General features: G+C 73.0%; 106 protein-coding genes and 2 pseudogenes (1 of these 108 running past the window's edge). 47 read left to right on the top strand and 61 right to left on the bottom strand.

Features of this window, described 5'->3' with window-relative positions; translation table 11 throughout:
- The 6 genes from M1R94_RS11665 to hisC form a co-directional block, all read right to left on the bottom strand.
- Positions 1-910 carry the 5' portion of a dihydrolipoamide acetyltransferase family protein gene (locus tag M1R94_RS11665; RefSeq protein ID WP_249381872.1) on the bottom strand. It extends 566 nt beyond the left edge of the window, so only the first 910 of its 1,476 coding nucleotides appear in the window; its start codon is at positions 908-910; its stop codon lies off the left edge, out of view.
- 129 nt (positions 911-1,039) lie between these two features.
- Positions 1,040-2,065, bottom strand: a complete 1,026-nt coding sequence (locus tag M1R94_RS11660; RefSeq protein WP_249381871.1) for an alpha-ketoacid dehydrogenase subunit beta — start codon at positions 2,063-2,065, stop codon at positions 1,040-1,042.
- Positions 2,062-3,180 (bottom strand): pyruvate dehydrogenase (acetyl-transferring) E1 component subunit alpha, encoded by a 1,119-nt coding sequence (gene pdhA / locus M1R94_RS11655; protein WP_249381870.1) that lies wholly within the window; start codon positions 3,178-3,180, stop codon positions 2,062-2,064. Before pdhA ends, M1R94_RS11660 begins: the two co-directional genes overlap by 4 nt.
- A 302-nt stretch (positions 3,181-3,482) precedes the next feature.
- A complete protein-coding gene (locus M1R94_RS11650; protein ID WP_249381869.1) occupies positions 3,483-4,244 on the bottom strand; it encodes an AmiS/UreI family transporter in 762 nt (253 codons plus the stop codon).
- Complete coding sequence (locus M1R94_RS11645) at positions 4,244-4,999, bottom strand: cysteine hydrolase family protein (protein ID WP_249381868.1); 756 nt, start codon at positions 4,997-4,999, stop codon at positions 4,244-4,246. Before M1R94_RS11645 ends, M1R94_RS11650 begins: the two co-directional genes overlap by 1 nt.
- Before the next feature lie 398 nt (positions 5,000-5,397).
- The gene (gene hisC / locus M1R94_RS11640) at positions 5,398-6,465 is read right to left on the bottom strand and encodes a histidinol-phosphate transaminase (RefSeq protein ID WP_249381867.1); all 1,068 of its coding nucleotides are present in this window, start codon (positions 6,463-6,465) and stop codon (positions 5,398-5,400) included.
- 74 nt (positions 6,466-6,539) lie between these two features.
- Here hisC and M1R94_RS11635 point away from each other — a divergent pair, with 74 nt between their 5' ends.
- Entirely contained in the window at positions 6,540-6,926 is a 387-nt protein-coding gene (locus M1R94_RS11635; protein WP_249381866.1) for a phage holin family protein, read from the top strand.
- Here the strand turns inward: M1R94_RS11635 and M1R94_RS20770 are convergent.
- A complete protein-coding gene (locus tag M1R94_RS20770; RefSeq protein WP_249381865.1) occupies positions 6,898-8,583 on the bottom strand; it encodes a GPI inositol-deacylase in 1,686 nt (561 codons plus the stop codon). The genes M1R94_RS11635 and M1R94_RS20770 overlap by 29 nt on opposite strands.
- Positions 8,580-8,885 (bottom strand): hypothetical protein, encoded by a 306-nt coding sequence (locus M1R94_RS11625; protein WP_249381864.1) that lies wholly within the window; start codon positions 8,883-8,885, stop codon positions 8,580-8,582. The genes M1R94_RS20770 and M1R94_RS11625 overlap by 4 nt, the downstream gene beginning before the upstream one ends.
- A gap of 160 nt (positions 8,886-9,045) precedes the next feature.
- Between M1R94_RS11625 and M1R94_RS11620 the strand changes: the two genes are divergently transcribed.
- A complete protein-coding gene (locus M1R94_RS11620; RefSeq protein WP_249381863.1) occupies positions 9,046-10,077 on the top strand; it encodes an EamA family transporter in 1,032 nt (343 codons plus the stop codon).
- A gap of 6 nt (positions 10,078-10,083) precedes the next feature.
- Here the strand turns inward: M1R94_RS11620 and M1R94_RS11615 are convergent, their stop codons facing one another.
- From M1R94_RS11615 to M1R94_RS11590, 6 genes are all read right to left on the bottom strand, one after another.
- The gene (locus M1R94_RS11615; RefSeq protein ID WP_249381862.1) at positions 10,084-10,665 is read right to left on the bottom strand and encodes a hypothetical protein; all 582 of its coding nucleotides are present in this window, start codon (positions 10,663-10,665) and stop codon (positions 10,084-10,086) included.
- Positions 10,662-12,005 carry a DUF58 domain-containing protein gene (locus tag M1R94_RS11610; protein WP_249381861.1) on the bottom strand — a complete coding sequence of 448 codons (1,344 nt, stop codon included), beginning with the start codon at positions 12,003-12,005 and terminating at the stop codon, positions 10,662-10,664. The genes M1R94_RS11615 and M1R94_RS11610 overlap by 4 nt, the downstream gene beginning before the upstream one ends.
- 4 nt (positions 12,006-12,009) lie before the next feature.
- A complete protein-coding gene (locus M1R94_RS11605) occupies positions 12,010-13,053 on the bottom strand; it encodes an AAA family ATPase (protein WP_249381860.1) in 1,044 nt (347 codons plus the stop codon).
- The gene (locus tag M1R94_RS11600; protein ID WP_249381859.1) at positions 13,050-13,622 is read right to left on the bottom strand and encodes a hypothetical protein; all 573 of its coding nucleotides are present in this window, start codon (positions 13,620-13,622) and stop codon (positions 13,050-13,052) included. Before M1R94_RS11600 ends, M1R94_RS11605 begins: the two co-directional genes overlap by 4 nt.
- Positions 13,619-14,545, bottom strand: a complete 927-nt coding sequence (locus tag M1R94_RS11595) for a DUF4129 domain-containing protein (RefSeq protein WP_249381858.1) — start codon at positions 14,543-14,545, stop codon at positions 13,619-13,621. Before M1R94_RS11595 ends, M1R94_RS11600 begins: the two co-directional genes overlap by 4 nt.
- 115 nt (positions 14,546-14,660) lie before the next feature.
- Positions 14,661-15,062 carry a VOC family protein gene (locus tag M1R94_RS11590; protein ID WP_249381857.1) on the bottom strand — a complete coding sequence of 134 codons (402 nt, stop codon included), beginning with the start codon at positions 15,060-15,062 and terminating at the stop codon, positions 14,661-14,663.
- A gap of 62 nt (positions 15,063-15,124) precedes the next feature.
- Between M1R94_RS11590 and purB the strand changes: the two genes are divergently transcribed.
- The 4 genes from purB to M1R94_RS20765 all read left to right on the top strand — a co-directional run bounded on the left by purB (position 15,125) and on the right by M1R94_RS20765 (position 21,288).
- Positions 15,125-16,597 carry an adenylosuccinate lyase gene (gene purB / locus M1R94_RS11585; protein ID WP_249381856.1) on the top strand — a complete coding sequence of 491 codons (1,473 nt, stop codon included), beginning with the start codon at positions 15,125-15,127 and terminating at the stop codon, positions 16,595-16,597.
- A gap of 113 nt (positions 16,598-16,710) precedes the next feature.
- Positions 16,711-18,159 carry a methyl-accepting chemotaxis protein gene (locus M1R94_RS11580; RefSeq protein WP_249381855.1) on the top strand — a complete coding sequence of 483 codons (1,449 nt, stop codon included), beginning with the start codon at positions 16,711-16,713 and terminating at the stop codon, positions 18,157-18,159.
- A gap of 64 nt (positions 18,160-18,223) precedes the next feature.
- Positions 18,224-19,720 (top strand): CoA-acylating methylmalonate-semialdehyde dehydrogenase, encoded by a 1,497-nt coding sequence (locus M1R94_RS11575; RefSeq protein WP_249381854.1) that lies wholly within the window; start codon positions 18,224-18,226, stop codon positions 19,718-19,720.
- A 38-nt stretch (positions 19,721-19,758) separates the two neighbouring features.
- Positions 19,759-21,288 carry a GGDEF domain-containing protein gene (locus M1R94_RS20765; protein WP_249381853.1) on the top strand — a complete coding sequence of 510 codons (1,530 nt, stop codon included), beginning with the start codon at positions 19,759-19,761 and terminating at the stop codon, positions 21,286-21,288.
- Positions 21,289-21,334: 46 nt separating this feature from the next.
- On the opposite strand, the gene M1R94_RS11565 is transcribed toward M1R94_RS20765, so the two are convergent.
- On the bottom strand, positions 21,335-22,693 hold the full coding sequence (locus M1R94_RS11565; protein ID WP_249381852.1) for a glutamyl-tRNA reductase: 1,359 nt from the start codon (positions 22,691-22,693) through the stop codon (positions 21,335-21,337).
- A 56-nt stretch (positions 22,694-22,749) separates the two neighbouring features.
- Between M1R94_RS11565 and hemE the strand changes: the two genes are divergently transcribed.
- The 8 genes from hemE (at position 22,750) to hemL (ending at position 32,176) form a co-directional block, all read left to right on the top strand.
- The gene (hemE, locus tag M1R94_RS11560) at positions 22,750-23,832 is read left to right on the top strand and encodes a uroporphyrinogen decarboxylase (RefSeq protein ID WP_249381851.1); all 1,083 of its coding nucleotides are present in this window, start codon (positions 22,750-22,752) and stop codon (positions 23,830-23,832) included.
- A complete protein-coding gene (locus tag M1R94_RS11555) occupies positions 23,833-25,662 on the top strand; it encodes a protoporphyrinogen/coproporphyrinogen oxidase (protein WP_249381850.1) in 1,830 nt (609 codons plus the stop codon).
- A 162-nt stretch (positions 25,663-25,824) separates the two neighbouring features.
- Positions 25,825-26,541: a hydrogen peroxide-dependent heme synthase gene (hemQ, locus tag M1R94_RS11550; RefSeq protein WP_249381849.1), complete on the top strand. Its 717-nt coding sequence runs from the start codon at positions 25,825-25,827 to the stop codon at positions 26,539-26,541.
- A complete protein-coding gene (locus M1R94_RS11545; protein WP_249381848.1) occupies positions 26,538-27,782 on the top strand; it encodes a ferrochelatase in 1,245 nt (414 codons plus the stop codon). Before hemQ ends, M1R94_RS11545 begins: the two co-directional genes overlap by 4 nt.
- Entirely contained in the window at positions 27,779-28,852 is a 1,074-nt protein-coding gene (gene hemC, locus M1R94_RS11540; RefSeq protein ID WP_249381847.1) for a hydroxymethylbilane synthase, read from the top strand. Before M1R94_RS11545 ends, hemC begins: the two co-directional genes overlap by 4 nt.
- Entirely contained in the window at positions 28,849-29,871 is a 1,023-nt protein-coding gene (locus M1R94_RS11535; protein ID WP_249381846.1) for a uroporphyrinogen-III synthase, read from the top strand. Before hemC ends, M1R94_RS11535 begins: the two co-directional genes overlap by 4 nt.
- Complete coding sequence (gene hemB, locus M1R94_RS11530; protein WP_249381845.1) at positions 29,868-30,851, top strand: porphobilinogen synthase; 984 nt, start codon at positions 29,868-29,870, stop codon at positions 30,849-30,851. The genes M1R94_RS11535 and hemB overlap by 4 nt, the downstream gene beginning before the upstream one ends.
- Positions 30,851-32,176: a glutamate-1-semialdehyde 2,1-aminomutase gene (gene hemL, locus M1R94_RS11525; protein ID WP_249381844.1), complete on the top strand. Its 1,326-nt coding sequence runs from the start codon at positions 30,851-30,853 to the stop codon at positions 32,174-32,176. The genes hemB and hemL overlap by 1 nt, the downstream gene beginning before the upstream one ends.
- Here hemL and M1R94_RS11520 read toward each other — a convergent pair.
- Positions 32,173-33,675: an HNH endonuclease signature motif containing protein gene (locus tag M1R94_RS11520; RefSeq protein WP_249381843.1), complete on the bottom strand. Its 1,503-nt coding sequence runs from the start codon at positions 33,673-33,675 to the stop codon at positions 32,173-32,175. The two genes, hemL and M1R94_RS11520, sit on opposite strands and share 4 nt — an antisense overlap.
- An 83-nt stretch (positions 33,676-33,758) precedes the next feature.
- A complete protein-coding gene (locus M1R94_RS11515; protein WP_249381842.1) occupies positions 33,759-35,105 on the bottom strand; it encodes an alpha-amylase family protein in 1,347 nt (448 codons plus the stop codon).
- A gap of 111 nt (positions 35,106-35,216) precedes the next feature.
- Here M1R94_RS11515 and M1R94_RS11510 point away from each other — a divergent pair, with 111 nt between their 5' ends.
- From M1R94_RS11510 to M1R94_RS11495, 4 genes are all read left to right on the top strand, one after another.
- On the top strand, positions 35,217-35,510 hold the full coding sequence (locus tag M1R94_RS11510) for a hypothetical protein (RefSeq protein WP_249381841.1): 294 nt from the start codon (positions 35,217-35,219) through the stop codon (positions 35,508-35,510).
- A 146-nt stretch (positions 35,511-35,656) separates the two neighbouring features.
- Positions 35,657-35,938: a metal-sensitive transcriptional regulator gene (locus M1R94_RS11505; RefSeq protein ID WP_249381840.1), complete on the top strand. Its 282-nt coding sequence runs from the start codon at positions 35,657-35,659 to the stop codon at positions 35,936-35,938.
- Between the two features lie 94 nt (positions 35,939-36,032).
- Positions 36,033-36,269, top strand: coding sequence for a heavy-metal-associated domain-containing protein (locus M1R94_RS11500; protein WP_249381839.1), 237 nt, complete (start codon positions 36,033-36,035; stop codon positions 36,267-36,269).
- A 62-nt stretch (positions 36,270-36,331) separates the two neighbouring features.
- The gene (locus M1R94_RS11495) at positions 36,332-38,824 is read left to right on the top strand and encodes a heavy metal translocating P-type ATPase (RefSeq protein ID WP_283253292.1); all 2,493 of its coding nucleotides are present in this window, start codon (positions 36,332-36,334) and stop codon (positions 38,822-38,824) included.
- A gap of 44 nt (positions 38,825-38,868) precedes the next feature.
- Here the strand turns inward: M1R94_RS11495 and M1R94_RS11490 are convergent, their stop codons facing one another.
- From M1R94_RS11490 to M1R94_RS11470, 5 genes are all read right to left on the bottom strand, one after another.
- Positions 38,869-39,651, bottom strand: a complete 783-nt coding sequence (locus M1R94_RS11490; protein ID WP_249381838.1) for an ABC transporter permease — start codon at positions 39,649-39,651, stop codon at positions 38,869-38,871.
- Complete coding sequence (locus tag M1R94_RS11485; protein ID WP_249381837.1) at positions 39,648-40,622, bottom strand: ABC transporter ATP-binding protein; 975 nt, start codon at positions 40,620-40,622, stop codon at positions 39,648-39,650. Before M1R94_RS11485 ends, M1R94_RS11490 begins: the two co-directional genes overlap by 4 nt.
- Positions 40,619-40,891, bottom strand: a complete 273-nt coding sequence (locus M1R94_RS11480) for a transcriptional regulator (RefSeq protein WP_249382002.1) — start codon at positions 40,889-40,891, stop codon at positions 40,619-40,621. Before M1R94_RS11480 ends, M1R94_RS11485 begins: the two co-directional genes overlap by 4 nt.
- Before the next feature lie 59 nt (positions 40,892-40,950).
- Positions 40,951-41,682 carry a hypothetical protein gene (locus tag M1R94_RS11475; RefSeq protein WP_249381836.1) on the bottom strand — a complete coding sequence of 244 codons (732 nt, stop codon included), beginning with the start codon at positions 41,680-41,682 and terminating at the stop codon, positions 40,951-40,953.
- A 139-nt stretch (positions 41,683-41,821) separates the two neighbouring features.
- On the bottom strand, positions 41,822-42,688 hold the full coding sequence (locus M1R94_RS11470; protein ID WP_249381835.1) for an SDR family oxidoreductase: 867 nt from the start codon (positions 42,686-42,688) through the stop codon (positions 41,822-41,824).
- A gap of 112 nt (positions 42,689-42,800) precedes the next feature.
- Here M1R94_RS11470 and M1R94_RS11465 point away from each other — a divergent pair, with 112 nt between their 5' ends.
- The 3 genes from M1R94_RS11465 (at position 42,801) to M1R94_RS11455 (ending at position 45,736) form a co-directional block, all read left to right on the top strand.
- Complete coding sequence (locus tag M1R94_RS11465; RefSeq protein WP_249381834.1) at positions 42,801-43,184, top strand: winged helix-turn-helix transcriptional regulator; 384 nt, start codon at positions 42,801-42,803, stop codon at positions 43,182-43,184.
- 43 nt (positions 43,185-43,227) lie between these two features.
- A complete protein-coding gene (locus M1R94_RS11460; protein ID WP_249381833.1) occupies positions 43,228-44,031 on the top strand; it encodes a CPBP family intramembrane glutamic endopeptidase in 804 nt (267 codons plus the stop codon).
- A gap of 88 nt (positions 44,032-44,119) precedes the next feature.
- On the top strand, positions 44,120-45,736 hold the full coding sequence (locus tag M1R94_RS11455) for a sensor domain-containing diguanylate cyclase (protein WP_249381832.1): 1,617 nt from the start codon (positions 44,120-44,122) through the stop codon (positions 45,734-45,736).
- A gap of 30 nt (positions 45,737-45,766) precedes the next feature.
- Here M1R94_RS11455 and M1R94_RS11450 read toward each other — a convergent pair whose 3' ends face one another.
- The 6 genes from M1R94_RS11450 to M1R94_RS11425 all read right to left on the bottom strand — a co-directional run bounded on the left by M1R94_RS11450 (position 45,767) and on the right by M1R94_RS11425 (position 52,472).
- Positions 45,767-46,504 carry a sirohydrochlorin chelatase gene (locus tag M1R94_RS11450; RefSeq protein WP_249381831.1) on the bottom strand — a complete coding sequence of 246 codons (738 nt, stop codon included), beginning with the start codon at positions 46,502-46,504 and terminating at the stop codon, positions 45,767-45,769.
- Positions 46,501-47,622 carry a uroporphyrinogen-III synthase gene (locus M1R94_RS11445; RefSeq protein WP_249381830.1) on the bottom strand — a complete coding sequence of 374 codons (1,122 nt, stop codon included), beginning with the start codon at positions 47,620-47,622 and terminating at the stop codon, positions 46,501-46,503. The genes M1R94_RS11450 and M1R94_RS11445 overlap by 4 nt, the downstream gene beginning before the upstream one ends.
- Entirely contained in the window at positions 47,612-48,811 is a 1,200-nt protein-coding gene (gene cobA, locus M1R94_RS11440; protein ID WP_249381829.1) for a uroporphyrinogen-III C-methyltransferase, read from the bottom strand. The genes M1R94_RS11445 and cobA overlap by 11 nt, the downstream gene beginning before the upstream one ends.
- On the bottom strand, positions 48,808-49,287 hold the full coding sequence (gene nirD, locus M1R94_RS11435; protein WP_249381828.1) for a nitrite reductase small subunit NirD: 480 nt from the start codon (positions 49,285-49,287) through the stop codon (positions 48,808-48,810). The genes cobA and nirD overlap by 4 nt, the downstream gene beginning before the upstream one ends.
- Complete coding sequence (gene nirB / locus M1R94_RS11430; protein WP_249382001.1) at positions 49,284-51,914, bottom strand: nitrite reductase large subunit NirB; 2,631 nt, start codon at positions 51,912-51,914, stop codon at positions 49,284-49,286. Before nirB ends, nirD begins: the two co-directional genes overlap by 4 nt.
- A gap of 291 nt (positions 51,915-52,205) precedes the next feature.
- Positions 52,206-52,472, bottom strand: a complete 267-nt coding sequence (locus M1R94_RS11425) for a response regulator transcription factor (RefSeq protein ID WP_249381827.1) — start codon at positions 52,470-52,472, stop codon at positions 52,206-52,208.
- Between the two features lie 164 nt (positions 52,473-52,636).
- Between M1R94_RS11425 and M1R94_RS11420 the strand changes: the two genes are divergently transcribed.
- Entirely contained in the window at positions 52,637-55,213 is a 2,577-nt protein-coding gene (locus M1R94_RS11420; RefSeq protein ID WP_249381826.1) for a flippase-like domain-containing protein, read from the top strand.
- Between the two features lie 9 nt (positions 55,214-55,222).
- On the top strand, positions 55,223-55,456 hold the full coding sequence (locus M1R94_RS11415; protein WP_249381825.1) for a hypothetical protein: 234 nt from the start codon (positions 55,223-55,225) through the stop codon (positions 55,454-55,456).
- Positions 55,457-55,512: 56 nt separating this feature from the next.
- Here M1R94_RS11415 and M1R94_RS11410 read toward each other — a convergent pair whose 3' ends face one another.
- The 10 genes from M1R94_RS11410 to M1R94_RS11365 form a co-directional block, all read right to left on the bottom strand.
- A complete protein-coding gene (locus tag M1R94_RS11410) occupies positions 55,513-56,340 on the bottom strand; it encodes a carbohydrate ABC transporter permease (protein ID WP_249381824.1) in 828 nt (275 codons plus the stop codon).
- On the bottom strand, positions 56,340-57,293 hold the full coding sequence (locus tag M1R94_RS11405) for a carbohydrate ABC transporter permease (RefSeq protein WP_249381823.1): 954 nt from the start codon (positions 57,291-57,293) through the stop codon (positions 56,340-56,342). The genes M1R94_RS11410 and M1R94_RS11405 overlap by 1 nt, the downstream gene beginning before the upstream one ends.
- Before the next feature lie 114 nt (positions 57,294-57,407).
- Positions 57,408-58,604, bottom strand: a complete 1,197-nt coding sequence (locus tag M1R94_RS11400; RefSeq protein WP_249381822.1) for an ABC transporter substrate-binding protein — start codon at positions 58,602-58,604, stop codon at positions 57,408-57,410.
- A 102-nt stretch (positions 58,605-58,706) separates the two neighbouring features.
- Positions 58,707-59,750, bottom strand: coding sequence for an alcohol dehydrogenase catalytic domain-containing protein (locus tag M1R94_RS11395; protein ID WP_249381821.1), 1,044 nt, complete (start codon positions 59,748-59,750; stop codon positions 58,707-58,709).
- Positions 59,747-61,300 carry a mannitol dehydrogenase family protein gene (locus M1R94_RS11390; protein WP_249381820.1) on the bottom strand — a complete coding sequence of 518 codons (1,554 nt, stop codon included), beginning with the start codon at positions 61,298-61,300 and terminating at the stop codon, positions 59,747-59,749. Before M1R94_RS11390 ends, M1R94_RS11395 begins: the two co-directional genes overlap by 4 nt.
- A 3-nt stretch (positions 61,301-61,303) precedes the next feature.
- A complete protein-coding gene (gene manD / locus M1R94_RS11385; RefSeq protein ID WP_249381819.1) occupies positions 61,304-62,521 on the bottom strand; it encodes a D-mannonate dehydratase ManD in 1,218 nt (405 codons plus the stop codon).
- Complete coding sequence (locus tag M1R94_RS11380) at positions 62,518-63,498, bottom strand: 2-hydroxyacid dehydrogenase (protein ID WP_249381818.1); 981 nt, start codon at positions 63,496-63,498, stop codon at positions 62,518-62,520. The genes manD and M1R94_RS11380 overlap by 4 nt, the downstream gene beginning before the upstream one ends.
- A complete protein-coding gene (locus tag M1R94_RS11375) occupies positions 63,495-64,487 on the bottom strand; it encodes a LacI family DNA-binding transcriptional regulator (protein ID WP_249381817.1) in 993 nt (330 codons plus the stop codon). Before M1R94_RS11375 ends, M1R94_RS11380 begins: the two co-directional genes overlap by 4 nt.
- A gap of 110 nt (positions 64,488-64,597) precedes the next feature.
- Complete coding sequence (locus M1R94_RS11370) at positions 64,598-65,392, bottom strand: ABC transporter permease (protein WP_249381816.1); 795 nt, start codon at positions 65,390-65,392, stop codon at positions 64,598-64,600.
- The gene (locus tag M1R94_RS11365; RefSeq protein WP_249381815.1) at positions 65,385-66,362 is read right to left on the bottom strand and encodes an ABC transporter ATP-binding protein; all 978 of its coding nucleotides are present in this window, start codon (positions 66,360-66,362) and stop codon (positions 65,385-65,387) included. Before M1R94_RS11365 ends, M1R94_RS11370 begins: the two co-directional genes overlap by 8 nt.
- 92 nt (positions 66,363-66,454) lie before the next feature.
- Here M1R94_RS11365 and M1R94_RS11360 point away from each other — a divergent pair, with 92 nt between their 5' ends.
- Complete coding sequence (locus M1R94_RS11360) at positions 66,455-67,225, top strand: helix-turn-helix domain-containing protein (RefSeq protein WP_249381814.1); 771 nt, start codon at positions 66,455-66,457, stop codon at positions 67,223-67,225.
- Here M1R94_RS11360 and M1R94_RS11355 read toward each other — a convergent pair.
- Entirely contained in the window at positions 67,179-67,880 is a 702-nt protein-coding gene (locus tag M1R94_RS11355; protein ID WP_249381813.1) for a hypothetical protein, read from the bottom strand. The two genes, M1R94_RS11360 and M1R94_RS11355, sit on opposite strands and share 47 nt — an antisense overlap.
- A gap of 173 nt (positions 67,881-68,053) precedes the next feature.
- Here M1R94_RS11355 and M1R94_RS11350 point away from each other — a divergent pair, with 173 nt between their 5' ends.
- Positions 68,054-69,577 (top strand): AAA family ATPase, encoded by a 1,524-nt coding sequence (locus M1R94_RS11350; protein ID WP_249381812.1) that lies wholly within the window; start codon positions 68,054-68,056, stop codon positions 69,575-69,577.
- A 44-nt stretch (positions 69,578-69,621) separates the two neighbouring features.
- Here the strand turns inward: M1R94_RS11350 and rbsD are convergent, their stop codons facing one another.
- From rbsD to M1R94_RS11320, 6 genes are all read right to left on the bottom strand, one after another.
- Positions 69,622-70,011 carry a D-ribose pyranase gene (gene rbsD / locus M1R94_RS11345; RefSeq protein WP_249381811.1) on the bottom strand — a complete coding sequence of 130 codons (390 nt, stop codon included), beginning with the start codon at positions 70,009-70,011 and terminating at the stop codon, positions 69,622-69,624.
- Complete coding sequence (locus M1R94_RS11340) at positions 70,008-70,928, bottom strand: ribokinase (protein WP_249381810.1); 921 nt, start codon at positions 70,926-70,928, stop codon at positions 70,008-70,010. The genes rbsD and M1R94_RS11340 overlap by 4 nt, the downstream gene beginning before the upstream one ends.
- 95 nt (positions 70,929-71,023) lie before the next feature.
- Positions 71,024-71,974, bottom strand: coding sequence for a substrate-binding domain-containing protein (locus M1R94_RS11335; protein WP_249381809.1), 951 nt, complete (start codon positions 71,972-71,974; stop codon positions 71,024-71,026).
- Positions 71,975-72,073: 99 nt separating this feature from the next.
- Entirely contained in the window at positions 72,074-73,087 is a 1,014-nt protein-coding gene (locus M1R94_RS11330) for an ABC transporter permease (protein ID WP_308199904.1), read from the bottom strand.
- Positions 73,077-74,624: a sugar ABC transporter ATP-binding protein gene (locus M1R94_RS11325; RefSeq protein WP_249381808.1), complete on the bottom strand. Its 1,548-nt coding sequence runs from the start codon at positions 74,622-74,624 to the stop codon at positions 73,077-73,079. Before M1R94_RS11325 ends, M1R94_RS11330 begins: the two co-directional genes overlap by 11 nt.
- A complete protein-coding gene (locus M1R94_RS11320; protein WP_249381807.1) occupies positions 74,621-75,631 on the bottom strand; it encodes a LacI family DNA-binding transcriptional regulator in 1,011 nt (336 codons plus the stop codon). Before M1R94_RS11320 ends, M1R94_RS11325 begins: the two co-directional genes overlap by 4 nt.
- 237 nt (positions 75,632-75,868) lie before the next feature.
- Between M1R94_RS11320 and M1R94_RS11315 the strand changes: the two genes are divergently transcribed.
- The 4 genes from M1R94_RS11315 to M1R94_RS11300 all read left to right on the top strand — a co-directional run bounded on the left by M1R94_RS11315 (position 75,869) and on the right by M1R94_RS11300 (position 78,625).
- A complete protein-coding gene (locus tag M1R94_RS11315; protein WP_249381806.1) occupies positions 75,869-76,330 on the top strand; it encodes a hypothetical protein in 462 nt (153 codons plus the stop codon).
- An 83-nt stretch (positions 76,331-76,413) separates the two neighbouring features.
- Complete coding sequence (locus M1R94_RS11310; protein ID WP_249381805.1) at positions 76,414-76,683, top strand: hypothetical protein; 270 nt, start codon at positions 76,414-76,416, stop codon at positions 76,681-76,683.
- A gap of 52 nt (positions 76,684-76,735) precedes the next feature.
- A complete protein-coding gene (locus M1R94_RS11305) occupies positions 76,736-78,400 on the top strand; it encodes a bifunctional 3'-5' exonuclease/DNA polymerase (RefSeq protein WP_308199903.1) in 1,665 nt (554 codons plus the stop codon).
- Between the two features lie 21 nt (positions 78,401-78,421).
- A complete protein-coding gene (locus tag M1R94_RS11300) occupies positions 78,422-78,625 on the top strand; it encodes a hypothetical protein (protein WP_249381804.1) in 204 nt (67 codons plus the stop codon).
- Positions 78,626-78,695: 70 nt separating this feature from the next.
- Here the strand turns inward: M1R94_RS11300 and M1R94_RS11295 are convergent, their stop codons facing one another.
- Positions 78,696-79,520 carry a CAP domain-containing protein gene (locus M1R94_RS11295; protein ID WP_249381803.1) on the bottom strand — a complete coding sequence of 275 codons (825 nt, stop codon included), beginning with the start codon at positions 79,518-79,520 and terminating at the stop codon, positions 78,696-78,698.
- Between the two features lie 103 nt (positions 79,521-79,623).
- Positions 79,624-80,166: a GNAT family N-acetyltransferase gene (locus M1R94_RS11290; RefSeq protein ID WP_249381802.1), complete on the bottom strand. Its 543-nt coding sequence runs from the start codon at positions 80,164-80,166 to the stop codon at positions 79,624-79,626.
- A gap of 165 nt (positions 80,167-80,331) precedes the next feature.
- On the opposite strand from M1R94_RS11290, the gene M1R94_RS11285 reads away from it, so the two are divergent.
- Positions 80,332-81,303, top strand: coding sequence for a sensor domain-containing diguanylate cyclase (locus tag M1R94_RS11285; protein WP_249381801.1), 972 nt, complete (start codon positions 80,332-80,334; stop codon positions 81,301-81,303).
- Positions 81,304-81,508: 205 nt separating this feature from the next.
- Here the strand turns inward: M1R94_RS11285 and M1R94_RS11280 are convergent, their stop codons facing one another.
- The 4 genes from M1R94_RS11280 to M1R94_RS11265 form a co-directional block, all read right to left on the bottom strand.
- A complete protein-coding gene (locus tag M1R94_RS11280) occupies positions 81,509-82,387 on the bottom strand; it encodes a peptidoglycan-binding domain-containing protein (protein ID WP_249381800.1) in 879 nt (292 codons plus the stop codon).
- Between the two features lie 191 nt (positions 82,388-82,578).
- Positions 82,579-83,562 (bottom strand): arsenic resistance protein, encoded by a 984-nt coding sequence (locus M1R94_RS11275; RefSeq protein ID WP_249381799.1) that lies wholly within the window; start codon positions 83,560-83,562, stop codon positions 82,579-82,581.
- A gap of 95 nt (positions 83,563-83,657) precedes the next feature.
- Complete coding sequence (locus M1R94_RS11270; protein ID WP_249381798.1) at positions 83,658-85,223, bottom strand: histidine kinase N-terminal 7TM domain-containing diguanylate cyclase; 1,566 nt, start codon at positions 85,221-85,223, stop codon at positions 83,658-83,660.
- A gap of 202 nt (positions 85,224-85,425) precedes the next feature.
- The gene (locus tag M1R94_RS11265; protein ID WP_249381797.1) at positions 85,426-87,828 is read right to left on the bottom strand and encodes a right-handed parallel beta-helix repeat-containing protein; all 2,403 of its coding nucleotides are present in this window, start codon (positions 87,826-87,828) and stop codon (positions 85,426-85,428) included.
- Between the two features lie 314 nt (positions 87,829-88,142).
- Here M1R94_RS11265 and M1R94_RS11260 point away from each other — a divergent pair, with 314 nt between their 5' ends.
- The 7 genes from M1R94_RS11260 to M1R94_RS11235 all read left to right on the top strand — a co-directional run bounded on the left by M1R94_RS11260 (position 88,143) and on the right by M1R94_RS11235 (position 94,313).
- Positions 88,143-88,970, top strand: a complete 828-nt coding sequence (locus M1R94_RS11260; protein WP_249381796.1) for a hypothetical protein — start codon at positions 88,143-88,145, stop codon at positions 88,968-88,970.
- Positions 88,967-89,506 (top strand): flavodoxin domain-containing protein, encoded by a 540-nt coding sequence (locus tag M1R94_RS11255; RefSeq protein ID WP_249381795.1) that lies wholly within the window; start codon positions 88,967-88,969, stop codon positions 89,504-89,506. Before M1R94_RS11260 ends, M1R94_RS11255 begins: the two co-directional genes overlap by 4 nt.
- Positions 89,507-89,656: 150 nt before the next feature.
- Positions 89,657-89,788 carry a hypothetical protein gene (locus M1R94_RS20380; RefSeq protein WP_283253289.1) on the top strand — a complete coding sequence of 44 codons (132 nt, stop codon included), beginning with the start codon at positions 89,657-89,659 and terminating at the stop codon, positions 89,786-89,788.
- A 90-nt stretch (positions 89,789-89,878) separates the two neighbouring features.
- Positions 89,879-90,394, top strand: coding sequence for a hypothetical protein (locus tag M1R94_RS11250; RefSeq protein ID WP_249381794.1), 516 nt, complete (start codon positions 89,879-89,881; stop codon positions 90,392-90,394).
- A gap of 97 nt (positions 90,395-90,491) precedes the next feature.
- Positions 90,492-91,934 carry an MFS transporter gene (locus M1R94_RS11245; protein ID WP_249381793.1) on the top strand — a complete coding sequence of 481 codons (1,443 nt, stop codon included), beginning with the start codon at positions 90,492-90,494 and terminating at the stop codon, positions 91,932-91,934.
- A gap of 46 nt (positions 91,935-91,980) precedes the next feature.
- Positions 91,981-92,679 carry an ABC transporter ATP-binding protein gene (locus M1R94_RS11240; RefSeq protein ID WP_249381792.1) on the top strand — a complete coding sequence of 233 codons (699 nt, stop codon included), beginning with the start codon at positions 91,981-91,983 and terminating at the stop codon, positions 92,677-92,679.
- Positions 92,676-94,313: a DUF6297 family protein gene (locus M1R94_RS11235; RefSeq protein ID WP_249381791.1), complete on the top strand. Its 1,638-nt coding sequence runs from the start codon at positions 92,676-92,678 to the stop codon at positions 94,311-94,313. The genes M1R94_RS11240 and M1R94_RS11235 overlap by 4 nt, the downstream gene beginning before the upstream one ends.
- 75 nt (positions 94,314-94,388) lie before the next feature.
- Here M1R94_RS11235 and M1R94_RS11230 read toward each other — a convergent pair whose 3' ends face one another.
- From M1R94_RS11230 to M1R94_RS11215, 4 genes are all read right to left on the bottom strand, one after another.
- Positions 94,389-95,525, bottom strand: coding sequence for an LLM class flavin-dependent oxidoreductase (locus M1R94_RS11230; RefSeq protein ID WP_249381790.1), 1,137 nt, complete (start codon positions 95,523-95,525; stop codon positions 94,389-94,391).
- Positions 95,526-95,562: 37 nt separating this feature from the next.
- A complete protein-coding gene (locus M1R94_RS11225) occupies positions 95,563-96,105 on the bottom strand; it encodes an NUDIX domain-containing protein (protein ID WP_249381789.1) in 543 nt (180 codons plus the stop codon).
- 17 nt (positions 96,106-96,122) lie between these two features.
- Positions 96,123-98,084 carry a methyl-accepting chemotaxis protein gene (locus M1R94_RS11220; protein ID WP_249381788.1) on the bottom strand — a complete coding sequence of 654 codons (1,962 nt, stop codon included), beginning with the start codon at positions 98,082-98,084 and terminating at the stop codon, positions 96,123-96,125.
- A gap of 136 nt (positions 98,085-98,220) precedes the next feature.
- Positions 98,221-98,529, bottom strand: coding sequence for a hypothetical protein (locus tag M1R94_RS11215; RefSeq protein ID WP_249381787.1), 309 nt, complete (start codon positions 98,527-98,529; stop codon positions 98,221-98,223).
- Positions 98,530-98,751: 222 nt separating this feature from the next.
- Between M1R94_RS11215 and M1R94_RS11210 the strand changes: the two genes are divergently transcribed.
- Positions 98,752-99,135 carry a helix-turn-helix domain-containing protein gene (locus tag M1R94_RS11210; protein ID WP_249381786.1) on the top strand — a complete coding sequence of 128 codons (384 nt, stop codon included), beginning with the start codon at positions 98,752-98,754 and terminating at the stop codon, positions 99,133-99,135.
- Between the two features lie 248 nt (positions 99,136-99,383).
- On the top strand, positions 99,384-100,883 hold the full coding sequence (locus M1R94_RS11205; protein WP_249381785.1) for an HNH endonuclease signature motif containing protein: 1,500 nt from the start codon (positions 99,384-99,386) through the stop codon (positions 100,881-100,883).
- A gap of 155 nt (positions 100,884-101,038) precedes the next feature.
- Here the strand turns inward: M1R94_RS11205 and M1R94_RS11200 are convergent.
- Positions 101,039-101,293, bottom strand: a pseudogene (locus tag M1R94_RS11200) (helix-turn-helix domain-containing protein); the annotation flags it as partial.
- Between the two features lie 66 nt (positions 101,294-101,359).
- On the opposite strand from M1R94_RS11200, the gene map reads away from it, so the two are divergent.
- A complete protein-coding gene (gene map, locus M1R94_RS11195; RefSeq protein WP_249381784.1) occupies positions 101,360-102,151 on the top strand; it encodes a type I methionyl aminopeptidase in 792 nt (263 codons plus the stop codon).
- Here the strand turns inward: map and M1R94_RS11190 are convergent.
- Together M1R94_RS11190 and M1R94_RS11185 are read right to left on the bottom strand one after the other, a co-directional pair.
- Positions 102,114-102,809 (bottom strand): ClpP family protease, encoded by a 696-nt coding sequence (locus tag M1R94_RS11190; protein WP_283253286.1) that lies wholly within the window; start codon positions 102,807-102,809, stop codon positions 102,114-102,116. The two genes, map and M1R94_RS11190, sit on opposite strands and share 38 nt — an antisense overlap.
- Positions 102,809-103,564 carry a ClpP family protease gene (locus M1R94_RS11185; RefSeq protein ID WP_249381783.1) on the bottom strand — a complete coding sequence of 252 codons (756 nt, stop codon included), beginning with the start codon at positions 103,562-103,564 and terminating at the stop codon, positions 102,809-102,811. Before M1R94_RS11185 ends, M1R94_RS11190 begins: the two co-directional genes overlap by 1 nt.
- Before the next feature lie 325 nt (positions 103,565-103,889).
- Between M1R94_RS11185 and M1R94_RS11180 the strand changes: the two genes are divergently transcribed.
- From M1R94_RS11180 to M1R94_RS20925, 7 genes and pseudogenes are all read left to right on the top strand, one after another.
- Positions 103,890-104,123: a hypothetical protein gene (locus M1R94_RS11180; RefSeq protein ID WP_249381782.1), complete on the top strand. Its 234-nt coding sequence runs from the start codon at positions 103,890-103,892 to the stop codon at positions 104,121-104,123.
- Positions 104,124-104,380: 257 nt separating this feature from the next.
- Positions 104,381-105,439, top strand: coding sequence for a LacI family DNA-binding transcriptional regulator (locus tag M1R94_RS11175; RefSeq protein WP_249381781.1), 1,059 nt, complete (start codon positions 104,381-104,383; stop codon positions 105,437-105,439).
- 78 nt (positions 105,440-105,517) lie between these two features.
- Positions 105,518-106,816, top strand: a complete 1,299-nt coding sequence (locus M1R94_RS11170; RefSeq protein WP_249381780.1) for a sugar ABC transporter substrate-binding protein — start codon at positions 105,518-105,520, stop codon at positions 106,814-106,816.
- Positions 106,817-106,942: 126 nt separating this feature from the next.
- Entirely contained in the window at positions 106,943-107,902 is a 960-nt protein-coding gene (locus tag M1R94_RS11165) for a carbohydrate ABC transporter permease (RefSeq protein WP_249381779.1), read from the top strand.
- Between the two features lie 132 nt (positions 107,903-108,034).
- Positions 108,035-108,868 carry a carbohydrate ABC transporter permease gene (locus tag M1R94_RS11160; protein WP_249381998.1) on the top strand — a complete coding sequence of 278 codons (834 nt, stop codon included), beginning with the start codon at positions 108,035-108,037 and terminating at the stop codon, positions 108,866-108,868.
- Positions 108,869-108,873: 5 nt separating this feature from the next.
- Positions 108,874-109,812, top strand: coding sequence for a glycoside hydrolase family 68 protein (locus M1R94_RS11155; protein WP_249381778.1), 939 nt, complete (start codon positions 108,874-108,876; stop codon positions 109,810-109,812).
- A 195-nt stretch (positions 109,813-110,007) separates the two neighbouring features.
- Positions 110,008-110,447, top strand: a pseudogene (locus M1R94_RS20925) (DUF5946 family protein).
- A gap of 216 nt (positions 110,448-110,663) precedes the next feature.
- On the opposite strand, the gene M1R94_RS20920 reads toward M1R94_RS20925, so the two are convergent.
- From M1R94_RS20920 to M1R94_RS11145, 3 genes are all read right to left on the bottom strand, one after another.
- Positions 110,664-110,810, bottom strand: coding sequence for a transposase (locus tag M1R94_RS20920; protein WP_374109462.1), 147 nt, complete (start codon positions 110,808-110,810; stop codon positions 110,664-110,666).
- A gap of 75 nt (positions 110,811-110,885) precedes the next feature.
- Positions 110,886-112,112, bottom strand: coding sequence for an RNA polymerase sigma factor (locus tag M1R94_RS11150; protein ID WP_249381777.1), 1,227 nt, complete (start codon positions 112,110-112,112; stop codon positions 110,886-110,888).
- Positions 112,113-112,116: 4 nt separating this feature from the next.
- Positions 112,117-112,530, bottom strand: a complete 414-nt coding sequence (locus M1R94_RS11145; RefSeq protein WP_249381776.1) for a YciI family protein — start codon at positions 112,528-112,530, stop codon at positions 112,117-112,119.
- Between the last annotated feature and the right edge of the window lie 329 nt (positions 112,531-112,859).

Genomic DNA, 112,859 nt, shown 5'->3' with positions numbered 1-112,859 from the left:
GCGCGACCAGACGCATCGTCTTGGTCACGTCGACGGTGTGGAACACCGAGACGTGCGGGGCGGTGAAGGCGCTCGCGACCATCGCCTCGGCGGTCCGCTTGCGCACCGACTTGACCGGGACGCGGGTGGTGCGTCCGTCGTCGGCGACGGTGCCCGAGGCGAGCCAGGGCTGGTCGTCCCCGACGTAGGTGGCCAGGGCCTGCGGCTGGTTGTCCCGCGAGCGGGCCACGACGTCCTCGCGGGTCACGATGCCGCCGGGTCCGCTCGGCGAGACGGTGTCCAGGTCGACCCCGAGGTCCTTGGCGAGCTTGCGGACCGGCGGCTTGGCCAGCACCGGTGTGGTGGCGCGCGCGGGCTGCCCCGCGGGGGACGTGGCGGCGGGGGCCGGCGCGGAGGCGGCTCTCGGGGCGGGTGCCGGTGTCGCGGGCGCCGGTGCGGGCGTGTCGCGCGGGGGAGCCTCCTGCGCGGGAGCCTCCTGGACGGCGACCGGGACGTCGGCGGCCCGGCGGGGACGGCGGCTCGCGCTGTGGCCCGCGACCCCGTAGCCGACGAGCACCGCACCGCTGGGCTCGTCGTCGGCCGAGGGAGCGCCGTCGGACGAGGTGCCGGTGCCGGCGGACGACGCCGCCCCGGACGTGCCACCCGGCTCGGCGGGGTCCCCGCCGGGGTCGGTGTCGATGGTGATGATCGCCGTGCCGACCTCGACCGTGGTGCCGGGCTCGGCGAGCAGCTCGGTGACCACCCCGGCGAAGGGGCAGGGCAGCTCGACCAGTGACTTGGCGGTCTCGATCTCCAGGATCGGCTGGTTGATCTCCACGGTGTCGCCCACCGCCACGTGCCACGCGACGATCTCGGCCTCGGTCAGGCCTTCACCGGCGTCGGGGAGGCGGAACTGCTCGAACCTGGGCACGGGATGCTCCTGCGTGGTCGGGGGCGGGGGGCCTGCGGTCGGGACGGGCGATCACGGACGGCGGGAGATCACGGACGGGTGGTGCGCTGCGCACCCGTCACGTGCGCACCAGCCCCTGAGGACGACCGCTCACGTTGCCAGGGCGCGGTCGACCGCGTCCAGCACGCGGTCCATGCTCGGCAGGTACTCGTGCTCGAGCCGCGCGACCGGGTACGGCGCGTGGAACCCGCCGACCCGCAGCACCGGGGCCTCGAGGTGGAAGAAGCACTCCTCGGTGATGCGGGCCGCGACCTCGGCGCCGGTGCCGTAGAGCACCGGCGCCTCGTGCACGACGACGCAACGCCCCGTCTTGCGCACCGAGGTCGCGACCGTCGCGGTGTCCAGCGGGGAGATGCTGCGCAGGTCGATGACCTCGAGGCTGATGCCGTCGGCCGCCGCGGCCTGCGCGGCGCGCAGCGCGGTCGCGACCGTGGGGCCGTGGGCGACCAGGGTCAGGTCGGTGCCGACCCGCGCGACCCGGGCGGTGTCCAGCCCGCCGCCCGCCGCACCCGCGGTGTCCACGTCGCCCTTGTCCCAGTACCGACCCTTGGGCTCGAAGAAGAGCACCGGGTCGGGGGAGGCGATGGCCTCCTGGATCATCGTGAAGGCGTCCCCCGGGGTGGCGGGGGTGACCACCCGCAGGCCCGCGGTGTGGGCGAACAGGACCTCGGGGGACTCGCTGTGGTGCTCGACCGCCCCGATGCCACCGCCGTAGGGCACCCGGATGACCACGGGGAGGGTGAGCCGCCCACGCGACCGGTAGTGCATCTTGGCGAGCTGGGTCGTGATCTGGTCGAAGGCCGGGAAGATGAAGCCGTCGAACTGGATCTCGCACACCGGCCGGTAGCCGCGCAGCGCGAGGCCGATCGCCGTCCCGACGATCCCGGACTCGGCGAGCGGGGTGTCGACCACGCGGTCCGGTCCGAAGTCCTTCTGCAGGCCGTCGGTCACCCGGAAGACCCCGCCCAGGAGGCCGATGTCCTCGCCCATGAGCATGACCTTGGGGTCGCGCTCGAGGGATCGGCGCAGCCCGGTGTTGATCGCCTTGGCGAGGGTCAGCCGCTCGGTCGTCGCTGTCCCGTCCGTGCCGTCGCGGCCGATGTCGGTGCCGGTCATCGGGTCGCCTCCTGCGCGCCGTCGGTGAACGAGGCCTCGTAGGCCGTGAACCACTCCCGCTCGGCGTCGACCACCGAGTGCGGCGTGGCGTAGACGTCGGCGAACAGGGTCGAGGTGTCGGGGGCCTGCATGGCCCGCACCGTCTCGCGCAGGCGGGCGCCCAGCGCGTCGCCCTCGGCCGCGAGCTCGTCCAGGAAGTCCTGGCCGAGCTCGCCGTCGGCGACCAGCAGAGCACGCAGGCGGTCGATCGGGTCGCGCTGGCGCCAGTGCTCCTCCTCGGCGGCCGAGCGGTAGCGGGTCGGGTCGTCGGAGGTGGTGTGCGCGCCCATCCGGTAGGTGTAGGCCTCGATGAAGGTCGGGCCGCCCCCGGTGCGGGCACGCTCGAGGGCCTCCTGGGTCACCGCGTAGCAGGCCAGGACGTCGTTGCCGTCGACCCGGACGCTGGGCACCCCGAAGCCGCGACCCCGCTCGACGATCGGCACGCGGGACTGGCGGTCGGTGGGCTCGGAGATCGCCCACTGGTTGTTCTGGCAGAACAGCACCAGGGGGGCGTTGTTGACCGCGGCGAAGATGAACGCCTCGTTGGTGTCTCCCTGCGAGGTCGCACCGTCACCGAAGTAGGTGATGACGGCCGTGTCCCTGGCCGGGTCGCCCGACCCGACCAGCCCGTCACGCTGGACGCCCATCGCGTACCCCGTGGCGTGCAGCGTGTGCGAGCCGATGACCAGGGTGTAGAGGTGGAAGTTGTGGGCCTCGGTGTCCCACCCGCCGTGGTCGATGCCGCGGAACTGACGCAGCACGTCGGCCAGGTCCACGCCGCGGGTGTGCGCGACACCGTGCTCGCGGTACGAGGGGAACGCGTAGTCCTGGGGCGCGAGGGCCCGGCCGGAGCCGACCTGGGCGGCCTCCTGCCCGAGTGCCGGCGGGAACAGGCCGAGCTCGCCCTGCCGCTGGAGCGCGGTGGCCTCGGTGTCGAAGCGCCGCACCAGCACCATGTCGCGGTAGAGACCCCGCAGGGCGTCGGCGTCGAGATGGGCGATGCGTGGGGAGTAGTCAGGGTGGTCCACCCGCTGCCCGGTGGGGCTCAGGAGCTGGACGAGGTCGGGCTCGGTCACGCAGGGGGTCCTTCCAGGGCGATGGCCGGCTAACTTACGTCAGCGTAGGCTACGCGACCGTAGGTTAGGTCTGCAGGACTTTCACAAACCTGTGCGCACGGCCCTGTGCCGACCCGCCAACCATGCCTCATCCCCCGCGCCCCCGGCCACCCTCGCCCACCACCGCCTGCACCGGCGCTACTTCGCCGAAGTCGCACATCCGCACCGAGGACGCACGGGCGATCGTGCGTCCTCGGTGCGGACGTGCGACCTCGCGGGGGAGGGCGGGGTGTGGTGGGCGGCGGCGGCGCGTGCGGCCCGGGTTACCTGCGTGTCGTCGCCAGGGCGGGTTCCTCCGCGTCGGCTCCGGCGGACGCGGGGGACTCGGTGCGGCCGGCCTGGTCGCCGTGCGCGCTGGCACCGTGCGCGCTGACGCCGTCGTGCCTACTGTCACCGTCGTGCACGCCGTCAGTCACCACCGAGCGGGCGACGTCCGAGCGGGCGAGGGCGACCGAGAGCACCGTGAGCGCCGCGAGTCCGGCCAGCGCGGCCCAACCGGCGGTCGCGCTCGTGCTCCACCGGCCCTCGAGCAGGAACAGGGCCGAGACGGTGCACGTCGGGATGCCCAGCCACACCAGGAACCAGCCGGTGAACCGACCGAGCTCGAGCGTCCCCACGTGGGTGAGCCCCAGACCCATGAGCAGGAAGAACAGTGTCCACATGATCGCCCAGGTGGCCCAGATGACAGCGAACACCGGGTCGCTGCCGACCGAGGTCACCGCATGGAACGCCGCGACGGCCGCCACGAAGGAGCTGTACCAGCCGAACCCCTGCGGCTCGATGCCGTGGATGATCTGGAACCCGTACCAGAGGTACGTGATGCCGAAGAGGTAGCTCGGCCAGGTCGCGGCCAGGACTGCCGGGTCCGAGCCGCTCTGGACCAGGACGAGGGTCGGCAGGACGACCTGCGCGGTACCGACGAAGAAGTTCAGCGGTGCCGCACTGCGGGCCGGCACGACCCCGAGCGCCGCCAGACCGTTGACGAAGAGGACGACGCCCACCAGGAGCAGACCGACGTCGCCCATCAGTGGCTCAGCAGGTCGACGAAGGTCTGCGAGGAGATCACCGGTGCGAAGAAGCTGTTGATCCGCTCGAAGGCCGCGGGCTCCTGGTCGGGGCGCTGGGCACCCGTCGCGTCACCGATGACGATGGGCAGCAGGCCGTGGTCACGGGCTGCCCGTGCGTTGCCCTCGATGCACCAGTCCAGGTGGATCCCGGTGATCACCACGACCTCGACACGCTTGCGGGCCAGCTCGAGGGGCAGGTCCGTGCCCACGAACGCCGTCTGCAGCGCCTTCTCGTACAGCTCGTTGTCCCCCGGGCGCACCAGCTCACGCAGCTCGGGAGCGAGCTCGTCGTCCCAGGCGATCTGCTCGGGGGTCGCGTCGAGGTGACCCGTCCACGACGCGTACTGCGCACGGTCGAAGTCGGACTGCGGGTACCGGTCACGGAACACCGAGTAGCCGATCCAGTTGAAGGACACGAAGCTGGGTGCCCGCCGAGCCGCCTGCACCGCGGTCACGGTCGCCGGCAGGCTCCCCCGGAACGCGTGCCCCTCGGCGTACTGCACCCCACCGGGCCGGTACAGCGAGTTGGACTGGCTGACCGAGAGGAAGGCCGCGGGGCGGGAGAGGATCTCGCGCAGGTCCAGGGACCTCCAGTGGTCGGCGAGCGGAGGGATGGACGCGACGTTGGTCGCCGGGTACCCCAGGGTCGCCGGGTCGAGCGGGACGGGGTCGAGGGGGGTGGTGCGGTCGGTGCGCAGGTCGAGGGTGGTCATGGTCGCTCCTGGTGGTGCTCGCGATGGTCGGGTGGGGCCCGCCGGTCCCGCGTGGGGACGGCTCACGACCCGGCGGTCGGCCGGGCAGCAGCAGGTCGGGCGAGGTGAGACGGGTCGGACGGGTGGGGACGAGGACTGCACACGCCGTCGTCCCGGCACGCTGCGGCGTGCACGACGGCGGTGGCCCGCACGAGGGCGGGACTCAGCTGGGCATTCGGCCCGCGGGGCAGGGCAGGTGCCTCGTGCGGGGACAGGTTCCCGCGCCCAGGGCGCCGGGCACGACAGCGACGCGGAAGGCGTCGAGGGTCGCTCCTGTGGTCGTCACACCGGTGAAGGTACCCCCGCGCGGGGACCGTCGACACCCGGCTTCTCGCTCACTGAGACCAGCGGCCGCAGGATCAGCGCCAGGTGCCGGTCAGCGCGAGGACCCGCTCCACGGACTCCTCCTCCCCGACGCTGATCCGCAGACCCTCGCCGGCGAACGGCCGGACGAGCAGTCCTGCCCGGGCCGCCTCCGCAGCGCGCTCGGCCGTGCGATCACCCGTCGCGAGCCACACGAAGTTCGCCTGGCTCTCGGGGACGGACCAGCCCTGGCCGCGCAGGCCGGCGAGCAGCGCGGCCCGACGCTCGACGATCACCTCCACGCGCTCGAGCAGCTCGTCCGTGGCCCGCAACGAGGCCAGGGCGGCGACCTGCGCGAGGTGCGAGACCCCGAACGGTGTCGCGGCGGTGCGGACCCCCCGGGCGAGGTCGGGATGGGTCACGGCGTAGCCGACCCTCAGCCCGGCGAGCCCGTAGGCCTTGGAGAACGTCCGCAGCAGCACGACGTTCGGGTGGTCGGCGAGGATCCGGTCGCCTGCTGGCGCGAGCGGGTCGCGGACGAACTCGACGTAGGCCTCGTCCAGCACCACCAGCACCTCGGGCGGGACGGCCGCCAGGAAGGTCCGCAGCTCGTCGTCGCGTACCGCCGGCCCGGTCGGGTTGTTGGGCGAGCACACCAGGACCACCCGGGTGCGTGGCGTGATCGCGGCAGCCATGGCTGCCAGGTCGTGCCGCCCGTCGGCCCTGAGCGGCACGGTCACCGCGACGGCGCCGGTCAGCCGGACGGCGATCGGGTAGGCCTCGAAGGACCGCCACACGTGGACGACCTCGTCACCGGCGTCGCAGAAGGCCTGGAGCACGTGACCGAGCACGGCGACCGACCCGCAGCCCGGCACGACCGCCTGCGGCACGACACCGTGGCGCTCGGCGATCGCCTCGCCGAGCTCGGTGGCGAACATGTCCGGGTAGCGGTTGATCTCCACCGCGGCCCGGGCGACCGCCTCGCGGACGCTCTCGAGCGGCGGGAAGGGATTCTCGTTCGAGGACAGCTTGATGACGTCGGGCTGCGCCGCGGCACGCGCACCCGGCACGTAGGCGGGCAGCGTGCGGATCGCGTCGCGCAACGGCACCTGGGGGGAGCTCACCGGGTCAGCATGCCACCCGGCCGTGCTGCCGGATTGCGCTGTGCGGGACCACCCGACCATGGAACGATGTGACCATGAGCTTCCTGCTGCGAGTGATCATCAACGCCGTCGCGATCTGGCTCGCGACACAGCTCCTGTCCGGCCTGACGGTCGTGGGCGGGGACGACACGACCGGCCGCATCCTGGTGCTGGTCGTGGTCGCGCTCGTCTTCGGCCTGGTCAACGCCGTGGTCAAGCCGATCGTCAAGCTGATCTCCCTGCCGCTCTACATCATCACGCTGGGCCTGTTCACGCTGGTCGTCAACGCGCTGATGCTGATGCTGACCGGCTGGCTCTCCGAGCTCACCGACTACGGCCTGCGGGTCTCCGACTTCGGCACGGCCGTGCTGGGTGCGCTGATCATCTCGATCGTCAGCTTCCTGCTCAGCATCGTCATCCCGGGGGCACGGGACCGCGACTGACCTCGGCCGCACCGGACGCGCGACCGGTCGAGCCGCCGGACCCCTCGACCGGGACACGCACCCCTGTGAACTGCTGCGTCACGGCCGTCGTCCCGGCACCGCCGAGCACCTCGGCGAGCCGGGCGTGCTGGGCGGCCAGGGACGGGTGAGCCGCGTTCTCGTAGAGCTCGCCCGAGCGCTCGTACGCGGCGCAGCTGTGCGACGCACTCGCACTGAGGGCGAGCATCCGTTCGGCCGGGTCGCTCGACGACGCCAGCTTGCGCACCACCGTCGTCCGGTTCCTCTCATCCGGGCTCGGTACGCCGTCGATCGCGTGGACCGGGTCCTCCTCGTGCTGGAGGTTCATCACCTGGGTCTCCGGGGGGACCTCGACGTGACCCACGGGTGACCCCGCGGTGATCACGGTGTCGATCGTGTACCGGTCCCGCACCGACGGGTCGGACGCGAGCTGCATCGCCACCATGCCGCCCTGGCTGTGACCGGTGAGGACGACCTTCTCGTCCGGACCGACACCGGCCTGCGCCATCGCCTCGAGGACCAGCGCCGAGCCGTCGTCGGGCAGCCCTGCCATGAGCCGCAGGTTCGTGGTCAGGTCCAGCGGGTTGGGGCCCCCGCCCGGTCCCCACTCCTGGGTCCCGGGGATGGCCACCGACCAGGCCCTGGTCCCGTCGGGGTGGTCGAGCCGTTGGATCTCGACCGTCCCGGGAGGGCCACCCGCACCGGGGTAGGTCACCGTGACCCGCCCCAGCGCGTCGGACGCCGAGCGCACCGGGGCGGGGGCGCCACCTGCCCTGCCCGACGCTGGGGTCTGCACCACGGGGCTCACCACGAGCTGTGTGGGGCCGGTGGTCACGGCCGACGCGACACCCAGCGTCGAGGCGAGCGCGCGGGCGGCGACCGGTACCGGGTTCGTGCCGTTCAGCTGCGGTCCGGGCTGCAGGCTCACGACCATCGCCGCCATCCCGGGCACCATCACCTCGACGACCTGTGCGCTCGGTCGATGACGCTCGGCGAGGGTCAGCGCGCCGGCGCCCACCGCGCGCGCACCCCTGCCCATGACGGTCTGGCCGACCGTGAGGGCTGTCCGTGCACCCAGACCCATGGACCCCGGGGCCCGACCCAGCAGTGCCAGACCACCGGCCGTCACACCGACGACGACGAGCGGCGCCGCGACGTGGGCCACCAACGGCAGGGAGAGCACCGCGAGCAGCAGCGGCGAGCCGCCCGCGATCCCGCCCACCGCGATGCTCAGGCCGCGCAGCAGAGCCCCCGAGCCGCGGTCGGCCTCGGCGTACCCCTGGGCGGCGCCCAGCAGACCGAGGACCAGGCTCTGCAGCTCCTGCACCTGTGCCCCGAGCCCGTCCGTCGGGGAGGTCAGGGGCGCGGTCGCGGTGCGAGCCCAGTGACCCGTCGACGGGGAGATCCGCGAGGCCTGCTCGACGAGCTCGGTCACGACCCGGGCGTGCTCGGCCGCCACGCCGAGGTGCCCTGCGGCGCACTGCAACGTCCCGGCCGCGGCGTCCAGCGAGCCCAGCAGGGCGCGCGTCCCGCCCACACCCCCGACGACCTCGACCCCCTGGGGCAGGTCGCGACCGCCGCCACCGGCCCAGCCGTCCCAGGCACGCGCGTCCCCGTCCGGCCGCACGGCGGTGCTCACCGGAGCTCCGGCATGGCCAGGCAGAACTCCTCCTGGGCGAGCAGACCGTCCGCGGCGCGGGTGTGGACGCGCACCGCCTGGTAGGCGACGTCCAGGCAGGAGGTCAGCCGGACCAGCCTGGCGTGGAGCTCCTCGATGCGCGCGCCGTACGCGGTCGCCGCAGGCGAGAGCCAGTCGACGTCCTGCGCGGCGACCACCCGCAGGCGGGCGAGCCGCAGCTCCTCGGCCACGACCGCCAGGGTGGCCTCGGCCTGGCGTGCCGTGCGCCGCTGGTCCTTCTCGCAGTCGACCACCCAGGTCATCGCGCCCTCCGCCCGAGATGTCGGACCCCTGCGGTGCCGACCCGGCAGACGTTAGGGACCGGCGGCCACCCCGCTGCTGCCCTGCCTGCTCGAGGGGTGGGGACGCAGCGCGACCGCGGCGCTGTGGACGCGCAGCGGGTCGATGGGACACAGTCGGCGCGTGCGCGAGCCTCGACCCGGACGGCGGCCCCACCTCGGGGGTGCACCCTCGACCGGCCCGCGCCCGGTACCCACCCCCCGCACGGCTGCCCTCGGCGCGCTGGCGGTGCTCGTGGCGGCGCTGCTCTTCTCCGTCAACGGCACCGTCTCCAAGATCGCGCTGCAGTCGGGGCTGAGCACCATGCGTCTGGTCGAGCTGCGCTCGCTCGGGTCGGCGGTGATCCTCATGGCGGCGGTGCTGGTCGTGGCACCGGGCCGGCTGCGGGTGCGCGGCAAGGAGCTCGCCGCGATCGGCATCCTCGGGGTGGTCGGCATGGCGCTGGTGCAGTGGCTGTACTTCGTGGCGATCTCCCGGCTCCCCGTGGGGGTCGCGCTGCTCCTGGAGTTCACCGCCCCGCTGCTGGTCGCGCTGTGGGCCCGGTTCGTGCTCCGCGAGTCCGTGCGCGCCCGGGTGTGGTGGGCCCTGGCCGCCTGCCTGAGCGGCCTGGCCCTGGTCGCCCGGGTGGGCCAGGGCATCACCCTGGACGCGGTGGGCGTCGCCGCCGGGCTGGGTGCCGCCGTGTGCCTCGCGACGTACTTCCTGCTGGGTGACCGGCTCGTGCGGGCCCGCGACCCGCTGTCCACCCAGGCCGTCTCGATGGTTTTCGCGGCAGCGTTCTGGATCGTCCTGCAGCCGCTGTGGACCTTCGACACCCGGGTGCTGACCGCCGAGGTCGCGCTGCCCGGGATCCTCGCCGGCCAGACCCCACCCCTGTGGGCGCTGGTCACCTGGATCGTGGTTCTCGGGACGGTGGTGCCCTACGTCCTCGTGCTCGCCGGCCTCGCGCGCATCGGACCCGCCCGGGCCGGGGTGATCGGCATGGTCGAGCCCGTGGGGGCGGGAGCCGTGGCCTGGGTGGTGCTCGGGGAGTCGATGACCGCGACCCAGCTCGCCGGCGGCGCGGTGGTCCTGGCCGGTGTCCTGCTCGCCGAGACCGCGCGGACCCGGCCCGTCTCGCCGCCGGCTCCCGTGTCGGACGCCGTCCTGCCCTGAGGGCCGCTACTGCGCCGACCATCCCCGCAGCCGACGACGACGCCACCAGTCGCGCGGCACCACGAGCACCATCGCGGCCACGACCGCCGCGACCACCACCACCCGCAGCCACCCCTGGCCCACCAGGACCCCGCCCAGCCCCCCACGGACCCACACGACCGCGAGCACGAGCGTCTGCGCGAGGAGCTGTGGGCCGACCATCGACCGGGCCACCGCGCCGAGCACAGGCCCCTCGACCAGACCACCCCACGGAACGTGGGCCGCGAGCGCCGCGGCCCGCACCATCAGGTGCAGACCCAGCACCAGGGCCATCGCGGGGACCAGCCGTACCGCAGGGGCCTCGGCCCCCGGTGGGCCGAGCAGGTCGTCACCGGCCAGCACCCACAGCCCCACCAGCAGCAGCACGCCCGGGGCGACCGGCCACGACGGTCGCCAGACGGCGAGGCCCGCCGCACCGACGACCAGCACCGCACCGGTCGCGCCCCGGGCCGCCAGCGCGCCGCAGCCGACCATGAGGACGGCCACGGCGACCCGCACCGCCCAGCCGGGCACCGGGGCGACGAGCCGCACCTCGACGCGGGTGGTCATCGCCCGCCCCCCGAGCCGGGACGGCGGTGCGACCGACGCGCGAGCTGCTGCAGCCGGGCGGAGGCCCGGGAGGTGTCCGACCAGACCACCACCTCGGCCCCGGCGGAGGTGAGGTCGGCGAGCCGGTCCTCCCGCTCGATCATCACGATCCGCAGCGCGAGACGCTCGCGTGCGGTCGTCCCCCTCACCCGGACCGGTGGGAGCACGTCGACGGCGACCACCCGGTGGCCCGACCTGCGCCACACGACCGCGAGCCGCGCGGCCTCGGGGTCCAGGAAGGTCGAGAAGACGTAGACGATCGACCCCGAGGGCAGCACGGGTGGGCGCACCCGCCGGGTGGGCTCACCGAGGGGTCGCAGCACCGCGAGCTGGTGGACCACCCGGTCGAGCTGACGGCGCCCGGCGCCCGGGCGCAGCGCGCGCAGCCGCACCCCCAGGTCCTCGAGCCCCACCCGGTCACCGGTCGCCAGGCTCGCCTGGGCGATGCTCGCCGCGGCCTGGCGGGCCAGGTCCAGGGAGGTCGCGTCGTCGGGCCGCACCGGAAGCATGCCGCTCCAGGTCGCCGGGTCGGGGCCGACGTCGTCCCGCGAGTCCACCACGAGGGTCACCATCGCCTCGGCCAGCGCCACCGTGCGACGCACGTACAGCTGCTCCAGACCGGGCGAGCGGCGGGCCGTGGTGCGCCAGTCGACCCGGCGCAGGCTGTCGCCCGGCGCGAACGGGTGGATGTCGCGCAGCCCCCCTCCTTCTCCCGGGCGCCGGGACTCGTGGTGCCCGGTCAGGCCGCGCAGCCGCGCGGGCAGCGGCAGGTCGGCCAACGGGCGGGCGCGCGGGAGCACCAGCACCTGGTCGGCCGTCGAGGTGCCGGCCGGGCCGGTCACGTGCGACCCCCGCCCCAGCCCCTGGTGGTCGATGCTGAACAGCGGCTGGGGCCCGGTCCGCACCGACCGGGCCGCGACCTCGATCTGGCGGGTGACCGGCACGTGGACCAGCGCCTCGACGGGCGTGTGGCCGGGGCGTCCGACACGGACCCGCACGGCCTCGGTCCCGGGGGGTGCAGCCAGGTGCAGCCGGGCGGTGAGCGACCCGCTGTCAGGGGCACCGTCGGGGCCGGGCACGCGGGTGCGCTCGGCGTCCACCCACACCTCGCCCCGGGGGCGGCTCCCCCATGCCCACAGGGAGGCGACGACGGGCGCGACCCCCAGCAGCGCCACGTCGGGCCGACCCGCCAGGACGCCGAGCACGAGCAGCACCATCCCGGCACCCAGGGTCCACGCGAGCCGCTCGTCGACGACCCACGGCTCCCCCGGCCCGCGACCCCCGCCCTGCCCCGCGGCCATCAGCTCACCAGCTCGTGCCGTCGCCGTCGCGGGAGGGCACCGTCGAGGGGCCCGGGACCAGGTGCAGGACCTCACGCACCACGGCCTCCGGCGCGACCCCCGAGGCCCAGCTCGCCGGGGTCAGGGTCATCCGGTGGGCGAGGGCGGGCTCGGCGACCGCCTTGACGTCCTCAGGCGTCACGAACCGGCGCCCGGACAGGACCGCGAGAGCACGGGCCACGAGCACCAGGGCCTGGGAGCCCCGCGGCGAGGCGCCGACCTCGACCGCGTCGTGACGGCGGGTCGCTGCGGCGAGGTCCACGCAGTAGCCCACGACGTCGGGGTCCACCCGTACCTCCTCGACGCCCGCCTGCATCGCGAGCACCGTGGTCGCGTCGACCACCCGAGAGACCGGTGCGGCCTCCTGGCGGCGCGACAGCCGGCGACCCAGGACGTCGACCTCGGCGGCGTGGTCGGGGTAGCCCACGGCCAGCCGCACCATGAAGCGGTCGAGCTGCGCCTCGGGCAACGGGTAGGTGCCTTCGTACTCGACCGGGTTGGAGGTGGCCATCACGTGGAACGGGCTGGCCATCGGGTACGTGGTCCCGTCCACAGTGACCTGCCGCTCGGCCATCGCCTCGAGCAGCGCGGACTGGGTCTTGGGTGCGGTGCGGTTGATCTCGTCGGCGAGCAGCAGACCGGTGAACACCGGCCCCGGCCGGAAGGTGAAGGCCGAGCGCTGCGGGTCGTAGACCGCCGAGCCGGTGATGTCCGAGGGGAGCAGGTCCGGCGTGCACTGGACCCGCTGGAAGTCCAGACCCAGGGCGGTGGCCAGGCTGCGCGCCGCGAGGGTCTTGCCCAGACCGGGCACGTCCTCGAACAGCACGTGGCCCCCCGCGAGGATCGCCGCCAGGGCGATGCGCAGGGGCTCGCGCATGCCGACCACCGCTGTCCCGACCTCGGTCAGCACCGCCTGGGCGAGGGTCGCGACCTGCGCGGGCGGGAGGGGTCGGGCCGGCGACGTGCCGCCTGGGGGGGACGACGGCGTGCCGCCTGGGGGTTGGGTCACGGCCGGGGCCTCTCGGTGGTGGGGACGGGTCCGAGCATCTCGAGGATCTCGACGCAGTGGGTGATCTCACGCAGCGAGGGCAGCCCGCCGGTGGGCATGAGCGTGCGCCAGGCCCGCTCACCCAGCAGCTCACGGGCCGCCGCCACCTGCTGCGGGTCCATCTGGTCGGGGCGCAGCTGGGCCCCCGCGCGACCGGTCTCCAGGTGCACGCCGTGACGGGCCAGCCGCCGCGCGGCCACCAGGCGGAGGCGGCGCACGGCGGCCTCCGAGACCCGCCCGTCCCGACCGACGAAGGTCCAGGTGAGCGCGGCGACGTCGCGTCGCACGCCGTCGGTGGCCTCGGGGTCGTGCTCGGGCCAGTCGTGCTCGGCCCCGGCGGTCAGGATCACCGCCGCGGTGACCAGCACGAAGGTCGCCCCGCCCAGCACGAGGCCGTCGCGCAGCGGTATGCCCACGAGCACCGTGCCCAGCCCGACGACGGCGCCCGTGAGAGCCGGGCGCGGGTCGGCGTCGGGCAGCCGGTCCAGGACCCGTGCGACCAGGGTGCGCGGTCGGTCCCACCGGCTCATCGGCGGGGCCCCTCTCCGGGCACGTCGCTGTCGGGGGCGTCGCCGTCGGGAACGTCACCTCCGGGCACGTCGCCGTCGGGGGCAGGGCCGCCGGGCACACCTCCCGACGGCCTCGAAGGCCGGTCGGCGAGGGACGAGGAGAGTGCGTCGAGGGCCGTGGTCGCGTCGATCACGTCCTGGGCGGTGAGCGGCTCGTCGCCGAAGCGTGCCTGGAGGTAGAGCCCGAGCAGCACCCGGGTGGCCGTCCGGTCGGCGGGGGTGCGGTCCAGCACCTCGACGGTGAACTCGGTCGGGGTCGCTGCAGGGTGACGGGTCACCCCCGACCCGCCGGCGGCCGCCTCGAGGGCGACCCAGGCGGCGATGATCACGTCGGCGGGGTCACGTCGCGCGCGGATCTGCGTGTCGGCGTCGGCGAGGCCCCGGCGCAGGGCCGGCAGGTCCGGCAGCTCCCCGGCGGTCGCCGGGCCGACCATCTCCCCCGGTTCGACGTCGAAGGCGTCCCCCGGCCCGTCGACCGCACGTCGCGGCTCGAGCCGTCGCAGCCAGAGGACGGCCGCGGTCACCACCGCCGCCAGGACGAGCAGCAGCAGAGAGGTCCACAGCCAGCGCAGGTCCCACGGCTCGACCTCGATCTGCCGCAGGGCCTCGACCAGCGGATCGGGCTCGGGCGTCGGCGTGAGGCCCTCGGCCGGTCCGGGCGTGACCTCGACCGGCGCGGTGGACTCGCTCACCTCGATGCTCCACGGACCGATCAGCCCCGAGACCACCACCGCCAGGGACAGCAGCGAGACCACCCAGACGCTGCGCCGCACGTGGGCGACGTCGGTGTCGGGGCGCAGCACAGCGGGCCGCGGTGGGGCGTCGGCACCCCCGCGCGACCCCGGTGCGCGTTCCTCGCCCGGCCGGTCCACACCAACCATCATCCCTGCCAGGGGATCGGGCAGCAGGTCCGCGTCCCTCTCGGCGACACCCGAGACCTGTCACCGACACCCGAGACCTGTCAGCGGCACCCCGAGGTCGGGCAGCGGCACCCCGAGGTCAGGCAGCCTCCGGCAGGGGGGCGAAGAGGTCCACCGCCAGCCCGTCGGGATCCCGCACCACGGCGTACCTCTGCCCCCAGAAGGCGTCCCAGGGCTCCTGGTGACCCACGTACCCGGCCGTGACGAGCTCGGCGTACAGCGCGTCGACGTGGGCGGGGGAGTCGCAGCGGAAGGCGAGAGCCGTGCGGCTGCCACCCGCCGGCAGCTCCCACCCGGGGTCGAAGGTGCGGATCACCTCAACCGTGTCCCAGGCCAGGCGCAACCCACCGGGCAGGGTGATCTCGACGTGGGGCTCGGCGTCGGCCGAGGCGGGGACGTCCAGACCCAGACGGCGGTAGAAGGCCAGCGAGGCCGCCATGTCCGCCACCACGATCCCCAGCTGGTCCAGGTGCGGTGTCATGCCCGCCACGCTAGCCACGGGCACCGACACGGCGCGTCGGGGCGGCGTGGAAGGATTGCCGCATGCCGCGCAACGAGCCCGACACGTCCCGTCCCGCCCCGCTCGACGACCGGCGGACCCTGGCCGACGTCGTCCCGGCGATCGCCCTCGGCCCGCTCGACGGGCGGTACCGGTCGGCCGTCGCACCGCTCGTCGACCACCTCTCCGAGGCCGCGCTCAACCGCGAGCGCGTCCACGTCGAGGTCGAGTGGCTGATCCACCTGACCTCGCACCACGTGGTCCCGGGTGCGCCCACGCTGGCCAACGAGGAGCGGGACTACCTGCGCGACGTCGTCGCGACCTTCGACGCCGACACGGTCGCCGAGCTCGCCGCGACCGAGAAGATCACCGTGCACGACGTCAAGGCGGTCGAGTACCTGCTCAAGAAGCGGCTCGCCGACGCGCGCGCCGTGCTGGGCGAGGACACCGTGCTGCCCGAGGTCGGCGAGCTGGTGCACTTCGCCGCGACCAGCGAGGACATCAACAACCTGTCCTACGCCCTGATGGTGCAGGGCGCCGTCCGCCAGGTGTGGTTGCCCGCGGCCAGGGCGCTGGTGGGCGAGATCGCGGCACTGGCCCGTGAGCACGCCGCCGTCCCCATGCTGGCCCGCACCCACGGTCAGCCGGCCACCCCCACGACCATCGGCAAGGAGCTCGCGGTGCTGGCCCACCGGCTGGACCGCCAGCTGCGCCGGATCGAGGCGGCCGAGTACCTGGGCAAGATCAACGGCGCGACCGGCACCTACGGCGCGCACCTCGCGGCGGTCCCCGGTGCGGACTGGGTCGCGGTCTCGCGGTCCTTCGTCGAGCACCTGGGTCTGACGTGGAACCCGTTGACCACCCAGATCGAGTCCCACGACTGGCAGGCCGAGCTGTACGCCGACGTCGCGCGGTTCAACCGGATCCTGCACAACCTGGCGACCGACGTGTGGACGTACATCTCGCTGGGCTACTTCGCGCAGGTCCGCGGGCAGGGCACGGTCGGCTCCTCGACCATGCCGCACAAGGTCAACCCGATCCGCTTCGAGAACGCCGAGGCCAACCTCGAGCTGTCCAGCGCCCTGCTGGACACCCTGGGCTCGACCCTGGTGACCAGCCGCATGCAGCGCGACCTCACCGACTCGACCACGCAGCGCAACATCGGCCCGGCCTTCGGCCACTCGCTCCTGGCGATCGACAACGTGCGCCGCGGGCTGGCCGGGCTCGACGTCGACGCCGCCGCCATGGAACGTGACCTCGACGCCAACTGGGAGGTGCTCGGCGAGGCCGTCCAGTCCGCGATGCGCGCCGCCGGGGTGGCCGGGGTACCGGGCATGGACGAGCCCTACGAGCGGCTCAAGGAGCTGACCCGCGGGCGACGGATCACCGGCGAGGACCTCCGGGCCTTCGTCACCTCGCTCGGGCTGCCCGACGACGTCGCGGCCCGCCTCGCGGCGATGACCCCCGCCTCCTACACCGGCGCGGCGGCGGACCTGGTGCGCTTCCTCGACGTCTGAGGGCCCCGCGGCCTGCGACGCGCGGACACCTCGGCCCCTCGACCCCAGAACTCACCCGGCCCCGGTCCGGCCGGCTCTCTCACGGCGGGTCCGCCGCGGTCGATGAGACACCCATGAGCCCCTCGACGCCGAGCGCTGCCTCCGCACCCCCGCACGTCGGTCGCCGCTCGGTGATCCCGCGCGGCGTCACCCTGACCGAGGAGATGTTCCGGCCGCGGCACGACGCGCTGACCTGGATCCTGCTGCTGCACGTCCCGGTGCTGGCCGGGCTGGCCCTGTGGTGGGCACCCGGGCTGAGCAGCCCGCACACCGTGGGCCACGGCGACGGCGCCACCGAGTCCGTGGGTGGCGCGAGCGCCGACGGCGCTGCGGTCACCGAGACCGTCAGCGCGGTGGCGGACACCTCGCACCTGTGGATGGCGTGGGTGGGCCTCGCGGCGATCGTCGTCCTGGTCGTCGTCGGCCGGGTCGCCCGCGGCCAGGCCGTCCGGTCGGCTGCGGTGAGCACCGGGCTGGTGCTGTCGAGCGTCGTCCTCGTGCACGTCTCGGGTGGCATGACGGACATGCACCTGCACTTCTTCGTCACGGTGGCCCTCGTGGCGCTCTACCAGTCGTGGACCCCGTTCCTGCTGGCCATCGCCATCGTCGCGGTGCACCACGTCGGGATGAGCGTGCTCGACCCGAACCTGGTGTTCTCCGAGCCCCGTGCCCAGGCCAACCCCATCGCGTTCGCGCTGCTGCACGCCGTCCTGCTCCTCGGCGAGTGCGCGGCCCTCGCGGCCAGCTGGCGCTTCACCGAGCAGGCCGACGACGCCCGCCGGGTCGAGCAGGGACGCGCCGAGCAGAACGCCCGCGAGCAGATGGCCACGCAGTCCGCGCTGGCCGACGAGCAGCACCGGGCCGCCGAGACCGCCCAGACCGAGCTCGCCCAGCGTCAGGAGCGGGCCGCGCAGCTCGACTCCCGGCTGATCGGCCTGAACGCCGCGGGCGTGCGGCTGCGGGACGGCGCCGAGTCCGCGCAGGAGGTGATGGACGGTCTCGTGGGTGCCGCGACGGACATCGGCCAGGCCGCCTCGCAGGCCTCCCGCTCGGCCCAGCAGGCCGCCCTCAAGGTCACTGCCTCGGCCACGACCATGCGCTCCCTGGACGACGCGACGCAGCAGATCGCCGCGATCGCCCGCACCATCACCTCGATCGCCGAGCAGACGAACCTGCTGGCCCTCAACGCCACGATCGAGGCCGCCCGGGCCGGTGAGGCCGGCAAGGGCTTCAGCGTCGTGGCCCAGGAGGTCAAGGAGCTCGCCGGGCAGACGGCCCGCGCCACCGACGAGATCGAGGCGGTCGTGGCGACCGTGCAGGCCGGCACCCAGGAGGCGCTGGTCGGCACCGCGGGGATCGACGAGGCGATCGGCGACGTCGTGCACGCGCAGACGACCATCGCGGCGGCCGTCGAGGAGCAGGGCGCGGCCACCAGCCAGGCCCGTGCGTCGATCGTCGCGATGGCCGACGAGGTGCAGCGCGTCACCGACGAGGTCGCCCGGATGGCGCAGGACGTCGGCTGAGCCCGAACAGCAGATCTGCGGAAAACGTCGCCAGAACGACACCTGACCGTCAATAATCGTGCCCATGGAGCGCATCACCCACTGGATCGACGGCAAGCCCTGGGACCAGGCCACGGTGAGCACCCGCACCGCACCGGTCCACGACCCGGCGACCGGGCAGGTGACGGCCCACGTGGACCTCGCCGACGACGACGTCGTGCAGCGCGCGGTCGCGAGCGCCAGAGCGGCCTCCCTGACGTGGCGGCGCAGCTCGTTGTCCCAACGGACCCAGGTCCTCTTCGCCTTCCGGCACCTGCTCGCAGCGGCCACGCACGAGCTCGCCGACGTCATCACGGCCGAGCACGGCAAGGTGCTGTCCGACGCCGCCGGGGAGGTCACCCGGGGTCTGGAGGTCGCCGAGTTCGCCTGCGGCATCCCGCACCTGCTCAAGGGGTCGTTCTCCGAGGGGGTGTCCACCGGGGTCGACGTGCACTCGATCCGGCAGCCCCTGGGCGTCGTCGCGGTGATCTCCCCCTTCAACTTCCCCGCGATGGTCCCGCTGTGGTTCGTGCCGTTGGCGATCGCCGCAGGCAACGCGGTCGTGCTCAAGCCCAGCGAGAAGGACCCCTCCGCGTCGCTGGTCCTGGCCCGGCTGTGGGCGCAGGCCGGTCTGCCCGAAGGGGTCTTCACGGTGCTGCAGGGTGACCGGGTCGCGGTCGACGGGCTGCTCACCCACCCGGACGTCAAGGCCGTGTCCTTCGTGGGGTCGACCCCCGTGGCCCGGCACGTCTACGAGACCGGCACCGCGCACGGCAAGCGGGTGCAGGCCCTGGGCGGCGCGAAGAACCACATGCTCGTGCTGCCCGACGCCGACCTCGACCTGGCCGCCGACGCCGCGGTCAACGCGGGCTTCGGCTCGGCCGGCGAGCGGTGCATGGCGATCTCGGCCCTGGTCGTGGTCGAGCCGGTCGCCGACGCGCTGGTCGCACGGATCGCCGAACGGATCTCCCGGCTGCGCACCGGCGACGGGCGACGCGGCTGCGACATGGGCCCGCTGGTCACCGCTGAGCACCGCGACCGGGTGGTGGGGTTCGTCGAGCAGGGGGTCGCGGCCGGCGCCGAGCTCGTGGTCGACGGGCGCCTGGTCGAGCCGGACGGTGACGCAGGCGGGTACTGGCTGGGGCCGACGCTCTTCGACCGGGTCACCCCGCAGATGACGGTCTACACGCAGGAGATCTTCGGACCCGTCCTGTCGGTGCTGCGCGTCTCGACCTACGACGAGGGCCTGGCGCTGGTCAACGACCACCCGTACGGTAACGGCACGGCCATCTTCACCCATGACGGTGGCGCCGCACGACGCTTCCAGTACGACGTCGAGGTCGGGATGGTCGGGGTCAACGTGCCCATCCCCGTGCCGATGGCCTACTACTCCTTCGGAGGGTGGAAGTCCTCGCTGTTCGGGGACTCGCACGCGCACGGGGCCGAGGGGATCCAGTTCTTCACCCGCGGCAAGGTCGTCACGACCCGCTGGCCCGACCCGAGCCACGGCGGCCTCAACCTGGGCTTCCCCACCCACGAGTGACCACGACACCGCCTGCGCACGATCGAGAAGGGGCCGGCGTGACGAGCTCCCCACGCATCCCCGCGCCCGCCAAGGTGCTCTTCCTGCTGACCGCCCTGGCCGCCGTCGCCTCGGTCGTCCTCTCCGGGAGCACCCTGCCCGGCCCCGCGTCCTGGGCGTGGTGGTTCGCCGCTCTCGCCGTCCCGGTCCTCTACCGGTTCCCCGTGGTGGTGACCCGAGGCTCGCGGGGGATCGAGATCGGGTTCGAGTCGGTCGTGGCGATCTTCCTGGCCTTCGCGGTGCCCGAGCACGCCCTGATGCTGTGGACGGTCGGCTGGGCCCTGGCCCAGGTGCCCTGGCCGGTGGGCCGTCCGCTGCGCAGGACCCCTCCGTGGATCACCCTGCACAACGTGGCGATGACCGTCCTGGGCGGCGCGGCGACGGTGTGGGTCGTGACCCACCTGGTCGACGGGGCCCTGCGACCCGGCCCGTGGGCCCTCGTCGCTGTGGTGCTCGGCGCGACCGCCTACTTCCTGGTGGACTACGCGCTCTCGGCGGTGGCCCTGCCGCTGCTCAAGCGCGCGTCGTTCCGCGAGGCGTGGCTCTACGACGACCTGTCGGTCACCTTGGCCTGCTACTCGGGGGTGGCATCCCTCGGCTACCTCGGTGCCGTCGTGCTGCGGGCCGACCAGTGGGCGCTGCCGCTCCTGGCGTTCCCGCTCGCGACCTTCGTCATCGCCTCACGCAGCTACGCCCGCGCCTCGCTCGAGCGCTCCCGGGTGACCGCGCTGCTCGCGGTCGCCTCCCGGCTCCACCATGCGACGACCCCGCAGCAGGCCGAGCAGATCGTCCTGGAGGAGGGTCGGCACGCGATGCGCGCCGAGGAGCTCTTCCTGCGCCAGGACCCCGGTGACGCGCTCATCCGCTCGGCGGTGGTCAGCGACACCGGGCAGGCATGGCTCGTCCCGGCACCCCGGCACAGCAGCGACCAGTTCGGGCCAGGTGACCAGCCGACCCTGGACCTGCTGGCCTCACTCACCGCCGACACCCTGAACCGGCTGTCGTTGCACCACGACCTGGCCGCGCTCGCCTCGCAGGACACGCTCACCGGGCTGGCCAACCGGGCGACCCTGCAGGCCGCGCTCGAGACCGCCCTGGTGGCCTCCGACGGACGGCCCACCGCCATCCTCTTCTGCGACCTGGACGGGTTCAAGGCCGTCAACGACCGGCACGGGCACGCCGTCGGTGACGAGCTGCTGACGGTCGTGGCCGAGCGGATGCGGCAGTCGGTGCGCGACGGCGACCTGGTCGCCCGGGTGGGCGGTGACGAGTTCGTCGTCCTCCTGCCACGCACCACCCACGAGGCCGCCCTGCGGGTGGCCGACCGCATCCTGGAGGCCGTGCGCCTGCCCAGCGACCTCAGCACGGGCCCGGCGCGCGTGGGGATCAGCATCGGAGCGGTGCTCTCCGGGCCGGCCGCGACGGCCGACGGGTTGCTCCGACGCGCCGATGCCGCGATGTACCTGGCCAAGGCCGAGGGCAAGGACCAGGTCCGGGTCGCCGAGAGCGTGGGACCCCTCGGCGACTGACCCGACACCACCAGGGCGACGAGCACCACCCTCCGACAGGGCGAGGTCAGGTGGGAGAAGGCCCCTGGAGGCGGGTCTCGTCACGCCGAGCGTCGTCGGGGGGCACGTCGTCAGGGGCCACGTCGTCGGGCACCTCGATGCCGAAGACGACCTCGACGGCCTCGCGGTACTCGGTGTGCCGTCCGCCGCGGGCGTGCTCACGGGCCCGCACCGCCGGGGTGTGCAGCATCGTCGCGGCGAACCGGCGCAGCGCGCGCTCGACGTCGTCGGAGCCCTCCCCACCACGGCTCCTGGTCCGGTCGAGCTCGGCCTCGAGCACCGCCTGGACGTGCTCGCGCAGCGCGACGACTGCAGGGGTCACGGACAGCTCGGCCAGCGCGGCCTCGAACTCCTCGGCCCGGTCCGCGACGATGCGCAGACCCGCGTCGACGGCCGGGCTCACGGTCGAGGGCGAGTGCTGCTGCACACACGCGAGGTCGATCAGCCGCACCCCGGGCAGGTGGCCGACCGTCGGGTCGATGTCGTGCCGCAGCGCCAGGTCCACCAGGACGGTGGGGCGCGGCGTCCCGCCCTCGCCGCCGGACCGGGCACGGGCGGCCGCGACCATCGGGGCGTCGACCACCGGACCGAGCGCCCCGCTGCACGAGACGACGACGTCGGCGCGGGCGAGCTGGGCGTCCAGGTCACCCGGGGCCACGGCCTCCAGGCCACGGTCAGCCGCGAAGGCCTGCGCCCGGCCGGAGGGGGAGTGGACGGCGACGTCCCGCACCCCGCGGGCCCGCAGCGCCGTCAGGCTCGCCCCCGCGTACGAGCCGGTGCCGATCAGCAGCACCCGCGCGCTGGGCAGGTCCACCTCGTGACCCACCAGGTCGAGCGCGACCCCCACCACCGAGCGCCCGGTGGCCCCCAGGGCCGTCCCGGCGCCCACGGCACGCGAGGTGCGCGAGGCGGTCTGGAACAGCCGCTCCAGGGCCGCCGACGTGGTGCCGTCGGTCCGTGCGGTCTGCAGGGCGCGGCGCACCTGCCCCGCGACCTCGCGCTCCCCCACGACCATCGAGTCCAGACCCGAGGCGACGGTGAACAGGTGCCGGGTGACGTCCGGGCCGACCCGGGGCTGCAGGGACGCCTCGACGTCGGCGACCGACATCCCGCTGGTCCGGGCGACCGCACCGGTGACCGCGCGCCGGACCCGGTCCAGAGCGCCCTCGGTCGGGCCTGCGCCGGTCGGGCCGGTGGGCGTCGAGGTGCTGACGTACACCTCGAACCGGTTGCACGTCGCCAGGACGACACAACCGGTGATCTCGGGGCTGTCCTCCACGACCGTCGACCCCAGCGAGTGCGCGCCGCTGGCGAGCTGCTCCAGGACGTCGAGGTCGAGATCGCGGTGGCTGGCCGTCAGGGTCATCAACACCACAATGGCCCGATTGAACCAGCACGAAGAATGTTCGGCACAATCACAGGGTGAACCTTCCTGCGAACCATCCCCTGATCGACGGCCGAACCTCCGGGTCCCCGCTGGTCCGAGCATTCCGCGGCCACCGTGAACCGCCCTCAGGTGATGAAGCACACACCCGCACACCGGTGTGGTTCATGCGTCAGGCGGGACGCTCGCTGCCCGAGTACCGCGAGCTGCGTCAGGGCACCGCGATGCTCGACGCGTGCCTCGACCCCGCGATGTCCAGCGAGATCACCCTGCAGCCGGTGCGCCGGCACGGGGTGGACGCGGGCATCTTCTTCAGCGACATCGTGGTGCCGCTGCTGCTGGCCGGGGTCGCCGTCGACATCGTCCCCGGCACGGGTCCGGTCTTCGCCGACCCGGTCCGCACCGCCCAGGACGTCGCCCGCCTCGCCCCGCTGGCCGACGACGCCCTCGCCCCGATCACCGACGGCGTGGCTCGCACGGTCGCCGCGCTGGGCGAGACGCCGCTCATCGGCTTCGCCGGTGCGCCCTTCACGCTGGCCTCGTACCTGGTCGAGGGGGGACCGTCCAAGGACCAGCTGCGCGCCCGCACCCTGATGCACGCCGAGCCGCAGACCTGGCAGGCCCTGATGGACTGGGCGGCCGACGTCACCGGGGCCTTCCTGCGCGCTCAGGTGCTCGCGGGAGCCAGCGCCGCGCAGCTCTTCGACTCGTGGGCGGGCTCGCTGTCCCTGGCCGACTACGACCAGCACGTCGCGCCGGCCTCCCGCCGCGCGCTGTCGCACGTCACCGACCTCGACGTCCCGGTGATCCACTTCGGCACGGGCACCGGCGAGCTGCTGGCCGCGATGCGCGACGTGGGGGCCGACGTCGTGGGCGTGGACCACCGGATCGGCCTCGACGAGGCCAACCGCCGCCTGGGCGGCCGCACCGTGCTGCAGGGCAACATCGACCCGGCGCTGCTCGGCGCCCCCTGGCCCGTGCTCGAGGCGCACGTCCGGGACGTCATCGCGCGCGGCGCGCAGGCACCCGCCCATGTGCTCAACCTGGGCCACGGCGTGCCGCCCGGCACCGACCCGGACGTGCTGACGCGGATCGTGCGACTGGCCCACGGGGAGATCTGAGTGCCCGCCGTGGACGTCGTCGTGGTGGGGGCCGGGATCGCCGGGCTGGTGCTGGCGCGGGACCTCGCGCTGCAGGGACGGCGCGTCGTCGTGCTCGAGGCCGAGGACGTCCCCGGGGGATGCGTGGCCTCGCACGTGGTCGCCGGGCTGCGGCTGGACGCCGGGGCCGAGTCCTTCGCGACCCGCTCCCCGGCGGTGCGTGACCTGGTCGAGGAGCTCGGCCTGGGTGACGACGTCGTGCTGCCGCGTCCCCTCGGGGCGTGGACGCACCTGCCGGGCCGCACGCCGCCGTCGTACCCGCTGCCCCGTGCGGGGATGCTCGGGATCCCCGCTTCGCCGTGGGCACCGGACGTCCGCGCCGTCATCGGGCTCCTCGGAGCGTTGCGGGCCTCGGCGGACCGGCTCCTGCCGGCTCGCGTGGGGCTCGGCGACGGCGCGGGGTCTGCGGCGACCGCGGGGTCGGCGGGCTCTGCGGTGGGTGCGGGCTCTGCGGCGTTCGCCGGCTCTGCAGCGTCACCCGGCCCGTGGGCGTCGTCGGCTCGGCACGGCTCGCCAGGAAGCCTGGGGCGCCTCGTGCGGGTGCGGCTCGGCCGGCGGGTGCTCGAACGGCTGGTCGCACCGGTCGTCAGCGGCGTGCACTCGGCCCACCCGGACGAGGTGGACCTGGACACCGTGGTGCCGGGCCTGCGCGCCGAGGTGCTGCGGCGCGGGTCGTTGGGCGGGGCGGTCACCCGGATGCGCGCCGCCGCCCCCGCTGGGGCCGCGGTCGCGGGTCTGCGAGGCGGCATGAACCGCCTGGTCAGCGCCCTCGTGGACGACCTGACGGCACGAGACGTCGAGATCCGGACCGGGTGCCGGGTCGAGGGGGTCGAGCGAGCGGACCTGGCTGTCGACGTAGCGCCGGGGCATGCCGCCGACCGGTGGCGGGTGACCTTCGAGCACGGCGGGAGCCTCACCGCACCGACGGTCGTCCTGGCCGTCCCCGGTCCGGCTGCTGTCTGGCTGCTGCGCGGGACCGGGACCGCCGACGCAGTGGCGCCGGTCGAGACCGATGTCATCCTGGCCACGCTCGTGCTCGACGCCCCGGCCCTGGACGCGGCACCCCGGGGCACCGGGCTGCTGGTCGCCGAGGAGCGGTCCGTGAGCCCCGCCGTCGAGGCCGGTCCGCGCAGCACGCAGCCCCGGGTGCAGGCCAAGGCCCTCACCCACGGCACCGCGAAGTGGGACTGGCTCGACGAGGCGGCCGGGGCCGGGCGCCACGTGCTGCGACTGTCCTACGGGAGGGCCGGGGAGCAGCGCGCCGCCGAGAGCCGGGCCGCCGTCCTGCGGTCGCCCGCCGTCCGGGCCGCAGAGCGGCAGGCCGCTGCGCAACGGCAGGCCGAGCGGCTGGTGGACGAGCTCTGGACCTCCGACGGGGGCCCCACGAGAACCCCCGCACCGGCCGCGAGCACGACGGCACGTGCGGGGGTCCACGACGCGGGGCTCGGGGTCCACGAGGCGGGGCCGGAGGTCCGCGAGGCCGGGGTCACCCCCGAGCACCTGTCCGACGCCGAGCTGCAGTCGCTGGCCCTGACCGACGCGAGCCTGCTGCTGGGTGTCCCGCTGGACGGGTCCCAGGTGGTCGGCTTCGCCCGGACCCGCTGGGCCACCGGCCTGCCGCACGCCCGTCCCGGGCATCGCGAGCGGGTCGCCGCCGTGCGCTCCTCGCTGGCCGCAGCCGAGGGTCTGTGGGCCTGCGGGGCGTGGCTGGCCGGGACCGGGCTGTCCGCGGTCATCGCCGACTCCCGGCAGCTGGCCCGGCAGATCGCCGAAGCGAGCGATGCGACGTGACACCCGTCACTCCGGTCGGCCGACCGCATTCCTGGTCGGTGCTCGGCGGCGCTTTCCCGCACCCCGGCTGACGCATTGTCAGAATGTGGTGACAGTACGTCAGAACGGTCGTCGACGTCGTCCTGATTTCCGCATTCCGGCAGCGTCACGCAGACTCCTTTCATGACCACCGACGCACCCGATGCACGTCCTGCCGTCGCGTACGACGCCGCGGTGCCAGACCCCGACAGCGGCGCCTGGACCCTGTGGACCGTCCTGCGCCGTCCGACCACCGCGACCGCGCCGTTCGGCGACGGCCCCGCGCTGGCCACCGCCGCCGAGGAGCTCCCCGAGGACGTCGTCCTGCGCGGGGTGTACGACGTCTCGGGCCTGCGCGCCGACGCCGACCTCATGCTCTGGCTGCACGGCGACCACGCCGAGGGTCTGCAGCACGCGGTGCGCAGCCTGCGCCGCAGCGCCGAGCTCGCGCCGCTGCTGCCCACCTGGTCGGCGATGGGCGTCCACCGCCCGGCCGAGTTCAGCGCCAACCACGCCCCGGCCTACATGCGCGACACCGAGCCGCTCGAGTGGCTGACGGTCTACCCCTTCGTGCGCTCCTACGAGTGGTACCTGCTGCCCTCCGACGAGCGGCGTGCGATGCTCGGCGAGCACGGGCGCAAGGGCCGGGCGTACACCAAGGTGCTGTCCAACACGGTGGCGTCGTTCGCCCTGGGCGACTACGAGTGGATCCTGGGCCTCGAGGCCGACGACCTGACCGAGCTCGTCGACCTCATGCGTGACCTGCGCCAGACCGAGGCGCGGCGTCACGTGCGCGAGGAGGTCCCCTTCTTCACCGGCCGACGCATCGGCCTCGACCAGGTAGCGGAGGTCCTGCGATGAGCGCCACGGAGAGCACGGTCCACGACCCGGGCACGCTTCCCGACCCGAGCACGCTGCCCGACCGCGACCCCCAGCCTCCGGCGCCCTACGACGCCGTGCTGCTCGTCTCCTTCGGCGGGCCCGAGGGTCAGGACGACGTGCTGCCCTTCCTGCGCAACGTGACACGCGGGCGCGGCATCCCCGACGAGCGCCTCGAAGAGGTCGCCCACCACTACCGGGCCTTCGGCGGCGTCAGCCCGATCAACGCCCAGAACCGCGAGCTCCAGGCCGCCCTGCGGGCCGAGCTCGACGCCCGCGGCATGGACCTGCCCGTGCTCTGGGGCAACCGCAACTGGGACCCGTTCCTCACCGACGCGCTCCGTGAGGCGCACGCGGCCGGTCACCGGCGTCTGCTCGCCGTGGTCACCAGCGCCTACTCCTCGTACTCGGGCTGCCGGCAGTACCGCGAGGACCTCGCCGCGGCCCTCGAGGAGACGGGCCTGGCGGGCGAGGTCACCATCGACAAGGTGCGCAACTACTTCGACCACCCGGGTTTCGTCACCCCCTTCGTCGAGGGGGTCCGCGACGCGCTGCTCCGCACCCGTGCCGCCCTGCCCGGGATCGACCTGGTCCGCGAGTCGCACGTCCTGTTCGTCACGCACTCGATCCCCACGTCCACGGCCGTGACCTCAGGCCCTCCCGACGCTCGGCTCGGCCCCGAGGGCGCCTACTCGGCGCAGCACCGCGCCGTGGCCGACGTCGTCATGGCGAGCGTGGGCGGGGTGAGCGACGTCGGTACCGGCAGCGCGGCCGCGCAGCTCGCGTCCGTCCCGTGGTCGTTGGTCTACCAGTCCCGCAGCGGCGCCCCGAGCACCCCGTGGCTCGAGCCCGACATCAACGACGCCATCACCGAGCTCGCCGGCCAGGGCGTCAAGGCCGTGGTGATCGTGCCGATCGGCTTCGTCTCGGACCACATGGAGGTCATGTGGGACCTCGACGAAGAGGCCCTGACCACCGCGCGCGAGGCCGGCCTCCACGGTGAGCGGGTGCCGACCCCTGGTGTGCACCCGGCCTTCGTCACCGGTCTGGTCGACCTCGTCGGCGAGCGGGTGGCCCGTGCCGACGGCACCGCGGGCACCGCGACCGGCGCCGTGTCCCGTCCCGCCCTGAGCCCGCTCGGGCCCTGGTACGACGTGTGCCGTCCCGGCTGCTGCGCGAACCCCCGAGGCCCCCGACCCGCCGTGGCAGGTCTCGCGCCGTGACCGCGGTGCGCATCGGGACCCGGGGGAGCACGCTCGCGCTGACCCAGACGGGCATCGTCGCCGACCAGGTCCGCCGGCTGGGTGGCCTGGCCCCCGAGGAGGTCGAGCTCGTCCGGATCCGCACCGAGGGGGACCTCTACACCGGGTCGCTCGCGGCGCTGGGTGGGGCGGGGGTGTTCGTCGCAGCCCTGCGCGAGGCGGTGCTCGCAGGTCGCTGCGACCTCGCGGTGCACTCCCTCAAGGACCTCCCGGTGGTCCCGGCGCACGGCCTGGTGATCGCAGCGGTGCCCGAGCGGGTCGACCCTCGCGACGCGCTGTGCGCACGGGACGGCCTGACCCTGGCCGACCTGCCGCACGGTGCGCGGGTGGGCACCGGCTCGCCGCGTCGCGCCGCCCAGCTGCTCGCCCACCGGCCCGACCTGGAGGTCGTGGACATCCGCGGCAACGTCGAGACACGGCTCGGCCGGGTGCGGGGGTCGACCACCGGCCCCGGTGACCTGGACGCCGTCGTGCTCGCGGCCGCGGGCCTGTCCCGACTGGGACGCACGTCCGCGGTGACCGAGCTGCTCGACACCACCGTGATGTCCCCGGCCCCCGGGCAGGGCGCCCTCGCCGTCGAGTGCCGGTCGGTGCTCGACGGCCCGACCCCGCGCGGTGTCGCTCCCGGTCCGGACCTCGACGACCCCTCCGCCCCGCTGGCCCGTGCGCTGACCGCTCTCGACCACCTGCCGAGCCATGTCGCGGTGCACGCCGAGCGGGCCCTGCTCGCCACCCTGGAGGCCGGGTGCGCGGCGCCCGTCGGCGCACTGGGGCGCCTCGAGCACGGCACCCTGCGGCTCGACGCCGTGGTCAGCCGCGGCGACGGCACCGAGCAGGTGCGCTCGAGCGCCGCGGTGACGCTGCCGGCCGGCCGCGCCGAGCAGCTCGCCTCGGCGGACGCGCTCGGCCGCCAGGTCGCGCTCCAGCTGCTGGACGACGGCGCGGCACGGCTCGCCCCCCTCGGACCCGTGGCTCTGCGCTCGGGCGACGTGGGATCCAGCCACCTGCTGGGCCCCGGGGGCACCCGGTGACCCCGGGCGCCCTGGACGGGTGGCAGGTGCTGGTCCCACGAGGCGGCGAGTGGGGTGAGCGGGTCGCCGCGGCCCTCGACACCCACGGCGCACGCTGCGTCGTCGTCCCGCTGATCGACTTCGCCCCGCCCGAGGACCTCACCGGCCTGGACTCGGGCCTGGCGAACCTGTCCCGCGGGTCGTACGACTGGGTGACGATCACCAGCGGCACCACGGTGCCCTATCTCGCGGCCCGGGCGGGGACGCTGGTCGACCCCGCCTCGCCCGCCGCCGTGTCGGGCTTCACGGCCCTCGCCGCGCTCCTCTCCTCGGCCCGGGTGGCCGCCGTCGGCCCCGGGACGGCCTCGGCCCTGGACCGCATCGGGGTGACGCCCGACCTCGTGCCGCAGGGGGAGCGATCCGCGCGCGGGCTGCTCGCCGAGTTCCCCGCCCCGCCGGTCGGCACCGATCCGGCCGCGACCGGCGGGCGTGGGCGGGTGCTCGTCCCCCACTCCGACCTGGCCGAACCCACGCTCGCCGACGGCCTGCGCTCAGCCGGGTGGACGGTCGACGACGTCGTCGCGTACCGCACGCTGAGCGGTCCCGAACCCACCGAGGAGCTGCGCCAGGACGTCCGCGCCGGGGTGTTCCACGCGGTGCTGCTGAGCTCGGCGAGCACCGTGACCAACCTTGTCGAGCTGGTCGGGACGCCGCCGCCCACGACGGTGGTGTGCTGCATCGGCCCGCGCACCGAACGCGCCGCCCGCGACCATGGCCTGCCCGTGCACGTGGTGCCGGACTCCGCCTCGGCCGAGGCGCTGGTCGAGGCTCTCGTCGACCACGCGCGCCGGCACGGACATCCCACCGACGTTGCCCGCAGCCCTGTCCGGACTCCCGGGGCTACGGCTCCAGTCGCAGCGCCGGCTCCCGCGCCCGCCCAGGGGCCCGCTCCTGCCCCCGCCCCCACGCCCGCCCACGGCTCCGCCCCTGACACTGCCGCTGACACGGCCCCTCACGCTGCCCCGGAGGGCACCTCATGACCGGTTTCCCGCACGTGCGTCCCCGCCGCCTGCGCACCCCGGCGATGCGGCGGGTCGCCGCCGAGCACCACCTGGCGCCGTCGCAGCTGGTGCTGCCGCTGTTCGTGCGGGAGGGTGCGACCGAGCCGGTCCCGATCTCCTCGATGCCGGGTCAGGTCCAGCACAGCCGGTCGAGCCTGCGCGAGATCGTGGCCCGCGCGGCCGACGCCGGGCTCGGGGGCGTGATGCTCTTCGGCGTGCCGTCGACGCGTGATGCGACGGGTTCGGGGGCGTGCGACCCGGCGGGGGTGCTCAACCAGGCGATCGGGGACGTCGTGGACGTGGTCGGCGACCGGCTGGCGGTGATGGCCGACCTCTGCCTCGACGAGTTCACCGACCACGGGCACTGCGGGGTGCTGGACGACCGCGGCCGGGTGGACAACGACGCGAGCCTCGCCCAGTACCGCGCGATGGCCCTCGCGCAGGCCGACGCCGGGGCGCACCTGCTGGGCCTCAGCGGGATGATGGACGGTCAGGTCGCCGCGGTGCGTGACGCCCTGGACGGGGCGGGTCACCAGGGCGTCGCGCTGCTCGCGTACGCCGCGAAGTACGCGTCGGCCTTCTACGGCCCGTTCCGCGAGGCGGTCGAGTCCACGCTCGTGGGTGACCGCAGGACCTACCAGCTGGACCCGGCGAACCGCCGCGAGGGCGTGCGCGAGGCGCGCCTGGACGTCGCCGAGGGCGCGGACGTCGTCATGGTCAAGCCGGCGATGAGCTACCTGGACGTCCTGTCCGACGTCGCCGCCGGCAGCGAGGTCCCCGTGTGGGCGTACCAGGTGTCCGGCGAGTACGCGATGGTCGAGGCGGCCGCCGCGAACGGCTGGGTGGACCGCCGCCGCACCATCCAGGAGTCGGTCCTGGGGATCCGCCGCGCGGGGGCGGACGCCGTCCTGACCTACTGGGCACTCGAGCTGGCCGGATGGCTGCGGGAGGACTACTGATGCAGACCCACCACTCCGAGGCGCTGTTCGCTGCGGCGCAGGACGTCATGCCGGGCGGGGTGAGCTCGCCGGTGCGCGCCTTCGGGTCGGTCGGCGGCACACCACGGTTCATGGCCTCGGCCCGCGGCCCGTACCTGACCGACGTCGACGGCAGCACCTACGTCGACCTCGTCGGTTCGTGGGGGCCGGCGATCCTGGGTCACGCGCACCCCGCGGTCGTGCAGGCCGTGCAGGAAGCCGCTGCGCTCGGCCTGACCTTCGGTGCACCGACCGCCCGGGAGACCGAGCTGGCGCTCGAGGTCCGGCGGCGCGTCCCGGCGGTCGAGCGGCTGCGCTTCGTGTCCACCGGGACCGAGGCGACGATGACGGCGATCCGGCTGGCCCGCGGCGTGACCGGCAGGCCCCTGGTCGTGAAGTTCGCCGGGTGCTACCACGGGCACCTGGACGCCCTGCTCGCCCAGGCCGGGTCGGGACTGGCGACGCTGGCGATGCCCGCGTCCTCGGGGGTCACCGAGGCCACGGCCGCCGAGACCCTGGTGCTGCCCTACAACGACGTCGCCGCGGTGCAGGCGGCCTTCGCCGCCCACGGCGACCGGATCGCCGCGGTGATCACCGAGGCCGCGCCCGCGAACATGGGGGTGGTTCCCCCGCTGCCCGGGTTCAACCGGTCGCTCCGGGAGATCACGACCACCCATGGCGCCCTGCTGATCATGGACGAGGTGCTGACCGGCTTCCGTGCGGGACCCGCTGGCTGGTGGGGCCTGGAGGGTGCGGTCGAGGGGTGGGTGCCCGACCTGCTGACCTTCGGCAAGGTCGTGGGCGGCGGCCTGCCGGTCGCCGCGATCGGCGGACGCCGTGACGTGATGGAGCACCTGGCGCCGCTCGGTCCGGTCTACCAGGCGGGAACCCTGTCCGGGAACCCGGTCGCGACGGCCGCCGGACTGGCAACGTTGCGGGCCTGTGACGCGGACGTCTACGCCAGGGTCCAGGCCGCGGCGGACGCGGTGTCGGAGGGCTTGTCGCAGGCCCTCGCGGCCGAGGGCGTCGCCCACTCCGTCCAGCGCGCCGGCACCCTGTTCAGCGCCGCGTTCGTGGACCCGGCTGACGGTCCGGTCACCGACTACGCACGCGCTCAGCAGCAGGACACCTTCCGCTACCCGGCCCTGTTCCACTCGCTGCTGGCCGACGGCGTCCACGCCCCGCCGAGTGTCTACGAGGCGTGGTTCCTCTCCGCCGCGCACGACGACGTCGCGATCAACCGGATCCTGGAGGCCTTCCCGGCCGCAGCCAAGGCCGCGGCGAACGCCACCACCCCGCACCGCTAGACCGCGAGCGGCGAGGTCACGCGTCGGGGTGCACCGATGTCGGTACCCGACGGCGACGGCGACCGCGACCGCGACCGCGACACGCTGTCAGCACCCGGCAGCGACGGCGCACCGATGAGGGTCCCCTCCCGAGGACTCGTCACGTGCCCCGCTCGGCCGGTGTCGCGCAACGCGGCGCCGTCCGCCCGGCAGATCTCCCACCCTCCTCCCGGACTGGCGTGGATCTGCAGGTGTCGTCGATGGACCAGCTCATGGTGGTACCAGCACAGCAGGATCCCGTTCGCGACCGACGTCGGCCCGCCGTGGATCCAGTGCTTCACGTGGTGGACCTCGCCCCTGCTGGGCGGGGCTGAGCAGCCCGGGTACCGACAGGTCCGGTCGCGGGCGACGACCGCGCGACGCAGCTGGCCGCTGTAGGTCCGGTGGGCGCGTCCGACGTCGAGCACCTGGCTGTCCGGGCCGAACACGACGCGACTGACCTCACCGTCGCAGGCGAGCCGTTCCAGGACGGACCGCGGCAGAGGCTCACCGTCCTCGAGCTCCGCGGGGGTCAGCGCGGCGGAACCGCCGTCGGCCCCTACTCCGCCGTCGGTTCCCACTCCGCAGGCCCCTACCCCGCCGTCGGTCCCCACTCCGCCGGCCCCCGCGCCCACCGCACCCGCCCCTGCGGCACGCAGCCCCTGCAACGTCTCCCACGACACGTGGACGGTCAGGTGCGGGCGGACCTGCGCGCCGCCCCCGGCCAGTCCCTTGTCGAGCACCAGCCTTGCCAGTGCACCCAGGGCGGATCCGTCACGCTCCTGCGGGGTGCGCTCGTCGTCAGCGGAGGGCACGCCTCCGACGGCGCGCAGCGCGGTGATCAGGGCGGCGCCGTGCTCGTGGTTCAGGAACCCCTGCAGCGCGACCCCGTCGTCACGACGCGACACGGTCAGGAACTCCTTGGCCGTGGCCCGCTCGTGCTCACGCTCGGCTGCGTCGGCATCGACCCGGGCAGCCCAGCGGCGGGCCTCACGCCGGAAGTCGTCGACCCCGACGGCGCGCGCCCGGGTCAGCAGGAAGGTCTCGTTGCGGTCGGTCTGGACGCCGGCGAGGGCCGCCTGGCGGGCAGGAGACGTCGGCGCGATCCGGGCGAGGACCTCGGCGTGCTCGAGCGTGATCTCCCCCGAGGCCACAGCGGCACGCATCTGGGGCAGGTCCCGCTCGACCGCCTGCCCGAGGGTGAGCTCACGACGCGCGGCGCCGACCGACGAGCCCTGACGCTGCGCCGCCCACTCGGGGAAGGTCCGCGCGCTGCCCGACGCGGCCCACGCGCCGTCGGCCTCGACCCGGGCGAGCAGACGCGCCGCCGCCAGGCCGAGCTGGTCGGTCGAGGTCCGCAGGTCACGGTGCAACGACTGGGCACGGCGGGGGTCGACCCCGGTGAGATCGGCCACCGCGAGGGCAGCCGCCTCGGCGCGCAGCCTCGCCACCCTGGACTCGAGCTCGTCCGCCGTACCCATGTCACCCCCTGCCGAAGACCCCGCCTCTTCGAACAAGTGTACGAGTGGCCACCGACATCAGGGGGTTGTCCCCAGGGGCAGGGTCAGACCCGGCCCAGCACGGCCCACCCGTGCGCACCGACCTCGACCGCACCGCCCGAGCCCGCGCCGTCGTCGACCCACGCCCCGGCAGCCGCGAGGACCTGCATCCCCGCCTCGCCATCCCCGCCCTCGACCCGCAGAACCTCGTCGGACAGGTTGAGCGCGACGACCAACGCGTCGTCCCCCGCGGCCACCCGGTAGACCAGCTGGGTGTTGGTGCAGGTCAGCACCTCGGTGCGGGCGCGGTGCAGCCAGGGGTTGCGGCGACGCAGCCCGATGAGCTCGGTGTGCAGGTGGTAGGTGGGCCAGCCCTCGGGGGGCAGGTCGGCCGGGGTCGGCGGGAACGTCGGCCGGATCGCGTCGTCGCCGCCGACCCGCTCCTCCTTGAGGCCCCGCATGGCCACCTCGTCACCCGCGTACACCGCGGGGGTGCCTCCGAGGGTGAGGAGCAGCACGAACGCGTGGGGCAGGTGGCGCTCGTCGGTGATCCGGGTCGCGATGCGCGTGACGTCGTGGTTGCCCACGAAGGTCACGGGCGCGAAGGCCTCGAGGAAGGTGTTGTGCCGTTCGAGCCCCCAGGACAGCTCGAAGAAGTTGGCGTCGTTGATCGAGCTCCAGACGGCCTTCCACAGCTCGTACTGGGTCACGGCGTCGAAGCCGGCCTCCTGGACGGCCGCGACGTAGTCGCCGTGCAGCACCTCGCCGAAGACGTACGCCTGCGGATGACGTTCGCGCACGCGGGGCAGCACCTGCGCCCAGAACGACGTGGGCACCGCGTAGGCCGCGTCCAGGCGCCACCCGTCGAACCCCCGGTCGAGCCAGTGGTTCATCACCGTGACCACGTGGTCGACGACCTGGGGCGAGTCGTGGTTGAGCGCGACCAGCGCGTGGTGCCCCTCGAAGTCGACGTACCCGGGTTCGGTGCCCGGTGCGGCGCCGTCGGGCCAGGTGAGGTGGAACCAGTCCTCCGTGGGACCGCCGGGGCCGTGCTCGAGCACCTGCTGGAAGGCCGGGAAGCCCCGCCCGACGTGGTTGAACACGCCGTCCAGCACCACGCGCAGCCCGCGGGCGTGCGCCTGCTCGACCAGGTGCGCGAGGTCGTCGCCGTCCCCCAGGCGCGGGTCGGTGCGCAGGTGGTCGACGGTGTCGTAGCCGTGGGTCTGCGAGGCGAAGACCGGCCCGAGCATCAGGCCCGACAGTCCGAGCCCGACGGCGTGGTCGAGCCAGGCGACCAGGTGCGGCAGCCGGTGCTCGACGGCGGCCCCCGGAGCGAGGGCCTGCGGCTCGGCGCCGACGAAGCCCAACGGGTACACGTGCCACCAGATCGCGTGCTCCACCCAGTCCGGCATGCCATCCCTCCGACCAGCGCCCCGCAGCTCGGGGTCGCTCCTCACCGTAGCCCGCACCCCGGGGACCATGGACCTGCGACCTCGTCCGGTGCCGGTCGTACGGTCCAGAGCATGAACGCCCTGCACCGGCTCGTCCGTGACCACACCCTGGTGGTCGTGGTCCTGAGCGCCCTGGTGGCGACCGCCGGGTCACTGGCCCGGGACCACGTGCGCGAGGTTCGGCACGCTGCCGGGGCGGGCATGGGCCTGACGGGCTGGGAGCTCGGCTGGCTCGCGGTGACGGTCGTGGCCGGGCTGGTGGCGCTGCACGCCCTGACCCTGCTGACCCTCGACCGCCGTCGGGCCACGCCGCCGGGCGGGCTCACCACTCCGCCGCGCGGGCTCACCGCGCCACGGCACGGCTGACCGTCCCGCGCCGCGCACCAGCGACGGCTGACCGGTCGACGGGCGCGCACCGGACCGTCGCGGTCCCCCCGACCTACCGGAGGTCCCAGAGCCGAAATACCCACCGGGGGTATGGTGTTGTCTCTGGCAAGACCATAGGAGGGCACATGGCCGGGTACAGCGGCAGCAAGGACGACTACCTCAAGCGGCTGCGCCGCATCGAGGGCCAGGTGCGCGGCATCGCGCGGATGGTCGACGAGGACGTGTACTGCATCGACATCCTCACGCAGGTCTCCGCGGTCACCAAGGCCCTCCAGGCCGTCAGCCTCGGCCTGGTCGAGGACCACCTGGGCCACTGCGTGGTCGACGCGGCGCGCTCCTCCCAGGACGAGGGCGACGCCAAGGTCCGCGAGGCAGCCGACGCGATCGCCCGCCTCGTCCGCAGCTGACCGCGCACGAGCCCTGCGCACCACCTCGAGCACCACTCCCGAGCACCACTCCCGAGCACGACCCCCGAGCACCACCCAGAGGAAGGCACTTCCCATGAGCACCCAGTCCGTCACGATCGACGTCTCCGGCATGACCTGCGGCCACTGCGTCCGGTCGGTCACCGAGGAGCTCACCGCGCTGCCCGGCGTGACCGACGTCGCGGTCGACCTCCAGACCACCGGCACCTCGCGGGTCACGATCACCGCGACCGAGCCGCTCTCGGACGAGGACATCGCCGCGGCGATCGACGAGGCGGGCTACGCGATCGCACCGCCGCGCTCGCTCCTGTGACCGACCTCCTCTGACCGACCCGGTCCGCACCACCCCGTTCCACCGAGACGACGGATCCACCGATGAACCGTGAGCAGCAGCCCACCGTGACCCCTCGACCGACGCCGACCACCCCGGCCGCCCCATCCGGCGCCGGGACGCCCGCCATCCCGGACGGTCGCGCCGCCGTCGGCACCCTCGAGATCGCCGTCGGCGGCATGACCTGCGCGTCGTGCGTGGCGCGGGTCGAGAAGAAGATCAACCGGGTCGAGGGTGCGACGGCGACGGTGAACCTGGCGACCGAGTCGGCTCACGTCGAGCTCACCGGGGACGTCGACACGGCCCTGGTGGTCAAGGCGGTCGAGGCCGCGGGGTACTCCGCGACGATCCTGCGCGACAGCTCCGCGACGTCCCCCGCAGGCGGCGCCGCGTCCTCGGGCGACGGCACCCTCGACGCGACCGGCGCCGACGGCGAACCGGTCGAGGACACCAGCGCCCCCGAGCGCGACCGCGGGGCCGACCTTCGCCGACGACTGATCGTCGCGGCGATCCTCACCGTCCCGGTGACGGTGCTCTCGATGATCCCGCCGCTGCAGTTCCCGGGGTGGCAGTGGGTCGTCACCGTGCTCGCGCTGCCCGTGGTGACGTGGTCCGCATGGCCCTTCCACCGGGCCGCCTTCCGGGCCGGCCGCCACGGCTCCTCGACGATGGACACCCTGGTCTCGCTGGGTGTCACCTCGGCGACCCTGTGGTCGCTGTGGGCCGTCCTGCTGGGCGGGGCGGGCGAGATCGGCATGCGCATGCAGCCCACGCTGTTCCCGCGGGCCGGGGCGCACGGTGCCATGGAGACCCCCGAGCTGTACTTCGAGGTCGCGGCCGTTGTCGCCACCTTCCTGCTGGCCGGGCGCTACGCCGAGCACAAGTCACGACGACGGGCCGGTGACGCGCTGCGCACCCTGCTCTCGCTCGGCGCCACCGACGTCGCGCTGCTCAGCGTCGGAGATGACGGGCGGCGCACCGAGTCCCGCGTCCCGGTCTCACGGCTGACCGTCGGGTCGGTCTTCGCGGTGCGCCCCGGGGAGAAGGTCGCGACCGACGGCGTCGTCCTGGAGGGCACGAGCGCGCTGGACACCTCGCTGCTCACCGGTGAGCCGGTGCCGGTCGACGTCGGCCCGGGGGACCAGGTGACCGGGGCGACGGTCAACACCTCGGGGTACCTGGTGGTCGAGGCCACCCGGGTCGGCGAGGAGACGATGCTCGCGCAGATCGGCCGGCTGGTCGCGCGGGCGCAGACCGGCAAGGCACCCGTCCAGCGCCTCGCCGACCGGATCTCGGCGGTCTTCGTGCCGATCGCAACCCTGATCGCCCTGGGCACCCTGGTGGTCTGGCTGCTGGTCGGCGGCGGGGTCCAGGCGGCGTTCACCGCGGCGGTCGCGGTGCTGATCATCGCCTGCCCGTGCGCCCTGGGCCTGGCCACCCCCACGGCGCTGCTGGTCGGCACGGGGCGTGGTGCGCAGCTGGGCATCCTCATCAAGGGCCCGGAGATCCTGGAGTCCACGCGCCGGGTCGACACCGTGGTGCTCGACAAGACCGGGACGGTGACCGAGGGCCGGATGCAGCTCGTGGACGTGCTGGTCGCCGACGGCGGCCCGACGCAGGACGAGGTGCTGCGCTTCGCGGGGGCCGTCGAGGGTCTCAGCGAGCACCCGATCGCCCGCGCGATCGCCGCGACGGCCGACGAGCTCGACCCGACCCGACCCGGTGCACCCGTGGGTGAGGACGGCGTGGTGATCGGCTCGGAGCAGGTGACCGAGTTCGCCAACGAGCCCGGGCGTGGGGTGGTCGGCGTGGTGCGGACCGCGCACAGCGGGATCGACCTGGGCCGACGCGTCATGGTCGGGCGCCCCACCTGGCTGCGCGAGCAGGGTGTCGACACGACGCCGCTCGACGGGCCGTTCGAGGCCGCCGAGGCGGACGGCGCGACGGCGGTGATGGCCGCGTGGAACGGCGCCGCCCGTGGGGTCCTGGTGCTGCGCGACCCGGTCAAGGCGACCTCGGGCGAGGCCATCGACGAGCTCCGCCGGCTCGGGCTGCGCCCCGTGCTGCTCACCGGCGACAACGAGGGGGCGGCCCGCGCGGTCGCGGCCCAGGTGGGGATCGACGAGGTCATCGCCCAGGTGCTGCCGGCCGACAAGGTGCGCGCGGTCGAGCGGCTCCAGGCCGAGGGCCGGGTCGTGGCCATGGTCGGTGACGGCGTGAACGACGCCGCCGCGCTGGCCCAGGCGGGCACCCGCGGTCTGGGTCTGGCGATGGGCACCGGAACCGACGTCGCGATGCAGGCCGCCGACATCACCCTGGTCCGCGGTGACCTGCGGTCGGCGGGTCAGGCGATCCGGCTGTCCCGGTGGACGCTGCGGGTGATCAAGCAGAACCTGTTCTGGGCCTTCTTCTACAACGTCGCGGCGATCCCGCTCGCGGCGCTGGGCCTGCTCAACCCGATGATCGCGGGGGCCGCGATGGCGTTCAGCTCGGTGCTGGTGGTGAGCAACTCCCTGCGGCTGCGCCGCTTCACCTGAGGGCGCGCCCTCGCCGCTTCACCTGAGGGCGCGCCCTCGCCTCGTCAGTGGAACCGCCGCCCCTCGTCACGGCGGTAGGCGGTGACCGCGAGCGCAGCGAGGACCACGGTCCAGGCCACGAGCATGACGACGTCGAACACCGTGGCGCCCGACCCGGTGGTCACGTGCACCAGGACGTCTCGTGCGGCCCGGGTCGGCACGAACCCCGAGAGCGTGTCGAGCCACCCGGGGAACATCTGCGGGGGCAGGAAGAGCCCACCGAGGAAGGCCATCGGGAAGAGCACCACCTGGGCCACGGGCAGGGCGGCCTTGAAGGTCAGGGCGTAGCCGATCGCGAGCCCCCCGAAGAGGAACGGCAGCGCACCGAGCAGCACCATGACGACGCCCGCGACCAGCCGCACCGGGCTGATCGACGCACTGGTGAACAGGGCGCCGATGGCCACCAGCGGCAGCAGCGAGACCAGCGAGAACACCCCGCCGGTGAGGAGCCGTCCGCCCAGTCGTGGCACCGGCCCGCCCGGCAGGGTCCGCACGTAGGAGTCGAAGGGCTGGGCGCGGTCCTCGGCGACCCCGACCCCGTAGGTGAAGATGCAGGTCGAGATCACCGCGAAGAGCGCGAGCTGGGAGACGGCCTGGGTGGCGGCGACCGGGTCGGCGGCCACGGCCCGCTGGGGCAGCACGAAGAAGGCCAGGGCGAGGGCCGGGAAGACCAGGTTGCCGATCACCGCGATCGGCACCCGCACGGTCTCGAGCAGCTGGTAGCGGGTGTGCAGCAGGGTGAGGCGTGCCAGTCGGGCCGGCCCGGCGGTGCTCGTGAGCGTGGTCATGCGACGGTCCCCCGGGTGGTGGTGGTCAGGGCCAGGAAGGCCTCCTCGAGGGTGGCTCCCTGGATGGTCAGGTCACGGAACGGCAGGCCGGCGCCGACGAGCTCGCGGACCAGCTGGTCGGCGTCGGCGGTGAGCAGCTCGTGGGTACCGTCGGGCGTGCGGTGGTGCTGCGTCACCGAGGGCCCCCAGGCAGCGGGTGCGGCGTCGTCGGGCAGGCGGAGGGTGACGCGCCGCAGACCGACCCGTCCGAGGATGGCGTCGAGGGTGTCGTCGGCCAGGACCCGACCGTGGTCGACGACGACGACCCGTTCGGCGAGGGCCTGCACCTCCTCGAGGTAGTGGCTGGTCAGCACGATGGTGCCGCCGCGCGCGTGGTACTCGCGCAGGGCCTGCCACAGTGCGTGCCGGGCATCGACGTCCAGCCCGGTGGTCGGCTCGTCGAGCAGCACCAGGTCGGGTCGGCCGGCCAGGGACAGCGCGACCGCGAGGCGGCGCCTCTGCCCGCCCGAGAGTCCACCTGTCTGGCGTCGCACCAGGTCGGCGATGCCGAACATCTCGAGCAGCTCGCCGGTGGGGATCGGGTCGGGGAAGTGCCGGCCGACGAAGTCCACGACCTCGCCGACCCGGAGCGTCGGCGGCAGGCCCGACTCCTGCGGTGTGGTGCCGAGCCGGGTCCGTGAGGACGGGTCGCGAGGGTCGCCGCCGAACAGCCGGACGGTGCCCGAGTCGGGGCGGCGCAGGCCGTTGACCAGGCTGATCAGGGTGGTCTTGCCCGCGCCGTTGGGTCCGAGCAGACCGACGAGCTCACCGGCGCGGACCTCGAGGCTCACGTCGTCGAGGGCCACGGTCTCCCCGAAGCGACGCGTCACGCCGTCGAGGGTCACGACCCGGAGGTCGGTGCTGCGGTCACGGTCAGCGTCACGGTCAGCGTCACGGTCGCCCTGGGGGACGGCTTCGCGGGTGGTGGTCATCGGTCCTCCGACGAGGTGGTGGTGGTGGGTGGTGCGAGCAGTGCCCGCAGCTGGTCGGTGTAGTCCTCGAAGGCCCGCCGCCCGGCCCGGGTGACCTCGACGTGCGTGGACGGCACCCGGCCCTGGTGGCCCTTGGTCGTGGTCACGTAGCCGGCGTCCTCGAGCTTGCGCAGGTGGGTCGAGAGGTTCCCGGCGGTCGCGTCGAGCAGCTGCTGCAGCCGGGGGAAGCTCAGCCGGTCACCGGGGGGCAGGGCAGTCAGCGTCGTCATGATGCGCAGCCGTGCCTGGGTGTGGATCAGGGGGTCGAGCGGCTCGCTCGTGGTCGGGCTCACCGCAGGGCCCCGCGTCGGCGCCTGCGGGCGGCCTCGGCGACCGCACCGATGAGCATCCCGCCACCTCCGGCGAGGGACATCAGCAGCAGCAGGTGCGGGAAGCCGACGACGGCCGCGGCGATCGAGGACAGGGCGATCCACGCGCCGAGGGCGAACTGGTTGCGGTCCTGCCAGATGGCACCACCGGCCATGTACAGCGCACCGACCAGCAGGGTCGAGGCGACGGTCATCACGGTCGACAGCGTCGCCGGCTCGACGTCGAGGCGACCCAGGGCGTACCCGAGGGCGCCGATGCCGCCGAAGCCGAGGAACCAGGCCCAGCCGTACATCGCCCCCTGGGTGGCCGAGGCGCCGCTCACCCCCACGCTGCGCGTCGCGGTGTGGATGGTGGTGATGACGACGGCCGAGAGGAGCAGGGCCGTGAAGATCGCCAGGGCGATCCCGATGCTCAGGTCGAGCAGCGGCTCGTCGCGCGACACCGACCACAGCAGGCCGAAGCCGAGCAGCCAGGCCACGCCCCACACCCCGAAGAGCAGGCGGCCGTCGACGTCGGTCGCGGACTCGACCCGGCGCCGCTGGTCGACGATGAGCGCTGCGCTCGCGACGGGATCCAGCGGGGCGTCGTCAGCCGGGTCGTGGGGGGTGCCTGGCTCCGGTGCGTCGCCGGCAGGGTCGTGGGGGGCTCGGGCGGCGAGGTCGGACGAGGGGTTGACGGGTTCCTGCGACATGCGGGCTCCAGAGGACGAGTGGCTTTGCGCTGCAAACTACTTTGAGTTTGCAGCGCAAAGTGTCTGGCGTCAACCCTCGCCGCGACGACGTGCCCCGAGATCCGAGGACCGCGCCCCTCCACGACCGCCGTTCCACGCTTCAGACGCTGGCCCCCACAGCCGCCCGCAGCCCCTCGACCAGCGGCGTGGTGGGCCGCCCGATCAACCGGGACAGGTCCCCGCTGGTCTCGGCCAGCAGCCCGTCGCGGGTGTTGCCGTCGAGCGCGACCACGAACCCGGCGGTGCCCTCGTCGAGCCCTGCCTCGAGCAGGATCGCCAGGTGCTCGGCCGGCGTGACGTCGCGATGCACCACAGGTCGACCGACCACCTCGGCGACCGCCGCCGCAAGGTCCGCCTGGTCCCAGGCGACGTCGCCCGAGAGCTCGTAGACCGCGCCGTCGTGCCCGTCGGTGCGCAGCACGACCGAGGCCGCGGCGGCGAAGTCGGCGCGCGAGGCGCTCGCGACCCGCCCGGAGCCGACGCTGCTGACGATCTCGCCGGTGGCCCGGGCCTGCTCGAGGGCCGGCAGGTAGTTCTCGGTGTACCAGCCGTTGCGCAGGACGGCCGTGACCAGGCCGGATGTCGCGAGCAGCTCCTCGGTCGCCTTGTGGTCGGGGGCCAGGATCAGCGGGCTCGTGTCGGCGTGCGGGGCGCTCGTGTAGACGACGCGTCGCACGCCGGCGGTCCGGGCCGCCTCGATCGCGTGGCCGTGCTGCGCGACCCGTCGGCCGATCTCGCTGCCCGAGACCAGGAGCACCGTCTGCGCGCCCTCGAACGCGGCGACGAGGGTCGGCGGCTGGTCGAGGTCGATGGCGGCGGTCCGCACACCGAGATCGGCGAGGGACGCGAGACGCCCCTGGTCACGTCCAGCGGCGAGGATCTGCTGGGCCGGGTACCCCGCAGCGAGCAGGTCCTGCACGACCAGGCGGCCCAGGTGTCCGGTGGCTCCGGTGACGACGACGCTCATGATTCCTCCACGATCGCCGCGCGCCCGGGTGGCGCGTCGGCTCACGTCACAACCCGACACTCGTCCGCTACGTTCCCTTCAGCGGGTACCCACTTCTGGGTAAGGTACGCACATGACGGTAAGTAACGAGGTCAGCCCGCTGAAGCTGCTCGCACCGGACGGTGTGCTGCCGGCCCGCTGCCCCAGCCGCGTGGTGCTCGACCACGTGACCAGCAAGTGGGGGGTGCTGGTCCTCGTGGCCCTGAGCGAGGAGACCCTGCGCTGGGGCGCGCTACGGCGCACCGTGGAGGGCATCACCGAGAAGATGCTCGCCCAGACCCTGCGCACCCTCGAGCGCGACGGCCTCGTGCACCGCGAGGCCGCGGTCTCGATCCCCCCACGTGTCGACTACTCCCTCACGCCGCTGGGCCGCGAGCTCACCGCGCACCTGCTGCCGCTGGTCGTCTGGGTCGCGGCCCACGCGGACGAGATCGTCGGGGACACCCCCGCACCCTGAGGCCGGGCGAGGAGCCGCCGGCACCCTCCCGTACCGTGTCCCCGTGGCCCCCGAGACCGTCCCTCCCCCCGCGGACGACGTCGTCCCGACCGGCTCGCGACGTCGGCTCCAGGTCGAGGTGTGGATCATCCTCGGTCTGTCGCTCGGCCAGTCCGCGGTGTACGCGATGGTCCGGCTCTACGCCCGGTACACGGTGGACGTGCCGCTCGCCCAGCAGTCGGCGACGCTCAACCCGACCCGCTCCCCCCGCCCCTACCTGGACCTCACCTACCAGCTGCTCTCGATCGGCTTCGCCCTGGTGCCGGTGGCCCTGGCCCTCTACCTGCTCTCCGCGCACGGGCGCAGCGCCGTGCGTCGCATCGGGCTGGACCGCACCCGCCCGCTGCGGGACCTCGCCGTGGGGCTCGGCCTGGCCGCCCTGATCGGCCTCCCCGGCATCGCGTTCTACCTGCTGGGCCGCGCCCTGGGCCTGAACGTCCAGGTCAACCCCGCCGGGCTCGACGCCTACTGGTGGACCATCCCGGTGCTGATCCTCGCCGCGCTGCAGAACGCCCTGCTCGAGGAGGTCGTGGCCGTCGGCTACCTCATGGAGCGGCTGCTCGAGCTGCGCTGGTCGGTACCCGCCGTGGTCGTGACCAGCGCCCTGCTGCGCGGTGCGTACCACCTGTACCAGGGCCCGGGCATGGCGATCGGCAACGTCGTGATGGGGCTGGTCTTCTCCTGGTACTACCTGCGCCGACGGCGGGTCATGCCCCTGGTGGTCGCGCACACCACCCTGGACGTGGTGGCGTTCGTCGGGTACGCGACGCTCCCGGAGGAGTGGCTCGAGATGCTCGGCCTGGCCTGACGGGTATCTCCCGCGAGTCCTTTGCATCAACGCCGCACCGGTCCGGCCGATGTGTACGGTGAGCACGCGGACCAGACAAGGGCGTCACATGATCGAGAACTCTCGGGGGGGTTCGAGGCCGGACCGGGACGACCGGGACGTCGAGCCCCGTCATGTCGAACGTCGTCACGTCGAACGTCGTCATGTCGACCGCCCGAGCGAGCAGCGACGACGCCGACCGCGACGCAGCAGGCAGCCCGACCCCCTCCTCGCCGACGTCGCACCGCCCGACCGACCCCCGCGGCACTACCTCCGCACCGGGCTCGCCACCGTGCTCTCGGTGGTCGCCCTGTACCCGTTCTTCACCTGGCTCGAGTCGCAGGGGCTGGTCCAGGGCCCGGTCCCGGTGCTCACCCTCCTGCTGCCGCTCGCCGCGCTGCTGACCAGCGAGGACATCCAGCGCCGCGTGGGTGGTGGTCGCGTCGACAACCGACCGGTGCTGCGCTTCGTGCTGAGCTTCGTGACCTTCGGCACCCTGGTCACGGTCGCCGGCTGGGGCTTCACCCTGCCCGCCACGGCGATCCTCATCGCGGTCGTCCACGTCGAGCGGTCGGGCCCGCGCACCTGGCGACCGGCGGTGGCCGTCACGGTCGCCGGGACCGTGCTGGTGCAGGTCGCCACACAGCTCGGCTGGGTCCCCTCGGTGCTGCCCTCGGCAGCCAGCCACGTGGGCGCCGTGTGGATCCTGCTGCTCGCGGTGACCGGCATCGCCGCGATCGGCCGCTCGGTCGGTGAGCGCGACGCCGCCGCGCACGCGCTGGCCCGCACCGAGGCCCGTCTGCGTGCCCTGATGGACAGCTCGACGGACGTGCTGACGGTCAGCGACGCCCAGGGCGTCCTGACCTACGTGAGCCCCGCGGTCGGGCGCGCCATGGGCCACTCCGCGGACAGCATGCTGGGCCGCAGGCTGCTGGACCTGGTCGACCCCGAGCAGCGCGCCGAGGTCGAGAACGAGCTGCGTGAGCTCGTCTCGGTGGGTTCGGGGGCTCAGGTCAGCCTGGACGTGCTGGTCGTCCACGCGAGCCTCGAGCGCCGCTGGTACGAGTGGACCGTGCACAACCTGCTCGCCGACCCCTTGGTGCAGGGGGTCGTGGTCGACCAACGAGACATCACCGAGCGGCTCCTGGCCCAGGACGGCCTGGCCCACGCCGCGGCCCACGACGACCTGACCGGCCTGCCGAACCGCGGCGAGCTGCTGCGACGCCTGACCGGCTCGCTGCCGCAGGCAGGTCCCGGTGCGGCCATCGCCATGCTCTTCATCGACCTGGACCACTTCAAGGCGATCAACGACACCCTGGGTCACCAGGCCGGTGACGAGCTCCTCGTCGCGGTCGCCCGACGGCTGCGCAGCGCCCTGCGCACCCACGACCACCTGGCCAGGCTCGGCGGCGACGAGTTCGGTGCGCTGCTGACCGAGATCCGCGACGAGGGTGAGGTGCGCGGCATCGTCGAGCGGCTGGTGCGGGCGGTCGAGGAGCCCGTCCCGCTCGCCGCCGGCCCCGCCCGGGTGGGGGCGAGCATCGGCTTCTCGCTGACCACCGACCCGGCCGCCGACGCCGACCGCCTCTTCGGTGCCGCGGACGCCTCGATGTACCTGGTCAAGAACGCCCGGCGCCGCTCCGGCGCCTCCGCTCCCGGCACCGGGGCGGACCAGGCCGACCGCTGACCCGCCGGGCGGTCCTGGGACTGCGCCGCCCTACGACCGGAGCGCCGCCTCGTACCGGTCGACCGCGATCTGCACGAGCCGCGGGTCGGGTCCCAGCGGTGCGGTGACGAGGTCCGCCCCGGCCTCGGCGAGCCGGTCGTGGAAGTAGCCGGGGGCGAGCAGGTAGGAGGCCACGACCACGCGGCGGGCCCCCGCCTCGCGCGCCGCGGCCACCGCGACCGGCACCCGGGGGTGGCTCGCCGACCCGTACCCGATGCTGACCGGTCCGCGCCGCCCGGCCTGCAGCCGGGCGACGACCTGCTCGACGTCGGCCGCGGCGCGCGCGTCGCTGGACCCGGCTGCCGCGAGCACCACGGCGTCGTCGTCGGTGGCCCCGGCCTCGGCGAGCCGGTCGGCGAGGATCTCCGCGAGCCGCGGGTCGGGGCCCAGCGGGCCGGTGGCCACCGCCCGGACGTCCTGCACGGCGGCGGCGATGTCCACGTGCACGTGGAACCCCGCGGAGAGCAGCAGCGGCACCACGACGACCTCCGTGGCCTCGTCGCCACCGGCCCCCGCCCCGGAGGCGGCCCCGGGCTCGGGCCGGAGCTCTCGCTGGGCCTGGGCGACGACGTCGGCGACCTCGGGCTCCTGGACGTCCACGAAGGCCTCACGGACGTCCAGGTCGGGGCGGGCGCGGGCGATGCCCTCGAGCAGGGCGTGGATGGTGGCGCGCCCGGCCGGGTCACGCGTCCCGTGCGAGCAGGCCACGAGCACAGGTGCGGTCGTCATCGGGGGATGACCTCCAGTCGGTAGCCACGCTTGACCACGGTACGGATCAGGTCCTTGGACGTCGCCTCACGCAGGCGGGCGATCGCGACCTCGGCGGCGTGCGGGTCCAGGGAGGTGCCGGGCAGGGCGGCGAGCACCTCGGCGCGGCCGACGACGTCTCCCCCGGCCTCGCAGAGCAGGCGCAGCACCTCCAGCCCCGAGGGCGACAGGGCGAGCACCCGGCCGTCGAGCACGGCCGCGCCGCGGTGGACCTGCAACGGGCCGGCGACCGTGGTCAGGGCCTGGGTGCGCTGCTCGTCGAAGTGCGCGACGAGCGCCCGGACCAGCGAGCCGAGCCGACCACGGTCGGGGATGAGGGGTTCGATGCCGGCGTCGCGCAGCGGCTTGGCGGTCACCGGGCCGATCGCCGCCGCGAGCAGACCCCCTCCGGTGAAGCGCCGACGCAGCGCGGGGCGCACCCCGGCGTGCTCGGCGGCCTCGAGCCAGGCCGCGGCGCCGGGCGCCGAGGTGAAGGCCACCACGTCGATCTCCCCGCCCGCGGCGGCGCGCACCGAGGCCTCGACCGCGGCCGCGTCGGGCGGGGGACCCCAGCGGTAGACGACCAGGCTCTGCACGTGGGCGCCCGCGGCCCGGAAGGCGTCGTCGAGCCCGTCCGAGCCAGCACCGTGGTGCTGGACGGCGATCCGCACCCCCTCGACCCCCTCGCCCAGCAGCACCTCGGCGATCTCGGCAGAGGTCTCGGACTCCGCGACCCAGTCGGCCTGGAGCCCGGCAGCCTGGATCGCCCCCCGGGCCTTGGGCCCGCGGGCCACGATGCGGGCGCGACCCAGGACCTCGTGCAGCGGGTCGAGGATGCCCACCGCGTCGGCGGCCTCGATCCAGCCGCGGAACCCGATGCCGGTGGTGACCACCACGATGTCGGGCGGGTCGGCGATCACCGCACGGGTGCCCGCGGCCAGGGCCGCGTCGTCGGTGTGGGGCACCATGCTCAGGGCCGCGGCGTGACGGACCACCGCGCCACGGCGCTCGAGGGCGGCGCGCAGCTCCGAGGAGCGCCGGTCGGCGGTGACGAGCACCACGCACCCGGCCATGGTCTGGCTGATGTGGTCAGCAGCCATCCAGCAGCCCTTCTGCCGCGACCTCGCCCAGCACGATGACGGCCGGTGCCTTCACCCGGGCGGCCGTCGCGGCCGCGACGACCTCGTCGAGGCGGGCCCGCACGACCCGCTGCTCGGGGGTCGCGCCGTTCTCGACGATCGCGACGGGCAGGGCCGGGTCGACCCCGCACCCGAGAGCCTCGGCGACCAGGCCGGGCAGGGACGACACCCCCATGAGCACCACCAGGGTCGACCCGTCCTGGAGCACCTGGCGCGCCGCGGCGCTGAGCCCCTCGTGACCGCTGATGACCAGGAAGTTCGTGGTGACGCCGCGGTGGGTCAGCGGGATGCCCGCGGCCGCCGGGACCGCGAGCGCGCTGCTCACCCCGGGGACCACCTCGACCGGGACCTGGGCGTCACGGCAGGCGATGACCTCCTCGCCGCCTCGGCCGAAGACGAACGGGTCGCCGCCCTTGAGCCGCACCACGACCTGCCCGCGCTGGGCGCGCTCGACCAGGATCCGGTTGATCTCGTCCTGCGGCACGGGGTGGTGCCCGGGGGTCTTGCCGACGTCGATCACCTCGACGTCACGGTGCAGCTGCTCGAGCACCGCGGTGGGTCCCAGACGGTCGGTGACCACGACGTCGGCCTCGGCCAGGGCGCGACGGCCGCGCAGGGTCAGCAGGTCGACGGCCCCCGGGCCGCCCCCGACCAGCACGACCCGTCCCGGCCCGGGCCGACGACGGCGCAGGTCGGCCTCGCCCGAGCGGAGCACCTCGGCCAGGTGGTCGCGCACCGCGCGGCTGCGGCGCGGGTCCGGGGCACCGGTGCCGACCACGCCCACGAGCAGGTCGCCCGTGCGGGTGGTGACCGGGGTGCGGGCGGTGCCGGTGGTCGCCTCGCCGGCGTTGACGCACCAGGTGCGGTGGCTCTCGGCCCAGGTCGCCACCTGGGTGTCCACGGCGCGGTCGCCGGTCGCGGTGTGCACCAGCCAGGCGTCGTCCAGGTCGTGCTCGGCGACCTCCCCGCAGCGCCAGCGGACCACCCTGTCCTCGACGAGCTCGACGAGCTCCTCGCAGAGCTGGGGGGCGACCACCAGGACGTCGGCGCCCTCGACCCGCAGGGCCTGCACCCGGCGGGCCGCGACGGGGCCACCCCCGGCGACGACGACCCGCCGCCCGGTGAGCTCGACCCCGAGCAGGGCGGTCACGGGGTCACCTCGTCGTCGGCCGGGTCGACGACGGTGACGGCCACCGCGGCGACCGGTGCGCTCGGGGTGACCGGCACGGCGACCATGACCAGCCCGCCCTCGACCCGCACCGGCCAGGTGCGCAGGTCGACCGGCTCACGGCCCACGGCCTCGAGGCACCGCCCGGTGCGCAGGTCGAAGACCTGCTTGTACATGGGTGAGGCGACCGTGGGGGCGTCGCCCCGGCTGCCCACGATGCCCCGGGACATCACGTGCGCCCCGCTGAACGGGTCGAGCTGCTGCACGGCGCGCACGGTGCCGTCGGCGAGGCGGAACAGGGCGACCTGCTGGCCGTCGACCAGGGCCGCGGCCCCCCGCTCGGGCACGAGGTCGGCGACGTGGCAGACCGTGGTCCAGCCGACGGCGTCGCTCGAGGTGCCCAGCACGACGGGCACGCTCGGGGTGGTGCTGCTCGGGGTGGTGGTTGTCGTGGTCATCGCCGGACCTCCAACGTCGTGCCCGCGACGAGCACGGGGCCGGAGCCGTCGCTCGAGGCGAGCCGCTCCTCGGGTGTGGCGGGGCGTACCTGCCCGCGCTCGGCGACGTAGGCCAGCGACGGGTCGGGGGTGGTCGGTGCGTTGATGAAGGACGCGAAGCGCCGCAGCTTCTCGGGGTCCTCCAGGGTGGCCTTCCACTCGTCCTGGTAGAGGTCGACGTGACGGGCCATGGCGGCGTCGAGGTCCGCGGCGATGCCCAGGCTGTCGTCCATGACCACGGCCCGGACGCCCTCGAGCCCGCCCTCGACCTCCTCGACCCACGGGGCGGTGCGCTGCAGGCGGTCGGCGGTGCGGATGTAGTACATGAGGAACCGGTCGATGGTGCGCACCAGGGTCTGCGTGTCGAGGTCCTCGGCGAGCAGCTGCGCGTGACGCGGGGTGAAGCCGCCGTTGCCGCCCACGTAGACGTTCCAGCCCTTGTCGGTCGCGATCACGCCGACGTCCTTGCCACGGGCCTCGGCGCACTCGCGGGCGCAGCCCGAGACCCCCAGCTTGAACTTGTGCGGCGAGCGCAGCCCCCGGTAGCGCAGCTCGAGCTCGACGGCCAGGGCCACCGAGTCCTGCACGCCGAAGCGGCACCAGGTGGACCCGACGCACGACTTCACGGTGCGCAGGGACTTGCCGTAGGCGTGGCCCGACTCGAAGCCGGCGTCGACCAGCCGGCCCCAGATCTCGGGGAGCTGCTCGAGGCGGGCGCCGAACATGTCGATCCGCTGACCGCCGGTGATCTTGGTGTAGAGCCCGTAGTCCTTGGCGACCTGCCCGATGACCATCAGCCCTTCGGGGGTGACCTCACCTCCCGGGATGCGCGGGACCACCGAGTACGAGCCGTCCTTCTGGAGGTTGGCCATGACGTGGTCGTTGGTGTCCTGCAAGGTCGCGGTCTCGCCCTCGAGCACGTGCCCGGTGTCCAGGGACCCCAGGATCGAGGCGACGACGGGCTTGCAGATGTCGCACCCGCGAGCGCCTTGCGGCAGCCCGTCCCGGCCGTGCTTGGTCAGGATCTCGCTGAAGGTGGTCAGCCCGGTGACCCGCACCACGTCGAAGAGCTGCGCACGGGACAGGTCGAAGTGCTCGCACAGGGCCTTGCTGACCGTGATGCCCGCGCTCTCGAGCTCGGTGGTGACGAGCTTCTTAACCAGCGGCAGGCAGGACCCGCAGCTCGTGCCGGCCTTGGTGCAGGCCTTGACCGCGGCGAGGTCGGTGCAGCCGTGCTCGGTGACGGCCCCGCGCACGGTCGCGGCGGTGACGTTGTTGCACGAGCAGACCGTGGCGTCGTCGGGCAGCGTGGTGGCGGGGCGTCCGGCCGAGCCCGCGCCCTCGGGCAGCAGGTAGGCACCCGGGTCACCGTCCAGCGCGCGGCCGAGCATGGGCCGCAGCGACGCGTAGGCCGAGGCGTCACCGACGAGCACCCCGCCGAGCAGGGTCTTGGCGTCGTCGGAGAGCACGAGCTTGGTGTAGATCCCGGCGACCGGGTCGGCGTGCACCAGCTCGAGGGCACCCTCGGTGGTCGCGAAGGCGTCACCGAAGCTCGCGACGTCGACCCCGGAGAGCTTGAGCTTGGTCGCGGTGTCGGCCCCGGGGAACACGGCCTGGCCACCGAGCAGGCGGTCCACGACCACCTCGGCCATGGCGTAGCCGGGGGCGACGATGCCGTGCACCGCGCCGTCGATGCAGGCGACCTCACCGGCCGCGTAGACGTGCGGGTCGGCGGTGCGGCAGCCGGCGTCGACCACGACGCCGCCGCGCTCCCCGACGTCCAGGCCCGCGGCCCGGGCGAGCTCGTCCCGCGGGCGCACCCCGGTGGCCAGGACCACGACGTCGGCGTCGAGCCGCCCGCCGTCGGCGAAGTCCATCCGCCGGACCTTGCCGTCGCGCCCCGGGCGCATGCGGGTGGTCGAGGTGTTGAGGCGGACGGCCACGCCCTTGCCGTTGATCAGCCGGCGCAGCGCCTCGCCACCGCCCTCGTCGACCTGGAGCGGCATGAGCCGGGGGCCGAACTGGATGACGGTGCTCTGCGCGCCGAGGGCCTGGAGCGCCCCCGCGGCCTCGAGCCCCAGCAGCCCGCCGCCCACGACGGCGCCGCGTACGGGTCGCTTCCAGCGGGCGGCGGCCTCCTCGACCCAGCCGCGCAGCGCGGCGACGTCGTCGATCGTGCGGTAGACGAAGACGCCCGGCAGGTCGCTGCCCTCGATCGGCGGGACGGCCGCGTACGAGCCGGTGGCCAGCACGAGCGCGTCGTAGGGCTCGACCGCGGTGGGTCCCGAGCCGCCGTTGCGGACGGTGGTGACGGTGCGGGCCGCACGGTCGATCTCGGTGACCCGGGTGTCGCGGACCAGGTGGACCAGGGGGTCGTCCCACAGGTCGGGGGTGCCCAGGGCGAGGTCGCTCGCGTCGCGGCCCGAGAAGTAGCTGGTCAGGGCGACACGGTCGTAGGGCGCGCGGGGCTCCTCGGCGTAGAGGGTGACCCGCCAGGTGCCGGCGTCGTCACGGTCGCGGAGCGCCTCGACGAGGCGGTGGGCGACCATGCCGCCACCGACCACCACCAGATGCCTGCTCGCCCCCATCCCAGCACGGTAGGTGCCGGGAGTTTCCGTGGCGGGGCCGGGGTGTTTCGGCTCTGTCAACTCCCCGATCACCCCGTCGACGGGGCCTGTGGTCGGCGGGGCGAGCTCGTCAGGGGAGTCCTCGCGCGGGCTGGTGTCCATGGATCGTCGTCCTCCAGGTGCAGCCGACCCCGGGCGGGCCGTACACCTCGACGCTAGGGAGCCCGTGTTTCCCACGGCGGTACCCGGGAGTTACCCCTGGGCAACAGTTCTCGCACACCGGTCCGTCGGGTGGTGTGAGAACGGCGCCGGCTACCGGTCGGGCACCGTCCGGACCGGGACCGCACCCGAGCTCCGCGCCCAGGCGACGGCCTCCGTACGGCGAGACACCCCGAGCTTGCGGTACAGGCTGCGCACCTGGGACTTCACCGTGTTCCGGGACACGAACAGGCGGGCGGCGATCTGCTGCAGGGTCGCGTCCTCGGCCAGGTGCCTGAGCACCACGACCTCGCGACGGGTGAGCCGGGACGCCCCCGCGGGACCAGCGCGGCGAGGGCGGAGCATCTCGGTCGTGGACATGCGGCGGACCTCCCGGGCGCGCGGGGACAGGGGTGACGGGTGTGGTTCGTGACGGGACGCCCCGCGGATGGGCCCAGGGCCGACGGGGATCGCCCGACCAGCAGCGCGTCCGACCGGCGCAAAGGTGCGGACCGGGACGCACCCCCCGCTCTAGACTCCGGATCATGTCCGTCCTCGCACCTCGGAACAGGCCTGACCTGTCCGGGCTGGGGCGACGCCCGGGCCGCGCGCCAGCCGACCACGGGGTGCAGATCATCGACACCCCGGCCATGCGTGTGCACCATCCGGCGGACCTCATGGGTCTGGTCCTGGCCTGCGTCGGCATCGCCGTGGTCGTGCTGCTGGCCGCCTACGCCACCGGAACCACGACGGGTGTCACCGAGGACGTCCAGGGCTTCGCGGTGGCCCTGCGGCGCATCCTCTTCCTGCCGATCGCGGTGCTCGAGGCCCTGATCACCATCCTGGCGCCGATCGCGGTGCTCACCGAGCTGGTGCTGCGGCGACTCGTCCGGCACGCCCTCGAGGCCGTGGTGGCCGGGGTGATCGGCATCCTGGTGGCCCTGCTGACCGCCTGGCTCATCACGAACCTGGGCGTCTCGGACATGGTCTGGTCGTTCAGCGTGCGGATCAACCAGGAGTGGATGGTCACCATCCCCGCGCTGCTCTCGGGCATGGCAGCCCTGCTGACCGCCGCCGGGGCCCGCAACCGCCGGCGCACCGTCGCGTGGTCGTGGAACCTGCTCTGGCTCGCGCTGGGTGTCGCGGTGATCACCGGCCTGGTCACGCTGCCCGGCGCCCTGGTCACCGTGCTGGTCGGGCGCGCCGTCGGCCTGGCCACCCGGTACGTCTCCGGGGTCCAGAGCGAGCGGGCCTACGGCGCCGCCCTGGTCGACGGCGTCCGCCGGGCAGGCTTCCAGCCGAGCCGCCTGGTGCGGGTCCGGGACGTCTCGCAGGACCACCCCGACGAGGCCCGGCCCGCGACCGGCGACGGGCACACCGGCGCACCGCCCCGGCAGGGCGACCCCGAACCGACCGACGACGCGGCGCTGGACCCCGCCGCGGTGGCCATCACCCGCTACGGCGACAACCGTGTCTACGCGATGACCACCACCGACGGCGACCGGCTGGACGTCGTCGTGCTCGACGGTGACCGGCAGGTGGTGGGCATGCTGACCCGCTTCTGGCGGTCGCTGCGGCTGCGGGGCATCGACGGGCGCGCCGTGGTCTCCCTGCGGCAGGCCACCGAGCGCGCGGCGCTGCTCTCCTACGCGGCCTGGTCGGCGGGGGTGGTCACCCCGCGGCTGCTCGGCCTGGCCGAGTCGGAGGACTCGATGCTGCTCATCCAGCAGCACGCCGAGGGCGCCGTCCCGCTGCGCGACGTCCCCACCGACGCCCTGACCGACGAGGTGCTCGACGCCGTGTGGGAGCAGCTGGGCCTGGCCCACTCGGCCGGCCTCGCCCACCGTGCGCTGACGTGCGACTCCGTGCTGGTCCGCACCACGGACCAGGACGGCCCGACCGCGTGGCTCACCGGGTGGGAGTCCGGTGACGTGGCCTCCTCAGAGCTCGCGCGGCGGATGGACCTGAGCCAGCTCATCGCGGTGCTCGCGCTGCGGGTCGGCGCCGAGCGCGCGGTCGCGTCGGCGAGCCGGGTGCTGCCCGACGCCGACCTCGTCCGCATCGGGCCGCTGCTGCAGACCATCGCGCTGCCCCGCACCACCCGTGAGGAGGCCCGTCGCAACCCGGGCGTCCTCGCCGAGGTCCGCGAGGCCCTGCTCGCCCTGCTCCCCGAGGCCGACCCGGAGCCCGAGCGCCTGGTGCGCTTCGGCGTCCGTACGGTGCTCACGATCGTCCTGACCGTCGCGGCCGTCGTCGTGGTCTTCACCACCTTCAACTACGACCAGATCGCTGCGGCCTTCAGCCAGGCACAACCCTGGTGGGCGGCCGTCGCCTTCGCCCTGGGTCTGGTCACCTTCGTCGGCTCGGCGATCTCCCTGGTCGCGTTCGCCCCGATCCGGCTGCCGCTGTGGCGCACCACCCTGGTCCAGGTCGCGGGGGCCTTCGTCGCACTGGTGGCCCCGGCCGGCGTCGGGCCCGCCGCCCTGAACCTGCGGATGCTCAACCGCCGCGGGGTGCACAACGCCCTGGCGGTGGCCTCGGTCGGGCTCGTCCAGGTCTCCCAGCTCATCACGACGCTCGCGCTGCTGCTCGTGCTGTCCCTGATCAGCGGCACCGGCGCGCCGCTGACCCTGCCCTCGCGCACCGTCATCGTCGTGGCGGCGGTCGTCGCGGTCGCCCTGGGCGCGGCGATGCTCGTGCCACCGGTGCGCTCGTGGGTCGTGGCCCGCACCGTTCCGGTGTGGCGCCAGACCTGGCCCCGGCTGATCCGCATGCTCTCCCAGCCGGGACGCCTCGCGCTGGCGGTCGCCGGGAACCTGCTGATGACGCTCAGCTACCTGGGGGCCTTCTACGCGTGCCTCGCGGCGTTCGGTCGGGAGCTCTCGCTGATCGACCTCGCGCTGATCTACCTGCTCGGCAACGCCGCGGGTGCCCTGGTCCCCACCCCGGGCGGGCTCGGTGCCATCGAGCTGGCCCTCTCGGGTGCGCTGGTCTCGGCCGGTGGGGTCCCGGCGCCGATCGCCCTGTCCGTGGTGGTGCTGTTCCGTGCCCTGACCTACTGGGCCCGCATCCCGTTCGGCTGGCTCGCGATGCGCTCGCTGCAGCGCCGCGGAGAGCTCTGAGGGGGCCGCGTGTCACTGGGCTTCTCGTGGCTCCGGCGCAAGGGTGGTGACGTCGTCATCCAGCGTGCGGGAGCTGTGGTCACGGTGCTGCGGGGCGGGCGGGCGGCGCAGTTCCTCGAGGAGGTCACCGCGGACGACGACCAGCAGGTCATGGCGCGGTGGACCGGCAGCTACCGGTTCGGCAACGAGCGCCAGGCCCGCGAGCACCCCCGCAACCGGGGGCGGCGGGGGTCGGGGCGCTAGACGCCGGACCTCTGCCGTCCCCGGGCCAGCAGGGCCTCACGGGCGACTCGCCCTGGTCACCCCTTGACGGCCCCTGCCGTCATCCCGGAGACGACGTACTTCTGCGCGAACAGGTAGAACGCCACCGCGGGGAGGGTGTACATGACGGCGACCGCCATGACCGTCTGCACCGGGGTGCTCAGCTCGCCGATGAAGCTCGCGAGCCCGACGGACATCGGCTGCATCGCCGGGTCGAACGCGAAGGTCACCGCGAAGACGTACTCGTTCCATCCGCTGAAGAACGAGATGACGGCTGTCGCAGCGATCGTCGGCGCGATCAGCGGCAGGTAGATCCTGGTCAGGATCCCGAACGGTCGGCACCCGTCGATCCGTGCGGACTCCTCCAGCTCGCGCGGGATGCCGTCGATCGCGCCCTTGAGGATGAACACCACGATGGGCAGGACGAAGGCCGTGCACACCAGGATGAGCCCGACCAGCGAGTTGAGCAGGTCGAGGATCCGGAAGAGGGCGAACAGCGGGACGACCAGCAGCGCCTCGGGCAGCATCTGGGTGAGGAAGAGCCCGATCACGATGATGCTCTTCCACCTGAACCTGAAGCGTGACAGGGCGTAGGCGAACGGCAGCGCGAGCACGGCCGTGAGGAGGCACGTCCCGGCCGCGATGATGGTGCTGTTCATCAGCCACCGCAGGACGTTGCCGCTCAGGGCCTCCCCGTAGGTGCCGAGGCGGGTGAGGTCCGGGAACATCTGGGCCGAGCTGCCGAACAGCGCCTGGTTGCTGGTCAGGGACGTGACGAACATCCAGTAGAGCGGGAAGACGGCGATCCCCAGGATGACCAGCACCCCGATGATCCGGGCCGAGGTCCCGATGTGGAGCCTTCTCATCAGAGGTCCTTCCGTTCGGCGCGGCGGGTAAGCAGCTGGCTCGCGATGACGACGCCGAGGGAGATCACGACGCCGACCATCCCGATCGCGGCAGCGGTGCCGAGCTCCTTGACCTCGAAGGCGCTCGAGTAGAGGTCGATCACGAGGGTTCTCGTCGCACCGATCGGGCCGCCCTTGGTCATGATCCAGATCAGCTCGAAGCGTCGGATCGACCAGATCGTCATCAGCAGGGCGAGCAGCGCGACGGTGGGCTTGATCACGGGCCAGGTCACGACCCGGAAGGTCCACATGCGTCCGGCGCCGTCCATCATCGCGGCCTCCCTGACCTCCTGGGGCACCGCCTGCAGGGCTGCCAGGAGCACCACGGAGCAGAAGGGGAAGAGCTGCCAGATCGTCGTGGCCAGCACGGCCGGCAGAGCGTAGGTCTGGTTGTCCAGGATCGATCCCCCGGGCACACCGAGCCCGACGGTGTCGAGCCAGCGGTTCACGATCCCGTACTGCGCGTTCATCATCCAGGTGGCGATCACGGCGACGGCCACGGAGGGCGCGGCCCAGGGGACCGCGATGAGGGCACGGGCGAGACCGCGCCCACGGAACGCGCTGTTGAGCATCAACGCCGAGCCCAGGCCCACGCTGATCGCCCCGACGACGCACACGATCACGTACACCAGCGTCGTGCGGAGAGTCTGCTGGAACGCCGGGCTCGTGAAGATGGCCACGTAGTTGTCGAGGCCGACCCACTCGCTCACGCTCGGGTTGAGCAGCGAGGTGCGGGTGAAGCTCATCCGCAGCTCCTCGAGCAACGGGAACCCTTGGAACAGCAGCAGGTAGACGGCGCCCGGTGCGAGGAACGCGAACGGGACCCAGCGGCTGCCCTGGATGCTCTTGCGCCGCTGCGACCTGCTCCGGGGCGTCGCCGATCTCTGTGCCTGGGAACTGAGGACGGTTGCCATCGGCTTTCCTCTCGGTGCGTCAGGGGTGGGCGGTGCGACCGGTGCACGAGGACGTGCTGATCCCTCGTGCACCGGTGCACATGCCCGGCTGTGGTGTCGGTCCGTGCTGTGGCGTCAGCCGCCGAACCGGGCGACGGCCATCTCCTGGGCCTCGTCCATGGCGGCCTGCATCGTCTTCTCGCCGTGCAGGGCGCTCAGCACCTGGTCGACGATGATGATCCGCAGCTCAGGGGTCTGCGCCTCGAACCCCTCGATGATCTGGGGCTGGGTGGAGTCCGTGAGGTCGTCGAACACCTGCAGGTAGGGCGCGGCGGCGAGCTGCTCGGCGCTCCGCTCGGTGTGGGTGGCCACACTTCCGGCGCCCATCACCTCCTGCAGGCTGACCTGGTTCTCGGGCTCGAGCATCCACTCGATGAACGACGCCGCGGCCTCCTTGTGCTCGCTGCCCGCGTTGATGGTGATCGGCACGATGATGCCGCCCTGGCTCTCGACGGGGAACGGGTTCGGGGCCGCAGCGATGTTCAGGTCAGGGTTGGCGCCCAGGAGGATGCCCGGGACGCCGCCGTTGTCGATCGTCATGGCGACGAGCCCCTCGGCGAACATCCGACGGTAGGTCGCAGCGTCCGCACCCCGGGGGATGACCTCGGCGTCGTACAGGGTCTGGTAGGCGGTCAGCCCTTCGACGACCTCGGGGGAGTTCAGCGTGAGCTCGGTCCCGTCAGAGAACGCCCCGCCGAAGCCGTAGACGTAGTTGTACAGGTCCTGCATCATGCCGGGCTCCTGCTCCTTGGTCTGGCGGAACGCCATGCCGTAGGTGCCGTCTCCCGTCAGCTCCTCGGACATCGCCAGGAAGTCCTCGAAGGTCGTCGGCGGTGTCTCGACGAGATCGGTGTTGTAGATGAGCGAGTAGCTGGCGACGTCGAACATCACGCCGTAGCGGGTGTCATCGACGAAGGCGTACGCGTCGGGACCCTCGATCAGGTCGTACTGGCCGAAGTCGATGTGGTCCTCGAGGGGCTCCAGCAGGCCGGCGGAGGCCGCCTGCACGAAGTCCGCCTGGTCGAACCGGATGAGGTCGGGTCCTTCCCCGCCACCGATCTGGGTCAGGACGGTCTGCGAGAAGGTCGCGAAGGGGATCCCCGCCGGTTCGACCCGGACGGCGTCCTGGCTGGTGTTGAAGCCGTCCAGCCAGGCTTCGAGCGCCTCGCCGCGGCCCGTCTCGGTGAAGGTGACGGCTGCGAACGTCAGCGTGACCGGCCCTTCGTCGGCCCCGCCTCCGTTGCTCGAGCAACCTGCCGCAATGAGGGTCACAGCGGTAGCGAGCGCCAACGTCTTTGGGGCGTTCTTCCTTACCATGGTCCGGTCCTCTCTCTCTTCATGGGGATGAACTGCTGAACCGTGCGATGTGGGGTCCTAGTAGCTGATGAGGACCTTGAGGTTCGTGGTGTCGCGGGTGGGTGCCTGCAGTGCCTCCGCCACGTGCTCCAGGGGGTAGCGCGCGGTCACGACGTCGTCGACGTCGACGAGCCCGTCCCTGACCAGGCCGATCGCCGTCGGGAAAGCACCCGCGTAGCGGAAGGCCGTCACGAGGTCGATCTCGTACCGCTGCATCAGGCCCAGGGGGACGCCGTCGACTGTCGGCCGGGCCTGCCCGACCACGGTGACCCGACCTGCCGGTCGCACCGTCCGCAACCCGTCAACGAGCGCGCCCGGGGCACCCGAGCACTCGATGAACCGGTCCTGGTCGGTGAGCGGGTAGCCGTCGGCCGTGGGAGCGATCACGTCGCGGATCCCGCGGTCCCGTGCGGCGCCCAGGCGGGCGTCGTCGATGTCGGCGAGGGTCACCGCACCGGCTCCGCGGGCGAGCGCGACCCGGGCCACGAGGAGCCCGATGGGGCCCGCCCCGCTGATCAGGACGCGGTCACCCGGCTGCACCTCGGCCCGCTCGACGGCCCATACCGCGACCGCGAGCGGTTCGATGATCGCCCCGCTCTCGGGTGCGAGGTTGTCGGGCAGGGCGTGCACGTTGGTGTCCGGCACGACCGCGTACCGGGCGAACAGCCCGTTCGTGGGGGGCGAGCCGAAGCAGCGGCCGTCGGGGCACACGTTGTGGCGCCCCGACCGACACGTCGGGCACCGCCCGCAGGGCAGGCTCGGCTCGATGGCGACCGGGGTCCCCGGATCCGTCCGCGCCTCGCTCCCGGCGACGACCACGACTCCGGCGGCCTCGTGCCCGAGGACGGTGGGCTGCCGGAGCTCGTTGGTGCCGTTGCGACCCGAGGCGAAGTAGTGCACGTCCGAGCCGCAGATCCCGCCCGAACGCATCTCGACCAGGACGTCGGTCGGCGTCATCGGGGGGAGGTCGAGCTCCTCGAGCCGGACGTCTCCTGGCGCGTGCAGCACGGCGGCGGTGGTGCGTTCGGGGTCTCGGACGCCCTGCGCGGTCGCGTGGGTCACGGTGCGCCCACCGCCCCGGTCGGGTCCTGCGCCGTCGGCTCGCGACCGGCGTCGGATGCCGACGCCGCCTCGCGGGCGGCCGCTCGCGGCCCGGAACGGGTGATCGTGTCGAGCAGCTCTCCCACCCGGTCGATGAAGTCGCCGCGGGCGGCGAGCTCGGCCGGGAAGATGCGTCCGCCGTCGAACACCAGGTGTGCCAGCTCGACCCCCGACCGGGCACGGGCGGACAGGGCCGCGAGCCGCTGCGCGGCAGGGTCCTGGATGGCACGGGCGTGCTGTCCCGGGTCGAATCCTGAGGGTGGGGCGACGCAAGCGAGATAGGCCGCGACCGTCAACGCCAGGTGGTGGGGCATGGTTCCCGCGTCGAGCAGGGCGAGCGCGGGGACGCAGACGCGTTGCGGCAGCTTGACCGATCCGTCGGAACCCACCTGGCTCGTGCGGTGGCCCAGGGCCGAGTTCTGCCAGCGGACGAACAGCGCCTCCTCGTACTCGCCCGCATCGACGCCGCTGGGGATCCTGACGCTCGGCAGGTACTCGTCCCTGAGCACGGACCGGGCCGCCCCGCGGATGGACTCGTCGGCGATCGACTCCGGGATGGTTGCGTGGCCGTTGAGGGCACCGAGGTAGGCGATGAGCGAGTGGGTGCCGTTGAGCAGCCTGAGCTTCATCTCCTCGTACCGGTCCACCTCCGGGGAGAAGACGGCGCCGCCGGACTCCCAGTGCGGGCGACCGCCCGCGAACTCGTCCTCGATGACCCACATGCTGAACGGCTCGGCGGGGACCGGGACGGCGTCGACGTACCCGAGCGCCGAGGTCACGGCGGTGCGGTGGGAGTCCAGGGTCGCCGGGACGATCCTGTCCACCATCGAGCTCGGGAAGCGCACATGGCTCTCGACCCAGGCGGCGAGCTCCGCGGCCTGGGCCCCGTCGAGGGCTTCGATGAAGTCGAGCACCAGTTGCCCGGTCCGCCGGCCGTTGTGGGCGAGGTTGTCGCAGCTGAGCACGGTGATCGGCTCGCCGCACCCCAGCATGCGCTGCTGAAGACCTCGGGTGATCTGCCCGATCGTGGAGAGCGGACCGGCGGCGTCCTCGAGGTCGTGGCGGATGGTGGCGTCGTCGAGGTCGAGCCGCCCGGTCTCGGGCGAGAAGGTGTAGCCGTGCTCGGTCACGGTGAGCGAGACGATGCGGACACCGGGTTCGGCGATCGACCGCACCACCCGGCCGGGCTCGTCCCGGCCGACGAGGACGTCGGTGTGCACCCGCGGGACGGAGTACCGGCTGCTGGACGGTTCGATGGTCGCGACCGTGTAGAGCAGGTCCTGCTCCCGCATGGCGTCGACCACCTGGCGCGAGCGGCTCGCGACACCGATGATCCCCCAGTCACCCCCACGCTCGGCGATGGCCGCGTCGGTGTAGACGGCCTGGTGCGCCCGGTGGAAGCTACCGAGGCCGAGGTGGACGATTCCCGCCTGGGGCATCTGGCCCTGACGGCGCAGGAGCGAGGTCGGCGCGGTCGCCCGGCTGAGACGGTTCGTGGAGGGTCGAGACATGGGTCACCAGTCCTTCATCGTGCCGTCGCGGTCTCGCGCGATCGGGAGGTAGGCCTGCTCGTACGGGAAGCGGGCGGCTGCCTGCTCGTCGACCGTGACACCCAGCCCGGGGGCGTCGCCGGGGTGCAGGTAGCCGTCGTCGAAGCGGTAGCTCGCCTGGAACACCTCGCTCACGAGCGGGCCGTACCCCATGAGCTCCTGGATGGCGAAGTTGGTGGTCGCGAGGCCGACGTGCAGCGACGCGGCGATGCTGATCGGGGAGACGTCCGAGGGTCCGTGCGGTCCGCCCTTGACCTGGTACACCTCGGCGAACGCGAGGATCTTGCGCAGGTGCGAGATCCCACCGACGTGCGAGACGGCGGTGCGGATGTAGTCGACGAGACGTTCGGAGATCAGCTCGTGGCAGTCCCAGATCGTGTTGAACACCTCACCGATGGCCAGCGGGGTGGTCGTCTTGTCCCGCACCGCGCGCAGGAGGTGCTGGTTCTCCGCCGGGATGACGTCCTCGAGCCAGTAGAGGTCGACGGGCTCGAGCGACCTGGCCAGGCGTCCGGCCTCGGTGGGGTTGAGCCGGTGGTGGGCGTCGTGGAGCAGGTGCAGATCGGGCCCGACGTGCTCGCGCAGGCCGGTGAGGATCGTCGGCGCCTGGCGCAGGTAGGCCGGTGTGTCCCAGGTCTCCTCGGCGGGCCCCACCCCTCGGCCGGCGGGCTCGTAGCTGGCCGCGCCCCTCGTGACCCCGTAGACCTTGTCCAGCCCGGGCACGCCGAACTGCGCGCGGACGGCGCGGAATCCCTGGTCGCGTCGCGCCTCGACCGAGTCGATGAGCTCGGGCAGGTCCCAGCCGGTCGCATGGGTGTAGCTCAGTATCCGGTCACGGACCGCTCCTCCCAGGAGCCGGTGGACCGGGACGCCCAGCGTCTTGCCGAGGATGTCCCACAGTGCGAGGTCGACGGCACCGATCGCGGCCATGGTGACCGGTCCGCGGCGCCAGTAGACCCCGCGGTACAGGTACTGCCAGATGTCCTCGATACGATCGGCGGCCTTCCCGACCAGCGTGGGCCCCACGTGGTCGCGCAGGTAGCTGGCGACCGCCAGCTCCCGTCCGTTGAGGGTGGCGTCACCCCACCCGACCACCCCGTCGGAGGTGGTGATCTTCAGCACGACGTAGTTGCGCGACGGGCTCGTGACGATCACGTCGACGGCGTCGATGAGCTGACTCATCGCGGTCGCACCTCGTTCTGGAGCGGCCGGTCGTCGTGGAGGCGGGTGATGTTGTCCGCGATGTCCAGGACCCGACCCCGGAACGTGTCGGTGGTGATCCCCGAGGAGTGCGGTGTCATCACCACGTTCTCGAGGGAGCTGAACGGCAAGGTGCTCGGGGCGGTCGGTGCGCCGTCGGTGGGGTACTGGTACCAGACGTCGAGCGCCGCCCCCGCGATGCGCCTGTCGCGCAGCGCCTCGTAGAGGTCGCCCTCGTGGACCACGCGGCCCCGGGCGACGTTGACGAGCAGCCCGCCGGTGCCGAGCAGGTCGAGCTCCTGCCTGCGCACCAGGTGCTCGGTCTCGGCCACCAGCGGGATGCTGATGACCAGGACCTCGCTCTCCGCGAGGGCGTCGTGGAGCCGGGTGTTCGTGCCGACCCACCGCAGGCCGTGCTCGGCGGGGTCGGCCGAGCCGGACGCGGTGATGGCGATGCCCTCGACCCCGAAGCAGCGCAGCAGGTTCCACGCGTGCTGACCGATGTGGCCGAAACCGAGGAAGGTGGCCACCGCCCCTCGGAGCGTGGCGGGCTGGCTCAGGCGCCGGTCGTAGACGGGTGAGGACCACACCCCGGCGCGCAGGGCTGCGTCCTGGAGCAGGGTTCGCCGTCGCAGCACCACCAGGGACGCCGCGACGTACTCGGCGATCGAGGCCTCGTGGTGGTAGGTGTTGGCGCACCGCACCCCGGCACGCAGACCCGTCCGGTCGATCCCGTCGGTGCCGGCGCCGGCCGCGTGCACCAGGCGCAGGGCCGTGGCTCCGTCCGCGAGGGCGCGGGGTAGGACCGAGCCGACGAAGACCTCGGCGTCGGTGATCTCCCGGGCGATCTCGGGGTCGGTCACGCCGTCGAACCACAGGGCACCGACGCCGGGCGGCAGGTGCGCCTCCATGAGGTCGCGGTGCGGCCGGAGGTTCGCGTCGGCGATGATCACCTTCATGTCAGGTCCCGATCCGCGGCGGCGCGCACGGGCGGGGCGTCTGTCGATCCCCGGACGATCAGCTGGGACGTGCGGTGGTCCTCCCGAGGAGCCGGGCCCTTGCCGCCGATCAGGTCGGTCAGCAGGGTGAACGCCTGGGTGCCGCCCTGGGCGATGTCGACCCGGATCGACGTCAGGCCGGGCACCGCCACCGCGGCGATGTTGAGGTCGTCGATGCCGATGATGCTGAGGTCCCGAGGGCAGTGGAGCCCGAGGCTGCGGGCGCCGGACTGCAGGCCCAGCGCGACGAGGTCGTTGTAGGCGAGCACCGCCGTTGCGCCGCTTGAGACGACGGGCGCGGCAGCGGCGAGTCCACCCTCGACCGTCGCGGACTGGTTGCCCACGACCGTCAGCCTCATGCCCCACTGGGTGGCGACCTCGGTCGCGACCTCGTGCCGTCGCTGGTTCGCCCACGCGTTGGCCGGGCCCGGGACGTAGGCGACGTGGCGGTGGCCGAGGGCGTGGAGGTGCTCGAACGCCTGGCTGATGCCGGCGTCCGCACCCATCAGGACGGAGGGGCAGAAGTCGACCGCCGCGTTGATGACGACCAGCGGGGTCAGGCCGATCGCCGACTTGATGACGTCGCTGGGCAAGCGGGGCGAGGCGAGGATCACGCCGCTGACGCCGAGACCGATCGTGGTCAGGATCTCCTGCTCCCGGGCCGGGTGCTCGGCCGTGTTGGCCAGGATCATCTTGTGCCGACCGTTCCAGGCCTGCTCCTGGATGGCGGCGATGAGAGCCGCGAACACGGGGTTGGCGGCGTCCGGGACCACGACCGCGAAGGTCAGCGAGCGCTGCGGTGCCGTGACGCCGTAGCCGAGGTCGGCGGCTGCCTCCTGGACCCGGGCCCGGGTGCTCGCTGCGAGGCGGTCGGGCTCTTTGAACGCCCGCGAGGCGGTGGCCAGCGACACGCCGGCTGCCTGCGCGACGTCGGTCAGGGTGGCAGCCATCCGCTCCTCCAGGTGCATCATCGCCAAGTGGTGAAAACCACTATGACGATGTTGTACAAGCCTGTCAAGAATTTGACCCGGCTCTCACCGTGGAGGCAGTCGGTCGCCCCTTACCCCCGCCGCACGAGTGCCCGGGTGCTCAGCGTCAGACCCACGGCGCACCACACGAGCAGCACGACCAGGTCGCGCAGGACGACGTCGTACGTCCCGCTCGCGAGCCCGGCGCGCAGCAGGTCCGCGGCGGGGCGCACGGGCAGCACGTCGTGCACACCCTGGAACCACCCGGGCAGCTGGGTGGTGGGGAAGGTGATGGGTGAGAAGAGCAGCACGAAGAACACCAGCACCTGGCTGATGAGCTGGGCAAGCATCGGCGGCAGGGTCACCGCGATGGCGTACCCGACCGAGGTCGCGGTGAGCACCACGAGCAGCGAGGCACCCACGAGCAGCGGCCAGTGCAGCGAGAGGCTCAGGTCGTAGCGGAGCTGGGCGACCAGGACAGCGACGGCCACGCTCGGCACGGACACGATCATCCACACGGTCAGGTCGGCCAGGAGCACCAGCGGCCTGGCCACGGGCAGCGCGCGCATGTAGGTGAAGGTCCCGTCGGTGCGCGCGCGGGCCACGCCCTGCGGCACCATCACCAGACCCACGGTCATGAGCAGCACGGTCGGCGCACCGGTGGACAGGAACAGGGCCGTGGGTGCGTCGATGTCGGGGATCAGGAAGCCGAAGCCCACGATGATGCCCGCGGCCATCAGGGCCTGGACCACGACGAGCAGCGGGAGCATCCCGCCGATCTGGGCCAGCTGCCAGCGCAGCAGGGTCAGGTAGGTGGTCCCCGGCCCCACCCGCACGGGCTCGAAGGTCAGGGGTCGGCGGTCGGTGGTGAGCGTGGTCTCAGACATGGGTCGGCTCCGGTGCGGCGAGGGGGGTGGTCTCGGTCACGGCGAGGTAGGCGTCCTCGAGGGTCGCCGGGGCGAGCGAGTAGCTGTCCAGGTCGCCCTGCTCACGCCGCCCGGTGGCCCAGGCGACGGCGGACGCGGCCTGCGCGGCGGGAAGGGTCAGCAGCACGCGCCGGCCCGCCCGTACCCGACGGGTCACCGGCAGCGGGACCCGGTCGAGCGGGTCGGAGGGGTCCTGCGTCCCTGGGGCGAGCACGAGCTCGAGACGGACGTCGGTGTCGTGGCTTCCGCGCAAGGTGCTCGGCGTCCCGGCGGCGACGACCCGTCCGCGGTCCATCACCACGAGCTCGTCGACCACCCGCTCGGCCTCGACCACGTTGTGCGTCACCAGCAGCACCCCGGAGCCCTGGTCGCCCAGGCGGCGCACCGCGGCCCACAGGCGGCGGCGGCGCGAGGCGTCGATGTCGTTGGTCGGCTCGTCGAGCACCACCAGGGGCGTGGGGGCCGCGATGGCCATCGCGAAGGCCGTGATGCGTCGGACGCCGCCGGACAGCCCTCCTCCCTCAGGGAGCGCGCGACGGTCCATCCAGTCCCCGATGTCGAGCTCCTCCCCGAGCTCGCCGGCCACCGTCCGTGCCCGCAGGGCCGACAGGCCGCGGATCCGGCCGGCGATCTCGATCGCGGTGCGCGGCGTCAGCCCGTCGAGCGGGGCCTGGGCCTGGGCCTGGAGCGCGACCCGACGGCGCGCGGCCGCAGGGTCGGCGACCGCGTCGATGCCGGCGACCTCGATGCTCCCGGCGTCGGGCTTGAGCAGCCCGACGATCTGCGAGACCAGGGTGGTCTTGCCGGCCCCGTTGTGGCCGAGCAGTCCGACCACCTCGCCCGGCCGGACCCGCAGCGTCACGCCGTCGTTCGCGGTCACGCTGCCGAACCGGCGGGTCAGGTCCCGCACCGTCAGCACGTCCTGGTTCATCGCTGTCCTCCTGCTCGCACTCTCAGATTCTCCCGGTTTCTGGAGACTAGCAGTATCCGGATACCGACGGTAGTCCGGATTAGGATGGCGTCATGACCCCGCGCCCCGGACCGACCGCGACCGACGAATCGACGTCGCCACCCACCCGCGCCGAGCGGCAGCAGCAGACCCGCGCCGCACTGGTGGATGCGGCTCGTGAGGTCTTCGCTCGGGACGGCTTCCACGCCGCCAGGTTGGACCTGATCGCCCGCGAGGCAGGGTTCTCCAAGGGGGCCGTCTACTCGAACTTCGCGAGCAAGGCCGACCTCTTCCTTGCCGTGATGGACGCCAACCTCGCCACCGTGGGGCACGAGCCCTGGGACCCGTTCGGCGAGGCCGAGGTCGGTTCCCCGACCTGCGCCGCCGGCGACACCGACGACATCGAGAGCGCTGAGGCCTCCGAGGATGCCGAGACCTCCGAGGCGATGCGGGGGTTCGCCCTGGCGACGCTGGAGTTCATCGCGACAGCGGGACGCGACCCCGGCCTGACCGCACAGCTCTCGGCGCGGATCCAGCTCCTCCTGGACCTCTACACCGGTGTGGCCGACACCGCCCGCTCCGAGCAGGACCCTCTCGGCTCGGCCGAGCTCGGTGCGCTGCTCACGGCCCTGGACCAGGGTGCCGCCCTGCTCACCCTCGGGGGCGTCGCGACGATCGACCAGCGGGTGCTCCGCGCCGGGCTGCGTCGGCTCGCGTCACCGGGTCGGGCGGCCGAGGGTCACGAGGACGCGTCGCCGGGCGCCCCCGCGCTGCACGACGAAGAGCTGCGTCGCAGGATCATCCGGTCGATGCGGGAGGGTCACCAGCAGGCCGCCCAGGGCTGACCGCGACGGGGTCCGCCTCGACCCCCGGCAGCAGCTCCTGACGGGACCACGCCGCCTCGCTGCCGGGGCGCTGCCACATCAGCACACGGTCGTGCCCGCGGTGGGCCAGGGCGACCCGCAGGTCGAGGTCAGCGCCATGCAGCGCCCGGTCGACCAGGTCCGCAGCGGTGAGCAGCGCGAGGTGCTCGACCCTCTCGTCGCCGTCCGGGGCCAGGGTCTGGCCGTTCGTCGCACGGAGCGGTTCGGAGCCGGCCGCCGCGTCGGGGACCGTCCCACCCAGCACCAGCGGGGCCAGGCGCACGTCACCGATCTCGCAGCCCAGGGCCTCGTCGAGGAACTCGCTCACCGGCACCTCGGTGAACCGACGTGGCGGGCGGCCGAACCCGTACGCGCTGACGCTCCACGCACCGGCGGTCTGCGGTGCAGAGCCGACCTCCACGTACAGGGTGTCCACGACGTCGTCGTCGGAGGCCTCGAGCAGGAAGTCCTTGGACGCGCACTTCGCCGCGGCCTCACCGAGCCAGCGCGCCACCTCCTCCACGGGGGTGTCGAAGCCGGACTCGGACCACGGGGACGGGTCCCCCCGGTCTGCCCGCAGGCTGGAACGCAGATCGGCCAGGGTCGCCCGGAGGTCGACGTCGCGCGAGACGAGCATGGTGGGGAGCCTACGGCTCGCAGCGCCCCGGGTGGACCCCCGAGGTCCCGGGATCTGACGGTCGGACTGCTCCACCATGCCCGCTCCGGAAAACACCATCGGTGTCGTGCACGGTGCCGGTAGCGTGCCCGAAGGGCCCCGCCGGGCCCGCAGGACGCGATCGAGGGGGCTTCATGCAGGACCAGGCGTGGGTGGCGCACGCACCGAGGTCGGGGGTGTCGTTCGCGACGACGACGGCGGTCGAGGGAGAGGGCACACCGTCCGACCCGCAGGCCACGGGACCGCAGGACCGGCCCGAGCTGGCCGACGTCGGCCGTCTCGTCCGGCGCGGGGTGCGCGGTGTGGTCGCTGCGGCACGCGCCGGTGAGGTCACGACCCTGACGTCGATCCTGCGGGAGCACCTCGGGACGGACAGCGCCGGGATGCCCGTGGTCGAGGAGTCGTGGCCCGCGTACGAGCACGTCAACGTGCAGGCCGGCGTGGACGCCTGGCTCGCCGCGACCGGCGCCGAGGTGAAGGTCGTGGGGATCGTCGGCTTCCAGCACCGGCCCTTCGGCCTGGGTGACCTGCTCGCGCAGGAGGCGCGTGACCCGTACGGCCCCCGCCCGGGCAACGTCGCCCGTCTGAACCTGCCCTGCGGACCCGACGGCGAGGTGCGCGCCTGCGTCCGGTGCGCGCTGTACCTGGTCACCGACGGCCCGACCCGGACCGTCCTGCTGCTGCGCGGCGCCGAGCCCGAGTCGGGCATCGGCCAGGTGACCGTGCAGGTCGTCAGCACCGACCCGACCCGGGGCCCCGAGGCCGCCCGCGAGATCCGGGCGGCGACCATCGAGCGCAACGTCTTCCGTGGCCACGTGCTGTCCTTCGCGCAGGAGATGTTCGGCCACGGGCAGACCGCGCTGCACTTCCACCGGCGCCCGACCCTCACCGCCGAGCAGCTCATCCTCCCGACGCAGACGATCGCGGCCGTCGAGCGCCAGGTGGTGGGCGTGGCCGAGCACAAGGCGGCACTCCTGGCCGCGGGCCAGCACCTCAAGCGCGGGCTGCTGCTCTACGGGCCGCCCGGCGTCGGCAAGACCCACACCGTGCGCTACCTGACCGCGAGCCTGCACGGCACCACGGTGCTCCAGCTCTCGGGCGACGCCCTGCACCTGATCGGTGAGGCCTGCTCGGTGGCGCGCACCCTGGCCCCGTCGATGGTGATCATCGAGGACGTCGACCTCATCGCCGAGGACCGCGGCATGCACCCCGGTCAGCACCCGCTGCTGTTCCAGCTGCTCAACGAGATGGACGGCCTCGCCGAGGACGCCGACGTCGTCTTCGTGCTGACCACCAACCGGGCGGACCTGCTCGAGCCGGCCCTGGCGGCGCGGCCCGGCCGGGTCGACCAGGCCATCGAGCTGCACCTGCCGGACGCCGAGGGGCGCCGCGCCCTGGTCGAGCTCTACCGCGGGGGCCTGGCCCTGCCCGACGGCGCCGCGGACGACGTCGTGCGGCGCACCGAGGGGGTGACCGCCTCGTTCCTCAAGGAGCTGCTGCGGCGGGCGGCCCTGGTCGCCGGGGACCGTCTGCCGACCGTGAGCGCGGACGACCTGACCACCGCCCTGGACGAGCTGCTCGAGACGCGCAACGCGATGACCCGGACGCTGCTCGGTGGTGGCGCTCCCGGCTCAGGACCGTCGGTCCCGGAGGGCTGAGCCGGGCCGACGCGTCCGACGCCGGCGCGAGGGGTCGGCCGCCCTCAGAAGGGCACGCCGCAGCGCAGCAGGACGTTCGCGTACGGGGTCGCCTCGCCGGTGCGCACGAAGAGCCGGGCCGTGGCGGACCGTTCCTTGAGCTCGTCGTGCGAGACCAGGACGGGCTCGCCGAACCGCGCCCGCAGCAGGTCGTCGACCGCCGGGTTGTGGGTCGAGGTCTCCCGCGCGACGACGATCCCCTCGACGACGATCTCCTGGTGCAGGGCATCGATCACCTGGGCGAAGGTCGGCACCCCGAAGGTCAGCGCGAGGTCGACCACCGGGACCCCGTGCGGCCGTGGGAGGCCGCAGTCGCCCACGACGACGAGGTCGGTGTGCCCCAGCCGGGCCAGCGCCCCCGCGAGCGCCTCGTTGAGGACGCCGTCGCGCTTCATGGGGTCGACCCCGAGAGCTCGTCGGCGGTCGGGTAGGAGTCCTGCGCACCCCGGCGTCCGACGGCGTGGGCCGCCACGGCGGTCGCCCGGGTGACGGCCTGGTCGAGCGGTTCGCCCTGCGCCAGGCCCAGGGACAGCGCCCCGACGAAGGCATCCCCGGCCCCGGTGGTGTCGACCGCGGTGACGCGGTGCGCGGCTACGTGCACCGTGCGGACCGCTCCGTTCCGGTCACGCTCGGCGAGGACGGCCCCTCGCGCGCCGAGGGTGAGCACGACCGACCGGGGACCGAGGTCGAGCAGCTCACGGACCACGCCGTCCTCGCCCTGCAGCCCCGCGGTGCGCCCCAGGAGCAGATCGGCCTCGGACTCGTTGACCACGAGCGGGTCGGCGGCCTGCAGCACGTCGCGGGGCAGCGGGGCGGCAGGGGCGGCGTTGACGACCACCCGTGCCCCCGCCCGGTGGGCCCGCGGCACGAGGTGGGTGACCGTGGGCAGCGGGATCTCGAGCTGGACCACCAGCACGTCACCCCGTTCCCACTCGAGGTCCTCGACCATGGCCTCGTCGACCCGACGGTTGGCCCCCGGGGCCACCACGATCGAGTTCTCCCCGTCGGGGGTGATCAGGATGATCGCGGTGCCGGTGGGGACGTCCACCGTCCGCAGGGCGGTCACGTCGACCCCCGCCCCGCTGATCGAGGCGCGCAGCATCTGGCCGTTCGCGTCGTCGCCGACGCAGCCGACGAAGGCCACCCGCCCACCGAGCCGGCCGGCGGCGACCGCCTGGTTGGCTCCCTTGCCGCCGGGGCTGACCACGGCGTCCGAGCCGAGCACCGTCTCGCCGTCGGCGGGTCGGTGGTCGACGTCCACCACGACGTCGGCGTTGGCCGAGCCGACCACGACGACCCTCGCTGTGCTCATGCTGATCTCCTGGGTGGTGCGGGGTGCGGGCGGCCCGCCGCTGCTCGCGGCAGGCCGCCCGTCCGGTGGTGGTGCAGGTCAGGTGCTGCCGTGGGTCACATGCTGTCGCGGGTCACCGCGACGACCTCGACCGAGACGGTCTCCTCGACGTCGTCGCCGGCGATCAGCGCGAGGGCTGCCTCGACCGCCGCCCGGCCGAGCTCCTCGGGCTGCTGCGCGACGGACGCGTGCATGGTGCCCGCCTCGATCGCCGTCATGCCGTCGTCGGTGCCGTCGAAGCCGACCACGAAGACGTCCTGCCCGGCCCGGGCCCCGAGGGCCTGGACCGCTCCGAGGGCCATCTCGTCGTTCTCGGCGAAGATGCCCACCACGTCGGGGTTGGCCTGGAGCAGGTTGGTGGCCACGTCCAGGCCCTGCGCGCGGTCGAAGTCGGCCGGCTGCATGGCCACGACCTCGATGCCCGGGTAGGCGGAGATGCCCTCGGTGAAGCCCTGGCCACGCTCGCGGGAGGCCGAGGTCCCGGCCACGCCCTGCAGGACGATGACCTGGCCCTCCTCACCGATCGCCTCGGCGAGCGCGTCGGCGGCGAGGGTGCCACCCAGCACGTTGTCGGAGGCCACGAAGGCGTCGACCTCGGCGCCGTTGACACCACGGTCCACGGCGACCACGGGGACGTCCCCGGTGACGAGCGGTGCGACGATCGGGCCGGCCGCGTCGGAGTCGACCGGGTTGATCAGCACGGCGTCGAGCTGCTGGGTGAGGAAGTTCTGCACCTGGTCGGCCTGCTGCGTGGCGTCGTCGCGGGCGTCGGTCACGACGAGCTCGACACCGGCCTCGTCGGCGGCCGCCTGGGCGCCGTCGCGCAGGGAGACGAAGAACGGGTTGTTCAGGGTCGACAGGGCCAGCCCGATCGAGACGTCACCGGTGGTCTCGGTGCCGCCGGTGTCGCCGGTCTCGGGTGAGTCGGCGTCGTCGGCCGAGCAGGCGGTCAGCGCCAGGGCGGCCGCCAGGGTGAGGGCGGCGAGGCGGGTCGTGGGCTTCTTCATCGGAACCACTTCCTTCAGGGACGGTCCCCGGGGGCGGTGCTCCCGGGGTGGGGTGGGTGCGTGGAGGGACGGAGGGTGCGGGCGGTGGTGCTCGGCGGGTCAGCTGCGGCGGCGGCGCAAGGTGTCGCTCAGCACGGCGAGGGCGATGACCGCCCCGATGACGACCTGCTGCCAGAACGAGGAGACGTTGAGCAGGTTGAGGCCGTTGCGGATCACGGCCAGCACGAGGGCGCCGACCAGGGTGCCGAAGGCCCGACCCTGGCCGCCCGCGAGGGACGCCCCGCCGATGACGACGGCGGCGATCGCGTCGAGCTCGTAGCCCGCGGCTGCCTGCGGCTGCCCCGAGGCGAGGCGACCCGCCAGAACCAGACCGGCGACGGCCGCGAAGCTGCTGGCCAGGCCGTAGATCACCAGCTTCTGGCGGCGCACGTTGATCCCCGAGAGGCGGGCCGCCTCCTCGTTGCCGCCGATCGCGTAGATCGCCCGCCCGGTGTAGGTCCGGTTGAGGATGAACGCCGCGAGCGCCCCCAGCGCGACCATGATCACCACGGGGATGGGGAGCCAGCCCCACACGGTGCTGCCGAACCAGGCGACCGCCGAGGACTGCGGCACCGGGACGCCGTCGGACAGCACCAGGGCCAGGCCCCGCGCGACCGACAGCATCGCGAGGGTCGCGATGAACGCCGGGAGCCGGCCGTAGGCCACGAGCACCCCGTTGACCAGCCCGCAGGCCAGGCCTGCGCCGATCCCCAGGACGATCGCGAGCACCGGGTTGACGCCGTAGGTCCCGGCCATGAACCCCGTGACGATGCCGGTCAGGGCCGCGACCGACCCGACGGACAGGTCGATGCCGCCCGAGATGATGACGAAGGTCTGGCCGAAGGCCAGGATCGCGACGACGGCCGCCTGCACCCCGACGTTGAGCAGGTTCTGCGTGGACAGGAACACGGGGCTCATCAGGGCCATCACCACGCCGAGCAGCAGCAGGGCGACGAGCGCACCGTTCTGCCCGGCCAGGGTGCGGGCCTGGTAGGTGAGCGACCCCAGGCGGTCGGCGCCCGACGGCGTGGTCCGGGTCGCGGACGACGGCGGTGCGGTGGACTCAGTGGGCACGGCTCGACTCCACTTCCTTGACGGCCAGGGCCATGACGGCGTCCTGGGTGGCTTCCTCATGCGTGAGCTCGCCGACGATGCGGCCCTGGGCCATGACCAGCACCCGGTCGGCCATGCCGAGCACCTCGGGGAGGTCCGAGGAGACCAGCAGGACCCCCCGGCCGGCTGCGGTGAGCTGGTTGATCAGCTGGTAGATCTCGACCTTCGCGCCGACGTCGACGCCGCGGGTCGGTTCGTCGAGCAGCAGGACGGCCGGGTCGGCCGAGAACCACTTGCCCATGACGACCTTCTGCTGGTTGCCGCCCGAGAGGTTGCGGACGGTCGCTCCGATCCCGGGGGTGCGGATCCTCAGGTCGGTCACGATCCTGGTGGCCATGGCCCGCAGGCGGCGCCGGTCGACCAGTCCCCCGCGGCTGGCCGCGCGCAGGGCGACCAGGCCGAGGTTCTCTGCGACGCTCGCCCCGAGCACCAGGCCCTGCGCCTTGCGGTCCTCGGGGACCAGGCCCAGGCCCGCGGCGATGGCCGAGCGGACGTCGTGCCGGGCGACCCGTCGTCCGCGGACGTGGACCGTCCCGGAGTCGTAGCGGTCGGCGCCGAACACGGCGCGCAGCACCTCGGTGCGCCCTGCGCCCACGAGCCCGGCCAGCCCGACGACCTCGCCCTCGTGCACCGTGAGCGAGACGTCCTCGAACGAGCCGCGGGTGGTCAGCCCCTCGACGCGCAGCAGCTCGGCGCGTGGCGCGGTGCGTTCGCGCGGGTACTGCGCGGTGATCGACCGTCCGACCATCATCCGGACCAGCTCGTCGGTGGGGGTGCTCGCCGGGACGGTGCCGACCGCGGCGCCGTCCCGCAGCACCGTGACCCGGTCGCCGATGCGCCGGATCTCGTCGAGGTGGTGGGAGATGAAGACCTGGCCGACGCCGCTTGAGCGCAGGTCGGCCATGAGGGTCAGCAGGCGGTCGACCTCCTCGTCGGACAGTGCCGCGGTGGGTTCGTCGAGGATGAGGATGCGGGCGTCCAGGCTCAGGGCCTTGGCGATCTCAACCAGCTGCTGGCGGGCCACACCCAGGGTGCTCACCGGGGTGCGCGGGTCGATGGTGAGCCCGACGCGGGCGAGCGCTGCCTCGGCGGCCTCGCGCGTCCGGCGGGGGTCGATGAGGCCGAAGCGTCGTGGCTGTCGACCGAGCATGACGTTCTCGGCGATGCTCAGGCCGGGCACGAGGTTGAACTCCTGGTGGATCGTGGCGATCCCCAGGGCCTCGGCCTGCGCGGTGGTGCTCAGGTGGACGGGGGCGCCGTCGACGTGGATGGTGCCGCCGTCGGGCTGGTAGACCCCGGCGAGGCACTTGATCAGGGTGGACTTCCCGGCCCCGTTCTCACCGAGGAGCACGTGGACCTCGCCGGCGTGCAGGTCGAACGAGACGCCGTCCAGGGCAACGACCCCGGGGAAGCGCTTGACCAGCGAGTCGACCCTGAGCAGCTCGACCGGGGAGCCGGTCGCAGGGCTGCCGGTCGCGGGTGCGTGGGGGGTGGTCACGGCTGGGCCGCCTCTCGGGGAAGGGTCGACCCGCGCAGCAGCAGCCGGCAGTCGAGCGTCTCGTCGGGCACGTCCTCGCCGGCGATGCGGGCCAGCAGCATGTGCACGGCGCGCTCGCCGAGGCGTGCGGTGGGCTGCTCGATCGCGGTGAGGGTGGGGCGCAGCAGGGAGAACCACGGCATGTCGTCGAAGACGGCCAGGGCGATGTCGTGGGGCACCAGCGGGGTGTCCAGCTCGGCGAGCAGCTCGAGCACACCCAGGGCCATCGACCCGTTCGCCACGAAGACGGCGTCGGGCCGGTCGGGCGAGGCGACCAGGTCGGCCATGGCCGCGCGTCCCGAGGCCCGGCGGAAGTCACCGCGCCAGATGCGACGCTCGGTGAGCGGCATGCCGTGCCGGGCGGTCGCGGCCTGGAACGCGGCGAGGCGCTGGCGTGAGGTGCCTGCCTGGTCGGGGCCGGCGATCACCGCGAGGTCGCGACGTCCGGTGGCCACCAGGTGGTCCACGAGCTCGTCGATCGCGCGGGTCCCGTCCGCGAGGACCATCGGGGCGTAGACGTCCGCCGCGGGCCGGTCCACCAGCACGAGGTTGTGGGCGTGCTCGGCGGCCTCGTGGAGCAGGGGCGAGGTGACGGCGGTGGGGACCACGATCAGCCCGTCGACCTGCCGTTCGAGCAGGATCCGCACGTAGTGGTCCTGCTGGTCCGGGTCCTCGTCGGCGTTGCCCACGATCACCGAGTACCCGGCCTGGCGGGCGGTGTCCTCGACGGCGCGGGCGAGCTCGGTGAAGAACGGGTTGAGCAGGTCGGAGACGACCAGCCCGAGGGTGCGGGTGCCGGTGGTTCGCAGCGAGCGGGCCACCGCGTTGGGCCGGAAGTTCAGCTCGTGGGCGATCGCCATGACCTTGTCGCGCATCGCAGGCGAGACGCTGGGGTGGCCGGTCATCACCCGGGAGACGGAGGCGGTCGAGACGTTCGCCGCCTGTGCCACGTCCTTGATGGTCGCCATCGACGCTGTGCTCCTGGTCGCTTCGTTGCGGGTGAGGGTCGAGCTGGGTCGAGCTGGGTCGAGCTGTGTCGGTCGCCATGTAATCGATTTCATGGGATCGATTACACGAGTATGCCCAGGTCGACCCGAGCCCGTCAAGGGGACCGGAACCGACCCGTGCTCCTCGATGAGCGACGGGTGGACGCCAGCTAGGCTGCGCCGCGACCCTGTGTCACCGAGGAGCACCCGAGGAGTCCTGTGAGCGAGGACAGCACCCGCCCGCCCGAGCCGGTGCGCGACGACGCGGGGGCCGCACCTCGCGCCCATCGCCCCTGGTCGACCGTCCTGCTGGCCTTCCACATGCTCGGCGTGTCCGTCGCAGCCGGCCTGCTGCTGCTCGCCCTGGTCGCCGGGACAGGCGTCCTCCCGGGCGACCTGGGGAGCCCCGACGCCGTCGGCAACGCCTTCTTCCTGCTGTTCGGGGTGATCCTCGCGGCCGTCTACGCCCCCCTCGCCTGGTTCACCGTGCGCGGCCGACGGCAGGCCGACCGGGGCTCGACGCGCACCCTGCACGGGTTGGCGATCGTCGCGTGCCTGCTGGGCACCATCGAGGTCGTCGCTGGGCTGCTCACCCTGCGCAGCGTCCTCGACGTCGTCGGGCCGCTGCTCGCCGGGGTGTACCTGTTCGCGGCTGCCCGCACCGTCCGCGCGACCCTGTAGCGCATCGGGCGGTCACGTCACCACGTGCACCGGGTGAAAAGCCTGCACGTGGCTGTGCGGCGGCCGATAGGACCTGTATGGACGTGAACCAGCACCCGGAGTTCGTCGAGACCTTCGACTGCATCCAGCGGTCCTTCGGGGCCGAGTGGGCCAAGCGCTTCGTCCTGACCGCACCCCTGATGATCGACGACCCCGAGGGCGCCATGTGCGTGGCCTTCGAACGTGGCCTGATGGCGTACGCGGAGGGCCGCCGGGACATGGAGATCCAGGCCTGGGCCACGTGCCAGCGTCTGCTGCGCGAGCTCGCCGCGTCGCTGGTCGCCGAGGCCGAGGCGCTGCTCACCGAGGCGTGAGCCCCCGGTCGGGCGTGGCGCCCGGAGTCGGTGGTCACCGCGACAATGAGGCGTGTCCTTCCTGGTGCTGCTCGACGACCCCGCACGGCCGGGCGCCGTCGCGGTGCACGAGATCACCGACGCGGGTGACTCCCTCTCCACGCTGAGCGTGCGCCAGGCCGACCTGCCCGACCTCGTGGCCGCGCGTGAGGCCGAGCGTCCGCGCTGGGTCTGGGACGACACCGCCCGCTGGTACCCGCCGCTGCTGGCCGCGGGGGTCAGGGTGGCCCGCTGCCACGACCTGCGCCTGTGCCACGCGGTGCTGCGACGCAGCGCGCGCTGCCAGGACTCGACCCTGGCCCGCGCGGCACCCGGCCCCTGGGACGCTCCCCGGCCCGGCGAGCACCGGCCCCTGGCCGCGACCCTCTTCGACGACGCTCCCCCCGCCGACGACGACCCGGCGCACGACGCGCTCACCGAGCTGCGGCTCCAGCTCGCCGCGGTGAACGGCTCGGCCGAACCGGGACGCCTGCGCCTGCTGCTCGCGGCCGAGTCCACCGGTGCGCTGATCGCCGCCGAGATGCGGCACGACGGCATGCCGTGGAGCACCCGCGTCCACGACGAGCTGCTGACCCGCCTGCTGGGCGAGCGCCCGCGCCACGGGGGCCACCCCCCGCGGCTCGCGGCCCTCGCCGAGGAGGTCCGTGCGGCCCTGGACCAGCCGACGCTGAACCTGGACTCCCAGCCCGACCTGCTGCGCGGGCTGCGCTCCGCGGGCCTGGACGTCGCCACGACCCGCACCCACGAGATCCGCGCGCTGACCCACCCGGCGGTCGCCCCGTTGCTGGAGTACAAGAAGCTCGCGCGGCTGCTCAGCGCGAACGGCTGGGCCTGGATGGAGGCCTGGGTGCACGACGGTCGTTACCGTCCCGACTACGTTCCCGGCGGGGTGGTCACCGGACGGTGGGCGACCAGCGGTGGGGGCGCGCTCCAGCTCCCGGCGAGCATCCGCGCGGCGGTCCGCGCCGACCCGGGCTGGCGGCTCGTGGTCGCCGACGCCGCCCAGCTCGAGCCCCGGGTGCTCGCGGCGATGTCGGGGGACCGGGCGATGGCTGCGGCGGGCCGTCAGGCCGATCTGTACCAGGGCGTCGTGGACGCCGGGATCGTGGAGACCCGCGAGCAGGCCAAGTACGCGATGCTCGGCGCCATCTACGGCGCGACCACCGGTCCCAGCGCGGTGCTGATGCCGCAGCTGACCCGCGCGTACCCCCGCGCCGTGGGGCTGGTCGAGGCGGCCGCCCGCGACGGTGAGCGCGGCGCCGTCGTCTCGACCTGGCTGGGTCGCTCGTCCCCGCTGCCCGGGCCCGTGTGGGACACCGCGGTGCAGGCCGCCGTGAGCGAGGGCGCCGACGCCGAGGACGTCCGTGTCGCCCGACGACGTCGCCGCGACTGGGGTCGCTTCACCCGCAACTTCGTGGTCCAGGGCACTGCCGCGGAGTGGGCCCTGTGCTGGATGGCCGCGCTGCGTCGCCGGCTCCTGGAGATCGAGGGCCGGCCGCACCTGGTGTTCTTCCTGCACGACGAGGTGATGGTCCACACCCCGGCCGACGTCGCGCCCCAGGTCGCCGAGGCGGTGCGGGAGGCAGCGACCGAGGCCGGTCGGCTGCTGTTCGGGGACACGGCCGTGGAGTTCACCCTCGACGTGTCGGTGGTCGACGCCTACGACGAGGCGGACTGAGAGGCGGTCTACGGTGCTGCCATGACCAGGACCTTGCGTGCGGTGCTCGTGACCGGTGGAGTGACAGCGGTGGCGTGCCTGGCAGCCGTCTACCTGATGGCGCTGGCCCAGGGCACGGCCGTCGACGGGGTCGCGCTCACGATCGTCGCGGGGATCACCGCCGTCACGATGGTGGGCGCCGCGTGGCGCCACCGCCCGGGCACCGAGCACCGGCTCGGCCTGTAGGCCGCACAGCCCTGCGTCGTCTGCCGGGTTGGCCAGCGTCCTCTGCCGGGTGGGCCAGCGCAGCCCGGCGTCAGTAGGTCGCGAAGTTCTGGGTGAGGTACCAGCCGTGGTCGGGGTGGTGGGCCACCCCGATGCCGAGGGTCGTGTACTGCCCGAGGATGTTGGCGCGGTGGCCGCTCGAGGCCATCCAGCCGTCGTGCATCCGCTGCGCGACCTCCCCGGGGGACAGCGTGCCGCCGTCCTTGATCCAGGCGACGTTCTCCCCGGCCGCCCGCCACCCCGCCGGGTACTCGTCCGCGAACGAGGGGTTGTGCGCGAGCGAGAGACCGCCGGCGGCGAGGTGCTGGGACCAGGTGCGCGCCACGGTGTCGATGCGCGAGTCGCGGGTCAGTGCCCCGAGGCCCTCGGCGGCCCGGGCGGCGTTCGCGAGCTCGACCAGGCGTGCCTCGACCTGCGACTCGGCCGACACGATGGCCGACGGCGCGGGTGCGGGCGGGGGTTCTGGTGCCGGGGCGGGGGCGGGTGCCGGGGCGGGCACGGGTGCCGGCTCGGCGGGCGGAGCGGCCTCGGCCGGGGGCTGGGGTGCGGGGTCGGCCGCAGGCGGGGTGTCACCGGCGTCCGCGGTGTCGGCCCCCTCCTCGCCCTCGGCTGTCTCGGCGGCCTCGTCGGTCTCTGCCGGGTCGTCGGTGGCGGTGGGCTCGTCCTCGAGCGAGTCGGCGGTGGGCTCGGGTCGCACGTCCTCGACCAGCGGTTGCTCGACCGACGCCGTGCTGTCCGTCGCGGACTCGGTGCATCCCGCGAGGATCGGGAGGAGGACCACGACCGCCCCGAGCGCGGGGGTGAGCACGGCACGTCGTCGTGCACGGGACGCTGCGGTACGGGTGGCCACCGACATGCGGGAGTTCTCCTCGAGGTCGCGGGACGGACCGGCCCAAGGTACGCGGAATCGGGCATCGGCACGCCGACTCCGGGAACCATGATCGGACGTTCACGTCCTGTCAGGGCGACGTCGGCGCCCAGTAGCGCCGCTTGGGGACGTCCGACCCCGGGACGGCGACCGTGTCCTCCAGGACCCCGCCGCAACGCTCGATCACACGTGCCGAGCCGAGGTTGTCGTCGTCACAGGTCAGCAGCACCCGGTCGACGCCTACATCACGGGCCACCGTCAGCGCGTGACGCAGCATCGCGGTGGCGTACCCCCGACCCCGGCAGCCCGGGAGCACCGCGTACCCGATGTGCCCACCGACCTGCTCCAGGTGATCGTTGAGGCGGTGCCGGATGGATACCCGCCCGACGATCACCCCGTCGACCTCGGCGACCAGGAAGGTTGCGGGCACCCAACCGTCTGGGAGGTCACGGCCCGCACGCTCGTCCTCGACCCGCCGGACGAAGCGATCCCAGGGCTCACCGGGGACGGCGACCAGCAGGAACGGGAAGTCCTCAGCCTCGAGCTCACGATGCGCGGCAAGGGCATCGTGCTCGTCCGCGACGGTGAGGGGGCGGAGGAGGAGGTCCGGGGTGGGGCCGGTGTCGGGCGGCATCGGGGAAGTGTTGCAGGCGGGGCGGCGGGGCGTGGGGGCGACCTTGGTCGGCAGGCCGACACGTCCCTCAGGGCTCCCCATACCGAGCGGTTGATTGCCAGCGCCGCACAGTTCCCTGCGAGCATGTGCCGGATCAGAGCAGACGAGGCACGCCACCGGCTAGCGGTGACCGAGCGGTCCCTGCGCCTGACCTTTGACAACGCCCCGATCGGCATCGCCATCCTTCGGCCTGACGGCGGCCTGCTCGAGGTCAACGCCGCTCTCTGCGACCTGCTCGGTGTCACCAAGGCGCACCTGATGGCGGCGCGCCTGCAGGGGGTGATGCATCCCGACGAGCGCGACCGCGACGGCGACCTGCTCGCCGGCTGGTTGCCAGGAACGGACGAGCGGCGACTGATCGATCGCCGGTTGTCGCACGTGTCGGGGTACTGGCTCTCCTGTCAGCTGTCCGTGGTGCTGGTCCGCGACAACGACGGCACGCCCCTGCACCTCATCGTTCAGGTGGTGGACCTCACGGCACGGCATGCCCTGGAGCAGGAGCTGCGCATGGCCGCGGTGGAGGACCCACTGACGGGACTGGGGAACCGCCGGGCGCTGAGCGAGCACCTCAGGGACTCGCAGCGCCGCCAGGCCCGCGATGGCGACGGGGTGGGCCTGCTGTACGTCGACCTCGACGATTTCAAGGCGGTCAACGACACCTACGGCCATGACGTCGGCGATCGCGTCCTGATCGAGGCCGGTCGTCGACTGCGGGGCCAGATGCGAGGCTCGGACACGGTGTGCCGCATCGGGGGTGACGAGTTCGTGGTGCTCTGCACCCCGGTCCAGGGGGCGCAGGCCTTGCGAGCTCTGGAAACCCGCTTGGCGTCCATGCCGCCGGTGATGACCCTGGTCGACGACAAGCCAGTCACGGTGAGCGCGAGCGTCGGCTCTGTCATGGTGGGTCCAGACGAGGATCTCGACGACGCGCTGCGCCGTGCGGATGCGGCGATGTACCGCTCGAAGCGCACCTCCCGCGAGGGACGTGAGCGCGATAGCCCACGGCACGAAGCGACGAGGGCTGGCTCTCGCCCTGAGACGCCGAAGGAGGAGTTCTGGAAGAATGCGCCGGGGCATGGTTCGGAAGGCACGAGGTGAGGCAGCGCGACGACGGTCTCGTAGGTCACCAGAACCCGAGGGGCCGCAAACGCCGCTCCGGCAGCACGAGCGTCAGAATCACCACGCACAACCAGCAGTAGTACTCGGCGCGGGTCGGCTCGGGGTGCTGGTCGCCGCGACCACACCCACAACACCGGGCCCGGTCGCACCCGCTGAGCGCCCTCGACGCAACTCGCCACCACTCCTACAAGCTGTTCATCTGCTCGACGAACCGCCGGATCGACGCCTGCATCTTCTGGTCCAGCCCCGCGAACGCCGCCTCGAACCCTCGTTCCCTGCCCACGTCGAGGTACTGCCTGTACGCGACACCCGGGCTCTTGTGGCGGATCCTGATCCCCATCGCGGCGGCCTCGTCGTCGCCCCCGGCGTCGCGGATCTCCCGGAACGTGCGCGCGAAGTGCTCGATCGGGATCGCGATCTCCTCGTGCTCGGTGACGTCCCACGGGTACACGCAACCGTCGGCCGCCTCGCATCCCGCGGATCCCCGCGGCACCCAGGAGCGCTTCGCCCGGCGCTCAGCACCGGGGACGCGCCCCGTCCAGGCGTCACGGTTGTACTGGAACACGCCCCAGGCAGTGATGAGCCCCTTGCCCGGGGGCCGCTGATCGGGCGGGAGGTTGTTGAACGTGTGGGCGGGCAGGCCGTACGTCGCACCGCTCTCGGTCAGGGCCATCTGCTGGCAGACCCTGACGAAGGTGGCCCCCAGGTGCGCGCTCTCCGCCCGCCGGGTGACGTCGTCGAACGCGCCGCGCCGCGGCCCGGCGTCCCGCACCCAGTCGGGCAGGCCGGGCGCTCGTCCGGTGCTCGCGGGTGACGAGCCGCCACCCGAGCCTGACGAGCCGCCGCCCGAACCTCCGGCCGCCAGGCCCAGAGCGGCGCGCGTCTGCGGGCCGACGATGCCGTCGACACCGAGGCCCTGCTGCTGCTGGAACGCCCTGACCGCAGCAGCGGTCCGTGGGCCGAAGATCCCGTCCGGCGCGTCGGTCAGCAACCCGAGCTCATGGAGACGGGTCTGCACCGCCCGCACCTGCGGACCCTTGGACCCCTGCTTCACCGTGGACATCCTGCGCTCCCCTCGGCCGCCCGCAGCGGACCGCGACGACCCGCGCCGCCGTCCTGCACCGCTCGGTCCGCACGAGCCTCCCCGCTCCGGACCCGCTCGACAACGGCCCCAGGTGCGGTCCGAGGTGCAGTTCACGCTGCACGGCTCGGTGACCGACCGGTCGCACCTCGAACCGGCCTGCGGTCAGCGCGTCACGGTCGACGCCCGCGCCGGTCGGTCCTGAAGACGCGGGGGATCCACCACACGAAGAAGGTCATGCCGAGCAGCTCCACGAGGGACTGCACGACGATGACGACGGCGACCACCTCGAACCCCTCGGGCAGTGCGAGCGCGAACGGCAGCACGACGAACGAGTTCCGGGTACCCAGCCCGAAGGCGAGCGTCCGCCCCTGGTCGGGAGGAAGGGACAGGGTCACCGCGAGCAGCTTCGCGGTGATCACTGCGGCCACGAGGAAGGCGACGAAGACGGGGACGACGACGGGCAGCACGTCCAGCGAGCCGCGCACCGTCTCGACCTGAGCGGTGGCGATCAGGAAGACCACACAGGCGAGCAGCGGGACCGGCGCCCAGGACAACCGGTCACGCACCACCTGACGCTCGGGTCGGGCCTCGACCCAGCGCTCGGTGACCGCAGCGGCGATCAGGGGGACCACCACGATGAGCAGCGCAGGGGCGACCACCTCGACCGACACCAGGCCGCTGACCTCCTCGCGTGCCATGAGCAGCAGGTACGCGGGAAGCAGCAGCAGCTGCAGCACGAGGTTCACGGGGGTCACCGCGATGGCCCGGGAGACGTCACCCCGGGCGATCTGGGTGAAGCTGATGAACCAGTCCGTGCACGGCACCAGCAGCACCAGGAGCACGCCCAGCCGGATCGCAGGGTCGGCGGGCAGGAACGACACCACCGCCCACACGACCAGCGGCAGGATCACGAAGTTCCCGAGCACGGTGGCGCCGGTGAACCGGAGGTCGCGCGCGGCAGCCAGCAGGTGCAGCAGGGGCACCTGGACGAACGTGGAGTACAGCAGCACGGCCAGCACCGGCCACAGCAGCACCTCGGCGACAGCGCCCAGGCCCGGCGCCACACTGCCCAACGCCAGGCCCACCGCGATGGCACCGGCGTAGACCCACACCTGCCGGCGCTCCACCGTCAGCCGGTCCAGCTGCCCGCTCACGAGACCAGCCCTCGCTGCGGCTCCTCACCCATGCGGGCAAGCATGCCCTGCCCGTCTGCCCGTCAGTGCCACGTTGCCCGTCGACGTCACGCCTCTCACGGCACCTGCGCTACGGACCCCGCGTCCGGTGCCTGCGCCCCCGCGACGCTCTGCTCGGGCATCTCGACCCGGTTGCGCCCACCGGCCTTGGCCGCGTAGAGGGCACGGTCGGCGTGGTCGAGGAGCTCGGCCGCCGTAGCCCCCGGCCACAGCTCGGCGACACCTGCGCTCACCGTGACCTGGAGCTCCCCGGCCTGCGTGCGCACCTGCCGGGTCGCGCACGTCGTGCGCCAGCGCTCGGCGCGGTTCCGGGCCATCTCCGCGGACGTCCGCGGGAGCAGGACGACGAACTCCTCACCACCGAGGCGGGCAACCACGTCCTGCGGGCGGACCGCCCGCTGCAGCCCGTGCGCGACGTCGATCAGCACCTCGTCCCCGACAGCGTGCCCGTAGGTGTCGTTGACCAGCTTGAAGCGGTCGATGTCGAGCAGCACCACCGCGAGCGGCTCCCCGGCGTCGGCCGCCTCGTCGACGGCGCGTCGCAGCCCCGCCTCCAGGTGGCGCCGGTTGTAGAGGCCGGTGAGGGCGTCCCGGATGGCGAGCTCGGCGAGCTCGGCCCGCAGCTGCTCCAGCTCCGTCACGTCGCGGATGACGACCACCGAGCCTCGGGAGCGTCCGCTGTCCACGGCGAGGCGGGTGATCCGGATGTCCAGGACCTCGCCGGTCGGGGTGGTCACGGTGCGCCGGTCCACCCCGTCGAGGGCCCGGGCGATGTCGTGCGGGACGACGTCCTGCCACGGCAGACCGATGACGCGAGGGGCGCCCGATCGCGTCAGGAGCGCCAGGGCAGCCGGGTTGACCTGCAGGATCCGCCCTCGGGCGTCCAGGACGGTGACCGCGTCACCCAGTGCGGTCAGGACGTCGTTCGTGGAGACCGGCACGGACCGGTACTCGGTCCGGTACCGCTCGATCCAGGACCAGAACCCGGCTGTGACGAGGAACAGGACCGGCGTCAGGTCGAACGCCTCGGTGCCCTCCGGGCGACTGATCGAGATGGCGTTGCCGAAGATCGGCACGAGCATGGACAGCAGAGCCAGCACCAGCACCTTGCGGTGCCCGGCCACGGAGTACCAGAGGCCACGGACGAGCAGCAGCAGTCCCAGCGCCAGGATCGAGTAGCTGTAGGCGGTGTGGACCCAGAAGCCGATGCCGTAGTCGATGACGAACATGCCGTCGGCGTATCCGATCCTGCTGAAGATCTGGCGGTGCAGGCCGTCGGTGAGGACGGCGACGACCATCAGGGCGGGCTGGATGGAGAGCAGGCCGACGACGCGACGGGTCGGCACGGCGCGCTGACCGGCGAGGACGGCGCAGTACCAGAGCCCGGCAACCACGAGTGCGACGACCCCGGGGAAGCGCAGGTACGTCGCCACGACCTTGACGACCTCGACGTCGGCGAGCACGGCGACGGAGTGGGTCGCCGCCCAGATCCCGCCCCCGAACATGACCATCGCCAGCGGCGCCGCGAGGTCGGACTCCTTCCGGCGGCGCAGCTGCACCAGCCCGGTCCCGAGCGCGATCACAGCGGTGGCGATCGAGATCAGCTCGATCGTGTGCGTCATGTGATCCCTCCTCGGCACCTCTCCTCTGATCGACCGCTGTCACGTCCTCTTGAGAGCACGGCGGTCTCTGGTCGTGCGCGGAGGTGCACTCACCAGGACCAGGGCCAGGACGTCGGCGTCCCGGAGCCGACGACGACGGGCCCCGCGCGCGGCACGCGGTGAGCGTGGCGGGCGCGGGGTCCGTCAGGTGCCCTGGAGGGCGTCAGAGGTCAGGGCGCCCGGCGTGCGGAGGCGGCCCCGCGTGCGGCGGCTTCCCGGCATGCGGTGGTCGCTTGCCGGGGTGCCCTGCTTCCAGGACCCCGACATGGCCGCCGTCGTCCCCGGCGCGGTTGAGCTGGGAGCGCTTGTGCAGGCGGGTGTAGTCGCCCCACTCGATGGAGCCCTCGGCGTCCCGCAGGTAGGTGGCGGGCGCGGTCAGGCTGACGAAGTCGCGGCTGGTCGCTGTGATCGCGCCGTTGGTGGTCACCGAGCCGTCGTAGAAGAAGTTGCTGGCGTCCACGTCGCCCGAGACGAAGTCGGCCGCCCCCTGCCCGTCGGTGCGCACGGACAGGTTGTTCCGGAACACGCCTTGCTCGTCGGAGGTGACGTACGGGTTGATCCGGAAGATGTAGTTGAACCGCTTGTTGTCGACCGACGTGTTGTTGCGGACCTCGAGCCGACCGGGGTTGAAGTTGTCCGAGAACCCGTCCATGTTGTTGTCGAAGGCCAGGTTGTTGATCACCACGTGATCCACCGGGAGGCCCTCCCCACCGAGCTTGAAGCCCACGCCGATGGCGGAGTCCTCGTTGAACCCGTCGGACAGCTTGCCGTTGGAGTAGGCGATGTTCCCGTCGAGCACGATGGGCATGTTCGCGCCCTCGTTGGTGCGGTTGTACAGGTCCCAGCCGTCGTCGATGTTGTGGTGCGCGACGTTCCCGCGGAAGACGTTCCCCTCGCCCACACCGAGCTTGGCCGCGAAGCCGTCGGCGTTGATGTTGCCCGCGTCGCGGTTGTCGTGGGACTCGGAGTTCAGGATGAGGTTGTGCGAGGGCCACAGCGCCGGGTCGCTGCCCGAGCCGGTCATCTGGAAGCCTGAGTCGCCGTTGTGGTTGAAGAGCATCTGCTCGACCACGTTGTGCGAGCCGGACATGCGCAGCGCGTTGCTGGCCGCGGCGGTGATGCGGAAGCCCTGCACGTGCCAGTGGTCGGCATCGAGCCGCACCACCTGTGGGAGGCTGCCCCGGCCGTCGATGACCACGTCCTCGCCCTCGGCCGCGATGAGCGTCTTGGGCGCGTCCTCGAGCCCGGAGTAGGGGGCCGAGATGTTCAGCGTGGAGGTCGGTGTGTAGGTGCCGCCGCCCAGGACGACGCGCTGACCCGGCAGGACGTACTGGACCGCGGTGTGCAGGTCGAGCGGTGCTTCGGCAGAGCCGTCGCCCTCGGCGGTGCCGTCCGTGGTGACGTGGAGGTCACCGTCGGCGAGCTCGCGAACGGTCACGCTCTGCTCACGCGTGATCGGCGTGACGTCCGGGGCACCCGTCGGGGTGAAGGTGGCACTGACCGCCGTCTGCCCGACCTCGAGGGTCACCGGGTGCACGTCGATCGTGCCGGCCTCGACCGGCTGGTCGAGCACGACCGGCTGCCCGCCGACGGTGACCGACAGGTGCCCGTCGTCGTTGGTGCGGGTGCGCACGTCGTAGGCGGTGCTCCCCGAGTGCGGGGGTGACAGGAGGGTCAACGAGGCTGCCGGTGCGGGTGGCGGCGTGACGACGCGCGGCTGGGTGTCGGCCGCACTGAGGGTCAGGCTCGCGTTCGTGATGCGCACCGCGGCGTTGCGTGCGGCGAAGAAGCCCACCGTCATGTTCTCGGGGTCGATGTCCTGGACCCAGTCCGCTCCCTGGAGGACCCGCTCGAAGGTCTCCGGCTCGGGCAGGTGGGTGAACGTGGTGGACATGACGAACGAGGTGTCGGTGCGCTCGAGGCGCATCGTGACCGGGGTGCCGCGCGGCACGGTGTACTGCGAGCCGCTGGTGAAGCCTGCCGCCGTCCAGGAGGAGCCGGCGTTGCCCCACGGCACCTCGACACCGGTGCGGATGATCGGGCTGACGCCGTGGCGCATCATCGAGACGCCGGCGAGGTTGGAGGCCGCGGGGACCTCCTCGAAGCCGGGCAGCATCGGGTCCTGACGGGGTCCGCCGTTGAGGTCGCGCACCATGAGCCCAGCGCCCTCCTGGCCGTTGGGGTTCGCGCCGGTCTCCGGGCCGAGCTGGTCGACGATGACGTCGGCCTCGAGCACGAAGTTGTGCTCGCGCGGGTCGATGTCGACGTAGTAGAACGTCAGGCCGTCGTGGCCGGGGGCGAGCTTGCCGCCGCGGCTCTCGAGGAAGATCTCCCCCTCGATGCTGCCGGGGTTCTCGGGGATCGCGACGTTGGTGCCGACCTTCTCGGGGAGCACGTTCGAGGCGAAGCTCAGGTCGGTGGACTGGCCGAAGGTGATGGCCTGCCAGGTGAGGTGCTCCTCGGCGACCGCTGGCGCGGCCGCGAGGGCGACTCCGGTGGCGGCGAGGGCGGTGGACATGACTGCCGCGAGGGCGCGTCGGGGCAGGGGTGGACTGATGGTCACCATTGCTCTTCTCACTTCGTCGTGGTCATGAGCCGGATCGGGAAAGCGGTTACCGGCTTGAGCATCGTCACCGTACGAGGGGATGTCGGGGGCGGTCAAGCAGTCACCCCGCGAGACCCCAGAGAGGCCGTCGTGCGCCGTAGCAGCTCGGGATCACTTGTGGCCGCCGTCATCAAGCCCACCCGCATCCACCAGTCGACCCCCAGTCGGCCGCCACCGTGGAGGCTCGATCCCGGGCTGGAAGTGGCCCTCGACAGCCCATCGCCGTCGTGATCGAATGGGATTACCGGTCCCTCCGGACCCATGAGGATGCGCACATGCGGGCCCCTGCAGCGCTCGACAGTGGGCAGACTCGCGCGAGCCGACATCTCTGGGCGCGCCGGGCCCGCGTGGCGTGGGCGGCACTGTGGACGATCCTCGTCGTGCCCCTCTTCGTGGCGGTGACCGTGCTCACGGTGAGGCTGTGGGTCGTGGATCCCGACTACACCGAGACGACGCCGGTGGGTGATCTGGGCTTCTTCGCCCTGGGCGCGATGATCGGGGCCGGGTTCGCTAGCCAGCTTCGGCGACAACCTCCCGCTGCAGGGGTCGGGCAGAGCCTGCTCGCCGCCACGGCCCTGGCGCTGTGCGGACTGTTGGGGGGCCGGGTCGAACCCCTGCTCGGGGGTGTGGTCCTGACAGCCGCGGCGGTCGCGCTCCTGCTGCTGCACCCGCAGAGACGGGGACTGATCCACACGCGGAACCCGAGCAGAACCGGTGCAGGGCTGGCCCTGCTCGCTGCAGCCGGGGGCGTCGGCTACGCAGCCACGATGCTCGCCGCCGCCTTGGAGTCCGGCCCTTCATGCTTCCTGGGACAGTGCGCTCACGGAGACCGGATCGCAGAGCTCGCGGCCACCGGCCTGGCGGTACCGGCTCTCGCGACACTGGCTGCTTGGAGGATCGACGGCTGGCGGCTGCCGCTGTGGAGTGCCGGTACGAGTGCCGTCATCGTCGGTGCCTCATCAGTGCTCCTGCCTCGAGCCACCGGCTCTCTCGGCATCTACGGCGGGGTCGCCGCCATCGCCTGGGGCGTCCTCTTCGTCGGCCAGGGGGAGCTCGACCGCATGCACCGACACGCTGACACACCAGAAGGGACAAGCTCATGAACGTCTTGGTCGCCTACGCCACCCGGCACGGGGCCACGGCCGGGATCGCTGAACGCATCGCCTCCACCCTCACCGACCAGGGCCTCTCTGCCGAAGCCAAGGCTGTCGACGACGTGAAGAACCTCGACGACTACGACGCGGTCGTCCTCGGCGGAGCGGCCTACATGTTCCACTGGCTCAAGCCCGCGGTGCGCTTCGCCAAGCGGAACCACGCCGAGCTCGCTGCTCGGCCGGTCTGGCTGTTCAGCAGCGGGCCCCTGGGTACCGACCGCGTGGACGACGAAGGCAATGACGTCCTCGCCGCTACCCGCCCCAAGGAGTTCGACGAGCTCACCGCCTTGCTGAACACCCGCGGTGAGCAGGTCTTCTTCGGGGCCTACGACCCGCAGGCACCCCCGATCGGCATCGGCGAACGACTGACCCGACACCTGCCCGCCGCCCGCGACAGCTTTCCCGTCGGCGACTTCCGCGAGTGGGACAGCATCACCGCGTGGGCCGAAGAGATCGCGACCCACCTCCTGAGTGACTCCTCCTGAACCGGTGGACCCCACGAACCCACACCGCCTCAGCCAGGCCGGGTCCTTCCAGGTGCTGCTCGACCCCGAGGGCAACGAGTGGTGCCTGGTGGCCCCCGCCTGAGGCCCTGGTAGTCCCGCCTGACCTGTCCCCGCGAAGGAGGCCATCCCATGCGCATCGTCGAGCTGAGGCAGCGACGCATCGACCCCGAGGGTGGGGTGGACATGACCTGGGTCGCCGAGCTCGCCATGGTCGTGGTCATCGTGCAGAGCAGCGAGGAACCCTCGCTCACCCCAGCGTGAGCGCTCGCGTCGTCGGCGGTCGCGCCTAGGGTCGGGAGCACGACGTCGTCCGGCACAGGACGGCGCGTGCAGGACGCGGAGGGGCGCACCATGTCGACCGAGCTGGCGATCTTCGTCGTGGTGGGCACACCGCTGCTGTCCTTCGTGGCGGTGATGCTCGGGCACTGGGTGGTGCGGCGCGGTGACGAGGAGCGTGACGTGTGGCGCCGCCGTGAGGAGACGCTGCGGACGCTGCGCTGGGCGGTCGAGACCGCCACCTCCGACCACCCGGTGCGGGCCGAGGCCGGCCTGGCGACGCTCGGGGAGCTGCTCGACGCGGAGATCCTCCAACCGGCCGACGCCCCCATGGTCGGCACCGTCGCCGAGGTGGTGCTCGCCGCGACGTCGGCGGTAGCGCGCGCGCCCGAGCCCGCGCACGCACCCACCCGCGAGCCCGCACCGGTGCGTCCGTCAGCCGCGGCGCCCTCGGCTTCGCCCTCCCCGCGCCAGACTCGCGCAGCGACCCTCGCCGTCCGCGCGTCCACCGCTCTGGGCCGCACCCCCGACCCCGCACTCGTCGAGCTCACCCGACCCGCCCCGACCACCGGGGCTACCGACCGGGGCTGAACGGCTTCGGTGGCCGGCGGGCGAACTCGCGGTGTCGAGTGCGTTCCACCCGCCCACGGGTCTGCCACCGACGTCACCGCGACCGTACGATGCGCGCGTGACCACCGACGCGGCCGTGTCCCCCGCAAGCCTGCGTGCGAGGTACCCGCGTCGGCGGATCGTCGCCTGGTCGCTGTGGGACTGGGGGTCGGCGGCCTTCAACGCCGTCATCACGACGTTCGTCTTCACCCGCTGGATCACCAGCGAGGCCTTCGTCGACCCCGTGCTCGTCACGGCCGCGCAGGCGGAGGGCACCGCGGGCGGTCCCGCGTCCGCGGCCCTGTCGGTCACGCTCGCCGAGCACTCGGCGTGGCTCGGCTGGGGCCTGGCCATCGGCGGACTGGTCATCGCGGTGCTCGCCCCCGTCCTGGGTGCGCGGGCCGATGACGCCGGTCGGCGCAAGCGGTGGCTCGGCATCCACACCGGGGTCACGGTCGCCCTGAGCGCAGCGATGGTGCTGGTCCGCCCCGACCCGGAGTCGTTGACCTTCAACCTGCTGCTCGGCATCACCCTGCTCGCGCTCGCCAACATCGCGTTCGAGCTCGCGTCGGTCAACTACAACGCGATGCTCGCGCAGATCAGCTCCCCCAGCTCGATGGGACGGGTCAGCGCGGTCGGCTGGGGCGCCGGCTACATCGGCGGCATCGTGCTGCTGCTCATCCTGTTCGTCGGGTTCATCAACCCCGAGGTCGGTTGGTTCGGCGTGACCGGCGAGGACGGGATGGACATCCGCATCTCGGTGCTCGTGGCGGCCCTCTGGTTCGGGGCCTTCGCGGTCCCGGTGCTGCTCGCGGTGCCCGAGGTCCCGCAGAGCAGCAGCCGCCCGCCCGTGAGCGTGGTCGAGTCCTACCGGCGCCTGGGCCGGGACGTCGTGGGGCTGTGGCGCCACTCGCGACCCACGCTCCGGTTCCTCATCGCCAGCGCCGTGTACCGCGACGGGTTGGCCGGGGTGTTCACCTTCGGTGCCGTCATCGCCTCGGTGACCTTCGGGTTCAGCGCGAGCGAGGTCGTGGTCTTCGCGATCGTCGCCAACGTCGTGGCGGGCATCTCGACGTTCCTCGCCGGCCTGCTGGACGACGCTCTCGGCCCCAAGCGGGTGATCGTCGGATCGCTCGTCGGGCTGATCGCGGCCGGCCTGGCGGTGTTCGTGTGGCACGACGGCGGGCAGGGCGTGTTCTGGGTGTTCGGCCTCCTGCTGTGCGTCTTCGTCGGGCCCGCGCAGTCCGCGAGCCGCTCCCTGCTCTGCCGCGTGATCCCACCGGGCCGCGAGAGCGAGATCTTCGGCCTCTACGCGACCACGGGCCGGGCGGCCAGCTTCGTGACACCGCTCGCGTTCTCGACGTTCATCGCCGTCGCGCAGGCGCAGTACTGGGGCATCCTCGGCATCGTCCTGGTCCTCGCGGTCGGCCTGGTCCTGCTGCTGCCGGTCCGGGTCGAACCCATCCCGCCTCGCGCGCTGCCCGCCGAGGCGCTCCGGGGCCTGGAGATCCCGCGTCCGTGACGAGGGGCACCACGCCCGGCAAGGCCTGAGCCGTAGGGTTCAGCGGGTGAGCACCCAGGCCCCGCCCCTCATCCGTGCGACCGGGCTGCGGGTCGGGTACAGCGGGGAGGCGGTCTGCGCGCCGGTCGACCTGACCCTGCGCCCCGGCCAGGTGCTCGCGCTCATCGGCCCGAACGGCTCCGGGAAGTCCACCGTTCTGCGCGCCGTGCTGGGACTGCTCGAACCCCTCGCCGGCACCCTCAAGGTGCTGAACCGTGACGTCGACGAACGGTCCGCCGACTTCCGCGGCCGCGTCGCCGGGGTGCTCGACGACGACGCCTGGTTCCCGGGGCTGACCACCCGCGAGCACCTGCTGCTCACCGCGGCCGGGCACGGCGTGGTCGGCACCTCCTCCACGGTGGACCGGATCATGACCACCTTCGGGCTGACCAGCCAGTCCCAGGTCGTCCCGTCGGCGCTGTCGTCGGGTCAGCGTCGGCGCCTGCTGCTCGCCGCGGCGTTCGTGCGCCCGCGGGACCTGCTGGTCCTCGACGAGCCCGAGCAGCGTCTCGACTCGGCGATGCGCACCTCCCTCGCGGGTCTGCTGCGCGCCGAGGCCGAGGCGGGCCGGGGCGTCCTCCTGGCCACCCACGACCCGTACCTGCTGACCGCCCTGGGGGCCGACGCCGTCCTGGTGGACGAGGTGAGGTGCCGTCGCCTGCGCACCCAGGCGGCCGTCGCCGCGATGAACGCCGAGGCGCGGTGAGCCACCCCACCGTCACCGCCGACCCCGAGCGGGTCCCGACCGGGCGACGCGTCCGCCAGCTCACCTCCCAGATCGAGGCCGCCCGTGAGGGCCGCGGCCTCGGCCACGTGGTCTCCGAGGTCTGGTACGTCATCGTCACCGTCGGGCTGTGCGCGACGTTCGTGCTGGGTATCGCCTCCGCGATCGGCGGCTCGGTGCCCGACGCCGGAGGGCCCGCGCGGCTGGTCGACAGCGAACTCCCGGCCGCCCTGGTCGTGCTGGCCGCCGCGGGCGGGCTGCTCAGCCTCGCCGGACGCCTCGGACCCGTCGGGGTCGGCGGGGGCGGCGCGTCCTGGTGGCTGCCGATGCCCGTCGACCGACGCGGGCTGCTGCGACCCACCGTGCTGCGCTGGCCGCTCAGCGCCGCCCTGGCAGGGACCGTCATCGCCCCGCTCGTCGTGGTCGGGTTCGGCTCCCCGATCACCGCGCAGCGGCTGCTGGGGTGGGCGGCCGTGGGAGGGGCGACCTTCGGGGCGCTCGCCGCAGCAGCGCTGCTGCTGCAGTCGTGGCACCCCACCCGCAGCGCGAGCCGGCCCACGCCGTCGACCCGGCCCGAGGCGTCCACGAGCCGCACGGTCGCCGTCGTCGGCGAGGTCACCATGCTGGTCTCGACCGTCGGCGTCGCCGCGCTGGCCCTGACCACCGGGTCGCCCACGAGCCCGCTCGCGACGCTCACCTGGGGGCTGGGCTCCGCCTGGTGGCTCGCCGGGCCGTTGGCCGTGGCGGCCGTGGTGGGCACCTGGTACGCCGAGCGACGCAGCGACCAGCTCACCGGGACCCAGCTGCGCTCGCACGGGTCGGTGGGGACGCGCGCCCTGTCCGCGGTGCTGTCCCTGGACCTGCGCGAGCTGAGCCGTGCCCTGACCACCAGCTCGCTGCGACCCCGGCGGGCACGCTCCCTCGCGCTGTCACCCGGCGGGCCTCGCCGCGCGATCCTCACCGCCGACGTCGTCCTGCTGGCGCGCACCCCCCGGCAGATCGCCCAGCTCGCCGTCGCGCTGCTGCTCGGGGTGGCGCTGGTCCGCGTGCCGGTGCTCGACGGCAGCCTGGCCCTGTACGGAACCCTGCTGCTCACCGGGTTCTGGGCCGTCAACGCCGCGGCGGCCGGGGCACGTCACGCCGAGATGGCACCCGTGCTGGACCGTCTGATGCCGCTCTCGGCCCGCGACGCCCGCCTGGTGCGCGGGAGCGTCCCGCTGATCACCGCAGCCACCTGGGGGCTGGTGGTGATGGGCTCCCTGGCCGTCGAGGGGCTCGGCGGTGGCGGGTCGATCAGCAGCGAGGAGTCGCTGTGGTGGTTCGCGCTGGTCCCCGCCTGGGCCGCTGTCCTCGCGGCTGCCGCCCTGCGCAGCGCCTACCGGCCCCCACCCAACTGGGGCAAGGTCCCGATCTCGACCCCGATGGGAGGCATGCCGCCCACCGGCGGTCTGCTGCGCGGGCTGGACCTCGCACTGGTGTGCACCCTGCCGACAGCACTCGCCCTGTTCCTCGGGACGTTCACCCCGTCGCTGGTGGTCGTCCAGTGGGGGTTCTCGGCCCTCGGGGTCGCCGGGCTGGTCGCCTTCAGCGGACGACGCGAGGACGCGCGGGTCTGACGCGCCCGGGTCGCGCCCAGGTCAGACGCTCCCAGGTCTGAGGCGCGACCGCGCTGGGTCAGGGCACCGGCCCCCTCAACCGCCCGCGGCCTCGGTGCGCCGCCACTGCGTCGCGATCGCCTCGAAGCTCGCCGTCCGCTGGGCGCGGTCCAACGACGGGGTGACCACCACGATCTCGTCGACCTGCGCCTGCTCCTTGAGCTCGCGCAACCGCCGCACGACGGCGTCCGCGGGTCCGGTGACCATGCGGCCGTCCGGCTCGGTGGCCGTGCCGTCGCCCGCCCCGCGGGCGGTCCGCGAGCGCTGGAACGCCTCCGACCGGGCGTGCTCGCGCACCTCCTCGGGGCGCAGGGGCTCACGGATCCCGCGGGCGAGGTTCTGCATCGTCAGTGCCCACGCGGCCTCGAACTCGGCCACCGCACCGGGGTCGTCGCTCGCGAAGGTCAGCACCGACATCGCCGACCGGGGCTCGTCCTGGACGCCCGGGACGAACGCTCGGCGGTACTCGCGCAGCACGTCCACGGCGATCTCGGGGCTCTGGTGGTGGGCGAAGACCGCGGTCATCCCGTTGGCCGCGGCGAACTGCGGGCCGTAGGGGCTCGAGCCGAGCATGAAGAGCTGGGGTCGCTCGTCGACGACGGGTGCGGCGACCAGGGGTGCGTAGGGGTGGCCCGCGGGGAAACCCTCCCCCAGGTGGCCGAGCAGCTCGCCGACCTGCCCGGGGAAGTCCGCGCCGGCGTCGACCGAGGCGCCGCGACGCAGCACGTGGGCGGTGAGCGGGTCGGTGCCGGGGGCGCGTCCCAGGCCCAGGTCGATGCGTCCGGGGTGCAGGGCCAGCAGGGTGCGGAAGATCTCGGCGACCTTGAACGGCGCATGGTTGGGCAGCATGATCCCCGCAGCACCCACCCGGATGCGTTCGGTGCGCCCGGCGATCGCCGCGATGAGGATCTCGGGGGCGCTGCACGCCAGGCTGCGCATGTTGTGGTGCTCGGAGACCCAGTACCGGCGGAACCCGGCCCGCTCGACGGCCTGTGCGATCCCGATCGCACCGGCGAGGGCGTGGTGGGCGGACTCGCCATGCTCGATGCCGACGAAGTCCAGCACCGCGAGCGGCAGGGTCTCGTCGACGGGCGGGGCGGCGGCGGCGGCGGCGGTGGCGGTGGCGGACGCGGCGGGGGTGGTGCCGGGCAGGTCAGGTGTCGGGGTGCTCACCCCAGGGGCAACCCGGCGGGCACGTGCGCCATTCCGCTCAGGTCACCCGTCCCAGCGCGATCGCGGCGTACATCAGCGCGGCGACGGTCTCGCCGTCGGTGATGGTCCCGTCGGCCACCATGGCCACGACCTGCGACCAGGGCACGCGCCGCACCGCGGTGATGCCCTCCTCGGCCTGCTCGACCGGACGCGGGTCGGTGCGCAGGCCCCGGGCCAGGAAGACGTGCTCAGGGGCACGGCACACCCCGTTGAGGGCCATCATGCTGCCGACCCGCTGCCAGGAGTCCGCGACCAGACCGGTCTCCTCGCGCAGCTCCCGACGTGCGGCCTCGAGCAGGTCCTCGCCGTCCGACCCGCCGGCGGGGACCTCGAGCGAGGAGCCCACGGTGTACCGGTCCACCTCGACCATCACGACCTCGTCGTCGTCGGTGACCGGCACGACGAACACCGCCGGGTGGCGCAGCTCGACCACCCCGTAGGTACCCGGCGTCCCGTCCGGCCGGTCGACGGCGTCCTGCCGCACCCGGATCCACGGGTTGTCGAAGACGACGTCGGACGAGCGGGTACGCCAGGAGGTCATGGGCCCGAGCCTGCCAGTCAGATGCGGAACCGACCGACCAGCGCGCGCAGCTCGGTCGCGGCGCTGGCCACGTCGCCCGCCGAGGTGCCGGTGTCCGACGCGCTCTGAGTCGTCTGCCCGGCGATGTGGGCGACGTTGCCGATCGTCGCGGCGATGTCACCGGTGGCGGTGGCGGCCCGAGCCACGCCGCGGGACATCTCCTTGGTGGTCGCGTCCTGCTCCTCGATGGCCGAGGCGATGACGACCTGGATCTCGTCGAGACGGTCCACCACGGAGCCGATGTGGCTCACCGACGTGGCCGCCTGCTCGACGTCGCGGCGCAGGGCCCCGATGCGCTGCTCGATCTCCTCGGTCGCCGTCCGGGTCTGCAGGCTGAGCTGCTGGACCTCTCCTGCGACGACGGCGAAGCCCTTCCCGGCCTCGCCCGCACGCGCCGCCTCGATGGTGGCGTTGAGCGCGAGGAGGTTGGTCTGCTCGGCGATCGAGGTGATCGTCCGCACCACCTCACCGATCGCTGTCGAGCTGACCGACAGGTCCGCGATGACACCCTCGGTCGACTGCGAGGCCGCCACGGCGTCGTGGGCGATGCGGGAGGCCTCCCCCACGCTGCGGGCGATGTCGGAGATGCTCGCCCCCATCTCCTCGGTGGCGGCAGCCACCCCGGCGACCTCGTCGCTGACGCCCGAGGCGGTGGTGGCCACGTCGTCGGCCCGGGCAGCGGTGTCCACCGCGTGGCCGTTGAGCTGGTCGCTCGCGGTGTGCAGCCGCCCTGAGGCCGCGTGCAGGAGCTGTGCCTGCGTCCCGATCGCCGAGACGGTGTCCGCGATGGTCCCGACGAAGCGGTTGAAGGCACCACCCAGCTCGCCGAGCTCGTCACGCCGGCTGTCGTCGACACGCTGGGTGAGGTCGCCGTCGCCGTCGGCGATCGCCACCAGGCGGTCCCGGAGGCGCGTGATGGGCTGGGTCAGCCGGGAGCCGATCACCCAGGTCGCGATACCGGCCACGACCAGCGCGCCCAGGCCCAGCAGGACGGTGGAGTTGCGCAGGCCGGTGCTGGCCGCCATCGCCACGCTCTCGGGGGCGGCCACGAGCAGGGTCCAGGTCTGGGTGTCGGTCACCGGCACCGGGGCGACCGCGGTGATCGCGGTGGCCTCGAGAACCGGGTCGTCCAGGACGGCCACCGACGCGGCCTCAGAGCTGATCACCGCGAGGGACTGTGCGCCCTGGTCGCCCTGGAGGGTGGTCCCGAGCTGCTCGGCGTCGGGGTGGGTCACCACCGTGGCACTGTCCGTCAGCAGCGACACGTAGCCCGTGCCGTACGGGCGGATCTCCGCGAGCGACCCGGTCAGGGCGGTCAGCTGCAGGTCCGAGGTCACCACCCCGAGGAAGGTCCCGTCCACGATGATCGGCGCAGCGGCGGTGGTCATCAGGACGTCCACCCCGGAGACGGGGTACACGTACGGCTCGGTCACCGTGGGCGCGAGGGTGTCGCGGGGCGTGAAGTACCAGTCGGCGACCGTCGGGTCGTCGTAGTCGACGAGCGCCTCGACACCGATCGTGGCGCCGTCGCGGTACCAGTACGGGATGAACCGGCCGGTCGCGTCGCTCTGGTCGGTGCCGACGAAGTCCTCATCGGCACCGTCGAACGCGTCCGGCTCCCAGGCGGTGGACATGCCGACGAACTCGGGGTGGGCGGCCAGCACCGCGCCGACCACGGCCGAGGCCTCGGCCCGGGAGATCTCCCCGCCGCTGTGCAGCGAGGCCAGGGTGCCCGCGAGATCGGTCGTCGTGGTGACCGCGCTGGTCAGCTGCTGGCCCACGGTCGCGGCGTGCTGCGCCGCCAGCGCCGCGGTGTAGTCCCGGGCCTGCTGCTGCCCCAGCTGGTCGCTGCGGAACGCCACCACGGCCGTGACCAGGGTGAGGGTCAGGACGATCATCGCCAGGACGCTCGTGACGAGTCGTCCCCTGATTCCGTGCACGGTTGCCCTCCAGGTGAGCTGAGCCCTACCTGGTTCTCATCGGCCGACGCCGCCCGGCGTTGAGTGGTGCACCGGGGGGACTCAGGGTGCGTGGGACTCAGGGTGCGTGGGACTCAGGGTGCGGGCGGCGTGGGGCTCAGGGCGCTGGCGGCGTGACCGGCAGGTCGCTGCGGGAGAGGTCGCTGCGGGAGAGGTCGCTGCGCAGCAGCAACGCGACCGCCGTCGCGAGAGCGCCGACCACGATCACGACGACCGCGAGCAGCCGTCGGCGCGCGAGGAGGTCGGAGCACTCCGCGTCTGCGGGGAACGGCGACGCCGCCGACCCGCACAGCGACATGAAGCCCTCGCCGTACGTCGCGGCGACCTCGACGAAGAGGGTGATCACCCCGAGGGCGACGACGGCAAGGCCGGCGATGGCGACGCGGGTCAGCAGGGTGCGGGTCATCACGGGGACCTCTCGGGACGGTGCCGGGCGTCGCCATCCTTCCACCCCGCGGGCGGCCCGGTACGGCACTCGGCGACCCGGTCGGGCCGGGCACGCCGTCGTCGTCGGACGACGTCCTCCCGGGTGTTCGCGGACGGCTGAGCGCCACCTCGGGAACGGTCCAGGACTGCGCTGCTACGGTCGCCGGGAAGGCCTGCGAGGGCCTGCGCGACGGAGGATGCCATGACGATCCTGCAGGCAGGTGGCGCACCGACGCCCCGACGCCACGAACCTCTGCTGCGCTCGCTGCTCGGAGCCGTGCTGCGTCACCACCGCCTCGCGCAGGGCCGCACGCTGCGGGAGGTCGCCGGACGGGCGCAGGTCTCGGTCGCCTACCTCTCCGAGATCGAGCGCGGACGCAAGGAGGTCTCCTCCGAGGTGCTCGGCGCGGTCTGCCGGTCGCTCGACCTCCGCCTGGTCGACCTGGTGGCTGCGGCGCACGACACGCTGGCTGCCCGCACCGCACCCGGGCAGGGAGAGCTGGTCGACCTCACCACACGCCTCCCGCCGGTGTCCCCGCAGGTCGACCAGACGCCGTCCGGCACGGCCCTGCTCCGCGCCGCCTGACCGCCCTGAACTCGGCGCGAACTACCGCACACTGCTCCATCCGGGTGAATCCGGCGAATCGGGCTCAAGGTGCACCGCGGACAGCCGATACATCAGTCATCCCCCCGAGAGACCCGGCACGCTGATCCGCGCAGGCCGCAGGACGGGCCGGCTGTCCACAGATCGACCCGCATCCCTGGTGGATGTCATCGCACTCTCGTAGAGTTGTTCGAACAGGTGTTCGACATGCTCGGTCCGGGAGGTGTGAGGTGGGGTCTGGCGCAGCACACGTGGGCGCGGGCTCGCTGGTCGAGCGCGTGCGCGCGTTGCGGGCCGCGGCGGTCGCGCTGGTAGCAGATCGCACCCCCCTCGACGCCGGGGACGCCGCTCTGGTGCATCGCGAGCTGCGGGTCGTGGCAGACATGGTCGGACTGGTGTCCGCGCGGGCGATCACCGTGGTCGAGGAGGACGGTCGGTGGGCCCTGTCCGGGGCGCGGACCGTCGCCGAGCACGTCGCCCAGCAGGAGGGCGTGTCGGTGGGAACGGTGCGCCGTGAGGTCCAGCTCAGCAAGGCACTCGGTGCGGACCTGCCGGTGACGCAGGCCGCCGTGGCAGCCGGGGAGATCACCCTCGAGCACGCGCACGTCCTGGCCAGGATCGCACCGACCTCTGCCGCCCGGCGTGAGGCACTGGCGGGTGGTCATGAGGACCGCAACGAGGCAGCACTGGTCGAGCAGGCCAGGACCACCACGGTGGACCAGTTCCGCAAGACCGCCTCGCGGTGGGCCACCCAGGTCGACGCCGAGGCTGCCGACCGGGACCACACCCTCATCGCCGCCCGGGAGCACCTGTTCCTGACCCCCCGCGACGGCGGTGTCGCGGTCAACGGGTTCCTGACCGTCGAGCACGGGGCCGCACTGACCACGGCCCTGCGCGCCGTGACAGGCGTCCCCGCCGCCGACGACGACCGGACCCCGCAGGCACGGCAGGCAGAAGCCCTGGTCGGGCTGGCTCGCCTGACCCTGGACCGGGGCCTGGCCGGCGGAGGGTCGCAGGTCCGCCCCCACCTGTCGGTCCACGTCCCGTGGAACACCTTCCGGGCGCTCGCCGACGACGCCCGCACAACGGCCGACGGGACCAACGCCGCAGCGCCGGTGTCCCTGCTCCCCGCCGAGCTCGATTCCGGCGAGCCCCTGGCCCCCACGTTGCTCGCGCGGATCGCGTGCGACAGCGAGATCACCCGCATCGTCTTCGGGCCGAGCGGCCAGGTCCTGGACGTGGGACGCGCCCAGCGGACCTACACCGGGCAGCTGCGTCGGGCCGTGGTGGCGCGCGACCGGTGCTGCCAGTTCCCGGGGTGCCACGCACCACCGGCACTCGGCGAGATCCACCACGTCCAGCCCTGGTCCAGATCCGGACCCACGTCGGTGGCCAACGGGATCCTGCTGTGCTGGCACCACCACGACCTCGTCCACCAACGACACCTGCGCATCGCCCCTCGGGCGACCGGCGGGTGGGAGTTCGCGCGCGTTGACGGATCAGTACTCACCGACCAGCGACACGGGAGCATGCTCAAGACGACCGGCCCACCCGGTCACGCCCCGGTTCCACCCGGTCACGCCGCAGTCCCACCCGGTCGCACCGCACCACAAGGTCGCGTCACAGCTCCGTCGCGACCCGCCCCCACCGGACCACCCGGGCGCAGAGCGGGGCCGGCGATCTCCGAGAGCCCGCGGCCGAAGGTCGCGACCTACGAGACCAGCCGCTGACGGGCGTCGTCACCGGCGCGGGTCACGTCGGCACTGGTGCCGGTGGAGTCGCCAGCGGTGCCGGTGGAGTCGCCTGCGGTGCCGGTGAAGTCGCCAGCGGTGCCGGTGGAGTCGCCTGCGGTGCCGGTGGAGTCGCCAGCGGTGCCGTTCGAGGCGGCCACGGCTCCGGGCTGGACGATCTCGGCCCACACCACATCGAGGGAGAGACCCAGGACGTCGGCGATCGCCGCGATGGTCGGGAACGCCGGGGTCGCCACACGACCTGACTCGATCTTTCGAAGGGTCTCCGGTGAGACACGAGCGTCGAGCGCGGTCTGGAGCATCGAACGCTCCCCTCTGGCCCGACGCAGCAGGGCACCGAGGCGCTGCCCGCGCTCGACCTCTGCGGGTGTGAGCGGCAACCGGACCATGATGCCGATACTAATACCGGGATAACATTCCCGGGATAGTTATTGGACGCAAGAGAGAGGCGCATCGTGATCGAGATCCTGAACCCGGCCGAGGTGGAGCGGGCGAAGGTGGCTGGCGCCCTCGTCGGCAACATCCTGCAGACACTCAGGAGCCGCAGCGCACCGGGTACCAACCTCCTGGACATCGACACGTGGGCCAAGGACATGATCGTCGAGGCCCGTGCCCAGTCCTGCTACGTCGACTACGCACCGTCCTTCGGGCACGGCCCGTTCGGCCACTACATCTGCACCTCCGTCAACGACGCCGTCCTCCACGGGCTGCCCCACGACTACACGCTCGCCGACGGCGACCTGCTGTCGCTCGACCTCGCAGTCTCCACGGGCGGGTTCGCCGCCGACTCCGCGATCAGCTTCATCGTGGGGGACACCAGGCACCCCGAGAGCGTCGCGATGATCGACACGACAGAACGCGCGCTGTCCGCGGGGATCGCCGCCGCCCGTCCCGGAGCACGCATCGGCGACATCTCCCACGCCATCGGCTCGGTCCTGCGCGCAGCGGGGTACCCGATCAACACCGAGTACGGCGGTCACGGCATCGGATCGACGATGCACCAGGACCCGCACGTCTCCAACACCGGCCGCCCCGGACGCGGGTACACGCTGCGACCGGGGCTGCTGCTGGCGCTCGAGCCGTGGGTCATGGCGGGCACCGCTGAGCTCATCACCGATCGCGACGGATGGACCCTCCGGAGCGCCACAGGCTCCCGGACGGCTCACAGCGAGCACACGATCGCCATCACCGACGACGGCGCAGAGATCCTCACCCTGCCGACGTGGGCGCCGCCCCTCCGTCCTTGAGGCTCCCGGCACGCGCGAGGCTCCCGGCGTCCTGGAGGCTCACGGCACGCGCGAGGCTCCCGGCATCCTTGAGACTCCCGACGACGCCGTCCACCAGCCCGTAGGCGAGCGCCTCGGGCGCGGTGAAGATGCGGTCGCGGTCGGTGTCCGCGCGGAGCTTCTCGGGCGGGTGACCCGTGTGCCGTGAGAGCACCTCCTCGACCTGTGCGCGCAGCCGCAGCACCTCGCGGGCCTGCAGCTCGAGGTCGGCGGCGGTGCCCTCGGCACCGCCCGAGGGCTGGTGCAGCAGCACCCGGGAGTGCTCGAGGGCGAACCGCTTGCCCGGCGTCCCGGCCGCCAGCAGGACCGCCGCGGCCGACGCCGCCTGTCCCATGCAGAAGGTCGAGACGTCCGGTCGGACGAACTGCATCGTGTCGTAGATCGCCATCAGCGCCGTCAGCGAACCCCCGGGGGAGTTGATGTAGAGGCTGATGTCGGTGTCCTGGCTCTGCGACTGCAGGTGCAGCAGCTGGGCGATGACGACGTTCGCGACGCCGTCGTCGATCTCCGTGCCCAGGAAGATGATCCGGTCCGACAGGAGCCGGCTGAAGACGTCCGCGCTGCGTTCCCCGGTCGCCCGCTGCTCGACGACCACCGGGATCGTGTACTGGCCGGCCATCACAGTCCCACCTTCCGCAGCGCGCCGTCGGGCCGGACGTCGTCGATCTGGCGCACCACGCGGTCCACGAAGCCGTACTCCTGGGCCTGGACCGCGGTGAACCAGCGGTCACGGTCGCTGTCGCGCTCGATGGTCTCGACGGGCTGACCTGTGTGCCGGGCGATCAGCGACTGCATGGTGTGCTTGACGTGCGCCATGTTCTCGGCCTGGATCGCGATGTCCACGGCCGTTCCGCCGAGCCCCCCCGAGGGTTGGTGCATGAGCACCCGGGCGTGCTCCATCGCGTACCGCTTGCCCTCCGTCCCGGCGCACAGCAGGAACTGCCCGACGCTCGCGGCCAGCCCCATCGCGAGGGTCGAGACGTCGTTGGGGACCAGCCGCATGGTGTCGTAGATCGCCATCCCGGCACTGACCGAGCCGCCCGGGGAGTTGATGTACAGGGCGATGTCGCTGCGCGGGTCCTCGGCCGAGAGGAGCAGCAGCTGGGCGCTGATCCGGTTCGCGACCGAGTCGTCGACCGCTGTTCCCAGCACGATGATGCGCTGGTGCAGCAGCCGGGCAGCGAGCTGGTCGTCGAAGGTCCCGGCCGCCGGCTCCCCCCGGGCCTGAGTACTGGTTGCCGCTGGGGACGGGCCGGTCAAGAGGGCCGGCGCCGTGAAGGGGGACGGGCCGGTGAAGGGGGACGGGCCCGCGGGGGCCAGGCCCGCGGAGCCCGAGAAGGGCACGCTCGTGGCCGCGGGGGTCGGGGTGCTCATGGTGCGCCTCCGTCAACTGTCCGGCGGGGGCACCTGACCGCCCGCTCCACCCGACCGTGACACCGCCCGATGGTCCACCGGAACCGACTCTGCCCGTGGCGGATCTGCTGCGAGCAGACACCGCCCGCCACCGGCGCAACGACGCCGAGCAGACAGCACCCAGCGACCGGCGCACCGACACCGAGCAGGCCGCGCCGCCACCGGCAAGACGCCCGCGAACGCCCCGCCGTGCTGCACCCCGCCTCGAGCGACCCGCCAGACAGCACGCTCGAGCCCGCGGCAGGCGACGGTGGCCGTCGACGGCGCACTACGGGATCCTGGGCGGGTGATCCTCTTCTTCGGCACCCGTGTGCGCCGCCGGGTCCTGGGCGTCGGCTCGTTCAGGTGCCCCTTCTGCCTCGAGCCGCGCCGCTACGAGCACCTCGAGCAGCGCACCTGGTTCCACCTCTTCTGGGTGCTCACCCTCTTCCCCGTCGGACCGCCCCGGGAGAGCGTGCGGTGCAGCGTGTGCGCCGGGGAGTGGGCGCCCGTCGTGCTGCAGTCCCAGGCGCTCGACTGACCACGTGCCCGACGATGCGCCCGGTCGACGTCGGGCAGCGCGTGTCAACGCCGGGAGCCCGGTTCGGCCCCGGACCAGCCCCGGCCCCGGCTCCCCCTGTCACGGTTCGGTAACGAGGGTTGACGACGCACTGTGCTCTGCGTCACGATCGGACCAGTTGATAAATCGGTTTATCGCCACAGCAGCAGGTCGCGAACCTGGCTCGTCCACCGCGGACCAGAGACACGCCAACGAGCACCGATCGTCAGGAGAGCGCGATGAAGCGTGTCGGGATCAAGGACGTCGCCCGCGAGGCCGGCGTCTCCCCGACCACGGTCTCGCTCGTCCTCAACGGCCAGTCCGCCCGCATCCCGGACACCACCCGCGACCGCGTCCGGCGCGTGGCCACCGAGATCGGCTACGCCCCCAACTCGGTCGCCCGGAGCCTGCGCACCCAGCGCACCCACACCATCGCGCTCATCTCCGACCGGATCGCGACCACGCCCTTCGCCGTCGAGATGGTCCAGGCCGCCCAGGACGTCGCCCGCGAGCACGGCTACCTGCTCCTGCTGGTCAACACCGACGGTGACCACGACGTCGAGCGCGAGGCCGTCGACGCCCTGCTCAGCCGTCAGGTCGACGGCATGGTCTACGCCTGCATGTGGAGCCAGGTGGTCGACGTCCCCGCCGGTCTGCCCGCCGGCACCGTCTTCCTCGACGGCCGACCCGCCGGCGGCGGCTTCCCCGCCGTCATGCCCGACGACCGTGCCGGCGCGATGGCGGCCGTCCAGGAGCTCGTCGACCAGGGGCACACCCGCATCGCCTACATCGACGCCGGCGAGGAACCCGTCCCGATCGCCTCCCGGCTGCGCCACGAGGGGTACCTCGAGGTGCTGCGTCGCGCCGGCATCGAGCCCGACCCGAGCCTGCGGGTCGAGGCCTCGATCACCACCGCCGCAGGCGGGGTCGCCGCCGCGGGCGAGCTGCTCGACCGGCCACCGGCCCAGCGCCCCACGGCCATCTTCTGCTTCAACGACCGCGTCGCGATGGGTGCCTACCGGGCAGCCCGTCACCGCGGGCTGGAGATCCCCACAGACCTGTCGGTCGTCGGCTACGACGACCAGCAGTTCATCGCCGCCGAGCTCGACCCCCCACTCACCACGGTGGCGCTGCCGCACTACGAGATGGGGCGCTGGGCCATGCAGGTCCGGCTCGGCGTCCTTGCCGCACCGACGGAGAACGACGGCGTGCACCTCATGCCGTGCCCGCTCATCCGCCGTGAATCAGTAGCCCCGCCGCCGGCCCAGCATCCAGCACCGGCCGGCGACGGGGAGTGACACCACACATGGACGTCTCGCGACGCCCACCAACCGCAGGGCCCGACCTGCCAGTCGGACCCCACGAAAGGAATCACGATGAGTCGCAAGTCCTTGACGGCGATGGTAGCGATCACCGCTGCCTCAGCCACAGCACTGGCCGGCTGCGGCCAGGCCGGGCAGTCCGACAGCAACGGCGGGGGCGGCGGTGACGGCCCCGCCCAGCTGACCATGTGGACCCACTCGGCCGGCAACGAGGCCGAGCTCGCGGTCTACGAGCAGATCATCGCCGACTTCAACGGCTCCCAGGACGAGTACCAGGTCGTCACCGAGTCCTTCCCGCAGGGCGCCTACAACGACGCCATCGTCGCCGCGGCCGCCGCGGGCGACCTGCCCTGCCTGCTCGACATGGACGGCCCGATCGTCCCCAACTGGGCCTGGGCCGGTTACATCCAGCCCCTCGGCATCGACCCGGCGATCACCGACAACCTGCTGCCCACCGCCGTCGGGCGCTACCAGGACGAGATCTACTCCGCGGGCTACTGGGACGCCGCCCTGTCGGTCTTCGCCCGCCAGTCCGTGCTCGAGGCCAACGACATCCGCATCCCCGACCTGGACGACCCCTGGACCATCGAGGAGTTCGACGCCGCCCTGGTCACCCTGCAGGAGGCCGGCTACGCGACCCCGCTGGACATCGGCGCGGAGGACGCCGGGGAGTGGTGGTCGTACGCCTACTCACCCATGCTGCAGAGCGCCGGCGGTGACCTCATCGACCGCGACACGTTCCTGACCGCCGACGGGGCCCTCAACGGGCCCGAGGCCGTGGAGTTCTTCACCTGGTTCCAGTCCGCGTTCGAGCGGGGCCTGGCCAGCGACTCCGGGACCATCGGCAACACCGAGTTCAACGCCGACGAGGCCGCCCTGAGCTACACCGGGGTCTGGAACGCGATGGACTCCCTGGAGACCGTGGGCGACGACCTGCTGATCCTCCCGCCGCCGGACTTCGGCAACGGGCCGGTCATCGGCGGCGCGTCCTGGCAGTGGGGCATCTCGGACGGGTGCAACCAGGTCGAGGGCGCTCGCGCCTACCTCGAGTTCAGCTTCCAGGACGAGTACATCGCCGAGTTCGCCGACCGCCAGGTCGTCATCCCGGCGACCGCCGAGGCCCAGGAGCTCTCCGAGAACTTCGCCGAGGGCGGCCCGCTGTACCCGTTCGTCGAGCTGTCCGAGCGGTTCGCCCTCGAGCGCCCGCCGACACCTGCCTACGCCGTGATCTCGAACGTCTTCGAGCGCGCCGCGCGGGACATCATGAGCGGCGCCCCCGTGCAGTCCACGCTGGACCAGGCGGTCCAGGAGATCGACACCAACATCGAGTCCAACGACGGCTACGGCTTCTGAGCCGACCGTCCTTCACGGCGCCGACGGCGCCCCCTCGGACGGTCACCTGCCGGACCCACCCTGCCCGGGTGCGGTCCGGCGGGTGACCCCCGAGGGACCCGCCCCGTGCCGGAACGGATGTGCACCATGACCGTCCCCACCCAGCAGATCACCCCGCAGGGCGACCGCTCCCGTCGCGGGCGCACCGGCCGGGCCCGCAGCAGGGTCGCCGGCTCGAAGGAAGGTCGCCGCGCCGCCTACGCGATGGTCGCTCCCGCCGTCGTCCTGCTCGTGCTCTTCCTCATCGTCCCCGTGCTGCTCGCCTTCGGGCTGTCGTTCACCAACGCGCGCCTCATCTCGCCGAACCCACCCAGGTTCGTCGGGATGGACAACTTCCTGCGCGCCTTCACCTCCGACCCGACGTTCATCCGCTCTCTGATCAACACGTTCCTGTTCGCAGCCGTCATCGTGCCGGTCCAGGCCGGGCTCGGGCTGGTCATGGCGATCCTGGTCAACCAGCGGCTGCGCGGTGTCACCTGGTTCCGCGTCATCTTCTTCATCCCCGTGGTCACCTCGATCGTCGTCGTCTCCATCCTGTGGCGCTTCATGTACCAGGGCGACGGCCTGATCAACTCGATGATCGACACCATCACCTTCGGGGCCTTCCAGGGCACCGCCTGGCTCAGCAACACCAACACGGCCCTGGGCGCGATCATCGTGCTGTCGATCTGGCAGGCCGTGGGATTCCACATGATCATCTGGCTGTCGGGGTTGCAGACCATCCCCGAGGAGCTCTACGAGGCTGCCCGCATGGACGGCGCCAACGGGTGGCAGCAGTTCAAGGACGTCACCTGGCCCGGCCTGCGCTCGACCATGGTGTTCGTCCTGGTCACCATCACCATCGCGGCCCTCGGGCTGTTCGTGCAGATCGACGTGATGACCCAGGGCGGCCCGCGGGACTCCACGACCACCCTCGTGTTCCACGCCGTCAGGCAGGGCTACCGCCAGCAGGAGACCGGCTACGGCGCCGCGATCTCCCTCATCTTCTTCGTCCTGGTGCTCATCGTCGCGCTCATCCAGCGCTACCTCACCCGAGAGAAGGACTGACCCATGAGCACGACGACACCCTCCCGCGGCTCGACGGGTCACGACTCCGCGGCCCGCGACGCCGAGACCCGCCGCAGCAAGGACGAAGCCTCCACGCGCCGCCGACGTCGGCTCCTGGTCGGCTACCTGCCGATGGTGCTGCTCGCCGGGTTCTTCCTGTTCCCCGTGATCTTCATGTTCGTCTCGAGCCTCAAGCCCGACGCGCAGATCCTCGGTGACATCGGCAGCCCGCAGGCCTTCCTGCCGGTCGGCGACATCAGCCTGCAGAACTACAGCGACGTCTTCGACCGGGTGCCCGTGGGGCGCTTCCTGTTCAACTCGGTGCTGGTCACCACCTGCATCGTGGGGCTCGGCCTGATCGTCAACTCCATGTGCGGGTTCGCTCTCTCGCGCCTCGAGTGGAGTGGCCGCAAGGTGCTGCTCACGGTCGTCATCGCGACCCTCATCGTGCCCTTCGAGACCATCGCGATCCCGATGGTCTACTGGGTCTCGAAGCTGCCGACGCTCGTGTTCGAGAACAACGTCCCCATGTACGACTTCGGGTGGCTGAACTCCTACCACGTGCAGATCATCCCGTTCATCGCGAACGCATTCTCGATCTTCCTGTTCACGCAGTACTTCTCGACCATCCCCAAGTCCCTCGACGAGGCCGCGCGCATCGACGGCGCCGGATGGTTCACCATCTACCGGCGCATCATCGTGCCGCTCGCAGGGCCGGCGTTCGCGACCGTCGCGATCCTGACCTTCCTGCCCGCCTGGAACCAGTACCTGTGGCCGCTCATGGTGGTCCAGCAGGAGTCCCTGCGCCCCGTCATGGTCGGCATGCAGTACTTCTTCCAGCTCAACACCGCCTGGGGCGAGGTCATGGCGTACACGTCGCTGATCACGCTGCCCGTGCTCGTCATGTTCCTGGCCTTCCAACGGGCCTTCGTCAGCAGCATCGCCTCCAGCGGCGTGAAGGGGTAGACCACATGCTCAAGCTCGCCGACCACTGGGTGTGGGACAGCTGGACCGTCCACGACGGTCAGCACCACCACCTGTTCTTCCTGCGGGCCTCCCGAGCCCTGCAGGACCCCGACCGCCGCCACCTGCGCGCCTCCGTCGGGCACGCCCGCTCGACCGACCTGATCACGTGGGAGCTCCTGCCGGACGCCCTGGTCACCGCCGACGCCCCCGCCTGGGACGACCAGGCGACCTGGACCGGGTCGGTGATCCAGGCGCCCGACGGCACCTGGCGGATGTTCTACACCGGCGTGAGCCGCGCCGAACCCCTCGTGCAGCGCGTCGGGGTCGCACGGTCGGACGACCTGATCACCTGGCACCGGGTGGGCGACGACCCGCTGCTCGAGGCCGACCCCCGCTGGTACGAGAAGCTCGACCGGGACGCCTGGATCGACGAGGCGTGGCGCGACCCCTGGGTCTTCGCCGACCCCGACGGCCACGGCTGGCACATGCTGCTGACCGCCCGGGTGCGTGAGGGCAGCGCGGAGGGCCGGGGCGTCATCGGGCACGCGACCAGCCCCGACCTCGAGCACTGGGAGGTGCAGCCTCCGCTGACCACCCCCGCGGGCTTCGGTCAGCTCGAGGTGCCGCAGGTCGCCGTGGTCGACGGTCAGCCGGTGCTGGTCTTCTCGTGCTGGCCCGACCGGATGGACGCCGAACGACGCTCGACGTGGACGGGTGGTGGGGTGTGGGTGGTCCCCGGGGAGACCCTCCTGGGGCCGTGGGACATCGGCGCCGCGACGGCCTTCGACCACCCGAGCATCTACGCCGCCCGCCTGGTCGAGCAGACACCCGGGTCGTGGGTGCTGCTCGGCTTCCGCGACACCGAGGACGGCGAGTTCATCGGCGAGATCCCCGACCCAATGCCCGTCGAGAGCCACGGCGGGACGCTGCGCCTGGTCCCGTAGGCGTGGCCGGGCGCGTGTCACCGGCTGCGCGTCGCCGGCTTCTCGAACGATTCTGTGCGTCTCATGGACAGATCCGTTCGAGAAGCCGGCGCACGCCCGTGGGTCGCCGGCGATGCCCGGGCTAGGCCGTGTTGATCAAGTCCGATCTGGTCCAGATCAGTGTGGCGGCGAGGCTGAGGTTCATAGACTGAACTCATGTCAATGTGCGAGGACTGCCATGCGATGGGGAGATTCGGAAGCTGTGAAGATCTCTTCCACGTGCTGCTCGCTCTGGATCATCAACGACTTGCTCCTTGGGGACCGCATCACGGTGTGAATGTCGCCTGCTATACCTACAGCATCCATTGACGGCGCCGGCCAACACCGCCGACGGGCAGTGGACGATGATCGAGGCTTACAGCACGGGAGGGTTGGAGGCAGTGAATCAGATCGAGCGCCGCCGAGTCGCTCAGAACCGGCGCGGTCTCTTCAAACCGGATGATGCAACGCGCGCTCCCGCCCGAATGCATCCTCCTCGTTTCACGATCGAGGATCTCAGTGTCGATGGATCGTTTCCGGCCCGGGGCTATGCGGCGCGGATGAACACGTGGGTCTCCTCGGTCCTGTCCGAGCGTTCTAGGTCCACCTTGATCTGATCCAGATCAGGGTGGCGGCGAGGCTAACGGCAGCTCGGCAGGTGCGGAGGAGCTTGTCGGACCGCATCGCGATGCCGCGCCATTGTCTGAGCTTGTTGAAGCAGCGCTCGACAGCATTGCGGCCCTTGTAGCGCTCCTTCTGCTGGTCGCCGAAGCGAGCAGCTTCTCCCAGGTGCCGTCCTCAGCCCATCGGTTGAACCGCTTGTAGATCGAGTTTCACTTCCCGAACCGCTCCGGCACATCCCGCCACGGTGCGCCGGTCCGGTACTTCCAGGCCATAGCCTCGACAGCGAGCCGATGATCAGTCCACGGCCTCGACCTGCCCGACACCGCCGGCATCAACGGCTCCATCACAGACCACACCTCGTCAGAGATCTCCTGCCGCGTCACCACTCAAGACTCACCCACGCAAACACGAACCGACTTGATCAACACGCCCTAGGTGTCCTCGGCCTGTCGGAGCCGGGCCGCCTGCAGCACGAGGTGGTCCCGCTCGGCGACATCGTGGGCCGATGCAGCAGCCTCGACGTAGAGCGCTGCCGCCGTCGGGCGATCACCAGCCCGCTCGTGCAGCCACGCGGCGACCGCAGCTCGACGCGGGACGTCGCCCGGCACGGCCTCGAGGGCTGCGAGACCCGCGAGCGGGCCGTCGACCTGACCCACCGCCACAGTCCTGTTGAGGGCGACCACCGGCGACCCGGTGATCCCCAGCAGCTCGTCGTACCACTCGAGGACCTGCGGCCAGTCGGTCTCCTCGGCCGTCGCGGCGTCGCAGTGCAGAGCGGCGATCGCAGCCTGCGCCTGGTACTCGCCGACCCGGTCCCGGGCCAGGGCGCCCTGCAGGACGGTCACCCCCTCGGCGATGAGGGCGGTGTCCCACAGCGAACGGTCCTGGTCAGCCAGCGGCACGATCGCACCGTCGGCCGACCAGCGTGCCCCGCGCCGCGCATCGTGCAGCAGCATCAGGGCCAGCAACCCGGCGACCTCGGGCTCGTCGCTGACCCGCGCGAGCACCCGCGTCAGCCGGATCGCCTCCCCGGCCAGGTCGACCTCGCCCGTGTAGCCCTCGTTGAACACCAGGTACAGGACCCTCAGCACGTCGCGCAGGTCACCCGGCGGCCCCAGCCCCTGAGCCGCCACGGTCCGCTTGGCCCGGCTGATCCGTTGCGCCATGGTCGCCTCGGGAACCAGGTACGCCCGGGCGATCTGCCGCGTGGTGAGGCCGCCGACGGCGCGCAGGGTCAGGGGCACCGCCGACGCGGGGGTCAGGGACGGGTGGCAGCACAGGAACAGCAGCAGCAACGTGTCGTCGTGCTGAGCCGCAGGACCCGGGTGCGGCTCGTCCGCGACCCGCACCTCGCGGGCCCGTCGAGCCGCGTCGGAACGGCCCGCGTCGACGAGCTTGCGCCACGCGACGGTCACCAACCAGCCCTTGGGGTCGTGCGGTCTCGCGTCCGACGTCCCGGCCGGCCACGCGTCGGGTCCCCCGTCCGACATCCCGTCCGGCCCCGCGTCCCGCCCCGCGTCCGGGATCCAGCTCGGCCACCGCCGGAGCGCCTCGACCAGCGCTTCCTGGACGGCGTCCTCGGCCGCCGCGAAGTCGGCACCGCGGCGGACGAGGACCCCGAGCACCTGCGGGACCAGGTCCCGGAGCAGCTCACCCATCGCGTCAGTCGGCCACGGTCGGAGGCTGCTCGAGGAACGGTCGGACCTCGATCCACTCCTGGAGCGGCTCGCCCCCTGGTCCGGGCGCCGAGGACAGGAACGCCGCAGCCTCGTGGGCCCGTTCGACCGACTCGACGTCGATCAGCATCCAGCCCGCGATCAGGTCCTTGGTCTCGGCGAACGGACCGTCGGTCACCGGCGGCCGGCCTTCGCCGTCGAACCGCACGAACGCGCCCTGAGGTGAGAGCGCCTGACTGTCCACGTACTCCCCGCGCTCACGCAGGACGTCCGCGACGTGGTCCATGAACGCGATGTGCGCCGAGATCTCCTCGGGGGTCCACTCCTGCATCGGCGCGCGGGCGTTCGGCATCGGCTCGGGCCCCCCGCGGTAGTGCTTGAGCATCAGGTACTTGGCCATGACTCTCTCCGTTCGGCTCGCTCAGGTCCGTGACGCCATTGTCGGCGCCACCACCCCAGGGACGGAGCCCGCACGCCGTTCTCGACATCAGCCGGTGGCGACTCCGCTGCCCGATGCCCGGCCCCCGACCGCCCGCCGCCCGGCCCGACGGCGTCGGCCCTTGCGCGCACATCTGGCCTGACCGACCAGGTTCTCGAACGATCTCGCTCACCTGCCGCACAGATCCGTCCGAGAAGCTGGTCAGGTCGGGAGGGGCGGCTGGCGGGGGCGAGGCCGAACAGCGGTGGGCGATGGCGACCTGCGAAAGAGCCGGGACACCGGAGAGGCCG

Origin of the sequence: Actinotalea alkalitolerans, from assembly GCF_023369855.1 — a bacterium.
In the GTDB taxonomy this organism is placed as follows: domain Bacteria; phylum Actinomycetota; class Actinomycetes; order Actinomycetales; family Cellulomonadaceae; genus Actinotalea.
Note: the sequence above shows the minus strand (reverse complement) of the source record. Positions and strands in the feature narration are given on the sequence as shown.

What these genes read in the sequence shown, in the direction of transcription:
- M1R94_RS11185 (WP_249381783.1), bottom strand. Translation starts at nt 103,564, where the DNA reads ATGAGCACCCCGACCCCCGCGGCCACGAGCGTGCCCTTCTCGGGCTCC.
- M1R94_RS11350 (WP_249381812.1), top strand. Translation starts at nt 68,054, where the DNA reads ATGCAGGACCAGGCGTGGGTGGCGCACGCACCGAGGTCGGGGGTGTCG.
- M1R94_RS11610 (WP_249381861.1), bottom strand. Translation starts at nt 12,005, where the DNA reads ATGGCCGCGGGGCAGGGCGGGGGTCGCGGGCCGGGGGAGCCGTGGGTC.
- M1R94_RS11270 (WP_249381798.1), bottom strand. Translation starts at nt 85,223, where the DNA reads ATGACGCACACGATCGAGCTGATCTCGATCGCCACCGCTGTGATCGCG.
- M1R94_RS11320 (WP_249381807.1), bottom strand. Translation starts at nt 75,631, where the DNA reads ATGGCGACCATCAAGGACGTGGCACAGGCGGCGAACGTCTCGACCGCC.
- M1R94_RS11485 (WP_249381837.1), bottom strand. Translation starts at nt 40,622, where the DNA reads ATGACCACCACCCGCGAAGCCGTCCCCCAGGGCGACCGTGACGCTGAC.
- M1R94_RS11175 (WP_249381781.1), top strand. Translation starts at nt 104,381, where the DNA reads ATGAAGCGTGTCGGGATCAAGGACGTCGCCCGCGAGGCCGGCGTCTCC.
- M1R94_RS11480 (WP_249382002.1), bottom strand. Translation starts at nt 40,891, where the DNA reads ATGACGACGCTGACTGCCCTGCCCCCCGGTGACCGGCTGAGCTTCCCC.
- M1R94_RS11635 (WP_249381866.1), top strand. Translation starts at nt 6,540, where the DNA reads ATGAGCTTCCTGCTGCGAGTGATCATCAACGCCGTCGCGATCTGGCTC.
- M1R94_RS11515 (WP_249381842.1), bottom strand. Translation starts at nt 35,105, where the DNA reads ATGCCGGACTGGGTGGAGCACGCGATCTGGTGGCACGTGTACCCGTTG.
- M1R94_RS11500 (WP_249381839.1), top strand. Translation starts at nt 36,033, where the DNA reads ATGAGCACCCAGTCCGTCACGATCGACGTCTCCGGCATGACCTGCGGC.
- M1R94_RS11405 (WP_249381823.1), bottom strand. Translation starts at nt 57,293, where the DNA reads ATGGCAACCGTCCTCAGTTCCCAGGCACAGAGATCGGCGACGCCCCGG.
- M1R94_RS11615 (WP_249381862.1), bottom strand. Translation starts at nt 10,665, where the DNA reads ATGACCACCCGCGTCGAGGTGCGGCTCGTCGCCCCGGTGCCCGGCTGG.
- M1R94_RS11360 (WP_249381814.1), top strand. Translation starts at nt 66,455, where the DNA reads ATGACCCCGCGCCCCGGACCGACCGCGACCGACGAATCGACGTCGCCA.
- hemB (WP_249381845.1), top strand. Translation starts at nt 29,868, where the DNA reads ATGACCGGTTTCCCGCACGTGCGTCCCCGCCGCCTGCGCACCCCGGCG.
- M1R94_RS11420 (WP_249381826.1), top strand. Translation starts at nt 52,637, where the DNA reads ATGTCCGTCCTCGCACCTCGGAACAGGCCTGACCTGTCCGGGCTGGGG.
- hemQ (WP_249381849.1), top strand. Translation starts at nt 25,825, where the DNA reads ATGACCACCGACGCACCCGATGCACGTCCTGCCGTCGCGTACGACGCC.
- M1R94_RS11340 (WP_249381810.1), bottom strand. Translation starts at nt 70,928, where the DNA reads ATGAGCACAGCGAGGGTCGTCGTGGTCGGCTCGGCCAACGCCGACGTC.
- M1R94_RS11410 (WP_249381824.1), bottom strand. Translation starts at nt 56,340, where the DNA reads ATGAGAAGGCTCCACATCGGGACCTCGGCCCGGATCATCGGGGTGCTG.
- M1R94_RS11335 (WP_249381809.1), bottom strand. Translation starts at nt 71,974, where the DNA reads ATGAAGAAGCCCACGACCCGCCTCGCCGCCCTCACCCTGGCGGCCGCC.
- M1R94_RS11625 (WP_249381864.1), bottom strand. Translation starts at nt 8,885, where the DNA reads ATGACCTGGGTGGTCGACTGCGAGAAGGACCAGCGGCGCACGGCACGC.
- M1R94_RS11215 (WP_249381787.1), bottom strand. Translation starts at nt 98,529, where the DNA reads ATGACCCGCACCCTGCTGACCCGCGTCGCCATCGCCGGCCTTGCCGTC.
- M1R94_RS11660 (WP_249381871.1), bottom strand. Translation starts at nt 2,065, where the DNA reads ATGACCGGCACCGACATCGGCCGCGACGGCACGGACGGGACAGCGACG.
- M1R94_RS11260 (WP_249381796.1), top strand. Translation starts at nt 88,143, where the DNA reads ATGCGGGCCCCTGCAGCGCTCGACAGTGGGCAGACTCGCGCGAGCCGA.
- M1R94_RS11160 (WP_249381998.1), top strand. Translation starts at nt 108,035, where the DNA reads ATGGTGCTGCTCGCCGGGTTCTTCCTGTTCCCCGTGATCTTCATGTTC.
- M1R94_RS11600 (WP_249381859.1), bottom strand. Translation starts at nt 13,622, where the DNA reads ATGAGCCGGTGGGACCGACCGCGCACCCTGGTCGCACGGGTCCTGGAC.
- M1R94_RS11520 (WP_249381843.1), bottom strand. Translation starts at nt 33,675, where the DNA reads ATGGGTACGGCGGACGAGCTCGAGTCCAGGGTGGCGAGGCTGCGCGCC.
- M1R94_RS11425 (WP_249381827.1), bottom strand. Translation starts at nt 52,472, where the DNA reads ATGTCCACGACCGAGATGCTCCGCCCTCGCCGCGCTGGTCCCGCGGGG.
- M1R94_RS11590 (WP_249381857.1), bottom strand. Translation starts at nt 15,062, where the DNA reads ATGACACCGCACCTGGACCAGCTGGGGATCGTGGTGGCGGACATGGCG.
- M1R94_RS11225 (WP_249381789.1), bottom strand. Translation starts at nt 96,105, where the DNA reads ATGACCTCCTGGCGTACCCGCTCGTCCGACGTCGTCTTCGACAACCCG.
- hemL (WP_249381844.1), top strand. Translation starts at nt 30,851, where the DNA reads ATGCAGACCCACCACTCCGAGGCGCTGTTCGCTGCGGCGCAGGACGTC.
- M1R94_RS11495 (WP_283253292.1), top strand. Translation starts at nt 36,332, where the DNA reads ATGAACCGTGAGCAGCAGCCCACCGTGACCCCTCGACCGACGCCGACC.
- M1R94_RS11450 (WP_249381831.1), bottom strand. Translation starts at nt 46,504, where the DNA reads ATGACGACCGCACCTGTGCTCGTGGCCTGCTCGCACGGGACGCGTGAC.
- rbsD (WP_249381811.1), bottom strand. Translation starts at nt 70,011, where the DNA reads ATGAAGCGCGACGGCGTCCTCAACGAGGCGCTCGCGGGGGCGCTGGCC.
- M1R94_RS11455 (WP_249381832.1), top strand. Translation starts at nt 44,120, where the DNA reads ATGATCGAGAACTCTCGGGGGGGTTCGAGGCCGGACCGGGACGACCGG.
- M1R94_RS11250 (WP_249381794.1), top strand. Translation starts at nt 89,879, where the DNA reads ATGTCGACCGAGCTGGCGATCTTCGTCGTGGTGGGCACACCGCTGCTG.
- M1R94_RS11165 (WP_249381779.1), top strand. Translation starts at nt 106,943, where the DNA reads ATGACCGTCCCCACCCAGCAGATCACCCCGCAGGGCGACCGCTCCCGT.
- M1R94_RS11470 (WP_249381835.1), bottom strand. Translation starts at nt 42,688, where the DNA reads ATGAGCGTCGTCGTCACCGGAGCCACCGGACACCTGGGCCGCCTGGTC.
- M1R94_RS11375 (WP_249381817.1), bottom strand. Translation starts at nt 64,487, where the DNA reads ATGGCTGCCACCCTGACCGACGTCGCGCAGGCAGCCGGCGTGTCGCTG.
- M1R94_RS11575 (WP_249381854.1), top strand. Translation starts at nt 18,224, where the DNA reads ATGGAGCGCATCACCCACTGGATCGACGGCAAGCCCTGGGACCAGGCC.
- nirD (WP_249381828.1), bottom strand. Translation starts at nt 49,287, where the DNA reads ATGACCACGACAACCACCACCCCGAGCAGCACCACCCCGAGCGTGCCC.
- M1R94_RS11300 (WP_249381804.1), top strand. Translation starts at nt 78,422, where the DNA reads ATGACCAGGACCTTGCGTGCGGTGCTCGTGACCGGTGGAGTGACAGCG.
- M1R94_RS11650 (WP_249381869.1), bottom strand. Translation starts at nt 4,244, where the DNA reads ATGGGCGACGTCGGTCTGCTCCTGGTGGGCGTCGTCCTCTTCGTCAAC.
- purB (WP_249381856.1), top strand. Translation starts at nt 15,125, where the DNA reads ATGCCGCGCAACGAGCCCGACACGTCCCGTCCCGCCCCGCTCGACGAC.
- M1R94_RS11595 (WP_249381858.1), bottom strand. Translation starts at nt 14,545, where the DNA reads ATGATGGTTGGTGTGGACCGGCCGGGCGAGGAACGCGCACCGGGGTCG.
- M1R94_RS11580 (WP_249381855.1), top strand. Translation starts at nt 16,711, where the DNA reads ATGAGCCCCTCGACGCCGAGCGCTGCCTCCGCACCCCCGCACGTCGGT.
- M1R94_RS11565 (WP_249381852.1), bottom strand. Translation starts at nt 22,693, where the DNA reads ATGACCCTGACGGCCAGCCACCGCGATCTCGACCTCGACGTCCTGGAG.
- M1R94_RS11155 (WP_249381778.1), top strand. Translation starts at nt 108,874, where the DNA reads ATGCTCAAGCTCGCCGACCACTGGGTGTGGGACAGCTGGACCGTCCAC.
- M1R94_RS11445 (WP_249381830.1), bottom strand. Translation starts at nt 47,622, where the DNA reads ATGGCTGCTGACCACATCAGCCAGACCATGGCCGGGTGCGTGGTGCTC.
- M1R94_RS11365 (WP_249381815.1), bottom strand. Translation starts at nt 66,362, where the DNA reads ATGAACCAGGACGTGCTGACGGTGCGGGACCTGACCCGCCGGTTCGGC.
- M1R94_RS11210 (WP_249381786.1), top strand. Translation starts at nt 98,752, where the DNA reads ATGACGATCCTGCAGGCAGGTGGCGCACCGACGCCCCGACGCCACGAA.
- manD (WP_249381819.1), bottom strand. Translation starts at nt 62,521, where the DNA reads ATGAGTCAGCTCATCGACGCCGTCGACGTGATCGTCACGAGCCCGTCG.
- M1R94_RS11390 (WP_249381820.1), bottom strand. Translation starts at nt 61,300, where the DNA reads ATGTCTCGACCCTCCACGAACCGTCTCAGCCGGGCGACCGCGCCGACC.
- M1R94_RS11355 (WP_249381813.1), bottom strand. Translation starts at nt 67,880, where the DNA reads ATGCTCGTCTCGCGCGACGTCGACCTCCGGGCGACCCTGGCCGATCTG.
- M1R94_RS11255 (WP_249381795.1), top strand. Translation starts at nt 88,967, where the DNA reads ATGAACGTCTTGGTCGCCTACGCCACCCGGCACGGGGCCACGGCCGGG.
- nirB (WP_249382001.1), bottom strand. Translation starts at nt 51,914, where the DNA reads ATGGGGGCGAGCAGGCATCTGGTGGTGGTCGGTGGCGGCATGGTCGCC.
- M1R94_RS11265 (WP_249381797.1), bottom strand. Translation starts at nt 87,828, where the DNA reads ATGGTGACCATCAGTCCACCCCTGCCCCGACGCGCCCTCGCGGCAGTC.
- M1R94_RS11170 (WP_249381780.1), top strand. Translation starts at nt 105,518, where the DNA reads ATGAGTCGCAAGTCCTTGACGGCGATGGTAGCGATCACCGCTGCCTCA.
- M1R94_RS11475 (WP_249381836.1), bottom strand. Translation starts at nt 41,682, where the DNA reads ATGTCGCAGGAACCCGTCAACCCCTCGTCCGACCTCGCCGCCCGAGCC.
- M1R94_RS11510 (WP_249381841.1), top strand. Translation starts at nt 35,217, where the DNA reads ATGAACGCCCTGCACCGGCTCGTCCGTGACCACACCCTGGTGGTCGTG.
- M1R94_RS11150 (WP_249381777.1), bottom strand. Translation starts at nt 112,112, where the DNA reads ATGGGTGAGCTGCTCCGGGACCTGGTCCCGCAGGTGCTCGGGGTCCTC.
- M1R94_RS11295 (WP_249381803.1), bottom strand. Translation starts at nt 79,520, where the DNA reads ATGTCGGTGGCCACCCGTACCGCAGCGTCCCGTGCACGACGACGTGCC.
- M1R94_RS11145 (WP_249381776.1), bottom strand. Translation starts at nt 112,530, where the DNA reads ATGGCCAAGTACCTGATGCTCAAGCACTACCGCGGGGGGCCCGAGCCG.
- M1R94_RS11505 (WP_249381840.1), top strand. Translation starts at nt 35,657, where the DNA reads ATGGCCGGGTACAGCGGCAGCAAGGACGACTACCTCAAGCGGCTGCGC.
- M1R94_RS11380 (WP_249381818.1), bottom strand. Translation starts at nt 63,498, where the DNA reads ATGAAGGTGATCATCGCCGACGCGAACCTCCGGCCGCACCGCGACCTC.
- M1R94_RS11280 (WP_249381800.1), bottom strand. Translation starts at nt 82,387, where the DNA reads ATGTCCACGGTGAAGCAGGGGTCCAAGGGTCCGCAGGTGCGGGCGGTG.
- M1R94_RS11190 (WP_283253286.1), bottom strand. Translation starts at nt 102,809, where the DNA reads ATGGCCGGCCAGTACACGATCCCGGTGGTCGTCGAGCAGCGGGCGACC.
- M1R94_RS11290 (WP_249381802.1), bottom strand. Translation starts at nt 80,166, where the DNA reads ATGCCGCCCGACACCGGCCCCACCCCGGACCTCCTCCTCCGCCCCCTC.
- M1R94_RS20380 (WP_283253289.1), top strand. Translation starts at nt 89,657, where the DNA reads ATGCGCATCGTCGAGCTGAGGCAGCGACGCATCGACCCCGAGGGTGGG.
- M1R94_RS11370 (WP_249381816.1), bottom strand. Translation starts at nt 65,392, where the DNA reads ATGTCTGAGACCACGCTCACCACCGACCGCCGACCCCTGACCTTCGAG.
- M1R94_RS11545 (WP_249381848.1), top strand. Translation starts at nt 26,538, where the DNA reads ATGAGCGCCACGGAGAGCACGGTCCACGACCCGGGCACGCTTCCCGAC.
- M1R94_RS11490 (WP_249381838.1), bottom strand. Translation starts at nt 39,651, where the DNA reads ATGACCACGCTCACGAGCACCGCCGGGCCGGCCCGACTGGCACGCCTC.
- M1R94_RS11645 (WP_249381868.1), bottom strand. Translation starts at nt 4,999, where the DNA reads ATGACCACCCTCGACCTGCGCACCGACCGCACCACCCCCCTCGACCCC.
- M1R94_RS11465 (WP_249381834.1), top strand. Translation starts at nt 42,801, where the DNA reads ATGACGGTAAGTAACGAGGTCAGCCCGCTGAAGCTGCTCGCACCGGAC.